Below are 112,692 nucleotides of genomic sequence, written 5' to 3'. Positions count from 1 at the left end.
GTGCGGCTCGGCTTCGAGGTCACCGCGGTGCTGCCGCAGGACGGCGGGGGCGTGGTGGTGTCCTCCGGCCGCGAGGCGCTCGCCGTCGACCGGCTCGTGGTCTGCGCCGGGCTGCAGAGCGACACGGTCTCCCGGCTGCCGGTGACGACGCGGGGCCGGCGATCGTGCCGTTCCGCGGCGAGTACCACCGGCTGGTGCCCGAGCGCGAGCACCTGGTCCGAGGGCTGATCCACCCGGTGCCCGACCCCCGCTACCCGTTCCTCGGTGTGCACGTCACCCGCCGGGTCGGCGGCGGGGTCGACGTCGGGCCCAACGCCGTGCTGGCCCTCGCCCGCGAGGGGTACCGGCGCCGCGACGTCCGGCCCGCCGAGCTGCTGCGGACGCTCAGCCGGCCCGGCATGCGCCCGCTGGCCCGGCAGCACTGGCGGATGGGCGTGGCCGAGTTCCGCGGGTCGCTGGCGCGCCGGGTGTTCCTCGCCGCGGCGCGGGAGTTCGTGCCCGCGCTGACCGACGACGACGTGGTGCGCACTCCCGCCGGCGTCCGCGCCCAGGCCGTCGACCGGGACGGCAGCCTGGTCGACGACTTCCGGGTCCACCGGCTCGGCCCGGTCGTCACCGTCCGCAACGCGCCCTCGCCGGCGGCCACCTCCTCGCTGGCGATCGGCGAGCACGTGGCCGGGCGGGTCCTCGCCGACGACGGGGACTGACCGCTCAGCCCCGATCCCGCGGCCCGCCGGACGGCACGGGCGGGGCGGCCGGCAGCAGGAACCCGGCCGAGGCGATGGCAGGCAGGTCGAGCAGAGCAGGGAGAGCCCGTCGTGCGGGCACGCGGCCCGCCGGTTCGCCGCCTCCAGCCGGCGCACCAGCCAGCGCGCCCACAGCCGCTCCCACCGGGACGCCACGACGCCGGCCCCTCAGCGCCCGGGGGCCACCGGCGACGCGGCGTCGGCGACGACCCGGGCAGCACGGGGAGCGCGACCCCGGCCGGCCGGCGCCACGGGCCTCGGAAGAACGGTGGGCCCGGCGGCCTCCCCGGCGCGCAGGAAGTACGCGTGCAGCGAGTGGACCGCCCGGTCCTCCGGCACGGTCCGCCCGGCGGCGACCAGCGCCTGGGCGACGACCGCCCCGCCGAAGGCCCGCTCGGGGGAGGCGCGCCGCGGACCGGCCGCGAAGCCGTCCGGACCGTCCGGCCGCAGGTCGAGCAGCTCGGCCGGCCCACCGGTCACGTCGCCTCCCGACCCCTTGACGGCGCGAATTGAACCACTGTTCGATTCGTGACGTGGGTCGCACTCCGGGCGCCACCGCGGCGGGCACGCGCGAGCGGCTGCTGCGCGCGGCCGCCGACGTCTTCGCCCGGCGGGGCTACGAGGGCACGCGCGTGTCCGAGGTCGCCGACGCGGCCGGGCTGAGCAACGGCGCCCTCTACGCCTACTTCGGCTCCAAGGCGGCGCTGCTCGTCGACGCGCTGCACGTGCACGGCCGGCGGCTGCTCGCCGACCTCGTCGCCGCCGACCCCGGCCGCTCGGTCGCCGACCTGCTGCTGGCCAGCGGCCGCACGCTGCCCCGCCGCCGGGACCCCGACGGCGACCTGCTGGTCGAGGCGCTGGTCGCCGCCCGCCGCGACGTCGACGCCGCCGGCCCGGTGCGCGACTACGTGCAGGAGCGCGCCGCGTGGCTGGCCGGCCTGGTCCGCCGCGGCCAGGACGACGGCGAGATCGACCCCGCGCTGTCCCCGCGCGCGGTCGCCCACCTGTGCCTGTCGCTGGCCGTCGGCACCGCGCTGGTCGGCCCCGACGTGGACCCGGTCGACGACGGGGAGTGGACGGCGCTGCTCGCCCGACTCGTCGCCGGACTCGCACCGCAGGAACCGCCCGCCCGAGGAACGGAGAGCCACCCGTGAGGATCTCGATCGACCCGTCGCTGTGCCAGGGGCACGGCCGCTGCTACGACCTCGCGCCCGACCTGTTCGGTGCCGACGACGAGGGCTACTCCACCCTCCTCGTCCCCGGCGGGGAGGTGCCGGCCGGGCTGGAGGACGACGCGCAGCTCGCCGCCGACAACTGCCCCGAGGCCGCCGTGCTCGTGCTCGAGCAGGAGCCGGCGCGGTGACCGTCGACGACCGCTCCTTCGCCGACGCCAGCACCCTGCGCTCGGACCCGGCCCTCGGCACGTTCAGCGAGGTGCGCAGCGGCCCGGTCGAGGACTGGGCCACCGACTTCTCGCACACCGAGGAGGAGTGGGCGCAGGGCGCCATCGGCATCTGGGACGACCTGCGGCAGCGCTGCCCGATCGCGCACACCGAGCGGTTCGGCGGGGCGTGGCTGCCCACCCGCTACGAGGACGTCGCCGCCGTCGCCTACGACACCGAGCACTTCTCCTCCCGCGCGATCATCGCGGGCAACTTCCGGCCGCCGCGGGCGCTGGCCCCGGTCGGCGGCACCCCGCCGATCTCCTCGGACCCGCCGTTCCACCACGACGCGCGCAAGCTGCTGCTGCCGGCGTTCACCCAGAGCGCGGTCGGTCGGCAGGAGGAGAGCACGCGGGCGTTCTGCCACTCGCTGGTCGACGCGCTGGAGGGCCGGGACGTCGTCGACGCCGCCGCCGACTACGCCCAGCACATCCCGGTGCGGGTCATCGCCGACATGCTCGGCTTCCCGCCCGAGGACGGCCCGCGGTTCCGGCAGTTCGTCGAGAACGCGCTCGAGGGCATCGACCTGCCGCCCGAGGAGCGCCTCGCCCGCAGCAGCCACCTGTTCGAGTACCTGCTCGCGCAGATCCAGGACCACCTCGAGCACCCGCGCGAGGACCTCACCACCTACCTGCTCGAGGCCGAGCTGTACGGCCGCCGGCTCGAGCCCGCGCACGTCGCCGGGACGATGGCACTGCTGCTCATCGCCGGCATCGACACCACCTGGAGCGCGATCGGCGCCTCGCTGTGGCACCTCGCCGGGCACCCCGACGACCGGCGCCGGCTGGTCGCCGAGCCGGGGCTGCGGCCCACCGCCGTCGAGGAGTTCCTCCGCGCCTACGCCCCGGTCACCATGGCGCGGCTGGTCAAGGAGGACCTGACCTGGCGCGGCGTCGAGATGAGGGCCGAGGACTGGGTGCTGCTGTCCTTCCCGGCCGCCAACCGCGACCCCGCCCGGTTCGAGCGGGCCGACGAGGTGGTCATCGACCGGCAGGTCAACCGGCACGCCGCCTTCGGCCTGGGCATCCACCGCTGCGTCGGGTCGCACCTGGCGCGGATGGAGATGCGGGTGGCGCTCGACGTGTGGCTCGACCGGGTGCCCGAGTTCTCCCTCGCCGACCCGGCCGGGGTGCGGTGGTCGACCGGCCAGATCCGCGGCCCCCGCGCGCTGCCGCTCCGCATCGGCTGAGGCCGGCGTCCGGCCCCCGGCACCGCCGTCGCGGCTCAGACCTCGACGGCGGTGCCGCAGACGCCGCACACCTCGAGCCGCCGGCGTCCCCACCGGGCGACCGGCACGAAGAACACGCTCAGCTGGCGGAACTGCCGCACCCGCGCCCACCGGGTGGTGTTGCCGCACCGCGGGCAGGTGCGCACCGCCCCCGGGCCGAGGTCCTTCTGCCGCGTGCCGAACCCGAAGAGGAGGAACACCCGGCCAGCCTAGGTCGGTCCCGGGGTGCGGGAGCCGCGCCGGCCGGGCCGTGGGACCGTGGAGGGATGGTCCGGGTCGGTCTGGTGCTGGGTGGCGGCGGCGTGGTGGGGCAGGCCTACCACGCGGGCGTGCTGGCGGTGCTGCAGCACGACGTCGGCTTCGACGCGCGCACCGCGGACGTCGTCGTCGGGACCTCCGCGGGGTCGATCACCGGCACCCTGCTGCGGGCCGGCGTCTCGCCGGAGGACCTCGCCGCGTGGACGGTCAAGGCGCCGCTGTCCGGCGACGACGACGTGCTGCGGACCATCGCCGCGACCCCCGTCCCCGAGCTCGCGCCCTTCCGCCCGCTCGACGTGCTCCGCCGGCCGATGCGCGTGCCCGGGCCGCACCTGGTCGCCCGCGCCCTGGCCCGCCCGTGGCGGTTCCGCCCGCTGACCGCCGGCATGACGCTGCTCGCGGCGGGCCGGCACGACATCGTGTCCCAGCTGGGCGCCCTGAGGGAGGTCGAGGGGCCGACCTGGCCCGAGCGCGACCTGTGGATCACCGCCGTGCGCCGGCGGGACGGGCGCCGCGTCGTCTTCGGCCGGCCCGGGGCGCCGCCGGCGCCGGTGCACCTGGCGGTCGGCGCGTCCTGCGCGGTGCCCGGCTACTTCGCCCCCGTGCAGATCGGCCGGCACGCCTACGTCGACGGCGGGGTGCACTCCGCGACCAACGCCGCGGTGCTGCGCCGCGCCGGGGTGGACGTCGTCGTCGTGCTGGCGCCGATGAGCGGGTCGCCGGGCTGGCGCCAGGACTTCACCGCCGCCATGCGCCGGTACTCCCAGCGGCAGCTGGACCGGGAGGTGCGGGCCCTGCGCGCGGCCGGCATCCGGACCGTCGTGTTCACCCCCGGCGCGGCCGAGCAGGAGGTCATGGGCGCGGACTTCATGTCCGGCGAGCGCGTCGACGAGGTGCTGCAGCAGTCGTTCTTCCAGGCCGGCGCGCACGCCGCGACGCCCGAGGTGGCCGCCGTGCTGCGGGAGGCCTCCGACCGCGACCCGGTGTGACCTGCGCCCAGCGACTAGGTTCGGCACCTGACAACGTCGCCGGTGGCCAGGGGGTCGAGCGTGGGCAGGTCGGTGCTGGTGACCGGCGGCAACCGGGGGATCGGGCTGGCGATCGCCCGCTCCTTCGCCGAGCAGGGCGACTCCGTGGCGGTCACCCACCGCGGCAGCGGCGCCCCCGACGGGCTGTTCGGCGTGCAGTGCGACGTCACCGACGCCGCGGCCGTCGACCGGGCGTTCACCGAGGTCGAGGAGCAGCAGGGGCCGGTCGAGGTGCTGGTGAGCAACGCCGGCATCACCCGCGACGGGCTGCTCATGCGGATGAAGGAGGACGACTTCACCGACGTCCTCGACGCCAACCTCACCGCCGCCTACCGGGTGGCCAAGCGCGCCTCGGCGAAGATGGTGCGCGCCCGGTTCGGCCGCATGGTGTTCGTCAGCTCCGTCGTCGGGCTGCTCGGCTCGGCCGGCCAGACCAACTACGCGGCGAGCAAGGCGGGCCTGGTGGGCCTGGCCCGCTCGATCGCCCGCGAGCTCGGCAGCCGCAACGTGACCGCGAACGTCGTCGCGCCCGGGTTCGTGCGCACCGACATGACCGCGGAGCTGCCCGAGAAGCGGCAGCAGGAGATCCTCGGGCAGGTGCCGCTGGGCCGGTACGCCGAGGCCGACGAGATCGCCGCCGTCGTCCGCTTCCTCGCGAGCGACGCGGCCGGATACGTCACCGGGGCGGTCGTCCCGGTCGACGGCGGACTGGGGATGGGGCACTGATGAGCGGCATTCTCGAGGGCAAGAAGGTCCTCGTCACCGGCGTGCTGACCGAGGCGTCGATCGCCTTCGCCACCGCGCGGATCGCGCAGGAGCAGGGCGCCACGGTCGTGCTGTCCAACTTCGGGCGCGCGCTGTCGCTGTGCCAGCGGATCGCCAAGCGGCTGCCGCAGGAGGCGCCGGTCGTCGAGCTCGACGTGACCGACACCGAGCACCTGGCCTCGCTCGCCGACCGGCTGCGGGAGGCCGGCCTCGACACCCTGGACGGCGTCGTCCACTCCATCGGCTTCGCGCCGCAGGAGGCGATGGGGGAGGGCTTCCCCGAGGTCGCCTGGGAGCACGCCGCGACCGCGTTCCAGGTGTCGTCGTGGTCCTACGCCTCGCTCGTCCAGGCCTGCCGGCCGCTGCTGGCGAACCCGTCCTCGGTCGTCGGGCTCACCTTCGACGCCTCCGTCGCCTGGCCGGTCTACGGCTGGATGGGCGCGGCCAAGGCGGCCCTGGAGTCGGTCAGCCGCTACGTCGCCCGCGAGCTCGGCCCCGACGGCGTGCGGTCCAACATCGTCGCCGCCGGCCCGCTGCGCAGCATGGCCATGAAGTCCATCCCCGGCAGCGCCCAGTTCGAGGAGGCGTGGGAGGGCCGCGCCCCGCTGGGCTGGTCGGTCACCGACACCGAGCCCGCCGGCAAGGCCGTCGTCGCCCTGCTGTCGGACTGGTTCCCCGCCACCACCGGCGAGATCGTGCACGTCGACGGCGGGTTCCACGCCGTGGGCGTGTGAACGGTCACAGAGCCACGCCGTCGGCGTCCGACCGCATCCGATCCACCCCGCAGCACCGAAGGACGTCCGTGCCCCGCGCCACCGTCGACATCAACCCCGGCCAGCGTCCCGACGAGGACCCCTCCCTGGCCGTCCGCAACAACGGGGGGACGCCGCCCGCGGCGGCGCCCGCCCCGGCCGGCCGCCGCGAGGCGCTGCTGGTCCTGTCCTTCGGCGGCCCCCGCGGCCACGACGACGTGATGCCGTTCCTGGAGAACGTCACCCGCGGCCGGGGCGTCCCGCGCGAGCGGCTGCTCGACGTCGCCGAGCACTACCACCACTTCGGCGGGGTCAGCCCGATCAACGAGCAGAACGAGGCGCTGGTCGCCGCGATCCGCGAGGACCTCGCGGCCAACGGCGTCGACCTGCCGGTCTACTGGGGCAACCGCAACTGGGACCCCTACGTCGAGGACGTCTGGCAGCAGATGACCGACGACGGGATCGAGCACGTCTACGTGCTGGCCACCTCCGCCTACGCCTCCTACTCCGGCTGCCGGCAGTACCACGAGGACGTGGCACGGGCCCGGATCGCGACCGGCGGCGGCCCGACGGCGGAGAAGCTGCCGCACTACCACGACACCCCCGGCTTCGTGCGGGCCAACGCCGACGCCCTCGCCGCCGCACTCGCGCGGCTGCCCGGGGAGCACCGGGCCACCGCGCGCCTGGTGGCGACGGCGCACTCGATCCCCGACGCGATGGCCGACGCCGCCGGCCCCGACGGGCACGCCTACGAGGCCGAGCTCCTGGCCGCCGCGCGCGCCGTCGTCGACGCCGTCGAGCCGGGGCGGGACTTCGACCTGGTCTGGCAGTCCCGCAGCGGCCCGCCGTCGGTGCCGTGGCTGGAGCCCGACGTCAACGACCACCTGCGCGCGCTGCACGAGAACGGCGAGACGGCGGTCGTGCTGTTCCCGATCGGGTTCGTCAGCGACCACCTCGAGGTGATCTGGGACCTCGACAACGAGGCCGAGGAGACCGCCGGGGAGCTCGGGCTGGCGTTCGTCCGGGCCGCGACGGCGGGCACCCACCCGGCGTTCGTCGCGATGGTCCGCGAGCTGCTCGAGGAGCGGCGCGCGGGCGGCGAGCCGCGGCTGGGCACGAACTGCCCCGCGGCGTGCTGTTTCGTCCAGCGCCCGGCGGCGCGCCCGTCCTGACCCGTTGACCCGGGCGGGCCCCGCGAGTAGACCGGTCGGCCATCGGGGGCCGGACGAGGACGGTGCGCCGTGGTCGAGGTCGCTCCCGCCAACGCCGCGCAGCTGAACGCGTGGGACGGCGCGCAGGGCGCGTACTGGGCCGCGCAGGCCGACCGCTTCGACCGGTCGGTCGCCCGCTACGACGCCGCCTTCCTCGCCGCGGCCGACCTGCGGCCGGGGGACCGGGTCCTCGACGTCGGCTGCGGCACCGGCCGGACGACGCGGGAGGCCGCGCGCCGCACCGGGTCCGCGCTCGGGGTGGACCTGTCCTCGGCGATGCTCGAGGTCGCCCGTCGCCGCGCCGCCGACGAGGGGCTGACCGGCGCCCGGTTCGAGCAGGCCGACGCCCAGGTGGCGGCCTTCCCGCCGGCCGCGTTCGACGTGGCGATCAGCCGGACCGGCGCGATGTTCTTCGCCGACCCGGTGGCCGCGCTGGCCAACGTCGGCCGGGCGCTCGTGCCCGGCGGCCGGCTGGTCCTGCTCGTGTGGCAGGCGGCCGAGGCCAACGAGTGGATCACCGAGATCACGGGGGCGCTGGCCGCCGGCCGGCCGCTGCCGTCCCCGCCGCCGGGCGCGCCGGGCCCGTTCTCCCTCGCCGACCCGGCGCGGATCCGCGCGGTGCTCACCGCGGCGGGTCACCGTCAGGTGGAGGTCGAGGGTCTGGCCGAGCCGGAGTGGTGGGGTGCCGACGCCGACGAGGCGCTGACCTTCGTGCTCGGCCTCGCCGGCTGGCTGCTCGACGGGCTGGACCCGGCCGCCCGGGACCGCGCGGTGGCCGACCTGCGGCGCCGGCTGGAGGCCCACGCCGGGCCCGGCGGCGTCGAGCTCGGCTCCGCGGCCTGGCTGGTCACCGCCCGCCGCGCCTAGCGCCGGACCGGGGCCCGGCGCCAGACGGGCGCGATCCGCCGGGTGTAGCGGCGGCCGAACACCCGGGACAGCACCGCGGTGACCGGCGCCGGGACCGTGCCGCGCAGGGCCGCCCGGTCGCCGTCGCTGATGCCGTCGGTGAGCCAGGCGAAGAACGAGCCCGCGTCGCCGGGGGAGGTGTGCCGCAGCCTCCCGGTGACCGCCCGCCACTCGGCGGTGCCCTCGTGCTCGCGCAGCAGCGGCTCGAGCGCGGCCTCCTCGTGGTCGAGGTGGCCGACCACCACCTCGCGGGTGCGGGCGACGGCGGCGCGGGCGGCGCCGGCGTCGGCGGCGGACCCGGTGCGGGCCAGCGCGGCCAGCGCGTCCCCGGTGTCCGCGAGCGCCGCCGCCATCGCCGCGTGCTCGGTCTCCATCTCCGCGAGCAGGTCCCGGCCGACGCCGGTGCCCTCGAGGAACGGCCAGACGTGGGCGTCCTCGCCCTCGTGGTGGTGGGTGAGCTCGCGGCGGAGGTTGGCGTACGCCCGCTCGAGCTGCCGCGCCCGCTCCCGGTCACCGTCGCGCCAGGGGTCCAGGGCGGCGGCCAGCCGGGCGAGGTCGCGGCGCACGGCGTTGTGGATCAGGCCGTTCATGGTCGGCACCGTCATGGCGGCGGACCGTAGCGGCGGCGGCCGACCCGGAGAGCCGCTACGGGCGCGGGACCGCGTTGTAGGCGGCGACGGTCGCCTCGCGGACGGCGGTGGCCAGCGGGCGCAGCGCCTCGTCGCGGGCAGCGGCCTGGCCGTGGGTGACCGCGCCGCCGGGGGCGTCGGTGAGCGCCAGGTCCAGCACCCGCGCCAGCCGCTGCGCCCGGGCGAGCACCGAGGAGGCCAGCGGGTCGGTGTCCGGCGGCAGCTCCGGGGCGCTGGCGCTGCCCAGGCCGGCCAGCAGCGCCGGGACCTCGGGGTTCCAGCGGGCCAGGTCCAGGGCGGCGAGGGTGCGGGCGGCGTCGCCGACGGCGAGGTCCAGCGCCCCCGAGACCGCGCGCAGCGAGCCCTCGACCGGCGGGGGTGCGGGCGGGACGCCGGTCAGGTCGACCGCCGTCCACGCGGTGACCTCCGGGCCGAGGTCCTCCGGCACCAGCGCGACGGCGTCGCCGACCGTCACCTGCCCCGCCTCCAGCGCCAGCGCGGCCAGGCCCGGCGCGGACGGCACCCCCCGGACGTCGCCGGGCACCGGCAGCACCAGCCGCAGCCGGCGCTCGCCCAGGCCGCGCAGCGCGGTCAGCGCCCAGCCGAGGGGGACGGCGCCGGAGGTGCCGGGCAGGCCGGTGACCCGGTGGGCGCGGTCGTCGGTCAGCGCGTCGAGCGCGTCGTCGTAGGAGGCGCGGCCGGACAGCCACGCGGTCGCCCAGACGGCGAACCGGCCGGCGGGGAGGTCGTGGAGCACCCAGCGAGGCTACGTCGGCCGCGATCCGGGGGCCCGGAGACGGCCGGTGGTCTGGGAGACTGGGGACGTGGCTGCGTGGGTGCTCTGGCTGGTCGCCTCGGGCCTGTTCGTCGCGGGCGAGGTGGCCAGCCTCGACCTGGTCCTGCTGATGTTCGCCGGCGGCGCGCTGGGCGGGGCCGTGGTGGCGCTGGCGGGCGGGTCGCTCGCCTTCCAGATCGTGGCGTTCATCGCCGTCTCGGTGTTCCTGCTGGCGAGCGTGCGGCCCGCGGCGAAGGCGCACCTGGAGAGCCGGACGCCCCGGCACGTCGACGGCGTGCAGGCCCTCGTCGGCCGCACCGCCACGGTGACCCGCGAGGTCGGCCGTTCCGGTGGCCGCATCCGGCTGGGCGCCGACGAGTGGACCGCCCGCACCGACTACGGCGACGGCACCTTCCCCGTCGGCGCCACGGTGCGGATCCTGCAGGTCGACGGGGCGACCGCCGTGGTCGGTGAGGCGCTCGAGCTCTGAGCCCCGCGCGCCGGGGCGGTGACCCCGGGTGCCACCCGGGGGATGATCACAGCGGGACCCGATCCGAGGAGCGCCGCCGTGACCCCTGCCCTGATCGCACTGATCGTCGTCGCCCTGCTGGTGGTGCTCGTCGTCGCGAAGAGCGTGACGATCGTCCCGCAGGCCCAGGCCAAGGTGGTGGAGCGGCTCGGCCGTTACAGCCGCACGCTCTCCCCGGGCCTGTCGCTGCTCGTGCCGTTCGTCGACCGGGTGCGCGCCACGGTCGACCTGCGGGAGCAGGTCGTCTCGTTCCCGCCCCAGCCGGTGATCACCGCCGACAACCTGCAGGTCGGCATCGACACCGTCGTCTACTTCCAGGTCACCGACCCCCGGCTGGCGGTGTACGGCATCGCCAACTACATCACCGGCATGGAGCAGCTGACCACGACGACGCTGCGCAACGTCGTCGGCGGGCTGAACCTCGAGCAGTCCCTGACCGGCCGCGACGGCATCAACAGCCAGCTGCGCGAGGTGCTCGACGGCACCACCGGCCCGTGGGGGCTGCGGGTGGCGCGGGTGGAGATCAAGGCGATCGACCCGCCGCCGTCGATCCGCGACTCCATGGAGAAGCAGCTGCGCGCCGACCGCGACAAGCGGGCGATCATCCTGCAGGCCGAGGGCGCCCGGCAGTCGGCGATCACCACCGCCGAGGGGCAGAAGGCCGCCGCGATCCTGTCGGCCGAGGGGAAGAAGCAGTCCGCGATCCTCGAGGCGGAGGCGGAGCGGCAGAGCCGGATCCTGCGGGCCGAGGGCGAGCGGGCGGCGCTGTACCTGCAGGCGCAGGGGCAGGCCAAGTCGATCGAGACGGTGTTCCGGGCGATCCACGAGGGCCGGCCCGACCAGGGCGTGCTGGCCTACCAGTACCTGCAGACGCTGCCGCGGATCGCGCAGGGCGACGCGAACAAGATGTGGATCGTCCCCAGCGAGTTCAGCCGCGCGCTGGAGGGCCTGGCGAAGCTCGGCGGCGCCGACGGCGACGGCCGGTCGTTCCTCGACGTCCCGCCGCCGGCCGACGGGGCCCCCGCCGGTGGCGGGCTGGACACCAGCGGCTGGTTCGAGTCGCAGCTGCCGCCGGCCGCCGAGCAGCCGGAGGCGAAGATCGAGCTGCGCAGCATCGCCGACGCCGGACCGGCGCTGCCGGCCCCCGAGCTGCCGCCCACGACGTCGCTGGCGCGGGCGGCGGAGGAGGAGGCCACCCACGGCGGGACCCCCGACGCCGGGCGGCCGCGAGGCTGACCCGGGCGACCGGGACGGCCGCCCCGCGGGGCCTCGCTCAGTCCTTGAGCAGGCCCTCGCGGAGCTTGGCCAGGGTCTGGCTCAGCAGCCGGGACACGTGCATCTGGGAGATGCCGATGTCGGCGGCGATCTGCGACTGGGTCATGTTCCCGAAGAACCGCAGGATGAGGATGCGGCGCTCCCGGGCGGGGATGGTGGCCAGCAGCGGCTGCAGCGACTCGCGGTACTCCACGCCCTCCAGCGCCGCGTCCTCCTCGCCGAGGGTGGCCGCGAGCGTGGGAGAGTCGTCCTCGCCGGAGAGCCGCTCGTCGAGCGAGCTGCTGCGGTAGGCGTTGGCCACCGCCAGGCCCTCGAGGACCTCCTCGCGCGGGATGCCCAGGTGCTCGGCCAGCTCCGACGGCGTCGGGGCACGGCCGTTCTTCTGCGCCAGCTCGCCGACGGCGGAGTTCAGCGACAGGTGGAGCTCCTGCAGCCGCCGCGGCACCCGTACCGACCAGCCCTGGTCGCGGAAGTGCCGCTTGATCTCCCCGGTGATGGTGGGGACGGCGAAGGAGAGGAACTCCACCCCGCGGGTCGGGTCGAACCGGTCGATCGCGGCGATCAGGCCGAGCGTGCCGACCTGCAGCAGGTCGTCGAACGGCTCGCCGCGGTTGCTGAACCGGCGGGCGAAGTGGCGGACGAGGGGCAGGTGCTCCTCGACCAGGATCTCGCGCAGCCGCTCGCGCCGCGGGTCGGCCTTCTCCAGCGTGGCCAGCTCGGCGAACAGCGGCGCGGTCCGCTCGGCGCGCCGCCGGTTGTCCGAGACCGGCGCGCTGTCGCCCTCGCGGGCACCGGCGGTCCGGGCGGCGCCGGGCCCGGCGTCGTCCTCGCTGTCGGTGTCCTCGGTGTCCTCGGTGTCCTCGGTGTCCTCGCTGTCGGTGTCCTCGGCCTCGACGTCCTCGGCCCGGTCGGCCGGGTCCGGGGCGTTCACCGGCGGATCGTCGTCCAGGGCGTCCTCCTCGACGTAGGCCCGGGGACCGGCGGTCGCCGGCGTCACGGGGCCACCGAGTCGTCGCTGCCCGCGGAGCCGACCAGCTGCGCCGGCCGCTGCCCGGGCAGGTACTTGTCCATGGAGATGACCGCCACCGCGCCCTCACCGCCGTCGCCGGCCGGCACCTCCCGCTGGGAGGCCGGCCGGCCCTCGACGTTGTCCGCCAGCGTCTGCAGCACCGCCCAGCCGAAGCCGTCGCGGGGGACGTCGGTCCCCTCGGCGGTGGGCACCCACGCGTCGATGTGCAGCCCGGCCCGGGTGGTCTCGAAGACCACCGTCAGGGGCGCGTCGCCGAGCGCGATCGCCGCGAGCGTGGCGCAGGCCTCGTCCACCGCCAACCGCAGGTCCTCGACCGAGTCCAGGTCGTAGTCCATGCGGATGGCCAGGTCACCGGCCATCGCCCGCACCGCGGGCAGCTGGGTCGGCGTGGTCGGCACGCGCAGCTCCAGTCGTTCCGCGCGCCGCCCGTCCTGGGCGAGGGCACCCCTCGAGTCCGCCATGCGTGGTCCGCTCCTCATCAGTACGTCCGGCCGCGGCCGGTCTGCTCCGCAGGTGTCCGGGGCCGCGGCGCCCGGTCCCATCCTGCCCCGCTCGTGGGTCCGCGGTGCGTGCGGGGCGGGAGCGGGAGGCGACCGGGCCGTGTCCCAGCGGGATGGACTACCCGCAACCGGCGCGTCGGCAAACACCGTGTGCCGACGGGGTCGCGCGCGGTTGCCGGGGCACCGGCCCTGTGGTCTGTTGGTCCCCGGATGAACGCCAGCCAGGGCAGTCTGCCGCCGGGGCCCCGTCCCGCCGAGGACGAGGGCCCGGCCGCGCTGGTGGCCGCGCTGGAGGACGCGCCGTCGGCCCTGTGGTTCGTCGCCGGGCCCGGCCCGCGGACGCTGTGGGCCAACGCCCGCGCCCGCACGCTGGGACCCACCCCGCACGACCTGCCCGTCGTCGGCGACCAGGCGGTGGCCGACGTCGTCGCCGACGTCCTGCGCACCGGCCGGCCGGTCACGCTCTCCGGCGTCCTGGCCGGCGACGGCCCGGAGGTCACGGTGGCCGTGCAGCCCCTGGCCGCCGGCGCCGAGCCCGGGGCGGTCCTCGTCCTCGAGAGCGGCGAGGAGGGCCCGGCACCGGGGGACGTCGTGGGGCAGGCGCAGCACTCGCTGCTGCCGCCGTCCCTGCCGCTGCTGCCCGACGTGCGGCTGTCGGGCAGCTACCACCCGGCCAGCTCCGACCGCGCCGCCGGCGGCGACTGGTACGACGCCGTGTCCCTGGGCCACGGCCGGCTGGCGCTGGTCATCGGCGACGCCGTCGGCTCCGGGGTGCCGGCCGCCGCCGCGATGAGCCGGCTGCGCGGGGCGATGCGCTCCAGCGCGCTGCGCGACCCCGCCCCCGCCGCGGTGCTCGCCGCCCTCGACGACTTCGCCGTCCAGATGGACGACGTCCAGGGCGCCTCGGTGTTCTACGCCGTCCTGGACGCGGCCACCGGCGCGCTGACCTACGCCGCCGCGGGGCACCCGCCGCCGCTGCTGGTGGAGGCCGACGGGCGCACGACCCGCCTGCCGGTCGACGCGCGGCCGCCGCTGGGCACAGTGCGTGGCGCGGCCACCCCGGTGGCCTCCGCCCGGCTGGAGCGGGGCGCCACCCTGGTCCTCTACTCCGACGGCGCGGTGGCCGCCGCCGGCCCACCGCCCGCCGCGGGCCTGGACCGGCTCACCGCGGTCGCCCGGGCCGCGCTGGCCGACCCCGAGGCCCTCGACGGCGACGCGGCCGCCGGGCTGGCCGCCACCATCGCCGCCGGGATGCTCACCGGCGGCGGCCGCCCCGACGACGTCGCCGTGCTCGTGGCGCACCGCCGCGCGCGGTCGGTGGAGGCACTGCGGCTGGACCTGCTGGCGGTGCCCGCGTCGCTGCCCGCCGTGCGCCGGCGGCTGAGCGCGTGGCTCACCGCGCTGGGCATGGGCGAGCAGGACCGGGTGGGCGTCATGGTCGCGGTGGGGGAGGCCTGCGCCAACGCGGCCGAGCACGCCTACCGGGACGCCGAGCCCGGCCCGATGCAGGTCGCCGCCGCGGTCGACGTCGACGGCGTGCTCACCGTGACCGTGCACGACGAGGGCACCTGGCGCCCGCCGGACCGCGACCCCGGCGACCGCGGCCGCGGGCTGCTGATCATGCGCCAGCTGGTCGACGGGATGGTCGTGCGCGGCGAGCACGGCACCACGGTCACCCTGCGCACGCGGCTGCGGCAGACGCCCGACGAGCAGCCCGAGCACCCGGTGGGCGGCAGCGGCGCGACCGTCGTCGTCGACCGGGAGGGCGCCGACCCGGTGGTGCGCGCCGCCGGCGACGTCGACCTGGTCAGCGCCGAGCAGCTGCGCATCCGGCTGCTCGAGGCCAGCCACGGCGGCACCGTCCGGGTGGAGCTGGACCTCACCGCGGTCACGCTGTTCAGCAGCGCGGCGGTGCGGGTGGTGCTCGCCGTCGCCGCGATCGCCGAGGCCGAGGGGTGGCGGCTGGTGGTGCACGCGCCCGACGGCGGCGTCACCCGGCACATCCTCGAGGTGAGCGGACTGCAGCGGCTGGTCGAGCTGCGCTGACCCCGGCCGGGGACGGTCCGTTTACGGGACCGGCGTGGTGCGCATCCACAGCGCGTGAGACTCCGGCGCAGCGACGTGCACGGCCGCGGCTGGACCCGCCGCCGGGCCGGTCGCGGCTTCTCCTACCGCGACGAGCACGGCCAGCCGATCCGGGACCCGGAGCGGCTGGACCGGATCCGGTCGATCGCGATCCCGCCGGCCTGGAAGGACGTGTGGATCTGCCCGTGGCCCAACGGGCACATCCAGGCCACCGGGCTCGACGCGGCCGGCCGCCGCCAGTACCGCTACCACGACGCCTGGCGGGCCCGGCGGGACGCGGAGAAGCACGAGCGGGTACTGGCCATCGCCTCCGAGCTGCCCGAGGTCCGCGACCGGGTGGCCGAGGCGCTGCGCACCCGCGGGCCCAACCGGGAGCGGGTGCTCGCCTGCGCGCTGCGGCTGCTGGACCTCGGGACCTTCCGCATCGGCAGCGAGGAGTACGCGGAGGAGAACGGCACCTACGGCCTGGCCACGCTGCGCCGCGAGCACGTGACCGTGCGCGGGGAGCGGACGTTCTTCCGGTACACCGCGAAGGGCGGCATCGAGCGGGAGGTGGAGATCACCGACCGGCCGACGGCGACCGTCGTCCGGAACCTGCTCGAGCGGCCCGACGACGCCGGCGAGGAGCTGCTGGCCTACCGGCTCGACGACGGCACCTGGCACGACGTGACCAGCGACGAGATCAACGCCTACCTCAAGGAGGTCAGCGGCGCGGAGATCACCGCCAAGGACTTCCGCACCTGGAACGCCACGGTGATGATGGCCGCCGCCCTGGCCGAGCAGCCGCCGCCGACGAGCCGGACGGCGCGGAACCGGACGATCCGCGAGGCCTACGTGCGGGTCTCCGAGCGGCTCGGCAACACCCCGGCGGTGTGCAAGGCCAGCTACGTCGACCCGCGGGTGGTCGACCGGTACGAGAACGGGGAGACGGTGGCCGACGCGCTGGGCGACCTGGCCCGCGCCGACGACGACCGCGAGGCGCAGAAGGTGCTCGAGCAGGCGGTGTGCCGGCTGCTGACGGCGTAGCTGCCCCGGAAGCCGACGAGGCCCCGCCGGAGCGGGGCCTCGTCGCGGGTGGTGCGGAGGGTCAGCGGGCGCTGCTGTCCACGATGGTGAACAGGTCGATCAGGCCGGTGACCTCCAGCGGGCGGGTGACCGCCCGGGTGGTGGCGACCAGGCGCAGCTCGACGTCCCGGGACTTCGCCGACTTCTGGGTCTCGACCAGCACGGCCAGACCGGCGGAACCCAGGAACTGGACCCCCGACAGGTCGATGACCAGCTCGCGGGGCTGCTGCTCGAGCTGGGTGTCCAGCGAGGAGCGCAGCACCGGGGCGGTGAAGGTGTCGACCTCGCCGACGACCGTCACCGTGACCGCGCCGTCCTCACCGGTGGAGGTGGAGAGCGTGATCACGTCGTCGAAGGGTGCCTCCGTGCCCTCGGTGGACACGTCGTGCTGCCCCCCGGCGGGCAGGTCGGATGCGGTCACGGACACAGCTCCTCTCAGTGGCCACGCCGAGTGGTGCGGCCACCGGTCAATCTACCGCCGGATGCCGCGGAGGTGTCGTCGCCCCCGGACGGACCGGCGTTTGCAGTGGACACGTCGGAGGCGGTCGGCCGGCCGGCGTGCGCGGCTGCCTGCTCAACCGCATTTACAACGTAGACAACCCGGTCGCCGCACGCCAACCAGCCCGGGCGAGCGCGTGGCGGCGCTCACCCGGGCCGGTGACGGAACGGCTCTGGAGAGTGGTGTCAGGTGTTCTCGACGACGTGCACCGCCGCCTCCTCGGGCCCCTCCCCGCCGACCACCGGATCGAGCGCCGCCTCGACGTCGTCGGCGGTGCGGTTGGTGCCGGAGTCCGTGTCCGGGGTGGTGTCGTAGTCCTGCTCGAGCTGCCCGATGCCACGGCTCGGGTCCTCGGCGGGGCGCACGTCGGGGACGTCGTCGGCGATCTCCTCCTCCAGGCGGCCGGACAGCGACTTCCCCTCCTGCTGCTCGAGGGCCGTCGTCCCGAACCCGACGGTCGCGTGGCTCTCCCGGTCGCCCGGCTCGGGGGCGAACTGCGGGTCCTCGGACCGCTGCATGGTCGGGAAGTCGTCCTGCGAGACGTCGGGGACGCCGTTGTCCTCGGGGAACACGTCACGAGCGGTCTGTCCCTCGGGACCGGTGGCTCCGGTGTCGCCGCGGACGTCGTCGCGCGTCCCGGTCAGACCCCGCTCGTCGTCGGGGAACTCGGCGTCGTTCTGCGCGGAGTGGACCGCCCCGCTGTCGTTCGGCTCCGGCTGGGTCATCGGGCGTTCCTCTCTCTCGGGCCGCCGGACGGTGCCCCCGGCGGCGGACTACCCTCCCGCCTACCCGCCTCCCGGGAAGCCATGCGGCGGCGGGACGTGACGCGACCGGCCGGGCCGGCGGCATGGCGCACCGGCCGCGGGGGTAGCGGGAGCCGCATGGCGATCCCCGACGAGGTGGCGCGCATCGGGCAACCGGTGCGCCGCTGGGCGAACGAGCAGGCGCGCGGCTACGCCGGCGACGAGGGCCGGCCCCTCGGCGGGTTCCTCGGCGCGATGAGCGTGTACAGCGCCGCGGTGACCGCCGGCGTGGCGGTGGTCCGCGCCTCCGGCCGGGAGCTGCCCAGCCGGATCCCGCTCGGCGACGCCGTGCTGCTCACCATCGGCACGTTCCGGCTGGCCCGGCGGATCGCCAAGGACCCGGTCACCAGCCCGCTGCGCGCGCCGTTCGCCCGGTTCCAGGGCGCGTCGGGCGAGGCGGAGCTCGCCGAGGACCTGCGGGTGGAGCACGGCTGGAAGCACGCCGTCGGCGAGCTGGTCACCTGTCCGTTCTGCCTGGCGCAGTGGGTGGGCACCGCGTTCGTCTTCTCCTACGTCGCCGCGCCGCGGGCCACCCGGCTGGCCGCGCTGACCATGACGATGGTGGCCGGCTCCGACGTCCTCCAGTTCGCCTACGACGCGCTGCAGAGCAGTGTCACCGGCGGCGGCCCGGAGGACGATGGCGGTCAGGACGACACGTCCGGCCGGCACGCAGAAGAGGACTGAGCACAACAGGAGCGAGAGGAGCGCCCGCTTCCCCCGGGCGGAGGAGATCACCAGCGACCGCACTGCCGGGGCGCCGGCCCGCACCTATCCTGCGGGCCGCGCCGCCCGACGGTCGCGGAGCCCGGGAAGGGGAGTGACATGCGCTCGATCTGGCGCGGCGCGGTCTCGTTCGGCCTGGTCAGCATCGGGGTGAAGCTCTACACCGCGACCGAGGACAGGGACGTCCGCTTCCACCAGGTGCACGCCGTCGACGGCGGGCGGGTCAAGTACAAGCGGATCTGCTCGATCGACGGCGAGGAGGTCGAGTACGGCGACATCGCCAAGGGCTACGAGCTGCCCGACGGCCAGCTGGTGGTCCTGACCGACGACGACCTCGCCGAGCTGCCGCTGGCGACCCGGCGGGAGATCGAGGTCCTGCAGTTCGTCGACCAGGCGGAGATCGACCCGATCCAGTTCGAGAAGACCTACTACCTGGAGCCCGACGGCCCGGCCACCCGCCCCTACGTGCTGCTGCGCGACGCGCTGGAGAACACCGGCCGGGTCGCGATCACCAAGATCGCGCTGCGGCAGCGGGAGTCGCTGGCGGCGATGCGGGTCCGCGACGGCGTCCTGGTGCTGCACACCATGCGCTGGCCCGACGAGATCCGCCGTCCCGACTTCGGCTTCCTCGACGAGGACGTCTCGGTCCGGCCGCAGGAGCTGCAGATGGCCGAGGCGCTGATCACCTCGATGAGCGGCGACTTCGACCCGGGCGAGTTCACCGACGACTACCGCGAGGCGATGACCGCGCTGCTCGAGGCGAAGCAGACCGGCGGCGACGTGCAACCGGTGCCCGAGACCGCCGACCCCGGCGCGGCCGTCGTCGACCTGATGAGCGCGCTGCGGCGCAGCGTCGAGCGCGCCCGCGGCGGCGCCGCCGACGAGGACGAGGCGCCCGCGGAGACGGCGCCGGCGCGCAGGCCCGCCAAGAAGACCGCGGCGAAGAAGGCGCCCGCGAAGGAGGCGGCCGAGGAGGCGCCGGCCCGCACCACCCGCGCGCGCAAGGTCACGGCGGCCAAGAAGGAGCCGGCCAAGCGCACGTCCCGCCGCAGCGCCTGACCCACCCGGATGGTCCGTCCCGCCCTGCCCGGGCCGCCGGTGCCGACGCCGATGCTCGCCGTCGCCGGCGCGCTGCCGGCCGACGACGCCGCGTGGGGCTACGAGTTCAAGTGGGACGGTGTACGGGCGCTCGCGGCGGTCCGCGACGGCCGGGTGGATCTCTGGGCGCGCAGCGGCACCCTCCTGACCGACCGTTATCCCGAACTCAGCCGCCTGCCGGACGCCCTGGCCGGCGTCGACGCCGTCCTGGACGGCGAGGTCGTGGCCCTCGACCGGCTGGGCCGGCCGGACTTCGGCCTGCTGCAGAACCGCATGCACCGCACCGGCGGCCCGGAGGTCGCCCGCCTCGCGGCCGCGGCGCCGGTCACCTACCTGGTCTTCGACCTGCTGACCGCCCGCGGCCGCAGCCTGCTCGACCTGCCCTACGCGCAGCGCCGGGAGCGCCTGGACGCGCTCGCCCCGCAGGGGCACCGCTGGGCGGCCACCCCCTGGTTCCGCGGCGGCGGCGCCGACGTGCACGCGGCCAGCCGGGACAACGGGCTGGAGGGCGTGGTCGCCAAGCGGCTGGACTCGCCGTACCGGCCGGGCGCGCGCTCGCCGGAGTGGCGCAAGGTCAAGCACGTCCGGATGCAGAGCGTGGTCGTCGGCGGGTGGCGGCCGGGCAAGGGGAGGCGGGCCGGGGGAGTGGGGTCGCTGCTGGTCGGCGTGCACGACGACGACGGCCGCCTGGTCTACGCCGGGCACGTCGGCACCGGCTTCACCGACGCGGTGCTGCGCGAGCTCGGCGGCCTGCTCACCCCGCGCCGCAGCGCGCCCTTCGCCGGCGCCGTCCCGCGCGACGTGGCCCGCGACGCGCGCTGGGCCGAGCCGGAGCTGGTCGGCGAGGTGGCCTTCGCCGCGTGGACCGCGGACGGCCGGATGCGCCACCCTGCGTGGCGGGGACTGCGCGAGGACCTCGACGTGGACGACGTCGTCGTGGAGTGGTCCCCCTGAGGGGAGCCTGATGGACCGCCAGCGGGTGCGGGTGGAGGGCCGGCAGCTGTCGGTGTCCAACCTCGACAAGGTGCTCTTCCCCGAGGTCTCGTTCACCAAGGCCGCGGTCATCGACTACTACGTGCGGATCGCGCCGGTGCTGCTGCCGCACCTGTCCGGCCGGCCGGTCACCTTCACCCGCTGGCCCGACGGCGTCGAGGGGCAGGCGTTCTTCGAGAAGAACAGCGCCCGGCACGCCCCGGACTGGGTGCGGAAGGTGACCGTCCCGAGCCCCGGCAGCTCCAAGGACCGCGAGGTGCTGGAGATGGTGGTCCTCGAGACCGTCGCCGACCTCGCCTGGGCGGCCAACCTCGCCGCGCTGGAGCTGCACGTGCCGCAGTGGCAGGTGGGCAGCAGGCTGCAGCCGGCGCTGCCGGACCTCCTCGTGCTCGACCTCGACCCGGGCCCGCAGGCCGGCATCGCCGAGTGCTGCGACCTGGCCGAGCGGCTCCGCGTCAAGCTCGTCGCCGACGGCCTGGACCCGGTGGTGAAGACGTCGGGGTCCAAGGGCATGCAGGTCTACGCGCCGATCCGGGTGACCGACCGCGAGCACCCCAGCCGCTACGCCAAGGCGCTCGCGCAGGAGCTCACCGCCGAGACGCCCGACCGCGTCGTCTGGCGGATGGAGAAGGTGCTGCGGCCGGGCAAGGTGCTCGTCGACTGGAGCCAGAACAACCCGGCCAAGACGACGGTCGCCCCGTACTCGCTGCGCGCCCGCCCCGACGCCCCGGTGTCCACGCCGATCGGGTGGGACGAGGTGGACGCCGTCCGGGACGGCGCCGACCCCGCCGAGCTGCGCTTCCGCACCGAGGAGGTGCTCGCCCGGGTGGAGGAGTACGGCGACCTGTTCGACGTCGCCGCCCGCACCCGCGCCCGGCTGCCCGCCGTCTGACCCCGGTGAGCGGCGCAAATGGCCATTTCTGCCACCATGCCGGGCGTGTCCGCCGCCCCGATCGCGCACGACCCCGCCACCGCCGACGTCGGGCGGCTGGTGGTCCGCTGTCCCGACCGCCCGGGCATCGTCGCGGTGCTGTCCCGGCTGCTGGCCGACGTCGGCGCGAACATCACCGAGTCCCAGCAGCACTCCTCGGACCCGACCGGCGGGGTGTTCACCCTGCGGCTGGAGTTCGTGCTGCCCGGGCTGGCCGCGCGCCGGAGGCAGCTCGAGGGCGCGCTGGAGCTGCTCGCCGCGCAGTGGCAGCTGACCTGGCGGCTGTCCGAGGCCGCGCGCCGGCCGCGGCTGGCGGTGTTCGTGTCGAAGACCGACCACGTGCTGCAGGAGCTGCTCTACCGGGTCCGCGCCGGTGACCTGCGCGCCGACATCACCGCCGTCGTCTCCAACCACCCCGATCTCGAGCCGGTGGCCGCGGCCGCCGGGGTGCCCTTCCACCACGTGCCGGTGACGCCGGCGACCAAGGCCGAGGCCGAGGCGCGGGCGCTGGAGCTGGTCGGCGAGGTCGACCTGGTGGTGCTCGCCCGCTACATGCAGATCGTCTCGGCGGACTTCTGCAGCCGCTTCCCCGAGCGGCTGATCAACATCCACCACAGCTTCCTGCCGGCCTTCGTCGGGGCGAACCCCTACCAGGCGGCGCACGACCGCGGCGTGAAGCTGATCGGCGCGACGGCGCACTACGTCACCCCCGAGCTCGACGCCGGCCCGATCATCGAGCAGGAGGTGGCGCGCGTGGACCACCGCGCCACCGTCGAGGACATGCGCCGCATCGGCCGGTACGTCGAGCGCCAGGTGCTCGCGCAGGCGGTGACCTGGCACGTGGAGGAGCGCGTCGTCGTCGAGGGCGACCGCACCATCGTCTTCGCCTGAGGCGTGTGTTCCTGGCCACCCGGGTACCGGTGGACCGGCGGGAGCTCCACCCGGCACGTGTGTTGATTTGACTGACTAAAGAAAAGCGGGTTGGGTGGGCCCCGATGGAGACGACGTGGGCGCCGCGGCTGCGCGACGCCGGGCTGCGGGTCACCCGGCCCCGGCTCGCGGTCCTCGACGCCCTCGCCGCCCATCCGCACGCCGACGCGGACACGCTGGTCACGGTGGCCCGCCAGGCACACCCCACGCTCTCGCCGCAGGCGGTGTACGGCGTCCTCAAGGCGCTGGTCGCCGTCGGGCTGGCCCGCCGGGTCGAGCCCGCCGGCGCGCCCGCGCTGTACGAGGTCCGCGTGGGGGACAACCACCACCACCTGGTCTGCCGCTCGTGCGGCGCGGTCGCCGACGTCGACTGCACCGTGGGCGCGGCGCCGTGCCTGGTCCCGTCGGACGCGGCCGGCTTCGTCGTCGACGAGGCCGAGGTCGTGTTCTGGGGCCTGTGCCCCGTCTGCCAGGGCGCCGGCCACCCGGCCGGCGGCCCCGGCCCGTCCGTCCGGGTCCGTTCCGCGGCCGGACAGCACCACACCCGAGGAGAGGCAGGAGCATGACCGACGTCGCATCGCAGGGCCCGGCCCCGAGCGAGGCCGACCGCCCGGTCCTGACCAACCGTCAGGGCCACCCGGTCTACGACAACCAGAACCAGCGGACGGTGGGCGCGCGCGGCCCGGCGACGCTGGAGAACTACCAGTTCCTCGAGAAGATCAGCCACTTCGACCGGGAGCGGATCCCCGAGCGCGTCGTGCACGCGCGCGGCATCACCGCGTTCGGCTACTTCGAGGCCGACGGCACCGTCGGCGACGAGCCGATCAGCCGGTACACCCGCGCCAAGCTGTTCCAGGAGAAGGGCAAGCGCACCGACGTCGCGCTGCGGTTCTCCACCGTGGCCGGTGGCCGCGACTCCTCGGAGTCCGCGCGTGACCCGCGCGGGTTCGCCGTGAAGTTCTACACCGAGGAGGGCAACTGGGACCTCGTCGGCAACAACCTCGGTGTCTTCTTCATCCGGGACGCCATCAAGTTCCCCGACTTCATCCACTCGCAGAAGCCGGACCCGGTCACCTTCGAGGCGAACGTCGCCGAGCGGGCGTTCGACTTCTTCAGCCAGACCCCCGAGGCCATGCACATGATCTCGCTGGTCTTCAGCCCGCGGGGCACGCCGGCCAGCTACCGGCACATGCAGGGCTTCGGCGTGAACACCTACAAGTGGGTCAACGACCAGGGCGAGACGGTCCTGGTCAAGTACCACTGGTACCCGAAGCAGGGCGTCAAGTCCTGGACCGCCGCGGACGCCTCGGCCGCGCAGGCCAAGAGCCTCGGCACCCACACCAAGGACCTGCACGACGCCATCGCCGCCGGCGACTTCCCGTCGTGGGACCTCTACGTCCAGATCATGAGCGACGACGAGCACCCGGAGCTGGACTTCGACCCGCTCGACGACACCAAGGTCTGGCCCGAGGAGCTGTTCCCGGTCCGCAAGGTCGGGACGATGACGCTCGACCGGATGCCGGTGGACAACTTCACCGAGAACGAGCAGATCGCGTTCGGCACCGGTGTGCTGGTCGACGGCCTGGACTTCTCCGACGACAAGATGCTCGTCGGCCGGACGTTCTCCTACTCCGACACCCAGCGCTACCGGGTGGGCCCGAACTACCTGCAGCTGCCGGTGAACGCGTCGAAGGCGCGGGTGGCCACCAACCAGCGCGACGGCCAGATGGCCTACGGCGTGGACCGGGCCGAGGGCACCAACCCGCACGTGAACTACGAGCCGTCGATCCTCGGCGGCCTGCGCGAGGCGCAGTACCCGACGCACGACGAGCAGGGCCCGGTCATCACCGGCCGGCTCACCCGCAAGCGGATCCCGCGCACGAACGACTACGCGCAGGCCGGCGAGCGCTACCAGCTCTCGGAGCAGTGGGAGAAGGACGACCTGGTGCAGAACCTGGTCGACGCCCTCTCGCAGTGCCGCCGCGAGATCCAGGAGCGGATGGTCTGGCACTTCTTCATGTGCGACGACGAGTGGGGCCAGCGGGTCGGCGACGGCCTGGGCATCACCGCCGACGACGTCCGCGGCCTGGAGCCGCTGCAGACGCAGACCCTCTCCGAGGAGGAGCTGCAGCGCGCCGCCAACCTCGGCAAGAACGGCCCGCGCGACGTCACGGGCCACCAGATGACGCACTGCGTGCCCAACGAGCACGTCACCGTCGAGGCCTGACGACCTCAGCGCAGCGGGCCGCGTCCGGGATCCCCGGGCGCGGCCCGCTGTCGTGTCGGGCCGGGGTGCTTCCGCTGGGCGGGAGCCGATTGGGACGCGACGCGGGTCACTCCTACCGTCGGGCGACCGCCGACGCCCTCGCCGTGGAGGACCCCGATGAGCTCGACCCCCGTCCGCCCGACGACGCCCGGCGCCGCGGCCCGCGCCACCGGGTGGGTCGCGCCGCTGTGCTGGATCGCGGTGCTGCTCGACGGCTTCGACCTGGTCGTCGTCGGGACCGTCGTCCCCACGCTGTCGCAGCCGGAGGAGTTCGCCCTCACCGGCACCGGTGCCACCGCGGTGATCACCATCGGCCTGGTCGGCATGATGATCGGCGCGCTGACCATCGGCACGCTCACCGACCTGGTCGGCCGCCGCAAGGCGCTGATCGGCGCCGTGGCGTCCTTCTCGCTGTTCACCCTGCTGTGCGCGTTCGCCCCCAACGAGGTCGTCTTCGGGGTGCTGCGCTTCCTCGCGGGCCTGGGCCTCGGCGGCTGCCTGCCCACGGCGATCGCCATGGTCAACGAGTTCACCCGCGCCGGGCGCAGCGGCCGGGCCACCACGACGATCATGACCGGCTACCACGTCGGGGCCGTGGCCACCGCGGCGCTGGCCATCGTGGTCATCCCGTCGCTGGGCTGGCGGTGGATGTTCGTCATCGGCGCGGCCCCGGCCCTGGTGCTCGTCCCGCTGATGATCGCGCGGCTGCCGGAGTCGGCGTCCTTCCTGCAGGCCGCCGGCCGGCGGGCGGAGGCCGAGGAGGTGGCCCGCCGGTACGGGCTGGAGCTGGAGAGCACCGCGGGCCCGGCGTCGGCCGGCGCGCCCGCCGGTGCCACCTCGACCGTCCGCGCGCTGTTCACCGGCGGGTTCGCCCGCAACACCGTGGCCCTCGGCGTGACCTCGTTCATGGGGCTGCTGCTGGTCTACGGCCTGAACAACTGGCTGCCGACGATCATGCGCGAGGCCGGCTACGACCTCGGCAGCTCGCTGGCGTTCCTGCTGGTGCTCAACGTCGGCGCGATCGTCGGCCTGCTGGTGGCCGGCACGGTCGCCGACCGCATCGGCGCCCGTACCGCCGGGATGATCTGGTTCGCCTCCGGCGCGCTGTTCCTGGCGCTGCTGTCGGTCGAGCTGCCCACCGTGGGTCTCTACCTGATGTGCTTCCTCACCGGCTGCTTCGTCTTCTCGGCGCAGGTGCTCGTGTACGCGTTCACCAGCGCCAACCACCCGCCGGCCGTGCGCGCCACCGCGCTGGGCTGGGCGGCGGGGGCCGGCCGGGTGGGCGCCATCGTCGGGCCGGTGATCACCGGGGCCCTGGTGACGGCGGGCATCGCCTTCCCGTGGGGCTTCTACGTGTTCGCCGTCGTCGGCGCCCTGGGCGCGCTGGCCCTGAGCGTCACCCGGACCCGGCGCCCCGCGCGATGACACCGCAGTCCTCCGGACCGCACCGCGGCCAGGTGCCGTCCCCCTGAGGGCGGAGCCCCGCGGTCGAGTCCTCCTCGGGGACCCTCCGGGCCCCGCTCGTCGGACCGCACCGCGGCCAGGTGCCGTCCCCCTGAGGGCGGAGCCCCGCCGGCGTCCCTGCGCGGACCCCTCCGGGGCCCACTCGGGACGCCGTCAGTCTCCTCGACCGCGGCGGTCCTGCTCCGCCAGGAAGCGCTCGAACTCCGCGCCGATCTCGTCGCCGCTGGGCACCTCGCCGGCCCCGCCGAGCAGGTCCTCGCCCTCGCGGGCGGCGGCGAACTGGTCGTACTGCTGCTCCAGCGCGGCCACGACGGCGGTGTTGTCGGCGGAGCGGGCGATCTGCTCGTCGACCTCGGTGCGGTGCTGCTGGGCCGCCTCGCGCAGCGTCTCGGTGGGCAGCAGCAGGCCGGTGAGCCGGCCCAGGTGCTCGAGCAGGGTGAGCGTCGCGGCCGGGTAGCTGGCCTGCGCCAGGTAGTGCGGCACGTGCGCGGCCACCCCGAGGGCGTCGACGCCGGCCTCGCCCAGGCGCAGCTCCAGCAGCGCCGGGGCACTGCCCGGGACGCGCAGCTCGCCCCAGTAGACGGGGTAGGACTCGATCAGCTGCCGGCGCGTGGCATGCGCGGTGACCGTCACCGGCCGGGTGTGCGGCACCGGCATCGGGATGGCCTGCAGCGCCACGACCGAGGTCACCCCGAGCCGCTCGACCACCCCGGCCACGGCGGCGGCGAAGCCCTCCCAGCGGTAGTCCGGCTCCGGCCCGTGCAGCAGCAGGAACGGCTCGCCGGCGTCGTCCTCCAGCGCGGAGAGCACGATCTCCGGCGCGGTGAAGTCCTCGTAGTGGTCGCCGTTGAACGTCATCCGCGGCCGGCGGGCGCGGTAGTCCACCAGCAGGTCGGCGTCGAACCGCGCGACGGTGCGGTGCGGCAGCGAGGCCAGCAGGTGCGAGGCGGCGAGCTGGGCGGACGAGGCGGCGTCGAAGTCGCCCGCCAGGGCGTGCACGAGCACCAGGCCGCGCCGCTGCGCGGCGCCGGTGACCGCCTCCTCGGCGGCGAGGAACGGATCGGCCTCGGGAGTGAGCTCGACGAGCTCCTCCGGTCGCTGCGCCACGGGGGCACCTCCTGCTGGTCGGACGCCTGCTGATCGGACGTCGTCAGGGGACAGCGACGGCGGCCCGGCCGGCATTCCCGCCCGGTCAGGCCGGCGGCGCGGAGGAGCGGGTCAGGACGGCGCCGGCGTCGTCGCCGGCCACCTGGTGCCGGGTGCCGTCGTCGGCGACCTCCGGATGCCGGCCGTCGAGCGCGTCGCGGGTGTACCGGTAGACGACGGCGATCAGCGCGGCCACCGGCACCCCGAGGAAGGCGCCGATGATCCCGGCCAGGCTGCCGCCAGCGGTGACGGCGAGGATGACCACCGCGGCGTGCAGGTTGAACCCGCGGCCCTGGATGATCGGCTGCAGCACGTTGCCCTCGATCTGCTGCACCAGCAGCACGATCCCGAAGACGATCAGCGCCACCGTGAAGCCCTCGTCGACCAGGGCGATCAGCACCGCGAAGGCGCCGGCGACGAACGCACCGATGATCGGGATGAACGCGCCGAAGAAGGTCAGCACGGCCAGCGGGATCACCAGCGGCACGTCGAGGATCCACAGCCCCAGGCCGATGAAGAAGGCGTCGACGAAGCCGACGAGGGCCTGCTGCTTGATGAACTCCGACAGGGTCGACCAGGTCTTCTGCGACAGCGCGGCCACGTGCGGGGCGGCCTTCGGCCCGGTCTGCGCGGCCAGCCACGGCACCCAGCGCGGCCCGTCCTTGACGAAGAAGAACGCCAGCACCAGCGCGAGCACCAGGTTGATCAGCCCGTTGCCGACGGCGGAGGCGCCGGTGGCCGCGTAGCCCGCGATGTTCGACGCGTTGTTCTGGACCGAGTCGATCGCCTGGTCCACGTACTGGCCCAGCTGCTCCTCGTCGATGTCCAGCGGCGGGCCCTGCAGCCACTCCTGGACCTGCTGCAGGCCGCTGGTGAACTGGTCGGCGAGCTCGGTGACCTGGTCGGCGACCTGCGGCGCGATGACCGCGATCAGCCCGCCGATGAGGCCGAGGAACAGCAGCAGCACGACCGCCGCGGCCAGGGCAGGGGGCCAGCCGTGCCGGCGCAGGAACCGTGTGGGCGGCCACAGCACGGTGGCGAACAGCAGGCCGAGGATGACCGGCAGCAGAATGACCCACAGCTTGCCGAGGACCCAGCCGATCACCACCAGCGCCGCGCTGATGAGCAGCAGCTGGGCGGAGGCGATGGCGAGGGTGCGGGTGGCCGACACGGCGCGCTCGCCGCGCTGCCAGGCCGGGGCGGGGCCGCCGTGGCGTCGTGGTCGGCGGCGCGCGGGTCGCGCGGGCCGCCCTCGCCGGTGAGCGTGGGGGTGGTGCGCTCGTCGCCGACCGGCCCGGCGCCGGACCCGTCGTCGGCCGCGCGGTCACGGGCCGCGGCGCCGCCGGCGGCGGACGCGCCACCACCGGCCGGGGCGTCGTCCCGGCGTCCGGACAGGCGGAACCTCATGGTCACATCGCACCACGGATCACCGCGGACCACCGCCCGACGGCTGGTGGGGCGCGGGCCGCGGCTAGCGTCGGGGACGTGCCCAGGACCGCCAGAGCCGACCGGGTCGAGCGCGCCGAGCTGCTCGACTTCCTCCGCCCGCGGCACCGCGCGGTGCTGCTCACCCGGCGCCGCGAGGGCGGGGTGCAGCTGTCCCCGGTGACCTACGGCGTCGACGCCGAGGGCCGGGTCGTCGTCAGCACCTATCCGCAGCGCGCCAAGGTGCGCAACGCCCGCCGCGACCCCGCCGTCTCCCTCTGCGTCCTGTCCGACGACTGGGACGGCGCGTGGGTGCAGGTGGACGGCCGCGCCGAGGTGCTGGACCTGCCGGAGGCGCTGGAGCCACTGGTCGAGTACTTCCGGTCGATCAGCGGCGAGCACCCCGACTGGGACGAGTACCGCGCCGCGATGGCCCGGCAGGGCAAGTCGCTGCTGCGGATCACGATCGAGCGCTGGGGCCCGGTGGCCACCGGCGGCTTCCCGCCCGAGCTGACGCAGGACTGACCGGCGCGCCGGGCAAGCCCAGGAGCTTGCACCCGGGCCGGCCGGCGGCGACGCTGCGCGCGTGTCCCTGGCCGTCGCCTGCGCCCCGCTGACCGCGGGCCCCGCCGCCGGCGGCCCCCCGGCGGTCCTCGGTGCCGGGGCGCGGGCGGTGGGGGAGGGCTGGGCGGCGGTGCTCGACGACGCCCCGGCCGCGGTGGACGCGGTCGTCGCGCTGGTGCGGGAGGGCGGCCGGCGGATCGGCGTCGGCGCGGCGCCGGCCGGTCCCGGCGACGCCCCGGTGGTGCTCGCCGCGCGCCGCGCCCTGGAGGCCGCCGGGCGCCGCCCGGCCCGGCTGGCCGTGCGCGGGTCCGACGCCGAGGCGGCCGCCGACGCGCAGGCGGTGCTCACCGCGCTCGCCGTCCTGCTCGCCCGCCGCAGCGCCGCGGCCTGGGCCGCCGTCGACCTGGTCGCGGCCGGCGCCACCCGCGCCGCCGCGGCCGCCGAGCTCGGCGTCTCCCGGCAGGCGGTCGCGCAGCGGCTGGCCGCCGGGTCCTGGGAGCTGGAGCAGGAGCTGCGCCCGGCCGCCGCGCGGCTGCTCACCCGCGCCGGCCGGCCGCCCGGATGAGGGACGCCGCCGCGCGCGGTGATCACCGGTCCCGGAGGATGGGGGCGTCCCGCACCGCAGGAGGTCCCGTGTCCGAACCCGTGCAGCCGCTGCGCAACGCCGAGCTCCTCGGCGTCTACGTCAACGACCACCTCGCCTCGGCCACCGGCGGCATCGAGCTGGTCGGCCGCATGCTGGGCGTGCACCGCGGCTCGCGCTGGGAGGCGCCGCTGACCCAGCTGCTCGGCGAGCTGCGCGAGGAGAAGTCCTCGCTGCTGGCCACGGCCCGGGCGCTCGGCATCCCGGTGCGGCAGTACAAGCAGCTCGGCGTCTGGCTGGCGGAGAAGGTCACCCGCGCCAAGCTCAACGGCCGGCTGCTGTCCCGCTCGCCGCTGTCGGACCTCGTCGAGTTCGAGTTCCTCGCCTCCGGGGTGCGCGCCAAGCGCAGCGGCTTCGAGACGCTGCGGATCGTCGCCGAGGCCGACGACCGGCTGGACCGGGCCGAGCTCGACCGGCTCATCGACCAGGCGCACCGGCAGTACGCGTGGCTCACCGACGCCCGCCGCGAGGTCGCCGCCGCCGTCTTCGGCGGCCGGGCGGGGGCCGCCGAGCGCACCGGCGGCGTCTGACCCGGGGCCCTCGCGCGGTGCCCGGCAGGGCCTGGTAGCACAGGGCCATGTGCCACGACCCCGCCAGCCGCCCGCCCGCCCCGCCGCGCACGGGGGAGGTCGGCGACCGCGGCCTCACCGTCCTCACCGCGGCCGACGGCACGGAGGTCTCGGCCGCCTGGGCGCTGCCCGCCGACGTCGCGGCCGCACCCGCCGGCGTGGTGGTCCTCCCGGACATCCGCGGGCTGCACCCGTACTACGTCGCGCTGGCCGAGCGCTTCGCCGAGGCCGGCGTGCCCGCCGTCGCCTTCGACTACTTCGGCCGCACCGCCGGCACCTGCCCGTCCGGCACCCGCGACGCCGGCTTCGACTGGCAGACGCACGTCCCGCAGACCACGCCCGAGGGGGTCGACGCCGACCTCACCGCGGCGATCGCCGAGCTGCGCCGGCGCACGCGGCCCGACCTGCCGGTGGTCACCGTCGGCTTCTGCTTCGGCGGCAGCCACTCCTGGCGGCAGTCCGGCGGCGACCTCGACGTCGCCGCCTGCGTGGGCTTCTACGGCCGCCCGGCCGTGGTCGGCGACGCCGCCGGGCGGGCCTCGCGCCCGACGCTGATGATCGTCGCCGGCGCGGACGCCGCCACCCCCGTCGAGGACCAGCTCGCCCTCGCGGAGACGATGCGCGCCGCCGGCGCCGACGTCGAGACCGCGGTCTACGACGGCGCCCCGCACTCCTTCTTCGACCGCGCCGCGCCCGAGTGGGAGGAGGCCTGCCAGGACGCCTGGCGGCGGATCCTCGCCCTCGTCGACGGCCTCGGGACGGGGGCGCGGTCGTGAGCGAGCCCATCGACCCCGGCGTCATCGAGCTGGCCGCGCGGGTCTTCGACCTCGCCCGGTTCGGCCACACCGCGGAGCTGGCCGCCTACGTCGACGCCGGCGTCCCGGTGGACCTCACCAACGACAAGGGCGACACGCTGCTGATCCTCGCCGCCTACCACGACCACCCGGAGACCGTGGCCGCGCTGCTCGAGCGCGGCGCCGACCCGGGCCGGGCCAACGACCGCGGCCAGACGGCGCTGGCCGCGGCGGTGTTCCGCCGCTCGGAGGCCGGCGTGCGGACGCTGCTGGCCGCCGGCGCCGACCCCGACGCCGGCGGGCCGAGCGCCCGCGAGACCGCGGCGTTCTTCGACCTGCCGGAGATGACCGCGCTGCTCGAGGGCCGGTCCGGCTGAGGCTCCCCGCGGGAGCCGCACCGCCGTGACACCCTGGGGCGTCACGGCGCCGTTACGGGGGAGGACGTCCATGGCCGCGCAGTCGCACCTGCCCGAGCCGGGTGCGGAGCGGGCGCGCACCGGGGCCTCCCGGGTGGTCCCCCCGGAGCCCACCGAGCTGCCGGCGGACCTCGCCGACGGACTGCCGCTGGCCACCGACGTCCCTCTCGCGCCGGTCGACGGCGGCCCGGCGCCGGGACCGGCCGGCACCCTCTCCGGTCCCGGCGGGCTGCCCCGCTGGCTGGTGCTGCTGGTCGGCGCCGCAGCCGCGACGATCGCCGTCGCCGGGGTGCGCGAGATCGCCTGGCTGGTCGCGCCGGTGCTGCTCGCGCTCGTCGTCGTCGTGGCGCTCATGCCGGTGCAGCGCTGGCTGCTGCGCCACCACGTGCCGCGCTGGGCGGCGGCCGGCGTCCTGCTGCTGCTCGTGTGGGGCGTGCTGCTCGGCCTCGGGTCGCTGCTGGTGGTCGCGATCGCCCAGTTCGCCGTCCTGCTGCCCGACTACGCCCCGCAGTTCGCGGTGCTGCTCGACGACACGGTGCAGCGGCTCGACGAGGCCGGGCTGTCCTCCACGCAGATCCAGGACCTGGTCGACCGGTTCGACTACGGCCAGCTCGTGGGCCTGGCCACCGACCTGCTCGCCCGGGTCACCGACACCGCCAGCACGCTGGTGCTGCTGCTGTCGGCGATGGTCTTCCTCGCCATCGAGTCCGGCGGGTTCGGCCGCCGGCTGGCGCTGGTCGCCGAGGACCGGCCGCACCTGCCCATCGCCCTCGGCCTGTTCGCCCGCGGCACCCGCAGCTACCTGCTGGTGAGCACGGTGTTCGGCGCGATCGTGGCGGTGGGCGACACCGTCGCGCTGGCGATCCTCGAGGTCCCGCTGCCGGTGCTCTGGGGCCTGCTGTCGTTCATCACCAACTACGTGCCCAACATCGGGTTCGTGCTCGGCGTCATCCCGCCGGCGCTGCTCGGCCTGCTCGCCGGCGGCTGGACCGAGTTCTGGGTGATCATCGTCGTCTACGCGCTGCTCAACTTCGTCGTGCAGACGCTCATCCAGCCCCGCTTCGTCGGCGACTCGGTGGGCCTGTCGATGACGGTCACCTTCCTCGCGCTGCTGTTCTGGGGCTGGGTGCTCGGCGCGCTGGGCGCGCTGCTGGCCATCCCGCTCACGCTGCTGGTGAAGGCGCTGCTGGTCGACGTCGACCCGCGGGGGCACTGGCTGGACGCGCTGCTGCGGGAGGAGCCGAGGGCCCCGCGGACCAGCCGCGCGCGGCAGCGCGCGCAGGCCCGCCGGGCGGCGCTGGCCTCGGTCCGCGCACTGCACCCGCACTGGCCCTCACGGCGCGGATCCGGGGACTGACCAGCGCTTTCGGGGAATGTCAGGGGTCGGGAGGACGTTGTCCACAAGCCGGGGAACGATCCCGGCGAGACCCCGAGGAGGACCCGTGAAGGGCGATCGTGTCGAGGTCGTCATCGACGCCGGTGGCGACACCCGCACCTACGAGATCGAGGCCACCCGCGCCGGGCGCCGGGTGGACGTGTCCCACGGCCGCGGCGTCGTGGAGGTCACCGAGACCACCCGCGGCGGCACGCCCGTGCGCACCGCACGCTTCATGGCCGGGAGGGTGCTCGCGCTGGTCGAGCACCCGGCGGCCCGCCCGGTGTTCGAGGACGATGACGAGCCGGTGACCCCGCTGCGCCGGAGCGCGTGATGGAGGACCTCCCTGCCCCCCACCGCCACGCTCGCGGCGGGCCCCTGCAGGGAGGCCGTTCGAGCACCTCACCCGAGCTCGTCGTGGTGGTCGGCCTGCAGGGCGCGGGCAAGTCGACGTGGGTGCGGCGCACCCTCGCCGGCACGCACGAGGTGGTGAGCAAGGACCACTGGCCCCGCGCCCGCCGGCGGGAGGCCCGGCAGCAGCGGCTCGTCGCCGCGCTGCTGGCGGCCGGGCGCAGCGTCGTCGTCGACAACACCAGCCCCTCGCCGGAGGAGCGCGCGCCGCTGGTCGCCGCGGCCCGCGCGGCCGGCGTGCCGGTGCGCGCGGTCTGGGTGGACACCCCGCTCGAGGAGTGCCTGGCCCGCAACGCGGCCCGCGAGACGCCGGTACCGCTGGTCGGGGTGTACGCCGCCCGCGCCCGGTTCGCCCCGCCCACCGCGGCCGAGGGCTTCGACCGCGTCGACGTCGTGCGGGGGACGTCGTGCGGGGGGGACGTCGTGCGGGGGGACGTCGTCCGGGGTGACGTCGTGCGCCCGGGGGACTGACCGGCCGGACCGTCGCGTGCGGCCGGGGGAGCCGGTGCGGTAGGAACTGGCAGGCCCGTCCGCTCCCGCCCCCGGAGGTACCCGTCCCGTGCTGGCCAGCATCGGCTACGCCGTCGCCTACACCGCCGTCGGCCTCGTGCTGCTGGCCCTCGGCTTCCTCGTCCTCGACCTGCTGACGCCCGGCCACCTCGGCCGGCGCATCTACGAGGACCGGTCGGTGAGCGCCGCGGTCGTCCTGTCCGCCGGCTTCCTCGCCCAGGGCGCGGTCATCTTCGCCGCCATCTGGACCAACGCGACGTCCGGGTTCGGGGAGGCGCTGCTCTGGACCGTCGTCTTCGGCGTGCTCGGCGTGGTGCTGCAGGCCGTCGCGTTCCTCGTCCTCGACCTGCTCACACCGGGGAAGATGGGCCAGCTCGTCACCGAGACCGGCTTCCACCCCGCCAGCCTGGTGATGGCCGCGACCCAGCTCTCGGTCGCCGCGATCATCGTCGCCTCGATCTGGCCCTGACGGCCGCCGCGCACCGGCACGGGGCCGTCTCCGGACGCCCCGGGCGCCCGCCGTAACCTGACCGGCGCAGCCCGGGGGCCGGCGCGGGGACGACCCGGCCCGAGCCCCCCACCCGGACCGGCCGGCGACGACGCCGCCACCAACGAGAGGAACTGCCATGAGCGAGGCCACCCCCCGCGTCGCCATCGTGACCGGCGCCGCGCGCGGCATCGGCGCCGCGACGGCGAAGCGCCTGGCCGCCGACGGCTTCGCCGTCGCCGTGCTCGACCTCGACGAGGCGAACACCAAGGACACCGTGCAGGCCATCGAGTCCGCCGGCGGGCGCGCGCTCGGCGTCGGCGCCGACGTCAGCGACGCCGAGCAGGTGCAGGCCGCCGTCGACCGGATCGCCGCCGAGCTCGGCCCGCCGGTCGTGCTGGTCAACAACGCCGGCGTCATCCGGGACAACATGCTGTTCAAGATGACCGAGGTCGACTGGGACCTGGTCATGAACGTGCACCTGCGCGGCGCCTTCCTCATGAGCCGCGCCTGCCAGAAGCACATGGTCGAGGCCAAGTGGGGCCGGGTCGTGAACCTGTCGAGCACCTCCGCGCTGGGCAACCGCGGTCAGGCGAACTACTCGACGGCGAAGGCGGGCCTGCAGGGCTTCACCAAGACCCTCGCCATCGAGCTGGGCAAGTTCGGTGTCACCGCCAACGCCATCGCCCCGGGCTTCATCCAGACCGAGATGACGATGGCCACCGCCGAGCGCATGGGCATCGCCTTCGACGACTTCATCAAGGGCGCCGCCTCGCAGATCCCGGTGGCCCGCGTCGGCCAGCCCGAGGACATCGCGCACCTGGTCTCGTTCTTCGTCAGCGAGGGCGCGGGCTTCGTCTCCGGCCAGGTCGTCTACGCCGCGGGCGGCCCGAAGGCGTGACAGCCGCCACGCACGGACCCCCGGAGCAGGGCGGCGCGCCCGTCCTGCACTGACCGCAGCGGCCGTGTCCCACCCCGGGCCCGCGGCGCCGGCGCTCACCCGGCCGGCGCCCCGGGCCCGGGGTGGGCCGTGCCGGGGAGCGCCGTCCAGGGCTCGGCCAGCCGGGTCACCACGGGGCCGGCGACGGCGAGCACCAGCACGTACGCGGTGGTCAGGGGACCGAGCTCGGGCAGGCCGGCCACCACGGCCAGCCCCGCGATGACCACGGAGAACTCCCCGCGGGCGATCAGCGCCGTCCCGGCACGCCAGCGGCCCGGAGCGGCGACCCCGTCCCGGCGGGCGGCGTACCAGCCGGTCCCCACCTTGGTCGCCGCCGTCACGACGGCGAGGAGCAGCGCCGCCGGCAGGACCGGGAGGACGTCGGCGGGGTCGGTGCCCAGCCCGAAGGCCACGAAGAAGGTCGCCGCGAACAGGTCGCGTAACGGGGTGAGGATCCGCCGCACCCGTGCGGCGAAGGGGGCGGGCAGGGCCAGCCCGACGAGGAAGGCGCCGACCGCCGCCGAGACGCCCAGCGCCTGGGCCGCGCCGGCGACCAGCAGGGTCAGCCCGACCAGCCGCAGCAGGACCTGCTCGTCGTCGGGAGAGGTGAGCAGCACCCCCAGGCGGTGACCGTGGCGCCGGGCGGCGGCCAGGACCAGCACCACGGCCCCGGCGGCCAGGGCGAGGCCGCCGGCGGCCGCGGCCGGGCCGCCCCCGGCCAGCGCCACCGCGAGCAGCGGCAGCACCAGCGCCATCGCGAGGTCCTCGAGGACCAGGACCGACAGCACGGCCGGCGTCTCCCGGTTGGCCAGCCGGCCGAGGTCGGCCAGCAGCCGGGCCACGATGCCCGACGACGAGACGTAGGTGATGCCGCCGAGGGCCAGCGCTCCCTGCCAGGGCAGGCCGAGCGCCAGGCCGGCCACGACGCCCGGCGGCGCGTTGAGCAGCAGGTCCACCACGCCCGAACGGCCGTGGTGGCGCAGCGAGGTGAACAGCTCGTCCGGTGAGAACTCCAGGCCGAGGGCGAGCAGCAGCAGCACGACGCCGATCTCGGCCGCGGCCTCGATGAACGGGGTGGCCGTGGTCAGGGGCGCGACCCCGCCCTCGCCCACCGCCAGCGCGGCCACGAGGACGAACGGGATGGGGGAGAGGTCCAGGCGCCGGGCGAGCAGGCCCAGCAGCGCCAGCCCCAGGAAGAGCAGTCCCAGCTCGACCAGCAGCGCCTCGGTGCCGTGCACTCCGGGGGCCTAGGCCGCGCCGTCCAGCCGCGCGCCGAGCTGGGTGAGCCCGGCGTCGGAGCCGATGGCGACCAGCACGTCGCCGGCGTGCAGGACCTCTGCCGGCCCGGGAGAGGGGACGACGTCGTTCTCGCGCACCACGGCCACGATCGAGCACCCGGTCAGCGTCCGGGCGCGGGTGTCGCCGAGCGGGCGCCCGTCGAAGGGGGACCCGGGACGCAGGAGGAAGCGGGCGGACTCGAGGCCCGGCACCTCCCGGGAGAGGTCCACGAACCGCTGGGTCAGCCGCGGCGCGCCGAGGAGCTCGGCCAGGACGCCGGTCTCCTCGGCGTCGAGCCGGAACACGGCGCGGGCGCGGTCCGGGTCGCGCCGGTCGAACACGGCCACCTCCGCGCCGCCCTCGCGCTGGACGACGACGGCCAGGCGGTCGCCGGCACGTGTCGTGAGGCCGTAGCGCACGCCGACGCCGGGCAGCATGGTCTCGTCGAGATCCACCACGCGGGCATCGTGGCAGAGCGTCGCGGGTCGGGGCGCACGGTGGCCGGGGTCACCGGCGGCCGGCCGCGCCGGCGGGCAGAGCGCCCCGCCGACCGGCGTTGCACCGGGCGTGACCGATCGTCTCCACCTCGCCGTCCTCGGTGACTCGATCGCGTACGGCACCGGTGCCGCGCGGGTCGAGGACGGCCTCGGCCCACGGCTGGCGCAGGTGCTGCGCGGCGCGGGCACCGACACCGACCTGTCCGTGCTGGCCGTGCCCGGCGCGGTCTCCCGCGACCTCGCCGCACAGGTCCGCCGGGCCGCGCCGCTCGGCGCCGACCTCGCCGTCGTGGTGATCGGCGCCAACGACCTCGCCCGGTTCCTCCCCGTCGAGCAGGCGGTGGCCGCGCTCGGCGCCGCCGTCGACGGGCTGCGCGCCGCGGGCACCGACGTCGTCGTGGTGCCGGCGCCGGACATGTCCAGCGTGCCGTTCGTGCCGCCGGCGTTCCGGCCGGTCGTGCAGGCCGCCTGCGCGGCGGTGCAGCAGCGGCAGGCGGAGGTGGCGCAGGCGCGCGGCGCCGTCGTCGCGGCCGTCTCCGCCGAGGTGGGCCGGGCGTTCACCACCGACCCGGCGCTGTTCTCCGCCGACCGGTTCCACCCCTCCTCGGCCGGCTACGCGCGGATCGCGGCGGCGCTGGCCCCGACGGTGCTGGCCGCCGCCCGCGCCCGCCGGGACCGCCGCGCCGCCTGAGCTCACGCGGCCCGGGTCGCCTCCGCGGTCGCCCGGCGCAGGCCCTCGAGGTCGAGGTCCGGGCCGTAGCCGGCGGTGCCGGGCTCGATCCGCCAGCTCTCGGCCAGCGGGCCCAGGTCGAGGACGTCGAAGCCGATCTCGTCGATGAACGAGGCGACGACCTCCCGGGCCGAGGCGTCGTCCCCGGCGACGGCCAGCGCCCGCCGGTGCGGGGTGCCGCTCGGCGTCCGCCGGGCGGTGATCTGCGCGGCCGGGATGTGGTTGAACGCCTTGACCACGCGCGAGGTGGGCAGGTGGTCCTGCAGCAGCTGGGAGCTGGTGGTCCTGCCCTCGTCGAGGGCGGCGACGTGCCCGTCGCGCTCCGGGTAGTAGTTGTTGGTGTCGATGACGACCTTCCCGGCCAGCGGCTCGACCGGGATGTCGGGGACCGCCCTGAGCGGCACGGTGACGACGACGAGGTCGCCGGCGGCGCCGGCCTCGGCCGCGGTGGCGGCGCGCACCGAGCCGCGGCGGGAGGGCCGGTCGGTGAGCGCGTCGACGAGGCCGGCGAGGGTCTCCGGGCCGCGGGAGTTGGCGAGGACGACGTCGTGGCCGAGGTCGGTGGCCGCCTGCGCGAGCGCCGTGCCGATGTGGCCGGCGCCGATGATGCCGAGAGTGGTCATGCCTGCCGCCAACGCGCCGGCCCGCGGCCCATTCCCGGCCTTCCGCTCCCTAGCCCCGGTCCAGCGCGTCGGCCAGCAGCTCGGCGAGGTGCTTCCCCGGCCGGTCGGCGAGCTGGTCCAGCTGCGTGCGGCAGGAGAACCCGTCGGCCAGCACGACGGCGTCCGGCCCGGCCGCGCGGACGGCGGGCAGCAGCTGCTGCTCCGCGATGGTCACCGACACCTCGTGGTGCCCCCGCTCGACGCCCCAGTTGCCGGCCAGCCCGCAGCAGCCGCCGAGCCGGGTGACCGTCGCGCCGGCCCGGCGCAGCAGCCGCTCGTCGGTCGCCCACCCCATCACCGCGTGGTGGTGGCAGTGCGGCTGCGCGACCACCTCGACGCCGGCCAGCGACGGCGGCGCCCACCCCTCGGTGGCGGTGAGCAGCTCGGCCAGCGTCCGGGTGGCCGCGGCGACCCGCCCGGCCATGGCACCCCCGCCCACCCCCTCGAGCAGCTCCACGGCGTCGCTGCGCAGCGCCGCCGTGCACGAGGGCTCCACGCCGACGATCGGGATGCCGGCGTCGGCCAGCGGCGCGAGCCGGCGCACGGTGTCGCCGAGGATCCGCTTCGCGGTGTCCAGCTGCCCGGTGGTGATCCAGGTGAGCCCGCAGCAGGTGTCGTCGCCGGGCACCTGCACGGAGTAGCCGGCGGCCTCGAGCACCCGGACGGCGGCGTGCCCGGCCTCCGGCGCGAAGTGGTCGGTGAACGAGTCCACCCACAGCGCCACCGGCGCGCCGCCGCCCGGCCGCGGGGTGAACGACTGCCGGAAGGTGCGCGGCGCGAACGACGGCAGCGACCGCCGCCGGTCCACGCCGGCGCCCCACCTCGCCAGCCGCCCGCCGAGCCGGTTGCGCAGCACCGCGTTGACCAGCCGCGGCGCCCGCGCGGCCAGGTCGGACCACATCGGCAGCCGGCCCAGCGTGTAGTGCGCCAGCGGCCGGAGGCGCCGCCGGTAGGACTGGTGCAGCACCTCGGACTTGTAGCTGGCCATGTCCACGCCGGTCGGGCAGTCCCGCGAGCAGCCCTTGCACGACAGGCACAGGTCGAGCGCGGCGTGCACCTCCGGTGAGCGCCAGTCCCGCACCGGCCCGCCCGGCGCGAGCATCTCCTGCAGCACCCGGGCGCGGCCGCGGGTGGAGTCCTTCTCCTCGCGGGTGGCCGGGAACGACGGGCACATCACCGCGACGCCGGACGGGTCGGCCCGGCACTTGCCGACGCCCGTGCAGCGGTGCACCGCGTTGGACAGGTCGCCGTCGTCGTGCCGGTAGGCCAGCGCCAGGCCCTCGCGCAGGCGCGGCGCGGCGGCCACCCGGACGTCGTCGTCCAGGCGGGCCGGGCGCACCAGCACGCCGGGGTTGAGCACGTCGCCGGGGTCGAACAGCGCCTTGACCTGCGCGAACAGGTCCAGCGCGGCGGGGGAGTACATGGTCGACAGCAGCTCGCTGCGGGCCCGGCCGTCGCCGTGCTCGCCCGACACCGACCCGCCGTAGCGGGCGACCAGCCGGGCGGCGTCCTCGACGAAGGAGCGGTAGGCGGCGCGGCCGCGGTCGGGCTCGCGGCCGAACGGGAAGTCGATGCGCACGTGCACGCAGCCGTCGCCGAAGTGGCCGTACGGCACGCCCTGCAGCCCGTGCTGCTCCAGCAGCGCGTCGAACTCGCGCAGGTAGGCGCCGAGGGACTCCACCGGCACGGCGGCGTCCTCCCAGCCGGCGTGCGCGGGGCGGCCGTCGGAGGTGCGCGCGGCCAGGCCGGCGCCGTCCTCGCGGATCCGCCAGATGGCGGCGGCGTGCGCGACGTCGGTGACCACCAGGGCGTCCAGCGCGCCGGCGTCGGCGACCACACCCGCGCCCTTCGCCTCGACCTCGGCGACGGTGTCGCCGGTGACCTCGACGATCAGCCAGCCCGCGCCGCGCGGCAGCTCGGGGACGACGGCGGCCGGCACGTCGCGCAGCCGCTGCACGATCCGCTCGTCCAGGCCCTCGACGGCGGTCGGCCCGTGCCGGAGCAGGCCGGGCGTGGCGTCGGCGGCGTCGGCCATCGACGGGTAGCCGAGCACGACCAGCCCGCGGTACGGGGCGTCGGCGACCAGCCGCACGGTGGCGCCGAGGACGACGGCGAGCGTGCCCTCGCTGCCCACCAGCGCCCGGGCGACGTCGAAGCCGTGCTCGGGCAGCAGGTGCTCCAGCGAGTAGCCCGACACCTGCCGGCCGAAGCGGCCGAGCTCGGTGCGGATGGTGGCCAGCTCGCGGCCGACCAGGGCGCGCAGGTCGTCGACCACCCCGCTGCCCGTGCCGTCCACGGTCGCCCCGGAGGTCAGCCGCAGCCGCTGCCCGGTCCCGGTGACGACGTCGAGGCCGACGACGTTGTCCGACGTCCGGCCGTAGCCCAGCGCCCGCGACCCGCAGGCGTTGTTGCCGATCATCCCGCCGACGGTGCAGCGGTTGGCGGTGCTCGGGTCCGGCCCGAAGCGCAGCCCGTGCGGGCGGGCGGCCAGCTGCAGCCGGGCCTGGACGACGCCGGGGTCGATGACCGCGGTGCGCGCCTCGGCGTCGACCGCGTGCACCCGGTCCAGGTACCGGCTGGTGTCGACGACGACCCCGGTGCCCACCGCGTTGCCGGCGATCGAGGTGCCCGCGCCGCGCATGGTCAGCGGCACGCCGAGGGTCCGGCAGACCTCGAGGGCCGCGACGACCTCGTCGGCGTCGCGCGGGCGGACGACGGCGCGCGGCAGCACGCGGTACAGCGAGCCGTCGGAGGAGTACAGCGCCCGGGCCAGGCCCGAGTCGTCGACGTCACCGATCCCGGCCCGGCGGAGCGCGGCGGTGACCTCGGCGGTGTCGGCGGTGGTGTCGGCGAGTGCGCTGCTCACCCTCCCAGTGTCCCCGGTGCCGCCGCGGGGGCGGACGGCACCGGGGGGAGGCGTGTCAGTCGCCGGTCGGCGGCTCGTCCTCGCCGGACTCCTCCGCCGCGTCGGCCTCCTCCTTGGTGTGGTGCACCGCGCCGTCGGCGTGCTCCGGCGGGCCGTACACCGTGTACAGGATCAGCGGGTTCTCGCCGGTGTTCACGAAGTTGTGCTTGGTCCCGGCCGGGACGACGACCAGGTCGCCCTGTGCGACCTTCTTCGTGGCGCCGCCGACCTTCGCCTCCCCGACGCCGCTGACGAAGGTGAGGATCTGGTCGATGTCCTCGTGGACCTCCTCGCCGATCTCCCCGCCCGGCGGGATGGTCATGACGACCAGCTGCGTGTTCTTCCCGGTCCACAGGACCCGGCGGAAGTCGGGGCTCTCCTCGGCGACGGTCGCGATGGTGAAGTGGATGACGGACGCCATGGACGGCGCTCCTCCCTGTCTCGCGGCACCCGGACGGTGCTCCTCGGACCAGCCTTGCCCCCCGCTGCTGCGGCCCATGCCTGTTCCTCCGCAGGGGTGGTGCAGCCGCGGCCGGCCCTGCTAGCGTCGCGGCATCCCGGTTGGAATGTCCAACCGACGAGCCTGCTGGGGGCGCGCGTGTCCCGATCGGTCGAGTCCCGTCCCGTGCCCGCGGCCGCCGACGCCGCCGGGGCCGCCGCGCCCCAGCGGCGGACGCTCGCCGTCGTCGCGGTCAGCACCCTCGTCGTCCTCGCCGCCTTCGTCACCCCGCTGGCCACCGCCGTGGCCACCGCCGCCGAGCTGGGCACCGACGCGGGCGGGCAGGCGTGGCTGCTGTCGGCGATGAGCGTCGGGCTGGCCGCGGCGCTGCTGGTCACCGGCGCCGCCGCCGACGACCTCGGCCGCCGCCGGGTGTTCACCGCGGGTCTCGTGCTGCTGGCCGCCGGCGCCGCGCTGTCGGCCGCCGCGGGGTCGACCGGCGTCTTCGTCGCCGGCCGGCTGGTCGAGGGCGTCGGCGGCGCGGCCGTGCTGGCCTGCTCGCTCGGGCTGATCGCGCAGGTGTTCCCGCTCGGCCCGGCGCGGGCGCGCGCGGCGGCGGTGTGGGGCGCCAGCCTGGGCGCGGGCACCGGCGTGGGCGGGCTGGCCGCGGTGGTCCTCGACGGCGACACCGGCTGGCGGGCCACGCACGTCGCCACCGCCGTCGTCACGCTGCTGCTGGCGGTCGCCGCCCGGCTGCTGCTGCCGGAGGCGGCACCCGGCCGCCGGCCGCGGGTGGACGTCGCGGGGCCGGTGCTGCTCGTCGCCGCGGTGTGCTGCCTGCTCGTCGGGCTGGTCGCCACCCGCACCGGCACCGGGACCGCGACCGTCGTCGCGCTGCTCGCCGGCGGCGCGGCGCTGACCGTCGCGTTCGTGCTGGCCGAGTCCCGGGTGCGCGCGCCGATGGTCGACCTCGGCCTGTTCCGCGTCCGCGGCTTCCTCGCCGCGAGCGTCGGCGCGCTGGTCACCGGCGCGGCCACGGTCGGGCTGATGTCCTTCCTCGCCACCGTGCTGCAGCGGGCGCTGGGGGAGAGCCTGCTCGCGACGACGGTGCTCGTGCTGATCTGGTCCGCGGTCGCGACGGCGACGTCGGTGGGCCTGCGCTGGCTGCCCGGCGTCGACGGGCGCGTGCTGCTGGCCGCCGGCCTCGCGGTCTCGGCCGCGGGACTGGCGGCGCTGGCCGTCCTCGACCCCGGCGACCGGGCCGCCGCGCTGCTGCCGGGCCTGCTGGTCCTCGGCGTCGGCTACGGCGCGGCCAACGCGGCGCTCGGCCGCGAGGCGGTGGCGCACGTGCCGCCCGAGCGGGCCGGCATGGGCAGCGGCGCCAACAACACCGCCCGCTACCTGGGCGCCGCCGTCGGCGTCACGCTGGTCGTCCTGCTGGTGACCGCGGGCGCGCCCGCCGGCACCGCGGCCGGCCTGCTCGCCGGGTGGGACGCGGCCGCGCTCGCCGGCGCGGGGGTCAGTGCGGCCGGGGCGCTGGCGGTGCTGGCACTGCGACCGGCACGCCGCTGACCCGGGCGGCTCAGCGGCGGGCGACGAGACCGACGAGCACCTCGGTGGCGACGTCGGTGTCCTCGGCCAGGGAGCCGGCCTCGCCGCGCTCGACCCGGACGAGCATCAGCTCGTTGAGACCGCCGACCGCGGCGACGACGAGCGCCCGGTCCACCGCCCGCACCTCGTCGGGGTACCGCTCGGCCATCTCGGCGGCGACCCCGCCGATCAGCTCCACGTAGCGGTCGATGACCTGCCGCCGCAGGGTGAGCGCGTGCCGGCCGGCGGCCTGCACCTCCACCAGCGCCGCCCAGGCCACCTCCGGGTTGGCGGCGAGCACCTCCAGGTAGGCGCGCACGGCCGACCTCAGCCGGTCCCGCCAGGCCAGCCCCTCGGCGGCCGCCCGGTCCTGCGCGGCGTGCACGGTGGCGAGCATCTTGTCGGTGGCGCGGGTGTAGAGCTCGAGGAGGCAGTGCTCCTTGTCGCGGAAGTGCGCGTAGACGACGGTCTTGGACACCCGGCCCTCGCGGGCGATGTCGGAGATCGTCGTCGCGCGGTAGCCCTTCTCGGCCATGCAGGTGGCCAGCGCGAGGAGGATGCGCACCCGGCGGTGGGCGTCGTCCTCGGTCAGGTCCTCGGGGGAGACCAGTGCTGCGACCACCTCCCGATCCTAGGGCCGGGCACCCCCCGTCCGGGCCGCGCTCGGGCGCGTGCCGTGAGGCGACTCACCGCGGTACCGGGAACAACCGGTCCGCAGGAACTGTCGTCCCCTCAGTGACGCCCCCGACCGCCGCTCGCACCCCGCTGCGCGCCTACGCCGTCTGGCTCACCGCGCTCGCCGCCTACGTCGTCGCCGTGTTCCACCGCGCCTCGCTCGGCGTGGCCGGGGTGGAGGCGCAGGAGCGGTTCTCCGCCGGGGCGTCGGCGGTCTCGCTGTTCCTGGTGCTGCAGCTCGCGGTCTACGCCGGGCTGCAGGTGCCGGTCGGGGTGGCGCTGGACCGCTTCGGCTCGCGCCGGCTGATCGTCGCGGGCGGGGTCACCATGGCCGTGGGCCAGCTGGTGCTGGCGCTGGCCACCGACGTCCCCACCGCGGTCGCGGCCCGCGTGCTGGTCGGCGCCGGCGACGCGATGACGTTCATCAGCGTGCTGCGCGTGATCGGCTTCTGGTTCCCCGGCCGCACCGTCCCGCTGGTCACCCAGCTCACCGGCATCCTCGGCCAGCTCGGGCAGGTCGTGGCCGCCTACCCGCTGGTCGCGCTGCTGCACACCGCGGGCTGGCGCAGCACCTTCCTCGGCGCGGCGGCGGCCGGCGTGCTGGTCGTCGTCCTGGTGCTCGCCACGCTGCGCGACGCCCCGCCCGGCGTCGCGCCCGCCACCCCCGCGGGGCTGGCCGAGGTGCGCCGCAACCTGGCGCTGACCTGGCGGGAGTCCGGCACCCGGATCGGCCTCTACACCCACCTGGTCACCCAGTTCTCCGGCACGGTCTTCGCGCTGCTGTGGGGCTATCCCTTCCTCGTCGTCGGCCAGGGGTCGTCCCCGGCGACGGCGGCCGGGCTGCTCACCCTGCTGGTCGTCGTCGGCATGGGGGTGGGGCCGCTGCTCGGCCGGCTGTGCGGGCGCTGGCCGCTGCGCCGCTCGGTGCTGGTCCTCGGCATCCTCGCCGTCACCGCCGCCACCTGGACCGTCGTCCTGCTGTGGCCCGGCCGAGCGCCGCTGTGGCTGCTCGTGCTGCTGGTCGTCGTGCTCGGCACCAACGGCCCCGGCTCGATGATCGGCTTCGACTACGCCCGCACCTGGAACCCCGCCGAGCGGCAGGGCAGCGCCAGCGGCGTGGTCAACGTCGGCGGCTTCGTCGCCTCGCTGCTGACCATCCTGGCGATCGGCGCGGTGCTCGACGTCCTCACGCCCGGCGCCTCGACCGCCTACGACCTCGGCGCCTTCCGCGCCGCGTTCGCCGTCCAGTACCTGTTCTGGGCGATCGGCCTGGTCGGCGTGCTGCGCCACCGCCGGGCGCTGCGGGCGCGGCTGGCCCGCGACGGCGTCGTCCTCGCCCCGCTGGTGACGGCGGTCGGCGCCCGGCTGCGCGGCGGGTCCGCCTACCGCTGACCGGGCTGCTGTTCGTCGCGGTCTCCATCGACCTCGACCGGATCCTCGCGTTCCCGGCGCTGCCCCGCCGGGCCCGCGGCCACGCTGGTGCTGCTGGCGGCGGGATCGCTCGCCCTCGGCGCCGGCGGCGGGCTCCACTGGCTGGTGGGGGCGCTGGTCGGCGGGATCGCGGCGTCGTGCCTGAACGCCCGGGTGCTGCTGGTGGAGATCCAGTGCTGACCTGCGGCCCTCTGTGGGCGCGGGCAGGATCGCCCGCATGGACGTCGTGGTCGGGCTGGACAGCGGGACGACGGCGACCAAGGCGGTCACGGCCGGCACCGACGGGCGGGTGCGCGACCTGGTGAGCGTCGGCTACCCGCTGTCGGTGCCCGCCCCCGGCCGCGCCGAGCTGGACGCGCACCGGGTCGCCGACGCCGCCGTCGAGGCGCTGGCCGCCGTCAGCCGGGCCGCCCGCGAGCGCGGCGACCGGGTGGTCGGGATCTGCCTGTCCGCGGCCATGCACGGCCTGGTCCCCATGGACGACGACGGCCGGCCGCTGGGCCCGGTCGTCACCTGGGCCGACGACCGCGCCGCGGGCTTCGCCGAGGCCCTGCGCGCCGACGGCCGCGCCGGCGGGCTGCACACCCGCACCGGGACGCCGGTGCACCCGATGTCCCCGCTGCTCAAGCTCGCCTGGATGCGCGCCGAGGAGCCCGGCCGGCTGGACGCGGTGCCGCGCTGGGGCGGGGTCAAGGAGCTCGTCGTGTCCGCGCTGCGCGGCGGGCCCCAGGTCCTCGACCGCGCCTGCGCCTCGGCCACCGGCCTCTACGGCATCCGCACCGGCACCTGGGACGCCGAGGCGCTGCACGTGGCCGGCGTCCGCCCCGGGCAGCTCGGCGAGGTCCTGCCGACGACGACGGTGCTCGACGGCCTGCGCCCGGAGGTCGCCGCGGCCACCGGCCTGCCCGCGGACACCCCGCTGGTCCTCGGCGCCTCCGACGGCGTGCTGGCCAACCTCGGCATCGGCGCGGTCCGCCCCGAGGTCGCCGCCGTGTCGCTGGGCACCAGCGGCGCGATGCGCGTCGTCGTGCCGGCGCCGACCGTGGACCCGGCGCACCGGCTGTTCTGCTACGCGCTCACCGACGACCAGTGGGTGGTCGGCGGCGCGGTCAACAACGGCGGCTCGGTGGTGCGCTGGGCCGCCCAGGCGCTGGCCGACGGGGAGGGGGTCACGGGGGAGGACGCCGACGCCCTCGACGCCCGGCTGCTCGAGGAGGCCGCCGCGGTGCCCGCCGGCAGTGCCGGGCTGCTGTGCCTGCCCTACCTGCTGGGGGAGCGGGCGCCGTGGTGGCGGTCCGGGCTGCGCGGGGCGTACGTCGGGCTGCGCCGCGAGCACCGCCGGGGGCACCTGGTGCGCGCCGCCGTCGAGGGCGTGTGCCAGCAGCTGGCGCTCGTCCGCGACGCGTTCTCGGCCACCGGCCTGCCCGTGACCGAGGTCCGCGCCACCGGCGGGGCGGTGGCCTCGCCGCTGTGGGTGTCCACCCTCGCCGCCGCTCTGGACCTGCCGGTGCGGGTCGCCGACTCCCCGGAGGGTACGGGGCTGGGCGCCTGCCTGCTCGGCCTGCACGCGCTGGGCGCGCTGCCCGACCTCGACGCCGCCACCGCACTGGTCGGCGTCTCCGACCCGGTCGAGCCCGACCCGGCCGCGGCGGACCTCTACCGGCACACCCGACCGCTGGTCGAGCGGTCCACCCGCGCGCTGGAAGACGTCCTGCGCGCCCTCGACGCCCTCGACGACGAGGGCTGAACCCCAGGAGGACCCCATGCCCGAGGTCGAACCGGCTCTGGGAGCCGGGTGGCTGTTGCTCATCGCGGCGGCAGCCGTGGGCGTGCTGCTGTTCCTGATCATGAAGCTCAAGCTGCACGCGTTCCTGGCACTGATCCTGGTCAGCCTGCTGACGGCGCTGGTGGCCCAGGTCCCGCTCGAGGACGTCGTCACCACCCTCACCGAGGGGTTCGGCGCGACCCTGGCCAACGTGGCGCTGCTGGTCGGCCTCGGGGCGATGCTCGGGCGGCTGCTCGAGCACAGCGGCGGGGCGCAGGTGCTCGCCGACAGCCTCATCGGGCGCTTCGGCGAGAAGCGCGCCCCCCTGGCGCTGGGCGTCGCCGCGCTGCTGTTCGGCTTCCCGATCTTCTTCGACGCCGGCCTCGTGGTCTTCCTGCCGATCGTCTTCACGGTCGCCCGCCGGCTGGGCGGCTCGCTGCTCACCTACGGCCTGCCGGTCGCCGGCGCCTTCGCCGTGATGCACGCCTTCGTCCCGCCGCACCCGGGGCCGGTCGCGGCGGCCGAGCTCATCGGGGCCGACATCGGGCTGGTCCTGGTCTTCGGGCTGGTCGTCGGCCTGCCCACCTGGTACCTGGGCGGCTACCTGTTCGGCCTGTGGGCCGGGCGGCGCTTCGACGTCGCGGTGCCGCCGTCCGAGGACGACCCGGACACCGGCGCCGCACCGGAGGCCCCCGAGCCCACCGTGGCCGGGACCGCACCGGGCACCGCGGGCGCCTCCGGCGGACGCCGGACCGGGACGGTCACCCGCCCGGCGCCGCCGGGCTTCGGCACCGTGCTCGGCATCCTGCTGCTCCCGCTCGTGCTGATCTTCCTCAACACCGGGCTGACCACCCTGGCCACCGCGGGGGCGCTCGAGGAGACGTCGTTCCTCGTGCGCGCGGGTCAGCTGCTCGGCGCCACCCCGGTGGCGCTGCTGATCACCGTGCTGGTCGCGATCGTGGTGCTCGGCCGGCGCCGCGGCGAGAGCGGCGCCCAGGTCGAGTCGATCGTCAACAGCGCCCTGGGCCCGGTCTGCGCGATCATCCTCATCACCGGCGCCGGCGGCATGTTCGGGGGCGTCCTGCGGGCCAGCGGCATCGGCACGGCGCTGGCCGACGTCCTCGGCGACATCGGCCTGCCGGTGATCGTGGCCGCGTTCGTGGTCTCCGTGCTGCTGCGGGTGGCGCAGGGCTCGGCCACGGTCGCCCTCACCACGACCGCCGGCCTCATGGCCCCGGTGGTCGAGGCCAGCAGCGGACTGTCCTCCATCGACCTGGCGCTGATCGTCCTCGCGATCGCCGGCGGGGCCACCGTCCTCTCGCACGTCAACGACTCCGGGTTCTGGCTGGTCAGCCGGTTCTTCCAGATGGACGAGAAGACGACGCTCAAGACCTGGACCGTCATGGAGACGCTGCTCGGGACGCTCGGGTTCGTCTTCGCGCTCGTGCTCAGCCTCTTCCTGTAGACCCCGGACCCCGGGCGGCCCACCATGGCTGTCCGGGGTTCGCCCGGGGTCCGCAGCGGCGCGGAAGGGGAGTGCGATGAGGGGTGCGGCGCGGGCCGCGGTGGCCGGACTCGGGGCGCTGGCGGCGGTGGCCGCCCGGGACCTGGTGCAGCGGGAGCACACAGTGCTCCGCAACTTCCCGGTGATCGGGCACGCCCGCTACCTGCTGGAGGCGATCGGCCCGGAGCTGCGGCAGTACCTGGTCGCCGGCAACAACGAGGAGCGGCCGTTCACCCGGGACCAGCGGCGCTGGGTGTACGCCTCGGCCAAGCGGGAGAACAACTACTTCGGGTTCGGCACCGACAACGACCTCGAGTTCACGGCGGGCTACCCGGTGATCAACCACCGCACGTTCGGCCGCGCCGTGCCGCCGTCCCACCCGCACTCGGCCGCCGACGTGGCGCTGCCCTCGGCCAAGGTGCTCGGCGGCCCCCGCGGGCGGGCCCGGGCGTTCCGGCCGGCGTCGGTGGTGAACGTGTCGGCGATGAGCTTCGGCTCGCTGTCCGGGGCCGCCGTCGAGGCGCTCAACCGCGGCGCGGCGCTGGTGGGGTGCCTGCACAACACCGGCGAGGGCGGGCTGTCGGTGCACCACCGGCACGGCGGCGAGCTGGTGTTCCAGATCGGCACCGCCTACTTCGGCTGCCGCGACGAGGCCGGTCGCTTCGACCTGCAGCGGCTCAAGGACCTCGTGGCATCCGCCCCCGTGCGGGCGCTGGAGGTCAAGCTCAGCCAGGGCGCCAAGCCCGGGCTGGGCGGGGTGCTGCCGGCGGCGAAGGTCTCGGCCGAGATCGCCGCCGCCCGCGGGGTGCCCGAGGGCGTCGACTGCGTCAGCCCGTCGCGGCACGCGGAGTTCACCGACACCGACAGCCTGCTCGACTGGGTGGAGCTGCTGGCCGCCGAGACCGGCCTGCCCGTGGGCATCAAGTCCGCCGTCGGTGACATGACCTTCTGGGACGAGCTGACCGGGCTGATGGCCACCACCGGCCGCGGCGTGGACTTCGTGACCGTCGACGGCGGTGAGGGCGGCACCGGGGCCGCGCCGCTGATCTTCACCGACTCGGTGTCGCTGCCGTTCCAGCTCGGCTTCGCCCGCGTCTACTCGACCTTCGCCCGCCGCGGCCTGGCCGAGCAGGTCACGTTCGTCGGCGCCGGCAAGCTCGGCCTGCCCGACAACGCGGTGGTGGCCTTCGCCCTCGGCTGCGACATGGTCAACATCGCCCGCGAGGCGATGCTCGCCATCGGCTGCATCCAGGCGCAGAAGTGCCACACCGACACCTGCCCGACCGGCGTCGCCACCCAGAACGCGTGGCTGGCGCACGGCCTGGACCCGGCGCTGAAGTCGGTGCGGCTGGCCAGCTACGTGGCCACCCTGCGCCGGGACCTGCTCAAGGTGGCCGAGGCGTGCGGCGTCGAGCACCCGGGGCTGATCGACACCGGCTCGGTGGAGGTGCTCACCGGCCGGACGGCGTCCCGGCCGCTCGCCGAGGTCTACGACTACGAGCCCGGCTGGGGGCTGCCCTCGGCCGCCGACCGCGCGGAGATCGTCCGGATCATGACGGCCGAGGCTCCGCAGGGCGGCTCCGCGGCGCCGTCGGAGGACGCCGTCCGCTGAGTGCACCCGCCGTCACCGTCCGGGGGCCGCCGGTGGCGACGCGCTGCGGATGGGGCCGAAGGTCCCGCCGGTCCGTCCGGGCCCGCCACTAGCGTCGCCCGCTCCTGAGTGGTCCCGACTTCCCCGCGGAGGCCTCGATGGCGGCCTACCTGTACCGGTGCCCGGCGTGCGGCCCCTGGGAGGTGCGGCGGCCCATCGGGACCGCGCAGGCCTCGGAGGCGTGTCCCTCGTGCGGCGACACCGGCCGGCGCGTCTACACCGCCCCGCTGCTGGCGCGCACCCCGGCGCCGCTGGCCGCGGCGCGGGCGCGCGAGGAGGCCAGCGCCGACGCGCCCGCCGTGACGACGGCCGTGCCGCCGGCCCCCCGCCGCCCGGTGCCGCGCGACCCCCGGTGGAGCGCCCTCCCGAAGCCCTGACCAGCCCGCGCGGCGGCCACTGGGCCGGGCCGCCGTCGCCTCCCCGGCTCCCCGCGCGGAGCCGCCGCGAACGGCCCGCGGACGCGGGTCGGCCCTCCCGTCAACGGAGATCGGAGTGTGGGGGACATGCCAGACGTCGTCTTCACCGTCGACCAGGCCAAGTCCATGCGCGACCAGGCCGTCCCGGGGCACAACCGCTGGCACCCGGACGTACCCGTCGCCACGATGGTCCGGCCCGGGCAGGACATCCGGGTGGAGTGCCGGGAGTGGACCGACGGCCAGATCGGCAACAACGACTCGGCGAACGACGTCCGCGACGTCGACCTGACCAGGGCCCACATGCTCAGCGGCCCGATCGGCGTCGAGGGGGCCGAGCCCGGTGACCTGCTGGTGGTCGACATCCTCGACCTCGGCCCGGTGCAGGCGCCGCAGGAGTACGGCGACGCCCCCGGCCAGGGCTGGGGCTACACCGGCATCTTCGCCAAGGCCAACGGCGGCGGTTTCCTGACCGACTACTTCCCGGACGCCTACAAGGCGATCTGGGACTTCCACGGCCAGGTGGCGACCTCCCGGCACATACCGGGTGTCCGCTACACCGGCCTGACCCACCCCGGGCTGTTCGGCACCGCCCCGTCGGCCGACCTGCTCGCCCGGTGGAACCGGCGGGAGAAGGCCCTGGCCGACACCGACCCCGACCGCGTGCCCGCGCTGGCGCTGCTCCCGATCGAGGACCAGACGCTGCCCGGGCAGGCCGACGGCGACGTGGCCGCGGCGATCGCCCGGGACGGCGCCCGCACCGTGCCGGCGCGGGAGAACGGCGGGAACCACGACATCAAGAACTTCTCCCGCGGATCCCGCGTCTTCTACCCGGTGCACGTGCAGGACGCGAAGCTCTCCGGCGGCGACCTGCACTTCAGCCAGGGCGACGGCGAGATCACGTTCTGCGGCGCCATCGAGATGGGCGGGTTCATCGACTTCCACATCGACCTGATCAAGGGCGGCATGGAGACCTACGGGGTGACCACCAACCCGGTGTTCATCCCGGGCAACGTCGAGCCCCGCTACTCGGAGTTCCTGACGTTCATCGGCATCTCGGTCGAGCACGAGGAGGACCGCAACCTCTACCTGGACGCCACGCAGGCCTACCGCAACGCCTGCCTCAACGCCGTCCGGTACCTGCAGAAGTTCGGCTACTCCGGCGAGCAGGCCTACCTGCTGCTCGGCTCGGCGCCGATCGAGGGCCGCGTCAGCGGGGTCGTCGACATCCCGAACGCCTGCTGCTCGCTCTACCTGCCGACGGCGATCTTCGACTTCGACGTCAAGCCGTCGGCGTCGGGGCCGGTCCGTGCCGACCGCGGGCAGTGCGCCGTCACGTCCTGACCGCCCGGCGGGTCCCGGCGTGCGCCGGGACCCGTCCGCCCGGGCCGGGCGCCGCCCTCAGGCGGCGTCCGGCTCCGGGAACGGCTCGGGGAAGGGCCGGCGGACGGAGGGCCGGGCGGTCACCACGACCGGCCCGCCGCAGTTCCAGCAGGTCGGGTCGTCGTCACCGTCCTCCGTCACGTCCTGCCCGCCGACCTCGCACGGCGCGCACGTCCACACCACCTCGACCCGGAGTTGCACGGATCGCTCCTCACACGAGCACTGCGCGGCTCCCGGTTGTTCGAGGCCGGGACGTGGAGTACCCGGCGCGCCGTCCGCCCAACCGGGTCCGGGGGTCACCGACCGTGCCGAGAGGGCCGGGGCCGCGGGGGAGTGGGAGGAGGCGAGAGGTGAGCGGGGAGGTGCCGCGGATCGAGCGCCACGAGGCGGCCGACCGCGCCGGCAAGGCCGCGCTGCGGGCGGCGCACGACCTCACCGAGGGGCTGTCGTCCGGGGAGCCCGGCGACGTGCCCGAGCCGGTCGTCGTCCGCCGGGGCGGTCCGCACCGCTCGGTCGGCGGGCTGGCCGACCTGATCGACAGTGCCCTGCAGGAGAACGAGGCCCTGCAGGAGAACGAGGCCCTGCAGGAGAACGAGGCCCTGCAGGAGAACGAGGCCCAGGAGGACGAGGCCCAGCAGGAGGACGAGGCCCTCGAGGAGGACGGGGCCGTCCGGGAGAACGAACGGGAGTCCGGGGAGCCCGGCTCCTGACCGCCGGCGCGACCGTCGCCGGCACCAGCCACGGGGGACGTCCGCACCGTCGCGGGACCCGAGGAGATGACCGCACATGGGAGCCGTGGGACTGCTGTACGTCGGAGCCGTCCTGGTCGTCAACGGCCTGATGCTGCTGGGGCTGGTGGACGCCCGCGCCGCCGCCCCGCTCAACCTGTTCGTCGGGGCGCTGCAGGTGGTGACGCCGACCGTCCTGATCATCACGGCCGACGGGGACCCGGCCACGATCCTGGCCGCGTCGGGCCTCTACCTGTTCGGCTTCACGTACCTGTACGTGGGGATCAACCTGCTCGGCGGCCTCGACGGCACGGGGCTCGGCTGGTTCTCCGCGTTCGTGGCGGCGTGCGCGCTGGTGTACGCCGGGCTCAGCTTTTTCTACGTCGTGCCGCGGGACCCGGGCTTCGGCGTGATCTGGCTGTACTGGGCGGTGCTCTGGGCGCTGTTCTTCGTCGTCCTGGGGCTGAAGCGGGAGGAGTTCACCCGGTACACGGGCGCGATCGCCGTGGTCGCCGGGCTGCTCACCGCCGCCCTCCCGGCGTTCCTGCTGCTCACCGACTCGTGGGCCGACTACACCGGCACGTGGGCGGTCATCCTGGCCATCGTCCTGGCGGCCAGCCTGGTGCTGGCCTACCCGCGGCTGCGGGGACGTCCGGAGCCGGCCGTGCCGCCGTCCGCGCCGGTGCCGGCGGGGCCGCCGGCCGCGCCGGAGGGCGTGCCGGTCGCCCGGCAGGCCCCCGAGCGCGACCGGGCCCGGCACGCGGACCCGCGTGCCGGCGGGTCGTCCCAGGCGCCGGTCCAGGACCGGTCCTAGGCGGTACCCCGCAGCAGGTCCTCGAAGGAGGGGACGTCGGCGAAGGGGTCGGCCGGGCGGCCCGACGCCGGCCGGCCGGTGACGACGTCGGCCAGCTCGCCGGCCGCGCGGGTGATCCGCGCGGCCAGCTCCTGGCCGGCGCCCTCACCGCCGGCCCAGTCCTCGCTCGCCGCGAAGACGGCCGTCGGCACGGTCACCGCGCGCAGGTAGCTGAACAGCGGCCGCATCGCGTGCTCGAGCACCAGCGAGTGCCGGGCGGTGCCGGCGGTCGCCGCGAGCAGCACCGGCGTGCCGGTGAGCGCGTCCTTGTCCAGCACGTCGACGAAGGACTTGAACAGGCCGCTGTAGGAGGCGGTGAACACCGGCGTGACCGCGATGACCGCGTCCGCGCCGGTCACCGTCCCGACCGCTGCGCGCAGCGCCGCGTTCGGGAACCCGGTGACCAGCGCGTCGGCGACGTCGCGGGCGTGCTCGCGCAGCTCGACGACCTCGACGGTGGCGTCCTCGCCGCGCTCGCGCAGCGCGGCGACGGTCGCCGCCGCGAGCCGGTCGGCCAGCAGCCGCGTCGACGACGGGACGCCGAGCCCCGCGCTGACGACGGCCAGGGTGCGGGTGGTCATCGGACGGACACCTCCTCGCGGGCCTGCCCGGTGACGTCGTCACCCGCGGCGTACACGGTCGGCTCCTGCGCGCCCCCGCGGGCGGCCACCCGGGCGGCGTGGGTGGGGGCGTCGGGCACGTGCGCCGGCTTGAGCGCGGCGAACTCGCGGCGCAGCACCGGCACGACCTCCTCGCCGAGCAGGTCCAGCTGCTCGAGGACGGTCTTCAGCGGCAGGCCGGCGTGGTCGATGAGGAACAGCTGCCGCTGGTAGTCGCCGACGTAGTCGCGGAAGCCGAGCGTGCGCTCGACGACCTGCTCCGGGCTGCCCACGGTCAGCGGCGTCTCCCGGGAGAAGTCCTCGAGCGAGGGCCCGTGCCCGTAGACCGGCGCGTTGTCGAAGTAGGGCCGGAACTCGGCGACGGCGTCCTGGCTGTTCCGCCGCATGAACACCTGCCCGCCGAGGCCGACGATCGCCTGGTCGGCGGCGCCGTGGCCGTGGTGCTCGAACCGGGACCGGTAGAACTCCACCATCCGCTGGGTGTGCTCCTTCGGCCAGAAGATGTGGTTGTGGAAGAAGCCGTCGCCGTAGTACGCGGCCTGCTCGGCGATCTGCGGGCTGCGGATCGACCCGTGCCACACGAACGGCGGGACGCCGTCCAGCGGCCGCGGGGTGGAGGTGAAGCCCTGCAGCGGGGTGCGGAACCGGCCCTGCCAGTCCACGACCTCCTCGTCCCACAGCCGGCGCAGCAGCGCGTAGTTCTCCACGGCCAGCGGGATGCCGTTGCGGATGTCCTGGCCGAACCACGGGTAGACCGGCCCGGTGTTGCCGCGGCCCATCATCAGGTCGACGCGGCCGTCGGCGAGGTGCTGGAGCATCGCGTAGTCCTCGGCGACCTTCACCGGGTCGTTGGTGGTGATCAGTGTGGTCGACGTCGACAGCTGCAGCCGGGAGGTCTGCGCTGCGACGTAGGCCAGCGTGGTCGTGGGGGAGGACGAGAAGAACGGCGGGTTGTGGTGCTCGCCGAGGGCGAAGACGTCGAGGCCCACCTCCTCGGCCTTCTTCGCGATGGTGACGACGGCCTTGATCCGCTCCGTCTCGCTCGGCGTCCGCCCCGTCGTCGGGTCGGTCGTGACGTCGCTGACCGTGAAGACCCCGAACTGCATCTCGTGCTCCATGTGGTTGAGAGTGCAACTACTGTACCCGGCCCAACGAGCCGCCCCCGCCGAGCATTCCCCCCGGGGGCCGTGACCGTACTGAGACCTCTCGACCGCGCACGGTGACCGGCCCGGCACGTCCGGGCGCGACCGGTCCGCACGTCCCGCGCCCACCCGTGTCGGCCCGTTCGACCGCACCCGGGGGGTGGAACCCTGTGATCACCCTCGCCGGCGTGCCGGTGGGGGACCGGATCGGAGCGCACCGAGGGGGAACCGGGATGTCGCTGCGGGGACATGGAGCTGCTCCGGACGGGGCCGGGGACGGCCCCGCCGAGCCGCCTCCGGGACGCGGGCTCGACGGTCTGCTGGGCACCGGACCGGTGTTCACCGGAGCGGTGCGCGGCTACGACCGCCTACAGGTCGACGACTACGTCGCCTGGGCGGAGACCGAGCTGCTGGTCCTGCGCCGGGAGAACGAGCACCTGCTCAGCCGCTACGCCGCCGCGTCGGCCGAGCTGCAGAACGCCCGCCGTCGGCTGGCCCAGCTGGTCCGCGAGCGGCAGAGCCTGCCCGGTCCCGAGGACGCCGCCGCGATGATGCGCCGGGCCGAGGAGGCGGCCGCCGCGCTGACCGCCGCCGCCGAGGAGGAGGCCGGGCGGATCCGCGCCGAGGCGCTCACCGAGGCGCAGGCGCGGCTGTCCGGGGTGGCCGAGATGCGCGAGGCGGTGCTCGCCGCCCGCGAGCAGACCCGCAGCGAGGCCGCCGCGATCCTGGAGGCCGCGCGCCGCGAGGCGGCCCGGCTGGAGGAGGGGGCCGCCGCCGAGCGCGCGCGGCGGGACCGCGAGGCCGCCGAGGCGCGGGCACGGGCCGACGCCGAGGCGCTCGAGCGGCGGTCCGCCGTCGAGGCCGAGCTCGCGCCCCTGCGCGACGAGCGCGACCGGGCGCGCGACTGGCTGCGCCTGCTGACCGGGCAGCTGGACGAGGCGCTCGCCGTCGTCACCGGGGTCGTGCCCGACGACGTCCCCGCCCTCGGCGACAAGCGGGGCCTGCCCCGCCTCGGGGAGGACCCGGCGCCCGAGCCCCGCGCGGGGGCGCGTCCGGCGCCGTCCGGCACGGACGTGTCCGACGTGACACCGCTGCACGGGCCCGGCCGGCCCGAGGTCGCCGCGGCCTCCTGACCAGCGGCGACGCGGGGGCGGGTTCCGGACCGGGGGAGTCCGTACCACACGTCCCGGCCGCACCTCCGGCCCCGGCTGTTGTCACGAACCGGTAACGACCGTACGGTGGCTCGCGTCCGGCAGGTCGTCAGGTCCCCGTCCCGGGGAGCCCGGCCGGACGCCGCCGAGTCGTGTCCGCACCCGTGGACGCGAGCCGGGGACCCACCGCAGTACTGGGGTGAATCGCGCCCGCCGAGCTCCGGCCCGGCACGCGTAGGGCTCCTTCCCGCCCGAACCCGTCAGCTAACTCGGTAGGCGGCTCACGGAAGAAACGGAGAGTCTCCGCATGCCCCGCCTCCGGGCCGAAGCGGCCCGCAGGTGCAGCTGCCCGCGCGCACACCGCGCTCCCGCGTCCGCCTGACGCCGGCCGCCCCTGCCCTGCCGCTCCCTGCGACGACGTCGCCGGGGACCCCGTACCGCCACACCGCCCCAGACCCGCGCCGCACCCGCACGCCCGAGGTCCGCCTCCGGGCCGCTGCCGCGCGCACTCTCCCTCGGAGCCCTCACCCCCTCATGTCCCGCCACGTCCCGAACACGCCTGCCGACGCCCCCGTGACCGTCGAGCTCGCCACCCCCGACGCCCCCGCCGACACCGCCACCCGCGAGTTGCCCGCCCTCGCGGACGCCGCCGAGCCGGCCGCCGAGGCCCCCGCCCGCCGGCGCCTGTTCCGCCGCGGCAGCCCGCCGCTGGGCCCGCGCCGCCCGGCCCTCCTGCTCGGCGCCGCCGCCGCCGGCGCGCTGATCGTGGGCGTCGTCTCCACCAGCGGCCCGGCCGCCTCCGCCGGCACCGACACCGCCGGCACCGCGGTCAGCGTCGCCGACGAGCTGGGCATCCCGCAGCAGCAGGCGGCCGCGCAGGCCGCGACCGGCCCCGACCTGACGACGCTGGCCGACGTCGCCGCCTCGCGCGCCGAGCGCAGCGCGCAGGAGGCCGGTGCCGCCCAGGCGCAGCTCGCCGCCGAGCAGGCCGAGCGCGACCGCCAGGCCGCCGAGGCCGAGGCCGCCCGCGTCGCCGCCGAGCAGGAGGCCGCCCGCGTCGCCGCGGAGCAGGAGGCCGCCCGCCAGGCCGCCGAGGCGCAGGCCGCCGCCGAGGCCGCCGCCGCGCAGCAGGCCGCCGAGGAGCAGGCCGCCGAGGAGGCCGCGCCGGCCGCGCCCTCCGGCTCCTTCAAGGACTACGCGCTGAGCAAGGTCGGCAGCGGTGAGCAGTTCTCCTGCCTGGAGAAGCTGTGGGGCAAGGAGAGCGGCTGGAACCCCAACGCCCAGAACCCCACCAGCACCGCCTACGGCATCCCGCAGTTCCTGGACTCCACCTGGGCCAGCACCGGGATCGCCAAGACCTCCGACGGCTACCGCCAGATCGACGCCGGCCTGATCTACATCGAGGAGCGCTACGGCTCGCCGTGCGACGCCTGGGCGCACTCGCAGGCCACCGGCTGGTACTGATCCCCAGGTGATCCAGCGAGGGCCGGCCACCCGGGTGGTGCCCGCGGGGTTCGTCCGCGCGCACACCCAGGTGCGCCGGCCCTCGCTCGTCCCCGAGGTGCGGCTGCACGTCGCCGACGACGTCGTCGCCCTGTGGGAGGCGATGGAGACCGCGGCCGGCGGGGCGGGGGAGGAGCCGCCGTTCTGGGCGGCCGCCTGGCCCGGCGGGCAGGCGCTGGCCCGCCACCTGCTCGACGCGCCCGCCACCGTCGCAGGCCGCACGGTGCTGGACCTCGGGTCGGGCAGCGGCCTCGTCGCCGTCGCCGCCGTCCTCGCCGGCGCCCGCCGGGTGCTGGCCAGCGACGTCGACCCGTTCTCCCGGACGGCGGTCGGCGTCAACGCCGGCCTCAACGGCGTGACCGGCATCAGCGTCACCGGCGACGTGCTGGACCGCGAGCCGCCGGCCCTCGACGTCGTCGTCGCCGGGGACGTCTGCTACGACCGGGAGATGACCGGGCGGGTGCTGCCCTTCCTCGACCGGGCGCGGGCCCGCGGCTGCGAGGTGCTGATCGGCGACCCCGGCCGCCCGTACCTGCCGCACGAGCGGCTGGAGCCCGCCGCGGTGTACGAGGTCCCCGAGACCGAGGGGCCCGGGCTGCGCCGGACGACGGTGTGGCGGCTGCCCTGAGCGCCGCCGGATACGGTCGCCGCGTGCGCCCCTACGCCTTCACCGGTACCGCCGTCGTCACCGGGGCGGCCAGCGGCATCGGCGCCGCGCTCGCCCCGCGGCTGGCCGCCCGCGGCACGGACCTCGTGCTGCTCGACCGCGACGCCGAGCGGCTCGAGGGCGTCGCGGCGGCGGTGCGCGCGGCCTCCCCGGGCCGGTCGGTGGCCACCGTCGTCGCCGACCTCGCCGACGCCGGGCGGCTGCGCGAGGCCGCCGACCGGGTGGTCGCGGCCCACCCGGCGACGACGCTGCTGGTCAACAACGCCGGTGTCGCGCTGGGCGGGCGGTTCGACCAGGTGACCCTCGAGGAGTTCGAGTGGGTCATGGACGTCAACTTCCGTGCCGCCGTCCGGCTCACCCACGCGCTGCTGCCCACGCTGAAGGGGAACCCCGGGTCGCACCTGGTCAACGTCTCCAGCCTCTTCGGGCTCATGGCGCCGGCCGGGCAGGCGGCGTACGCGTCGAGCAAGTTCGCCGTCCGCGGGTTCACCGAGGCGCTGCGGCACGAGCTGGCCGGGGACGGCGTCGGCGTGACCAGCGTGCACCCCGGCGGCATCGCCACCCGGATCGCCGAGACCGCCCGCGTGGCCGGTGGCGCCGACCCCGCGGAGGCCGAGCGGGGCAAGCGCGAGTTCGCCAGGCTGCTGCGCTACCCGGCCGACCGTGCCGCCCAGCGGATCGTCGAGGCGGTGGAGCGGCGCCGGCCGCGGCTGCTCATCGGCGCCAGCGCCGTCGTCCCCGACGTCCTGGTGCGGCTGGCGCCGGGCTCGTACGGGCGGGTGCTCGCCGCCGCCACCCGGCTGGCCGGCCTGCGCCGGGCGGCCTGACCGCGCGGGGTCCCCGGTGGCCGTCCACGTCGGCACGTCGGGCTGGAGCTACGACCACTGGGACGGCGTCCTCTACCCGCCGGGGACGCCGTCCCGGGACCGGCTGGCCCACTACGTCCGCCGGTTCGGCACCGTCGAGCTCAACGCGAGCTTCTACCGCTGGCCGCGCACCGCGACCTTCGCCGGGTGGCGGCAGCGACTGCCCGAGGGCTTCCAGCTGTCGGTCAAGGCCCCGCGCGGGCTGACCCACGCCAAGCGGCTGTACGCCCCCGAGGCGTGGGTCGAGCGGATGACCGCGGCCTGGCACGAGCTGGGGCCCCGGCGGGCGGTGCTGCTGGTCCAGCTGCACCCGGCCGCCGCCCGCGACGACGCCCGGCTCGACCACTTCCTCGGCCTGCTGCCGGACTGGATGCGGGTGGCCGTGGAGTTCCGCCACCCCAGCTGGCACGACGAGGGCGTGTTCGCGCTGCTCGAGCGGCACGGCGCCGCCTACTGCGTGATGAGCGGCGCCGGCCTGCCGTGCGTGCTGCGCGCGACGGCGCCGTTCGTCTACGTCCGGCTGCACGGGCCCGACGCCGCCCACCTGTACGCCGGCTCCTATCCCGACGCCGACCTGCGCTGGTGGGCCGACCGGATCGGCGAGTGGGCCGGGCAGGGTCGTGACGTCTACGCGTACTTCAACAACGACGGGTACGGCCACGCCGTCCGCAACGCCGGGACGCTGCGCGCGCTGACCGGCGGCTGAGGTCCGCAGCCGGGAGACTGGGGCCGGTTCCCGCCGACCGGGGCGGGCGGGCCGGGAGGTGGTGCGTGAGCGAGTCCGAGGACAGGCCCCGCGACGGCGGGCTGGTGGCGCGGTCGGTCGAGGAGTTCGTGGCGCAGCTGCGCGGCTTCACCGACCGGGCCACCCGGCTGGCCGCCGGCGCCGTCCCGTCGGGGTTCTCCCTGCCGCGGCTGCCCTCGCCGCCCGGGGCGATGTCGGCGGCGCAGGTGCGGTCGATCGCGTCGTCGGTGCGGGCGCAGCGCCAGCTCGTCGAGGGCCTGATGGGGCAGCTGCAGGCCTTCGACGAGCAGCTCGCGGTCTTCGAGCGGATCCTCGAGCCGCTCGTCGAGTGGAGCGGCACCTGGGCGCGGCTGGAGGAGTCCTTCGCCGACGTCCTCCGCCGCGCCCCGGCCGACCGGCCTCCCGGCCAGGAGCCGCCGCCCGCTCAGTCCTCGTAGCAGGCGGTCAGCGCGGCGGTCGTCAACGGGACGTCCAGGGCCGAGGCGAGCTCGCGGCAGGAGTGCATGGCCAGCATCGGCGCGCCGACGTCGACGGTCGCCACGCCCAGCCGGGTGGCGGTCAGCGGGCCGATCGTCGAGCCGCAGGGCAGGTCGGCGCGGGACACGAAGTACTGCACGGGCACACCCGCCTCGGCGCACCGCTCGGCGAACCAGCCGCCGCCGGCCGCGTCGGTGGCGTAGGCCTGGTTGGCGTTGACCTTGAGCACCGGGCCGCCGCCGAGCTGCGGGGTGTGCGCGGGCTCGTGCCGGTCGTACCGGGTCGGGTGGACGGCGTGCGCCATGTCCGCCGAGACCAGCCGGGACCGCGCGAGCGCCCGGGGCAGGGCCTGCGGGTCCCCGGGGTCGGTGACGGCGACCAGCCGGCGGACGACGTCCTCGAGGAAGCTGCCGCGCGCCCCGGACATCGAGCCGCTGCCCACCTCCTCGTGGTCGTTGGCGACCAGCACCTGGGTGCGCACGCCGGGCGCCGCGCCGGCCAGCGCCGTCACGCCGGCGTGGCAGCTGGCCAGGTTGTCCAGCCGCGGCGCCGCGACCCACGTGCCGTCGGCGCCGGCGGGGGCCGCGGGCTGGGTGTCGGCCAGCACCAGGTCGTGCCCGACGACGTCGCCCGGCGCCACCCCGGCGGCCGCGGCGAGCGCCTCGGTGAGCCCGGGCTCGGTGTCCAGGTCCCGCGACCAGACCGGGACCAGGTGCCGCTGCGGGTCGAGGGTGAGGCCCTCGCGGACGCCGCGGTCGAGGTGTATGGCCAGCGACGGCAGCCGGAGCGGAGCGCCGTCGAGCCAGACCAGCGCGGTCCGGCCGCCGCGCAGCGCCACCCGCCCGGCGACGGTCAGCTCCCGGTCCAGCCAGGTGTGCCAGAGCCCGCCGCCGTAGGGCTCGACGCCGACCAGCCGGTAACCGGCCTGCCGGACGTCGGACCGCGGCCGGACCCGGAAGGTGGGGGAGTCGGTGTGCGCGCCCACCAGCCGCATCCCGGCGTCGGCGAGCGGGGCGCTGCCCAGCCGGAACGCGACGAGGCTGCCCTGCCGCACCACGACGTGCGCCCCGCCGGGGGCGAGCTGCCACGCGTCGGCCTCGGCCAGTTCGGTGAACCCGGCGGCGGTCAGCCGGCGGGTGAGCTCGGCCACGGCGTGGAACGGGGAGGGGGAGGCGTCGACGAGAGCGCGCAGGTCGTCGCCGAGGGAGAGGTCCGGCACTCCTGCGATCCTGCCCCACGGGCCCCGGCGCCCCGACCCCGCCCGTGAATGGTCATGCGTGGTCGTGCATAATCTCTCTCGTGTCCAAGGTGCTCACGTCCCTGCCCGTCGGCGAACGCGTCGGGATCGCCTTCTCCGGTGGTCTCGACACCTCCGTGGCGGTCGCCTGGATGCGCGACCGGGGCGCGGTCCCGTGCACCTACACCGCCGACATCGGGCAGTACGACGAGCCCGACATCGCCTCGGTGCCCGGCCGGGCCACCGCCTACGGCGCGGAGATCGCCCGGCTGGTCGACTGCCGGGAGGCGCTGGTGGAGGAGGGCCTGGCGGCCCTGACCTGCGGCGCGTTCCACATCCGCTCCGGCGGGCGCAGCTACTTCAACACCACCCCGCTGGGCCGCGCGGTCACCGGCACGCTGCTGGTGCGCGCCATGCTCGAGGACGACGTCCAGATCTGGGGCGACGGCTCGACGTTCAAGGGCAACGACATCGAGCGGTTCTACCGGTACGGCCTGCTGGCCAACCCGTCGCTGCGGATCTACAAGCCGTGGCTGGACGCCCGGTTCGTCGAGGAGCTCGGCGGCCGCAAGGAGATGTCGGAGTGGCTGACCGCGCACGGCCTGCCCTACCGGGACAGCGCGGAGAAGGCCTACTCCACCGACGCCAACATCTGGGGTGCCACCCACGAGGCCAAGCGGCTGGAGCACCTCGACGCGAGCATCGAGATCGTCGAGCCGATCATGGGCGTCCGGTTCTGGGACCCCGCCGTCGCGATCGAGCCCGAGGACGTGACGATCGGCTTCGCCAACGGGCGGCCGGTCTCGGTCAACGGCAAGGAGTACGCCTCCGCCGTCGACCTGGTGCTCGAGGTCAACGCGATCGGCGGCCGGCACGGGCTGGGCATGTCCGACCAGATCGAGAACCGGGTCATCGAGGCCAAGAGCCGCGGCATCTACGAGGCGCCGGGCATGGCGCTGCTGCACGCCGCCTACGAGCGGCTGGTCAACGCCATCCACAACGAGGACACCCTCGCCACCTACCACACCGAGGGCCGGCGGCTGGGCCGGCTCATGTACGAGGGCCGGTGGCTGGACCCCCAGGCGCTCATGCTGCGGGAGTCGCTGCAGCGGTGGGTCGGCATGGCCGTCACCGGCGAGGTCACGCTGCGGCTGCGCCGCGGGGAGGACTGGTCGGTCGTCGACACCACCGGCCCGGCGTTCAGCTACCACCCGGACAAGTTGTCGATGGAGCGCACCGAGGACCCCGCCTTCGGGCCCACGGACCGGATCGGCCAGCTGACCATGCGCAACCTCGACATCGCCGACTCCCGCGCCAAGCTCGAGCAGTACGCGCGCCTCGGCATGGTCGGCGGCGGGGCCGAGCCGGCCGTCATCGGCGCCGCGCAGGCGGCCGCCACCGGGCTGATCGACCGGATGACCGAGGGCGGCGCCCGGGCGATCGCCGGCCGCACCGCCCCGGCCGACGACGAGCTGCTCGACCGCGCCGCGATGGAGTCCGGCACCGACTAACCGGGCGGGCGGACGTCCACCCGGAGCGGATGGTCGGCGGGGACCTCGACGAGCACGACCGCCACGCCGTCGGGGTCCTCGACCGTCGCCTCCAGAAGGCCCCACGGCATGCGCCCGGGCTCCGCGACGACGGGGACGCCGGCCGCGGCCAGCCGCGCCACCTCGGCGGCCAGGTCGCGCACCTGCACCCACAGCGCCAGCCCGCGCGGGCGCTCGTCGGCGCCGCCGGAGACCTCGAGCAGGCCGTTGCCGAGGAAGAACACCACCCCGCGGTGCTCCGGCGGCCCGAACTCGCGGTACACGGCCAGCCCGAGGACGTCGCGGTAGAACGCCTGCGAGCGCTCGGGGTCGGTGGGCCGCAGGAGCACGCGGCTGCTCAGCACGTCCACGCCCGTCATCCTGGCCGCACCCCCGGTCGAGATGCCGCGATCTCGCCCCTCGAGCGGCCCCGTCGTGTGCGAAATCGCGGGATCTCGACGGGGAGGGGGCACCTACCCTGGACCGGTGACCCCTCCCGCCCCGCCGGCGGCTGCCCCCGCCGACCGGCGGCGGGACCTGGCCGCCGACTGCTCGTCCTGCGCCGGGCTGTGCTGCGTGCTGCCCGCCTTCGCCGCCTCGGCCGACTTCGCCATCGACAAGCCGGCCGGCCGGGCCTGCGTCCACCTCACCGCCGACGCCCGCTGCGGCATCCACGCCGACCTGCGGCAGCGCGGCTTCCCCGGCTGCACGGTCTTCGACTGCTTCGGCGCCGGCCAGCGGCTGGTGCGGGCCGCCGCCGTCGAACACCCGGCCGCCGACCCCGGCGTCGCGGCGGCGTTCCCCGTCCTGCGGCAGCTGCACGAGCTGCTCTGGTACCTCACCGAGGCGGCCGCGCTGCCGCTGCCGGCCGGCCTGCACGCCGAGGTCAGGACCGCCCTCGACCGCACGGAGCGGCTGGCCGCGGGCTTCCCGGCCGAGCTGGCAGCGGTCGACGCCGGGGCGGTCCGCGCGGAGGCGGGGGAGCTGCTGGGCCGGGTCAGCGCCGCCGTCCGCGCCGGCGGGCGGGACCGGCGCGACGCGGACCTGGTCGGCGCCGACCTGCGCCGGACCGACCTGCGCCGGGTGAGCCTGCGCGGCGCCTACCTGATCGGCGCGGACCTGCGCGGCGCCGACCTCAGCGGCACCGACCTGCTCGGCGCGGACCTGCGCGCGGCCGACCTGCGCGGCGCCGACCTCACCGGTGCGCTGTTCCTCACCCGCCCGCAGGTGGCCGCCGCCCGCGGCGACGCCGGCACCCGGCTGCCCGCCGTCCTCGGGCGGCCGCCGCACTGGACGGCGGCCGCGGCGACCGTCAGCCGGCCGCGTCCGCGTCGTCGGGGCGGTCGTCGGGGCGGCCGCGGCGGCGCAGCAGGCCGGTGACCCCGGCGACCCGCGACTGCGCCTGACGCAGCGTCGCGATCATCGGCATCAGGTCCTCGTCGATGGTGCGGATGATGTCCGGCACCGCCTCCACCGCGGGGTCGTCGAGCACCCGCCCGACCCGCTCCAGCCCCGGCTTGAGCGCCCGCACCGGCTCCTCCAGCTCGCCGACCAGCCCCTCAAGCCGCTCGGCGGTGCGCTGCGCCGACGAGATGGCCGACGTCGCCGTCGAGGTCGCGGCGATGAGCTCCCGGACGGCGGCGTTGAGGTCGGTCAGCGTGCGCGGCAGCTGGGCCAGCGCCTCGGTCTGCGTCTGCAGGAGCGTGAGCAGCTCCGTGAGGCCGGGGATCTTCGGCATGCCGAGGCGGAAGGGGTCCACGTCGTCCACCGTCGCGCCCGGGCCGACCACGCCGCAACTCAGCCCGGCAGCACCTCGCGCCAGCGCCGCCCGGCCGCACGGCCGTCGCGGACGTCGGCCAGCCCGCGCAGCGCGTCGAGATCGGCCAGCACGTGCGGCGGCAGCGTCCCGGTGAGCACCCCGACGGTGCCCACCGACGACGCCAGCATCGACGGCTGCGGTGGCGGCATCCCGTTCGGTCGCACGAACGTGACCTTCCACCGCTGCCCGGCCGCCGACAGCTTCAGCCCGCCGCCGAACCACCACCACGGCCACGAGACGTCGGTGACCGCGCCCAGCGGCACGTCGAACACCGGGGTGTCGCTGACGAACGCCAGCCCCCGCCCGTCGGTGGCCAGGAAGCCCGGCACGTTGCGCAGCCCACCGATCAGCCACGCCGGGCTGACGAGCACGCTCACAGCGCCCGCAGGATGTCCTCGACGCGCTCGCGCGCGTCGCCGAACAGCATCCGGGTGTTCTCGCGGAAGAACAGCGGGTTCTGGACGCCGGCGTAGCCGGTGCTCATCGACCGCTTGAAGACGACGACGTGCTCGGCCTCCCACACGTGCAGCACCGGCATGCCGGCGATGGGGGAGCCCGGGTCCTCGGCCGCGGCCGGGTTCACCGTGTCGTTGGCGCCGATGACCAGCACGACCGACGTCTTCGGGAAGTCGTCGTTGATCTCGTCCATCTCCAGGACGACGTCGTAGGGCACCTTCGCCTCGGCCAGCAGCACGTTCATGTGCCCGGGCAGCCGCCCGGCGACCGGGTGGATGCCGAAGCGCACCGGCACGCCCTTGTCCGACAGGGTGCGGGTGAGGTCGGCGACGGCGTTCTGCGCGTGCGCGACGGCCATGCCGTAGCCGGGGGTGATGACGACGCTGTCGGCGTCGCGCAGCAGCTGCGCGACCTCCTCGGCGGTGGTCTCGGTGTGCTCGCCCTCGACCGCGCCGGTCCCGGTGGTGCTGCCCTCGTTGCCGAAGCCGCCGGCGATGACGGAGATGAAGGAGCGGTTCATCGCCTGGCACATGATGTAGGAGAGGTAGGCACCCGAGGAGCCGACCAGCGCGCCGGTGATGATGAGCAGGTCGTTGTCGAGCAGGAAGCCCGACGCCGCGGCCGCCCAGCCGGAGTAGCTGTTGAGCATCGAGACGACGACCGGCATGTCGCCGCCGCCGATCGAGGCGACCAGGTGCCAGCCCAGCGCCAGCGCCAGCACGGTGACCGCGGCGAGCACGCCCAGGCTGGGCGAGACGACGAAGGCGACGGTCAGGACGGCGAACGCCGCGAGCGCGCCCAGGTTCAGCGCGTTCTTGCCCGGCAGCACCAGCGGGTTGCTCTTGATCCGCGCCGACAGCTTGAGGAACGCGACGATCGAGCCGGTGAAGGTGACCGCGCCGATGAAGACGCCGATCGCGACCTCGGCGGAGTGGATGCCGACCGGCAGGCCGAGCTCCTCGGCCTCCCCGGCCGGGGCGCCCTCGACCGACAGGTAGCCGTTCCAGCCGACGAGCACCGCGGCGAGGCCGACGAAGCTGTGCAGCAGCGCGATGAGCTCGGGCATGCCGGTCATCTCGACGATGCGCGCCCGCCAGAGGCCGATGGCCGCGCCGAGGGCCATGGCGACGGCGATCAGCCCGACGGCGAGCGCGTCGCCGTCGTGCCAGGCCAGCCCGATCGTGGCGACCAGGGCGATGGCCATGCCGGCGATGCCGTAGGCGTTGCCCGCCTTGGCGGTCTCGTGCTTCGACAGGCCGGCGAGGCTCAGGACGAACAGCAGGCCGGCGACGATGTAGGCCGCGGACGCGGCGCTGGTGGCGGTCATGGCGGTCAGGCCCTCCGGAACATGCCGAGCATGCGGCGGGTCACCGCGAAGCCGCCGAACACGTTGATGCTGGCCAGCAGGACGGCGAGGAACGCGAGCACGGTGACCACGGTGCTGACGTGGCCCAGCTGCAGCAGGGCGCCGACCACGATGATCCCGGAGATCGCGTTGGTGACGCTCATCAGCGGGGTGTGCAGCGCGTGGTGCACGTGCCCGATGACGTAGAAGCCGACGACGACGGCGAGGGCGAACACCGTCAGGTTGCCGATGAGCTGGTCGGGGGAGAAGGCGGCCAGCAGGAACAGCAGCGCGGCGGCCAGGCCCACCAGCGCGGCCCGCCGCTGGGGCGTCGCCGCCTTCCTCTCCGGTGGCGGCAGCGGCGCCGGTGGCGGCGCGGCGGCGGCCGGGGCGGCGGAGACCTGCACCGGCGGCGGGGGCCACAGCAGCTCGCCGTCGCGGGTCACGGTCATCGCCCGCTGCACGACGTCGTCCATGTCGAGGACCAGCCGCCCGTCCTTGCCGGGGGTGAGCAGCGTGAGCAGGTTGACCAGGTTGGTGGCGAACAGCTGCGAGGACTGCGCGGGCAGCCGGGCCGGCAGGTCGGTGTAGCCGATGATCGTGACGCCGTTCGGGGTCACCACCACCTCGTCGGGCACCGAGCCGGCGACGTTGCCGCCCTGCGCGGCGGCCATGTCCACGACCACCGAGCCCGGCTTCATGCTCGCCACCATGTCCTCGGTGAGCAGCCGGGGCGCCGGGCGGCCGGGGATGAGCGCTGTGGTGATGACGACGTCGACGTCGCGGGCCTGCTCGGCGTACATGACCGCGGCCCGCGCGTCGAAGTCCTCGGACGTGACCGTGGCGTAGCCGGTGCCGCTGGACCGGTTCTCGCTCTCGTCGGCCGGGACGCCGACGTACTCGCCGCCCAGCGAGCGCACCTGCTCGGCGACCTCGGGCCGGACGTCGGTGGCCCGCACGATCGCGCCCAGGCTACTCGCCGCGCCGATGGCGGCCAGCCCCGCGACGCCGGCGCCGGCGACGAAGACCTTGGCCGGCGGCACCTTGCCCGCGGCGGTGACCTGCCCGGTGAAGAACCGGCCGAAGGCGTGCGCGGCCTCGACGACGGCCCGGTAGCCGGCGATGTTGGCCATGGAGGACAGCACGTCCAGCGACTGCGCGCGGGAGATGCGGGGGACGGCGTCCATCGCCAGGGCGGTGACGCCGCGGGCGGTCAGCGCGTCGAGCAGCTCGGGCGCCAGGGCCGGGGCCAGCAGGCTGACCAGCACCGCGTCCGGCCGGAGCCGGGCGACCTCGTCGGGGGTCGGGGCGTTGACGTGCAGCACGACGTCGGCGCCCCACGCCTCGGCCGCCGACCCGATCCGCGCGCCGGCGGCGACGTAGGCCTCGTCGGGGCAGCTGGCCGCCTCCCCGGCGCCGGACTGGACGAGGACCTCGTGGCCGAGGGCGCACAGCCGGCCGACGCTCGCGGGGGTCGCGGCGACCCGCGTCTCGTTCCGCCGGGTCTCTGCGGGCACACCGATGAGCACGCGCACTCCAACGACAGCTCGGGCCGGCGTCGTTGCCGGCGGGCCTGGGTGGTGCTGCGGGGGAGGCGGGCTCTGCCACCCCGGGGCTGCATGGTGACAGGCCCACCCGGCATCCCTCGCCCCCAGGGACCCGATCGTGACGCGGATCGCAGGCGGCCCGGACCCACCCCTCGGGGTGAGGGGGCGGCGTCCCCGGCTGGAGTCCGGCCCCACGGGTGCCGACGCAGCGGGGGTGTCCCCGTGCGGGGACGCCGCCCACGCAGGCCGCAGCCCAGGAGGACGCCCGTGCCCGCCAGCCCGCCCGTCACGGGTCCGGCCGGTGCCGTGACCCCGGAGGTGGTGGCCGCGGTCTTCTCCGCCGCGGCGGGGGGCGTGGGGACCGCCCTGCTCGTGGCGGAGACCATCGGGGACACGCCGCGGGTCACCTGGGCCAACGAGGGCGCCGTCCGGCTGCTCGGTCCCGCCCCGGAGGACCTCGCCGGGCGGCCGGTCGCCGACCTGGTCCCCACGCTCGCCGCCGGCGAGCTCCCGCTGCTGCTGCGCCGCGAGCACAGCTCCCGGCTGGCCCTGCAGGTCCGCACCGCGGACGGCGGCCTGACCGACGCCGTCGTGCGGGCGACCCCCGCACCGGGCGGGGACGCGTGGACGCTGGTCGTCACGCCCGGGACCGCGGAGACCGACCGGGTGTTGCGCGCCACCGCCGACGCCGCCGAGCGCCGCTTCGCCACCCTGAGCGAGCGCTCGCCGGTCCCGACGCTGCTGTCCGAGCAGGGGATGCGGCTGGCGCACGCCAACGACGCGTTCTGCCGGCTGGCCGGGCGGCCCGCCGAGGTCCTGCTGGGCACCGGGTGGACCGCCTGCGTGCACGAGGACGACCTCGGCGCCGTCGTCGAGGTCGTGGCTGCGGTCCTCGAGGGCGGGGACGGCGAGGTGCGGGCGCGCCTGGTGCGCCCCGACGGCACCGAGCGGACCACCGTGCTGCGCTTCGGTCACGTCTTCACGCCGGGCGCGGGCGCGGGCTTCCTCGGCACCGTCGAGGACATCACCGACCGGATGGCGTTCGAGGCGCGGCTGGCCCACCAGGCCCAGCACGACCCGCTGACCGGCCTGCCCAACCGCACGCTGCTCGACCAGCACCTCACCGGCCGGTTCGCCGCCGGCGGCCGCGGCCTGGCCTGCCTGTTCCTGGACCTCGACGACTTCAAGGTGGTCAACGACTCGCTCGGCCACGAGGCCGGCGACGAGCTGCTGGTCGAGGTCGCCGACCGGCTGCGCGCCACGGTCCGCCCCGGCGACCTGGTCGCCCGCTTCGGCGGGGACGAGTTCGTCGTCGTCTGCGAGGACGTCGACGAGGCCGACGCCGCCGCGCTGGCCGAGCGCATCGTCGCCGCGCTCGCGGTGCCGGTGCACCTGGCCGGCGTGCGGTTCCGGCCGCACTGCAGCGTCGGCGTCACCGTGCAGGCCCCCGAGCACGCCGACGCCGCGGACCTGGTCCGCGACTGCGACATCGCCATGTACCAGGCCAAGGCCGGCGGCAAGGGCCGGGTGCGGGTGCTGGACCGCGCCGGCCGCGCCGAGGCCCGCGACAAGCTGCGGCTGGTCGCCGACCTGCGCGACGCGATCGAGCGGCGGCAGATCGGCCTGCACTACCAGCCCATCGTCTCCGCCGCCGACGGGTCGCTGGACGCCGTCGAGGCGCTGGCCCGCTGGGTGCACCCCGAGCGCGGCCCGATCAGCCCCGCGACGTTCGTGCCGCTGGCCGAGGAGAGCGGGCTGGTGGGCGCACTCGGCCTGCTGGTGCTCGACGAGGCGTGCCGGCAGGTGGCCGAGTGGGACCGCGCGCTCGGCGCGGCCGCGCCGCCCCAGGTCAACGTCAACGTCTCGGCGCTGCAGCTCGACGCCGCCCTGCCCGGCGAGGTGGTCGCCGCCCTGGACCGGCACGGCGTCGCCCCGGCCCGGCTGTCGATCGAGATCACCGAGTCCGCGCTCATGACCGACCCCGTCGCCGCCCGCGCGCTGCTGCAGCAGCTGCGCGACCTCGGGGTGGCGCTGGCGATCGACGACTTCGGCACCGGCTACTCGTCGCTGGCCTACCTGCGCCACCTGCCGGTCGACTGCCTCAAGGTGGACCGGTCCTTCGTGGCCGAGCTCGCCGACGGGCACGTCGAGATCGCCAGCGCCGTCATCGCGCTGGCCCGCAGCCTGGGGCTGTCCACCGTCGCCGAGGGCGTGGCCACCCCCGCGCAGGCGGTGGCGCTGCGCCAGCTCGGGGCCACCTACCTGCAGGGCTTCTCCCTGGCCGAGCCGATGGACGGCGCGGCGGTCGCCACCTGGGTGGGTGCCCGGTGACCGCGGTGCCCCTGTCCCGCCCGGCGGTGGACCTGGACCGGCTGCTCGCCGGCATCGACACCATGGCCGCGCAGCGCCCGGTCGCCGCGCAGGTGGTGGCCGTCGCCAACACCGAGGACGCCAGCGCCCGCACCCTCGCCGACGTGCTCGCCGCCGACGTCGCCCTGGCCGGCCGGGTGATGAAGCTGGCCAACTCGGCCTACTTCGGCATGAGCGGGCGGGCGACGACGCTGCAGTTCGCCGTCACCGTCGTCGGCTTCACCGCGGTGCGCACCATGGCGACGGTCGCGCTGACCTGCCTGGACGACGAGTCGCAGCTGCCCGAGCGGTTCTGGGAGAGCAGCACCGGCATCGCGCTGGCCGCCTCCGCGCTGGCCCCGCGCTTCGGGAGCCGGCCGCAGGACGCGCTGTGCCTCGGGCTGCTCGCCCAGGTCGGCGTGGCGCTGCTGCACGCCGACGACCCCGAGGGCTACCGCGCGCTGGCCGCCGCGCAGCGCCCGTTCGCCGCCCGGCGGACCGCGGAGGTGTGCCGGTACGGCATCTCCGCGCTGCGGCTGTCCGCGGTGGCGCTGGAGCAGTGGGGCTTCCCGACGGCGATGGTCGCCCCGCTGGCCGCCGTCGACGACCCCGCCTCCGCCGAGGGCACCCTGCTGCGGATCGCGTTCGAGCTCGGCGCCCGCTACGCCGACCCGGAGCACGTGCCGGTGCCGGTCGAGCGGCTCAGCGGCGGCCTGCTGCGGGAGGACGGCATCACCGCGGTGCTCGAGCAGGTGCGCGCCGACGCCGAGGACCTGCGCCGCGCCGTCGTGGGCGACTAGCTGAAGGACCCCCTGCCCCCCACCTCCCGCAGGCTCGCGGCGGGCCCCTGCAGGGGGCCGCCCGCTCAACTCACCTGGTCGGCGACGTCGCGGAGCACCGCGGGCCAGTCCTCGACGCCCTCCTCGCGGCCGAGCCGGACCACGACGACGTCGGTGGCCGGGTCGACGTAGACGTACTGGCCCTTGTTGCCGCGGGCGTAGAACCGCCCCTCGCGCTCGGTGTCGACCCACCACCAGTACTGGTAGTGCTCGGCCGGGTCGGCGGAGGTGTCCCGGGCGGTGGCCTCGGCGACCCACGCGGCGGGCACCACCTGCCGCTCGCCGGCGCGGCCCTCGCGGGCGAACAGCAGCCCGAACCGGGCCCAGTCCAGTGCCCGCGCGTTGAACCCGCTCTCCATCTTCGGGAACCCGCTGGCCGCGCTGTCGGCGCTCCAGCTCGCGTCGGCCTCGGCGCCCATCGGGCCCCACAGCGCCTCGGCGGCGAACTCCTCGACCGGCCGGCCGACGGCCCGCTCCAGCACCAGGCCCACCAGCAGCGGGTTGTAGTTGCAGTACAGCCACTCCCGCCCCGGCTCCCGCGCGACCTCGGCCGACAGCGCGAGCCGCCGCAGGTCGACGTCGTAGTAGGTGAGCGCGTCGTCGCTCCAGGGCAGGCCCTGCTCCTCGTAGGCCAGGCCCGAGGACATGGTCACGAGGTGCCGCAGCGTGATGGCGCCGAAGCGCGGGTCGCGGTCGAGCAGCTCGGGGACGTAGGCGGTGACCGGGTCGTCCAGGCCGCCGATCGCGCCGCGGTCGATCGCCAGGCCGACCAGCGTGGACAGCACCGACTTGGCCACCGAGAACGACGTCATCGGCGTCTCCCGGGAGCCGCCGGCGCCGTACCGCTCGAGCAGCACCTCGTCGCCGCGCAGCACGACGAAGCCCGTGGTCTGCGTGCGGTCCAGCAGCGCGGCGAGGTCCTCGGTGCCGCCGCCGGGGACGGCCACCTGCTCGAGGACGCCGCCGGGCGGGGAGCCGGCGGTCAGCGGCAGCGCGGTGCCGCCGGCCGGGACCGGCAGCTCGGGGAACCGGAGCCGGTCGTCGACGTCGGCGTCCATCCACACGACCGCGCGGGCGATGCCGGAGGAGTCCAGCGACGCCCGCGCCCACACCTGCAGCCCGCCCGCGGCGACGGCCAGCCAGGCGAGGACGGCGACCAGGACGGCGGCGACCCGGCCGGCGCGGCGGCCCCGGGCGCGCCGGCGGACCAGCCGCGCGGCGGCCCAGGCGAGGACCGTCGCGAGCACGGCGGGGAGCAGGAGCCAGGCGAGCACCCGCCGGACCCTAGGTGGTCGGCCGGCGGGAACGGCAGCGGCCGGCGCCCCCGGGGAGGGGACGCCGGCCGCTGCCTGGTGCTGCGGGGGATCAGCCCGTGTAGGGCGCGCCCAGCGGGTCGACCGTCGGGTACGAGTCGACCGCGGCGGCCAGCCGGTCGGCGGCCCAGTCGCCGTCGCCGAGCAGGTGGTCGATCGCGGTCAGCCGGCTGGTGTAGTGGCCGACCGAGTACTCCGCGGTGACGCCGATGCCACCGTGCAGCTGGATGGCCTCCTTGCCGACGTGCCGGCCCGCGCGGCTGGTCTGCAGCCGGGCACGGTCGGCGGCGGTGACGACGTCGCCGCCGGTGTCGGCCACCATGCTCGCCCACAGCGCGGTGCTGCGGGCCAGCTCCAGGGACACGTACATGTCCGCCGCGCGGAAGGTCAGCGCCTGGAAACGGTTGAGCGTGACGCCGAACTGCTTGCGGGTCTTCAGGTACTCCGCGGTCGTCTTCAGCGCGGTGTCCATCGCCCCGACGGCCTCGGCGCTGTAGGCGATCCGGGCCAGGGCCTGCGCCCGCTCGACGTCGGTGGTGCGGTCCGCGGTGCCCTCGCCGAGCAGCTCCGCGGGGGTGCCGTCGAGGGTGACGTTGGCCGCGCGGGTGCCGTCGTGGGTGCGGTAGCCGGTGCGGGTCAGGCCCTCGGCGTCGCCCCGGACGAGGAACAGGGCGGTGCCGCCGTCGGTAACCGCGCTGACCACGAGGACGTCGGCGCGGGCGCCGTTCGGCACCGGCTCCTTGACGCCGGTCAGCCGCCAGGTGCCGCCGTCCTGCGTGGCGGTGACGGCCGCGGCCGCGGGGCTCCACCGGGTGCCGGGCTCGGCGTGCGCGAACGCGAGCACGCTGGCGCCCTCGGACAGCGGCCCGAGGACCGCCGCCCGCTGCTCGGCGGTGCCCACGGCGGCGACCAGGCCACCGGCGAGGACCACGGCCTCGACGAACGGCTCGGGCGCGAGCACCCGGCCGATCTCCTCGGCGACGAGGGCCACCTCGATCGGGCCGGCGCCCATGCCGCCGTCCTCCTCGGCGAAGGGCAGCCCGAGGACGCCCATCTCGGCCAGCTGCGCCCAGGTCTTCTCGTCGAAGCCGGGGTCGGTGGCGACCACCTGGCGGCGCCGCTCGCTGTCGCCGTAGGCGCGGCCCAGCAGGCCCGCGACGGCCTCGCGGAGGTCGTTCTGCTCGCTGTCGTACTGGAAGTCCACTGCTAGCTCACAGCCCCAGGATCGTGCCGGCGATGATGGTCCGCTGGACCTCGTTGGAGCCCCCGTAGATGGAGACCTTGCGGTAGTTCAGGTACTCCGGCGTGGCCACCCGGGCCCACTGGGGCACCTGCGAGCCGCCGTCGGCGAAGGACGCGACCGACAGCGGGCCGGCGATGTCGACCAGCAGCTCGGTGGCGGCCTGCTGCAGCTCCGAGCCGCGCAGCTTGAGCACCGAGGAGGCCGGGTGCGGCTTGCCGTCGGCGGAGTTGGCGACCACGCGCAGCGCGGTCAGCTCCAGCGCCAGCAGCTCGTTCTCGAGCTCGGCGATGCGCGCGGTCAGCCGCGGGTCCTGCGACAGCGGCCGGCCGGCGACGACGACCTCACGCGCGTGCGCCTTGGCCTGCGCGATCAGCTTCTTGGTGGCGCCGACGCGGGCGATGCCCACGCGCTCGTTGCCGAGGAGGAACTTGGCGTAGTCCCAGCCGCGGTTCTCCTCGCCGATCAGGTTCTCGGCGGGGACGCGGACGTCCTCGAAGAAGACCTCGTTGACCTCGTGGCCGCCGTCGATGAGCTGGATCGGGCGGAGGGTCACGCCCGGGGTGTCCATCGGGAAGACCAGCATCGAGATGCCGCGCTGCTTCTTCTCCGCGGTCGGGTCGGTGCGGACCAGGCAGAAGATCCAGTCGGCGTACTGGCCGAGCGTGGTCCAGGTCTTCTGGCCGTTGACCACCCAGTCGTCGCCGTCGCGGACGGCGGTGGTGCGCAGCGAGGCGAGGTCGGAGCCGGCGTCGGGCTCCGAGAAGCCCTGGCACCACCAGATGTCGAGGTTCGCGGTCTTGGCCAGGAAGCGCTCCTTCTGCTCCTGGTTGCCGAAGCTCGCGATGACCGGGCCGATCATGCTGGCGTTGAACGCGAGCGGCTCGGGGACGTTGGCGAGCTGCATCTCCTCGCGCCAGATGTGGCGCTGCAGCGGCGTCCAGTCCCGGCCGCCCCACTCGACCGGCCAGTGCGGCACGGCCAGGCCGGCGGCGTTGAGGACGCGCTGGGCCTCGACGTACTGGTCGCGGGTCAGGTGGCGGTGGGCCGCGACGGTGTCGCGGATCTCCTGCGGCACCTGGGTGGTGAAGAAGGTGCGCATCTCATCCCGGAAGGCCTCCATCTCCGGGGAAAGCTGCAACCGCATGGGACCTCTCTCCTGACGGCGGTGTGACGCCGTCTCGACGTGTTCCCCGACGATCCCACATCTGTTACCGATCAGTAGATCCGGCTCTCGGGGTGTGGGACGGGTGGGGCGGGACGTGCCCCGGGCCCCGGGTGGCGGTCACCGGACGTGCCGCTCCCGGGGCCCGGGGTGGTGCTCGGCCGCTCGGGTACCGAGCCGTTCAGGGGCTCAGCGGGCGGCCCAGAAGGCGCAGTTCGCGTCCGCGGCGACGTCGACCGGGCCGACGCCGCCCTGCGCGGCGACGTCCAGGCCCTGGACGTCGGCCGGGGTGCGGTAGGCGTTCCACGCCGGGACGCCGCGGCCGTTCGGGTCCCCGGTGGCCGCGAAGTTGGTCCAGTAGCGGACCATCGTCGTCGACAGCGCCTGCTGCTCGGCGGTCAGCGGGCCGCCGAACAGGCCCGGGAACAGGTACGGCAGCTCGCCCGCGTGCTGGGCGCCCTCGTCGTACCGCGCCGGGTCGTACGGGAAGTCCAGCAGCGCCGGGGCGTCCTGGTCGCGGAACGAGTAGGCGAAGACGGCCGGCTGCTGCCCGCGGAGCAGGTCGTAGGCGCCCACGTGCGTGCAGGTCGACAGCGCGCTGCCGACGTCGCTGGCCACCGCCGCCAGCACCCGCAGCGTCGAGCCGTGCTCCGCCAGCGGGTAGCGCTCGGCGACCGCCGCGGCCCGGGTGCCGAACCGCTGCTGCAGCGTGGCGGTGTACACGGCCGGGTCGGCCGACAGCAGCGCCTGGCGCTGGGCCTCGGGCAGCGACAGCGGGGTGAACAGCGTGTTCTCGTCCTGCAGGTTGCCGTGCACCACCGGCACGCGGTTCCACCGGCCGGCCGCGATCGCCGCCCCCGGCTGCTCGGGCAGCGACGACCCGCCGACGACGAACGAGCCGCCGGGCCAGGCGCGCAGCAGCGCCTCGGCGGGCACGGCGCGCAGGCAGGCGGCGACGTCGGCCGCGCCGGCGCAGCCGACGGCGGTCGCGACGCCCTGGCCGGTCGCCTCCTCGGTGTCCAGGGTGTCGTAGGGGGTGGTGCAGCTGTAGCTCTGCGCGATCGCCTTGTCGAACAGGCCGGCGGCGGTGGGGGAGGCCAGCTGGGCGCAGACGGAGGAGGCGCCGGCGGACTCGCCGAAGACCGTCACGTTGTCCGGGTCGCCGCCGAAGGCGTCGATGTTGCGCTGCACCCAGCGCAGCGCCTCCTGCTGGTCGAGCAGGCCGGCGCTGCCGGAGCCGACCGGGCCGTTGGCGGCGGACAGGTCGCGCTGGGCCATGAAGCCCATCGGGCCGAGGCGGTAGTTGATCGTCACGACGACGGCGTCGCCCTCGACGGCCAGCTTCGCGGCGTCGTAGTTGGCGCCGTTGCCGTAGACCCAGGAGCCGCCGTGGATCCAGACCATGACCGGCAGGTCCGAGCGGGCGGCGTCCAGGCCCGCCGGGGTGGTGACGTTGAGGAACAGGCAGTCCTCGTTGGAGGTCTGGAACGCGTTGGTGGTGCCGTTGGCCAGCTGGGCGCACGGCTCGTGCGGGGCGGTGGCGTCGGCGATCCCGCGGAAGGGCGCGACCGGCACGGGCGGGCGGAACCGGAGGTCGCCGACCGGCGCCTCGGCGTACCGGATGCCCTCGAAGGTGCGGTAGCCGTCGAGCCGGGTGCCGCGGAGCTTGCCCTCGTCGGTCTGGACCAGCGTCGGGGCGGCGTTGCCGACGCCGCCGCCGTTGCCGTTGCCGGGCACCGCGGCGGCCGGGCCGGCGGTGACGACGGCGCCGGTGACGAGCGCGGCGCCGGTGGCGAGGGCGAGGACGGACCTGCCGAGGGATCGTGGGACGGGGATGCGCACGGGGCCTCCTGGGTCGCCCGCGAGCTCACCGGTGTGTGAGCTGGACCACGGGCAGCTGGGACACTAGCGACCCGTGTTTCACGACCCGCACCGGGTCCGGAACCGGCGGGTCCGCGGGCGGCGGCGCAGGATGGGGCCGTGCCGGCCGCGTCGCCCGGCGGCCGGCTGCTGCTGGCCGCCGTCCTGCTGACGGCGCTCAACCTGCGGGGCGCGATCGCCGCCGTCGGCCCCGTCCTCGACGACGTCCGCGCCGACCTCGGCCTGTCCGCGGCCGCTGCCGGCCTGCTGACCACGCTGCCGGTGCTGTGCTTCGCGCTGCTGGCGCCGGCCGCGGCCGCCGTCGGGCGCCGGGCCGGCGCGGGCGCGGCCGTCCTCGGCTCGCTGGTGCTGCTGGCGGCCGCGCAGGGGGTGCGGGTCCTCGACGGCGCCCCGGTGCTGCTGGCCGGCACCTTCCTCGCCGGCGCGGCCATGACGGTGGGCAACGTGCTGCTCCCGGCCGTGGTCAAGGCCGGGTTCGGCCGGCGCGCGGGCACGGTGACCGGCCTCTACACCGCGGCCCTGGTCGCCGGCGCCGCCGCGGGGGCGGCGTTCACCGCGCCGCTGGCGGCGGTGCTCGGCTGGCGCGGCGCGCTCGCCGCGGAGGGGGTGCTCGCCGTCGTCGCGGCGGTCGTCTGGGCGGCGGCCGCGCGGCACGCCGACGCCGCCGGTCCCGCCCGGGCCGCCCGCTCCGCCGGCGGGCGGCCGCTGTGGCGGTCGCCGGTCGCGTGGGCGGTGGCCGCGGTGCAGGCACTGCACTCCACGCTGTACTTCTCGCTCACCGCGTGGCTGCCCACGCTGCTGGCCGACCGCGCCGGCACCGACGCGGCCACCGGCTCGGTGGCCGCCTCCGTCTACCAGGTGCTCGGCATCGCGGGCAGCCTGCTGGTGCCGGCCGTGCTCGCCCGCGCCTCCGGGCAGGCGGGGCTCGCGCTCGGGGTCGCCGCGCTGTGGGTGGTGCCGGTCGCCGGGCTGCTCGCCGCGCCCGGGGCGTGGCCCGCGTGGGCGGCGGCCGGCGGGCTGGCGCAGGGCGCCGGCATCGCGCTGGCGGTCACCCTCGTGGTGCTGCGCGCGGCCGACGCCGGCGCCGCGGCCCGGCTGTCGGGGATGAGCCAGCTGGTCGGCTACGGCGTCGGCGCGCTCGGCCCGGTCGTCGTCGGCGCGCTGTCGGAGGCGACCGGCGGGTGGACCGCGCCGCTGCTGCTCCTGCTGGCCGTGGGCCTCGGCCTGGCCGCGGCCGGGGTCGTCGCCGCCCGGCCGGTCCGCGTCGGCTGACTCAGGGCAGCCGGACGACGTCGGCCAGCACGCCGCCGTCGGCGGTGAGCCGCGCCGGGGCCGGGCTGTCGTAGACGACCAGCAGCCGGCCGTCCCCGGCCGGGCCGAGCAGGCCGATGCCCTCGGCGTGGTCGTCGCCGTCGCCGAAGGGCAGCGCGAGCTCGCGGGTGAGCAGGTCGCCGCGGACGACGGTCGGCTCCTCCGCCGCGCGGGCGCCGTGCCAGCGGTACACGTACACCGGGCCGTCGAGGTCCATGGTCGGGCCGGCCAGCACCAGCAGGTCCTCGCCCTGCGGGCACAGGTCGCGCACCCCGAGGCCGCCCAGCCGCAGCACGTGCTTGCGGTAGCGGCGGCCGTCGGGGAACCTCCGCAGGCGCAGCCGGGTGGGGTCGCGCCCGTCGACCACCGGCCGCAGCTCGAGCACCACCGCCCAGCCGCGCAGCACCGGGCCGCGCAGGCCGAGGTAGACGCGCTCGCCGGAGACCGCGATGCCCTCGACGTCGAGGCCGTTGTCCTTGCCCGGGATGGGGAGGAACGGCGCGAGGTGCTCGTCGTCGGCGAGCAGGTCGCGCAGGTCCTTCCCGCGGGTGCCGAAGACGGCGGCGCTGCGGGCGCCGTCGTCCTTGACCAGGGTGGGCAGCCCGTCGACGTCGACCACCGGGATGCGCACCAGCACCTGCCGGCGCGGCTGGCCGGTGACCCGCGCCAGGCGGCGCAGCGCCTGCTCGCCGTCGTGCTCGTCGCGGATGCGGCGGCGGCGCAGGCTGTGCGAGCCGACCGCCCACAGCGCGTCGCCGGTGCGGGCCAGGCCCTCGACGTCGGCCTCCTCCGCGACCCCGGGGCCGGTGCCGCCGGGCAGCGGCACGAGGTCGGCGAGGGAGAAGGTGGTCTGGTCGCCGAAGGAGGTGGGGTCGGCGGGGTCGTCGGCCACCAGCCGCTCGATCGTGGCGGTCTCGTCGCCGGCCACCCACAGGACCGGCCCGTCGCTGCGGACGGCGGAGAGGTTGGTGTGGGTGGCGCTCCGCCGGGAGGCCGTGCCGAAGCGGAGGGTCACCGTGCGCTCTGTCCTCACGGGCGCGCACCCTGGCACGCGGTCCCGGTCTCCGGGGGTCCCGCGTGCGTCGTACCGTGCGGCATGGAACTCGTCTGTCCCAAGTGCCACGGCACGATGCGCACCTACGAGCGCAACGGCGTCCACGTCGACCAGTGCACCGAGTGCCGGGGCATCTTCCTCGACCGCGGGGAGCTCGAGCGGCTCGTCGACGCCGAGAACTCCTGGCACGCCGCGCCGGCCGCCGCGCACTCCGGCGGCCACGGCGCCCAGCAGCCGCCACAGCAGCACGGCGCTCCGCAGCAGCACGGGGGCCAGTATCCGGCCGCCGGCGGCGCGGGGCTCGGCGCCGTGGTGAACGAGGTGCTCGGCGCGGTGCGCGGCTCCTCGCACTCGTCGTCGCACGGCTCCTACGGCTCGCACGGCAAGAAGCGCAAGGAGTCATTCCTGTCCGACCTCTTCGGATGATCGGAGGAGCCCGCCGCCCCCCACCCCTCGCCCCGCTCGGGACGGGCCCCTGCAGCGGGGCCGTTCCAGCAGGTCACGGGTAGCGTCGCGGGGGTGGCGGCGCGGGAGCTGGTCGTGCTCGGCACCGCGAGCCAGGCGCCCACCCGCACCCGCAACCACAACGGCTACCTGCTGCGCTGGGACGGCCGGGGGTTCCTGTTCGACCCCGGCGAGGGCACCCAGCGGCAGATGCTGCTGGCCGGGGTGCCGAGCAGCGCGGTGCACCGGGTCCTGCTCAGCCACTTCCACGGCGACCACTGCCTGGGCCTGCCCGGCGTCGTGCAGCGGATGTCGCTGGACGCCGTCGCGCACCCGGTGGTCGCGCACTACCCGGCGTCCGGGCAGGTCTTCTTCGACCGGCTGCGGCACGCCACCCCCTTCGCCGACCTCGCCGAGGTCCGCGAGGAGCCGGTGTCCGGGGACGGGCGGCTGGCCGAGGACCCCGCCGGCGTCCTGGAGGCGTGCCGGCTCAGCCACCCGGTCGAGTCCTTCGGCTACCGGCTGACCGAGCCCGACGGCGCCCGGATGCTGCCGGACCGGCTGGCCGCGGCGGGCGTGGCCGGTCCCGACGTCGGCCGGCTGCAGCGCGAGGGCGCGCTCCGGGTGGGGGCGCGGACGGTGCGGCTGGCCGACGTCAGCGCCCCGCGGCCCGGCCAGCGGTTCGCCTTCGTCATGGACACCCGCATGTGCGACGCCGTCCCCGCCCTCGCCGACCGCGCGGACCTGCTGGTCGTCGAGGCGACGTTCCTCGCGGCCGACGCCGCCCTGGCCGACCGGTACGGCCACCTCACCGCCCGCCAGGCCGCCCGGGTCGCCGCGCAGGCGGGGGTGCGCACGCTGGTGCTCACCCACTTCTCCCAGCGCTACGCCGATCCGCGCGCCTTCGCCGACGAGGCGCGGGAGGAGTTCGACGGCGACCTCGTCGTCGCCGCCGACCTGCAGCGCGTGCCGGTGCCCGCCCGGGCGGGGTAGGAGCAGGTCCCGACCCGAACCCGAGGAGCGCCGATGACCCGGCTGAGCGCCGCGACGCTGGGCGAGCTGCCCGCGTCGGTGCGGACGCCGCGCTACGACCGCGCCGCGGTGCGGGCGGGGGTGGTCCACCTCGGCGTCGGGGGCTTCCACCGCGCGCACCAGGCGCTGTACCTCGACCGGCTGCTCGAGGCCGGCGCGGGGGAGGACTGGGGGGTCTGCGGGGTCGGCGTGCTGCCCGCCGACCGCCGGATGGCCGAGGTCATGGCCGCGCAGGACCGCCTGTACACGCTGGTCGAGAAGCACCCCGACGGGCACCTCACCGCCCGGGTGGTCGGCTCGCTGGTGGGCTACCGGCTCGCGCCCGACGACCCCGGGGCGGTGGTCGAGGCGATGGCGGCGCCGGGCACCCGGATCGTCACGCTGACCGTGACCGAGGGCGGCTACAACGCGTCCGCGGCCACCGGCGAGTTCGACGCGACGGCGCCCGCCGTGCTCGCCGACCTGCGGCCGGGCGCCGCGCCGGCGACGGTGTTCGGCCTGGTCACCGAGGCGCTGGTGCGCCGCCGCGCCCGGGGGCTGGCGCCGTTCGCCGTCGCCTCCTGCGACAACGTCCCCGGCAACGGCGACCTGGCCCGGCGCAGCTTCGCCGCGTTCGCCGGGCTGCGCGACGACGCCCTCGGCGCGTGGGTGGCCCGGGAGGTGCCGTTCCCGTCGTCGATGGTCGACCGGATCACCCCCGTCACCACCGACGACGACCGCGCCCGGCTGGCCGCGACCTTCGGCGTCGAGGACCTCTGGCCGGTGGTGTGCGAGCCGTGGACGCAGTGGGTGCTCGAGGACGCGTTCCCGGCCGGGCGGCCGCCGCTGGAGGACGTCGGCGTGCAGGTGGTCGGCGACGTCGCGCCGTACGAGCTGATGAAGCTGCGGCTGCTCAACGCCGGCCACCAGGTGCTCGGCCACCTCGGCCCGCTGCTCGGCCACGAGCACGTGCACGAGGCCACGCGCGACCCGCTGCTGCGCGAGCTGCTGGTCGGCTACCTGGAGGAGGAGGGGACGCCGACGCTGCCGCCGGTCCCGGGCACCGACCTGCGCCGCTACCGCGCCGAGCTGGTCACCCGGTTCGGCAACCCGCACGTGCGCGACACCCTCGCCCGGATCGTCGAGCACGCCTCCGACCGGCTGCCGCAGTTCCTGTTCCCGGTGCTGCGCGCCAACCTCGACCGGGGCGGCGAGGTGCGGCGCTCGGCGGCGGTGGTCGCGGCGTGGGTGCACGCGCTCGAGCGCCGCGGGGACGCCGCCGGGCTGGTCGACGCCCGCCGCGACCGCCTGGTCGCCGCGGCGCGGCGGTCCCGGGAGGACCCGCTCGCCCCGCTGGCCGACCGTGAGCTGTTCGGCGACCTCGGCGACCGGCCCCGCTTCACGGCCGCCTACGCGGCGGCGCTGCACTCGCTGCGCACCCGCGGGGCGGCGGCCACCGTGGCGGCACTCCTCCACGGACCGCTGGGAGAGGGGTAGCAAGGAGGGGTGTTCGACAGCGTCGCCTCCTTCGACGGCTTCTCCTTCGACGGCTCCTTCGACGGCTCCTTCGACGTCGACTGGTTCGGCCTGCTCGGCCGCGAGGCGCTCCGGGAGCGCCGCGCGGCGCTGATCGCCGAGTCCTGCGCCTGGGCGGTGGGCCTGTCCGACCGGCCGCACCACCTGCGGCTGCGCGGTCGGCTGGTGGCCACCGGCTCGACCATCGGCGACCGCGCCGCCACCGGGCAGCCGCTGTCGGGCGAGGAGGACGGCCGGATCGAGCTGGGCGACGCCCGCCCGGGCAGCTTCCAGGACGCGCTCAACGCCGTCGACGCCGACGGCACCGTGTTCGCCGACCGGTTCGACCGCGAGGTGGTCGAGCCGTTCGTGCGCGAGACCTGCGTGCTCGCCGCCGACCGTGCCCGCCGCACCCGGCCGGCGCAGTGGGCCGAGCTGCTCGACGAGCTCGGCGAGGACGGCACCGACCTGGGCGAGGTCGTGCGCGCGATGGAGTGGGAGGAGCCGCTGCGCACCGAGGCCGAGCACCTCGTGCTCGCCGCCCTGGGCCGCACCCCGCTGCTGGAGGTCGAGTCCGAGGGGCTGCCGCTGTCGCTGGTCCGCGCCGCCGAGGCCGCCACCCGCGCCGCGGCCGCGCCGGGCCGGGCGGGTGGCGGTCGGGAGCCCGAGCCGGACGAGGGGCTCTCGGGCGCGCTGTTCCTCGCGCTGGCCGCCGTCCGGGACGCCGGCCTGCCCGCCCCGGTGCCCCCGGACGACGCCGCCCGACTGGTGGCCGTGCTGGCCGAGCAGGGGCTGGAGCCCGAGGAGGTGACCGGCGTGCTGCCGCACCTGCCGCTGGCGCCCGGCACCGCCAGCCGGGTCCGCGACCTCCTCTAGTAGGGCAGGCCGGTGTAGTTCTCGGCCAGCTCGCGGGCGGCGGCCTCCGACGAGCACACCCGGCGCAGCTGCGACAGCTGCAGCTCGGCGTCGAAGGGGTCGCCGGTGGTGTGCAGCATCGAGGTCATCCACCAGGAGAAGTGGGTGGCCCGCCAGACCCGCCGCAGCGCGGTGTCGGAGTAGGCGTCGGCGAGGTCGGTCTCCTTCTCCTGCAGCAGCCGGACCAGCGCGCGGGAGAGCAGGACGACGTCGGCGACGGCGAGGTTGAGGCCCTTGGCGCCGGTGGGCGGCACGATGTGCGCGGCGTCGCCGGCGAGGAACAGCCGGCCGCGGCGCATCGGCGCGCTGACGAACGAGCGCATCGGCAGGATCGACTTCTCCAGCACCGGGCCGGTGCTGATCTCCCAGCCCTCGTGCGCGAACCGGGTGGCCAGGCCCGCCCAGATCCGGTCGTCGGACCAGTCCTCGATCTTCTCGGACGGGTCCACCTGCAGGTACAGCCGCGACACCGACGGCGAGCGCATCGAGTACAGCGCGAACCCCTCGGGGTGCCAGGCGTAGATCAGCTCGTCGGTGGCCGGGGCGGCGTCGGCGAGGATCCCCAGCCACGCGTACGGGTAGGTGCGCTCCCACAGCCGCTGCTGGGTGCCCTCGGCGACCACGGCGCGCGACGGGCCGTGGAAGCCGTCGGTGCCGGCGACCACGTCGCACTCGAGCACCCGCGCCGTGCCGTCGGCGTCGGTGAACCGGATGCGCGGGGTGTCGGTGTCGACGTCCTCGATCGCGACGTCGGAGACCTCGAAGTGCAGCGGCGGGCCGCCGTCGAGCTGCGCGGCGACCAGGTCCTTGACCACCTCGGTCTGGCCGTAGACCCACACCCGCCGCCCGCACAGCTCGGGGAAGTCCAGCGTGTGCCGCGTGCCCGGGTACTGCAGGTGGATGCCGCGGTGCTCGAGGCCCTCGCGGTGCAGCCGGTCGCCCATGCCGGCCTCGGTGAGGACGTCGACGGTGTTCTGCTCGAGGATGCCGGCCCGGATGCGCGCCTCGACGTACTCGCGCGAGCGGTTCTCCAGCACCACGGAGTCGATGCCCTGCAGCGCGAGCAGCCGCGACAGCAGCAGGCCGGCCGGGCCGGCGCCGATGATCCCCACCTGGGTGCGCATGCCGGCGAGTGTGACCCGGGCTACCCGCGGGTGGACACCTCGCCCTGCCGCTCAGCGGAAGTGCCGCTCACCTCAGGTGCGCCGCCCGGGCCAGCGCCCGGCCGATGCCCCGGGCGGCCACCTCGAGCACCGGCACCAGCCGGGGGAGGTCGCGCCGGTGGCTGGGGACGACGATGCCGAGCGCCGCGGCCACGGCGGTGCTGCCGCCGCGCTCCACCCGCACCGGCACGGCCACCGACAGCGTGCCCAGCGACATCTCCTCGGCGGTGCGCGCCCAGCCGCGGCGGCGCACCTCGGCGAGCTCCCGGCGCAGCCGGGCCGGCTCGACGACGGTGTGCCGGGTGGCGCGGGCCGGCGCGGCGAGGGCCTCGGCGACGACGTCGTCGGGGGCGGCGGCGAGCAGCACCTTGCCGACGCCGGTGGCGTGCAGCGGCAGTCGGCTGCCCACCTGGCTGACCACCGGCACCGACTCGCGGCCGGAGATGCGCTCGACGTAGAGCGCCGAGAGCCCGTCGCGGACGGCGAGGTGGACGGTGTCCCGCGTGGCGGTGTGCACGTCGAGCAGGTACGGCGCGGCCACCTGGCGCAGCTCGAGCGACACGGGCGCGAGCAGGCCGAGGTCCCAGAGCTTGCGGCCGATCTCGTAGCGGCCGTCGGCGCGGCGGGCCAGCGCCCCCCAGCCGGTGAGCTCGGCGAGCAGCCGGTGCGCGGTGGTCAGCGGCGTGCCCGACCGCTCGGCGATCTCGGTGAGCGTCAGCCGCGGCGCGCTCGCGTCGAAGGCGTCGAGGACGGCGAGCGCCCGGGAGGTCACCGACCGCCCCCGCTCGCCCGCGCCGCCCGCCACCCCGTCAGTCTCCCACCCAGCGGAAGCCGCGGGACCTCGGACCCTGCCGGTCCGGGCCGCGCGCCGGTGTGCTGGGCGCCGTGACCGACCCCGTCCGGCTGCCGCTGGCCTACCACGACGCGGCGGTGGCCTGCTCCTACCACCTGGCGTCGGCGGCCGCGGTCGCCGCGCTGCTGCCCCGGGACGGCGGCCGGCCGCTGCTCCGGCCGATCCCGGTGCCGGGGGGCCGCACGCCGGTGGCGGTGCACGCCTTCCGCTACCGCACCGTCACCTGGACCGACGCCGACGGCGGCACCCACGCGCTGGCGCCCTACGGCGAGGTCGGCGTCACGGCCGGCGTCGTCGGGCCGGGGGCGCGCGGCGCGGCCCGCCCGGCGGTCGGCGGCTTCGTGCTGCAGCTGCCGGTGACCTCCCGCGAGGCCCGGGACCTCGGCCGGGCCGAGTGGGGGCTGCCCAAGTGGCTCGGTGACATGGACTTCCTCGACGAGCCCGGCCGGCAGCGGGTCCGGCTGTCCGAGGCCGGCGCCGACGTGCTGGTGCACACCGTGCGGGCCCGCGGCCCGGCGCTGCGCGGCAGCCCGGCGCGGACGCTGTGGTCGGTGCGTGGTGGGCGGCTGCTGGAGACGCGGATCCCGGTGCTCGCGCGGTGGCAGGCGCGGCCCGGGCCCGGCGGCGCCGAGCTCGTGCTGGGGGAGCACCCGGTCGCCGACGCGCTGCGCGCGATCGGGCTGTCCCTCGCACCGCTGGCCGCCTTCCGCGCCGTCGAGTACCGCAGCACGCTGCCGGCGGGCCGGCCGCTGGGCGCCGCGGACGCCGCCCCCGCCCCCGCGCACCCCGGCCGGGACGACGAGTACGGCCGGTTCACCGTGGCCCACCCGGGCACCGGACCGCTGCCGCAGTACCCGCCGGTCGCCGTCGGCTGACCGGGGCGGCGCCGCTCAGGAGGGGCGCGCGAGCTCCTCGTCCAGCGCCGCCCAGGGGCCCAGCGCCGCGCCGGCGGCCCGCCCGCGCGCCTCCTCGTCGTCCCCGAGCGCGGCGCGCAGCGCCTCCCGCAGCCGGTCGGCCAGCGCCTGGTGCGGCGACCAGCGGGCCACCCCGAGACCGGCGCGGGCGGCGTCGGCGGCGCCCGAGAGCCGGGCCGCCGCCGCGTGCCGGCCCTCGGCGAGGGCCAGCGCGGCCAGCACCTCCAGGCAGGTCGCGGCGCCCTCCAGGTCGCGGGTGCGCCGGTGCAGCGCCACCGCCTCGTCCAGCCGGGCCCGCGCGCGGGGCAGGTCGCCGGCCAGCAGCGCGGCCAGCGCCAGGGCGTCGCCGAGCAGCGCGGCGAGCTGGTCGTCGGCGGCCGCCGCGGCCAGGTCCCGCGCCTCGGCCGCGACCCGCTCGGCGGCGGCCACGTCCCCGCCGGCCAGCGCGACCGCCACGCGCAGCATCCCGCTGAACGCGACCGACCAGCCGTCGCCGCTGCGCCGCAGCTGGGCCAGCGCCTCGTCGAGCTGCGGGACGACGCGCGGGTCGGCCGGGGGCAGGCACATCGCCCGCGCACCGAGGGCGTGGCCGAGCAGCCACGCGTCGTCGCGGCTGCGGGCGTCGTCGACCACGCCGTCGAGCAGGCCGGCCGCGCCCGCCCGGTCGCCGAGGGCGATCCGCAGCGAGGCCCGCGCCCAGGTCAGCCGGCCGGCCAGGTCCGGCGGCAGCGCGGCGGCCGACGGCAGCGCCGCCGTCTGCTCGGCCAGCCCGGCCATCGCGGGCAGCAACCCGCGCGCCCACCACCAGCGGACCAGCGGCGCGGTCAGCCGGACGGCGAGGTCCGCGCGGTCGGTGGCCACCGCCCAGCGCAGCGCGGCGCGCAGGTCGGCGGTCTCGGCGTCCAGCCGGTCCCGCCACAGCCGCGCGGCCGGGCCGGCCAGCCCGGCGCCCGCCTCGGCGCCCAACCGGGCCAGGTGCTGCGCCCAGCGGACCCGGGTCGCCTCCTCCTCGCCGCGCTCGCGCAGCCGCTCGGCGGCGAACGCGCGGACCAGCTCGAGCATGCGGAACCGCGGCTCGCCGTCGCCGGTGTCGGTGGGGGTGACCAGGCTGTGCCCGACCAGGTCCGACAGCGTCTCCAGCACGTCGAGGTCGCCGGCGCCGTCCTCGTCTCGGCCGGCACCCACCACCTCGGCGGTATCGAGGGTGCAGCCGTCCGCGCACACCGACAGCCGGGCCAGCAGCGCCCGGCCGCGCTCGTCGAGCAGGTCGTGGCTCCAGGCGATGGTCGACCGCAGGGTGCGCTGGCGGTCGGGCACGTCGACGTCGGGGTCGCCGAGGTCGAGCGCGCGGTCCAGCCGGGCCAGCAGCAGCCGCGGGGGCAGCGTGCGCACCCGGGCCGCGGCCAGCTCGACCGCCAGCGGCAGCCCGTCGAGCCGGCGCACCAGCTCGGCGACCGGGCCGGCGGTGGCGGCGGTGAGCGCGAAGGAGGGGTCGGCCTGGCGGGCGCGGGCCACGAACAGCTGCACCGCGGGCGCCGTGCCGGGGTCGTCGTCGGCGGCCGGCGTCCGCAGCGGCTCGATCGGCACGTCGTGCTCCCCGCGCAGCCGCAGCACGGTGCGGCTGGTGACCAGCAGCTGGGTGAGCGGGCAGCGGGCCAGCAGCGTCGCGAGGTCGGGGGCGGCGCCGGCGACCTGCTCGAGGTTGTCGACGACGAGCAGCGCCCGGCGGCCGGCCAGCCGGTCGGCCACCTGGTCGAGCAGGGGGCGACTGCCCTCGGCGGACACCCCGACCGCCTCGGCCACGGCCGCGGGCACGTCGGCGCGGTCGCGGACGCCGGAGAGGTCGACGAACCACACGCCGTCGCGGCCGGGCTCCACCGCCGCGGCCGCGGCCAGCGCCAGCCGGGTCTTGCCGATGCCGCCGGGCCCGGTGAGCACCACCAGCCGCACCGCCGGGTCGCCGAGCAGCCCGGTGACGGTGGCGAGCTCCGCGGCGCGGTCGACCATCGGCGTCGGCGGCGTCGGCAGCCACCCGGCGGCCAGCCCGGGCGGCGCCGGGGCCGGCCGGGTGAAGCGCTCGCTGAGCAGCACGGCCAGGTCGTCGGCGACCAGCTCGGCGAGCTCGGCCGGGTCGCGGTAGGGCGTGGTCGAGACGCCGCCCTCGGCCTGCACCCGCTCCAGCAGCCGGGCCAGCCGGGGGTCGCGGCCGGGCGCCGGCGTGCGGACGTAGAGCAGCCGCGGCATCCCCTCGGACAGCACGAGCTCGTCCTCCAGGCCCGACACCGCCATGTCCGGGCCCACCCAGCCGTAGCGGTCGCCGTAGACGCCGACGAAGACGTCGCTCTGCGCGAGGTAGGCGCGGTAGAGGTCGCGCGGCGGGTGCGGGCGCGCGCCCAGCTCGAACATCACCGGGGTCAGCCGCAGCCGGGCGACGGCGTCGCGGACCGCGCGCCGCTCGGCCGCGAGCTCCTCGAGGGTGGAGGAGACGAAGACGCGCAGCCGCTGGTCGGGCGTCGCGATGGTCCGCGGCATCCCGGGCGTCCCCGCCGGAGCGGCCACGAGCACCTCCCGCCCGCCGGCGGGCGCGCCGCCCGCCGACGCCGCGGAGTCTAGGGACGGCGGAGGCGCCCCGGAACCCGGTGACAGCGGGCCCGGGGGAGTGGTTGCATGGCCGCGCCCACGGTCCGCACGGGGGATGCGCGCACCCGGAGAGCCCAGTGCACGGTGCCCCCGCCCCCGCCCCCGCCCGCCCGTCCGGAGCGGCGTCGTGACCGGCACCGCCCTGGCCGTCGTCGCCCGGGACGCCGGCCTGCGCACCTCGACCACCCGGGAGCTCGAGCGCCGCTACGGCAGCGACTACCGCGTCGTCTCCGGGACCGACCCGGGCGAGCTGGACGCCGCGCTGTCCGCGGCGGGCGACCCGGCGGTGGCCGTGCTCCTCGGCGGCCTCGGGGAGGACGACCCCGACGGCCTGGAGGTGCTGCGCGCCTGCCACGCGCGGCACCCCGGCGCGATCGCCGTGGCCCTGGTCCGGTGGGGCGCGTTCGAGACCGCCCGGCCGATCTTCGAGGCGATCACCGTCGGCCAGCTCGACCGCTGGGTGTACGCCCCGCAGGGCTGCCCCGACGAGGAGTTCCACCGCTCGGTGACCGAGATCCTCGACGAGTGGTCCTCGCGGCGTGGCGGCGGCTTCGAGGCGGTGCGGATCATCGGGCACCGGTGGGACCCGCACGCCCAGCACCTGCGCGACCAGATGACCCGCAACCGCATCCCGCTGGGTGTCTACGAGGCCGGCTCGCCCGAGGGCCGCGCGATGCTCGCCGACCTGGAGCTGGAGCAGCCGCGGCTGCCGGTCGTCGTCGTCCGGTTCCGGCCCGAGCAGACCGTGCTCGAGGCGCCGACCGACCTCGAGGTGGCCGAGGCGTTCGGCCTGTTCGACCCCCTGGACCCCGACGCCGTCCACGACGTCGCGATCGTCGGCGCCGGGCCCGCGGGCCTGGGCGCGAGCGTGTACGCCGCCTCCGAGGGCCTGGACACCCTGCACCTGGAGTGCGAGGCGGTCGGCGGGCAGGCGGGCACCAGCTCGCTGATCCGCAACTACCTCGGCTTCCCCACCGGGGTGAGCGGCAGCCGGCTGGCGTTCTCCGCCTACCTGCAGGCCTGGGCGTTCGGCACGACGTTCTCCTTCATGCGCACCGCCGCGTCCCTGCGCACCGAGGACGGGCTGCACCGGGTCACGCTGCACGACGGGACGGCGGTGCGGGCGCGCAGCGTGGTCATCGCGACCGGCGCGGCCTGGCGGCGGGTCGGCGTCCCGGAGCTCGAGGCGTTCACCGGCCGCGGCGTCTTCTACGGGGCCGCGGTCAGCGAGGCGCCGGCGATGGCCGGGCGGCACGTGTTCGTCGTCGGCGGCGGCAACTCGGCCGGGCAGGCCGCGGTGTACCTCTCCCGCTACGCCGAGCGGGTGACCGTGCTGGTCCGCCGGCACTCGCTCGCCGAGACGATGTCGGACTACCTCATCCGCGAGCTGGAGGCGCTGCCGCGGGTCGACGTCCGGTACCGGGTGCAGGTGGCCGGCGGCCGCGGCAGCGACGTCCTGGAGACCGTGGTCCTGCGCGACCTGGACACCGGCGCGGAGACCGAGGAGCCGGGGATGCTGTTCGTGATGATCGGCAGCGAGCCGCGCACCGACTGGCTGGCCGGGACGCTGGCCCGCGACCGCTGGGGCTTCCTGCTCACCGGGGCGGCGCTGCTGACCGGTGAGGACGTCACGCCGGCCTGGCCGCTGGACCGGCCGCCGGCGCTGCTGGAGACGAGCACGCCGGGCGTCTTCGCCGCCGGCGACGTGCGGCAGGGCTCGGTCAAGCGGGTGGCCTCGGCGGTCGGGGAGGGCGCGCTCGCGGTGACGCTGGTACACGCCCACCTGGCCTCGCTCGCGGCGTCGTCCGCGGCCCGCTGACCGGCCGGCCGCCTTCCGCTGGGCGGGACCCGGCACTCGCCCGCCGTCGCCGCCCGGACGTACGTTCCCGGTATGACCGGGACCACGTCGGAGGGCAGGCTCGTCCTGCCGCGGTACCTGCGCGAACCCGACGGGACGCGGACGCCCGTCGGCTTCCCGGACTACCGGAGCACCGCGCTGCGCGCGCCGCTGCGCACCCCCGTGGACCTGCCGCACCGGCTCACCGAGGTCACCGGCCCGGTGCTCGGCGAGGACCGGGTGCTGCCGTCGGACGCCGACCTGACGCTGCGCAACGGTGGCGAGGCCATCGGCCAGCGGATCCTGGTGTACGGGCGGGTGCTGGACAGCGACGGCCGCCCGGTGCCCGACGCGCTGGTCGAGGTGTGGCAGGCCAACGCGGCCGGCCGCTACCGGCACGTCGCCGACAACTGGCCCGCGCCGCTCGACCCGCACTTCGACGGGCTGGGCCGGGTGGTCACCGACGGTCTCGGCCGCTACGAGTTCATGACGATCAAGCCCGGGGCCTACCCGTGGGGCAACCACCACAACGCCTGGCGGCCGGCGCACATCCACTTCAGCCTGTTCGGCCGGGCGTTCACCCAGCGCCTGGTCACCCAGATGTACTTCCCGGACGACCCGCTGTTCGGCCAGGACCCGATCTTCAACGCGATCCCGCCGGCGGCCCGGCACCGGGCGGTCAGCCGGTACTCCCTCGACCGCACCCAGGACAACTGGGCGCTGGCCTTCGAGTGGGACATCGTGCTGCGCGGCACCGAGCAGACGCCGTTCGAGACCGACGACGACGGAGACGTGGCGTGAGCGCGAACCCGCTGGACGTCCCGCCGGACCCGGCCGTCCCCTTCCAGCCCCGCTCCGGGCAGCGCGGCACCGGCTTCCTCACCGGGCCCCTCCGGCTGGGCACCACCCCCAGCGCCACCGTCGGGCCCTACCTCGCGATCGGCCTGACCTGGCCGGACGGCGAGTGGGCCGCCGCCGAGGGCACCCCGGGCGGCTTCTGGATCCGCGGCCGGGTGTTCGACGGCGCCGGCGACGTCGTCCCCGACGCGATGGTCGAGACCTGGCAGGCCGACCCCGACGGCCGCTTCGCCTCGCCCGAGGACCCGCGCGGGCCCTCGACGTACCCCGGCTTCCGCGGGTACGCCCGCGCGCAGACCCGGTCCGGCGAGTTCGCGGTGTTCACCCTCAAGCCGGGCCGGGTGCCCGACGGCGAGGGCGGCCTGCAGGCGCCGCACGTCGACGTCTCGGTGTTCGCCCGCGGCCTGCTCGACCGCGTCGTCACCCGGATCTACTTCGCCGACGAGGCCGAGGCCAACGCGGCGGACCCGGTGCTGGCCGCGCTGCCGGAGGACCGCCGGGCCACGCTGCTCGCGCAGCCCGCCGAGGACGGCTACCGCTTCGACGTGCACCTGCAGGGGGACCGCGAGACGGTCTTCTTCGCCGTCTGAGCGGGCTCGGTCTGCTGGCCGCCGGTAGGAAGGACGTCGTGACAGGTCTGTTCGCCGGCACCTTCGCCCGGGGCGGGACGGCGGCGGCCGTGTCCGACGACGCCTGGTTCCGCGCGCTGCTGGAGGTCGAGGCCGCCCTCGCCCGCGCCGCCGCCGCGGCGGGCCTGGTGCCCGCGACGGCGGCCGACGCGGTGACCGCCGCCTGCGCCGACCCCTCGCGGCTGGACCTCGCGGCCGTCGTCGCGCACGCCGCGGACGCCGGCAACCCGGTGCCGCCGCTGGTGCGGGCGCTGCAGGCCGCGGTGGGGGAGCGCGACGCCGTCGCCGTGCACGTGGGCGCCACCAGCCAGGACGTGCTGGACACCGCGCTGCTGCTGCTCGCCCGGCGGGCGGTGGCGGCGCTGGACGCCGACCTGGCCGCGGCGGCCGACTCGTGCGCGGCGCTGGCGCGGGCGCACCGCGACGACGTGGTCGTCGGCCGCACGCTGATGCAGCAGGCGCTGCCGACGACGTTCGGGCTCAAGGCCGCCATCTGGCTCGCCGGGCTGGACGGCGCGCGGCTGCGGCTGGCCGAGGTGGTCGCCTCGCTGCCGGTGCAGTACGGCGGCGCGGTCGGGACGCTCGCGGCGTCGCGCGGTGCCGGGGTGACGGTGCGGGCGGCGCTGGCGGAGGAGTTGGGGTTGGTCGCGCCCGCCGTCCCGTGGTTCACCACGCGGCTGCCGGTGGCCGACCTCGGCGGGGCGCTCGGTGCGGCCGCGGGCGTGGTGGCGACGGTCGCCGTGGACGTGTTGCTGCTGGCCCAGTCGGAGGTGGCCGAGGTCGCCGAGGCCGGCGAGGGGCGCGGCGGGTCCTCGGCGATGCCGCACAAGCGCAACCCGGTGGCGGCGATCTCGGCGCGGGCGTGCGCGCGGCGGGCCCCGGGCCTGGTGGCGACGCTGCTGGGCGCGATGGAGCAGGAGCACGAGCGGGCCGCCGGCGCGTGGCACAGCGAGTGGCCGACGCTGACCGACCTGCTGGTCACCGTGGGGTCGGCCGCATCCTGGCTGGCGGAGAGCCTGCGCGGGCTGCGGCCCGACGTCGGCCGGATGGCCGAGGCCGTGTCCGAGGCCGGCGAGGGGTCGCTGGCCGGCGCGCTGGCCGAGGCGCTGACGCCGTCGCTGGGGCGGGGCGCGGCGCACGACGCGGCCGCGGAGGCCGCGCGGCACGCCCGCGAGACGGGCCGGACGCTGGCCGAGGTGGTGGCCACCCGGACCGACGTCGACGTCGCCGCGGTGCTGGCCGCGGCCACGCCGGACGTGGGGGAGGCCGGCGCGCAGGTGGACGCCGCGCTGGCCGAGCACGAGCAGCTGGTGGAAGGGGCACCGTGACCGCGGTCGAGGTCAGCTACACCGAGGACGGGCCGGCCGACGCGCCGGTCGTCGTCCTGTCCAACTCGCTGGGCGCCACCCGGGGGATGTGGGACCCGCAGGTGCCGGCGCTGGCCGAGCGGTACCGCGTGGTCACCTACGACACCCGCGGGCACGGCGAGTCGCCCGCGCCGGCCGGGCCGTACACGGTCGACGACCTGGCCGACGACGTCGTCGCGCTGCTGGACCGGCTGGGGGTGCGGCGCGCGCACGTGGTGGGGCTGTCGCTGGGCGGGATGACGGCGATGCGGCTGGCCGCGCGCGAGCCCGAGCGGGTGGGCCGGCTGGCGCTGCTGTGCACCTCGGCGAAGCCGGAGCCGCAGGGCTTCCTCGACAGGGCGGTGCAGGCCCGCTCGGGCGGGACGGCGCCGCTCGCGCCGGCGATCGTGGGCCGCTGGCTGACCCCGGGTTACGCCGCGCAGCACCCGGACCTCGTGGCGCGGCTGGAGGCGATGATCGCCGGCGCCGACGACGAGGGGTACGCCAGCTGCTGCGAGGCGGTCGGGCACTTCGACGCCCGCGAGGACCTCGCGCGGATCACCGCGCCCACGCTGGTCGTGTCCGGCGCGGAGGACCCGGCGCTGCCGCCGCCGCACCAGCGGCTGATCGCCGACGGGATCGCCGGCGCCTCGCTGCTGTCGGTGAGCCCGGGCGCGCACCTGCCCAATCTGGAGCAGCCGCTGGAGGTCACCGGCGCGCTCCTCGGCCACCTCGACGCCGCCGGGGGGCACGCGTGAGCGGGGCGCCGCTCGACTCGGACGACGCCCGCCGGGACGCCGGGATGCGCACCCGGCGCGAGGTGCTCGGCGACGCGTGGGTGGACCGGGCGGTGGCGAACACGACGCCGTTCACCGCCGGGTTCCAGGACTTCATCACCCGGGTGGCGTGGGGCGACGTCTGGCAGCGCCCGGGCCTCGAGCGGCGCGAGCGCAGCATCGCCACGCTGTCGATCTGCATCGCGCTGCGGCACTGGGACGAGTTCGCGCTGCACGTGCGCGCGGCGGTGCACAACGGCCTGACCGAGGACCAGGTCGCCGAGGTCATCCAGCACGCCGCCGTCTACGCCGGCGTCCCGGCCGCCAACCACGCCTTCAAGGTCGCCGGCCCGATCCTCCAGGAGATGCGCGCCGGCTGACCCGGGCCTCAGTCCCGCCCGGCGGGCTCCGCGGGACTGGGCGTGAGCGCGATCGCGGCGACGGTGACGAGCCCGACGAGGACCGTCGCGGTCACCTCGTCGTCCAGCCAGTAGTGGAACAGCGCGGCACCCAGGCCGACGAGGACCGCGAGCAGCAGCCGGCTCCGGATCCCGTCCAGGTACGCCCCTCCCGCCTGCACTCCCACGGCCCTCATGAGCAGAACGGTAGGTAGGGATCGGGGCGGTCCCGGGCCGTTCGGGGACGTGCCGCGGACGCGTTCGACGGGCGCGGTGAGCCGTCACGGGGAGGAGCGCCCCGGTCGCCGCCCGCCTTCGGTGGCGCCCTGTCCCGTCACTGCCCGGGTGCAGTCTGCCGCGCATGGCCGACTTCTCGTCACAGCACCGGCACCACGCCATCGACTACGTCGAGCTCGCCGTGACCGACCTCGACCGCGCCCGGCGGTTCTACGCCGACGCCTTCGGCTGGCGGTTCACCGACTACGGCCCCGGCTACGCCGGGATCCAGGACCCGGGCGACCCGGCGGCGGAGGTGGGCGGCCTGCGCCTGGACGACGAGGTCCGTCCCGGCGGCCCGCTCGTGCTGCTCTACTCCGCCGACCTGGACGCCTCCGTGGACGCCGTGACGAGCGCCGGCGGCCGCGTCGTCGACGGCCCGTACGCATTCCCGGGCGGGCGCCGGTTCTCCTTCACCGACCCGAGCGGAAACCAGCTCGGCGTCTGGTCGGAGGCCTGACCCAGCGCACGTCGGGGGCGCGCCGGCCCACGGCGATGGGGTGGGGTGCGGTTCAGGCGGCTGGGGTGAGGAGTGGCGCCGGGGTGGTGATCTCGGTGCCGTCGGGCCGGTAGGTGCGCCAGGTGCCGGTCGGTTGTCGTTCGCCCCGGAAGCCGTGGTGGACCTTGGCGTGGTGCCGCTCGCACAGCAGCGCCGAGTTCTCGAGTGAGGTCTCGCCGCCGTCGATCCAGTGGACCAGGTGGTGCACGTCGGCCCACCGAATAGGGGCGTCGCAGCCGGTGAACACGCACCCGCCGTCGCGCAGCTCCACGGCCCGGCGTAGGTGGCGGTCGGCCAGCCGCTTGGCCCGGCCGAGGTCGAGCGGGGTGCCGTCGGGGCCGAACACGACCCGGGCGATGCTGGCGTCGCACGCCAGCCAGCGGGCCTTGGCCGCGGAGATCACCGCCCCGGATCCGAGCTGCCCGCTGCCGTGGCCGGTGGCCGGGTCCTCCAGGGCGATCGTGGCGATCACCTGGGGCCGGGTGCCGCGCAGCACCGGCGCCGCGCCCGCGGCGAGGGCATCGAGGTGGAACCGGCCGGACAGCGAGCCGTCGGCGTGCCGGGACAGCGTCAACGACCGCCCCTCGGTCGGGTCGGGCTCGGGCCCGTCGGGGTCGAGGTCGGTGCAGTAGTGCTGCACCACCTGCACCAGGTCGGCGGGCGCGCGCTCGACCGCGACCCCGGTGAGGACCGCGTCGATCACGGCCGGGTCCACGCCCTGGTCGGCGGCCGAGGCCAGCCGCTCGGGGGTCACCGCCTTCGCCGCGACCGCGACCTGCTCGGCGGACACCAGACCGGCGTCGTGGGCTTCGGCCAGCGCCGGGAGGTGCTCCAGTGCCCGGCCGTTGCGCACCAGCCGGGCGGCCTCCGCCGGCGAGGGCCGGCAGTGCCCGCGCAGCCACGAGGACATCGATCTCAGCCCGTCCCGCTCGGGAGCCTGGGACAGCTCCGCGGACCGCACCGCGCGGGCCAGCCGGGCGTCGCTCCGGTTGCGCTCGGCGACCAGCGCGGCGACGTCGTCGAGGACGTCCCCGCCGGCCAGCCACTCGAACACATGATCGAAGTCTAGTGGATCCACGAGCCTCGTGCAGGGTGAATCCCCAGGTCAGCGACTCGTCCACAGACCTCGCCGACCCCTTGCGCGGCGGCCACGGGACGCCTCCGCGAGGATCGCAGACGCACGGGGAACAGCGGGACCAACAGCAGGACCAACAGCAGGACGAGGAGAGGGACGACGTGGCACTCCTGGACGACGGCGCGTGGCAGGGCAAGGTGTGGACCGGCGCCTGGACCGACGGGTCCGGCGGCACCTACGACGCGGTGGAGCCGGCCACCGGCGACGTCATCGCGCCGGTCGGGAAGGCGACCCCCGAGGACGTCCACGCGGCGGCCGAGCGGGCGGCGGAAGCCCAGCGGGCGTGGGCGGCCGCCCCGTTCGAGGAGCGCGCGCGGGTGCTGCGCCGGGCCGGCCAGGTGCTCGAGGACAACGCCGACGAGATCAAGGGCTGGCTGGCCCGCGAGTCCGGCGCGATCCAGCCGTTCGGCGACTTCCAGGTACACACCAGCGCCCAGGAGTGCTACGAGGCCTCCGCGCTGCCCAGCCACCCCTACGGGGAGCTGCTGCGCACCGGCGCGCCGCGGCTGAGCTTCGCCCGCCGCGTCCCGGCCGGCGTCGTCGGCGTCATCGCGCCGTTCAACGTGCCGACCATCCTCGCGATCCGCGCGATCGCCCCGGCGCTGGCGCTCGGCAACGCCGTCGTCCTCAAGCCCGACCCGCGCACCGCCGTCTCCGGCGGCGCCGTGTTCGCCCGCGTCTTCGAGGAGGCCGGGCTGCCGGCCGGCGTCTTCCAGGTGCTCCCCGGCGGGGCCGACGTCGGCGAGGCGCTGGTCACCGCGCCGCAGGTGCGGGTCATCGCCTTCACCGGCTCCACGAGGGCCGGCCGGATCGTGGGCGCGCTCGCGGGGCAGCACCTCAAGCGTGCGCACCTCGAGCTGGGCGGCAACTCCGCGCTGATCGTGCTGCCCGACGTCGACGTCACCGCCGCCGCCAGCGTCGGCGCGTGGGGCACGTTCAGCCACCAGGGCCAGATCTGCATGGCCACCAGCCGGCACCTGGTGCACGAGTCGATCGCCGAGGAGTACACCGCCGTCCTCACCGAGAAGGTCGAGAAGCTGCCGGTCGGCGACCCGTTCCGCGAGCAGGTCGCGCTCGGCCCGCTCATCGACGCCGGTCAGCGCGACCGCGTGCACGGGTTGGTCACCGCGAGCGTCGACCAGGGCGCCACGGTGCGCACCGGCGGCACCTACGAGGGGCTGTTCTACCGGCCGACCGTCCTCGGCGGCGTCGCCATCGACCACCCGGCTTACCAGGAGGAGATCTTCGGTCCGGTGGCGCCGGTGACGCCGTTCTCCAGCCTCGACGAGGTCGCCTCCCTCGCCGCGGGCACCGAGTACGGCCTGAGCCTGGGCATCCTCACCCGCGACGTCTACGCCGGCCTGGAGCTGGCCGAGCGCATCCCGTCCGGCCTGGTGCACATCAACGACCAGACGGTCAACGACGAGGCGGTCGCCCCGTTCGGCGGCGTCGGGGCGTCCGGCACCGGCTCCCGGCACGGCGGCCCGCAGGCCAACATCGAGGCGTTCACCGAGACCCAGTGGGTCACCGTGCGCGGCGACCTGCCCGCCTACCCGTTCTGAGCGCCCGGGGCCGTGCACTTCCGCGGAGGTGCACGGCCCCGGGAGAGTGGCCCGCATGCACGAGCTGTTCAGCGAGGAGCGCTCGGCCGACGTCGTCGCCGCCAGCTTCGCGGGCACCCTGGACCCCCGGCTGCGGCAGGTGGTGACGTCGCTGGTCCGTCACCTGCACGCCTTCGTCAAGGACGTCGAGCTCACCGAGGCGGAGTGGGCCGCGGCGATCGACTTCCTCACCCGCACCGGGCACACCAGCGACGCCGTGCGGCAGGAGTTCGTGCTGCTCTCCGACGTCCTCGGCGTCTCGATGCTGGTGGAGACGATCAACCACCGCAGCGGCGGCACCGGCACCGAGTCCACCGTGCTCGGCCCCTTCCACCAGGTCGCGTCGCCGGAGCGGCGGCTCGGCGACGACATCGCCCTCGACGGCAAGGGCACCCCGTGCCTGGTGTCCGGGCGGGTCACCGGCCCGGACGGCGAGCCGCTGGCCGGCGCCACCGTCGACGTCTGGCAGGCCAACGCGGACGGCTTCTACGACGTCCAGCAGCCGGACGTGCAGCCGCCGGGCAACCTGCGCGGGCTGTTCACCGCCGACGACGACGGCCGCTTCTGGTTCCGCTCGGTCGTCCCGCGCTGGTACCCCATCCCCGACGACGGCCCGGTCGGGCAGCTGCTCGCCGCCACCGGCCGGCACCCCAACCGCCCCGCGCACCTGCACGTCATCGCCGCGGCCCCCGGGTACCGGCCGGTGACCACGCACGTGTTCGTCGCCGACTCGCCCTACCTCGACTCCGACGCGGTGTTCGGGGTCAAGGAGAGCCTCGTCCGGGACGTGCCCGAGGTCGACGACCCGGAGCGCGCCGCCGCGCTCGGCCTGCCCAACCCGTTCCGCACCCTCGCCGTCGACGTCACGCTGCTGCGCGACTAGGGGCGGAGCCGCAGCACCTGCCCGGGGCGCAGCTGCGCGCAGCGGTCGACGTCGTCGTCGGCGACGTAGCCGGCCACCGGGTAGCCGCCGGTCACCGGCGCGTCGGCGAGGAACAGCACCGGCTGCCCCGACGGCGGCACCTGCACCGCGCCGCGGACCAGCCCCTCGCTGGCGAGCTCGCCCTCGACCGCGCGGTCCAGCCGTGGGCCGGCCAGCCGCAGCCCCACCCGGTTGCTCTCCGCCGTGACCGTCCAGGCGGCCGACGCCAGCGCGTCCCGGGCCGAGGAGCTCAGCCAGTCGGCGCGCGGGCCGGGCAGCAGCCGCACGGTCACCTCCCCGGCGGGCGGGTCGGCGACCGGCGCCACGTCGACGCCGGGCAGCGGGCCGGCGGCGTCGCCGACCGGCAGGACGTCCCCGGCCCGCAGCGGCGCCGGGCCCAGGCCGGAGAGCACGTCGGTCGACCGCGAGCCCAGCACCGGCGGGACGGCGATCCCGCCGCGGACGGCGACGTAGGTGCGCAGCCCCGCGGCCGGCGCCCCGAGCGCCAGCGTCGCCCCGGCTCGGAGCAGGCCGGGTGCGGCGTGCACCGGCGACCCCGGGCACCGCGCGCCCGTGGTGACCACGAGCAGGTCGGCCCCGGCGCGCACCGCCAGCCCGCCGAGGGTCGCCTCCAGCACCGCGGCCGCGGGGTCGTTGCCCACCAGCCGGTTCGCCAGCGCGGCCGCCGCGCGGTCCGCCGCCCCCGACCGGCCCACGCCGATCCCACCGAGCCCCGGGCGCCCGCGGTCCTGCACCGTGGTCAGCGGGCCGGGGGACAGCACGGTCAGCACGGCACGAACCGCACCCGCACGCCCGGGCGCAGCAGCGCGGCCGGGTCGCGGGCCAGGTCGAACACCGGGACGTCGGTGCGCCCGACCAGCCGCCACCCGCCCGGCGACGCGCTCGGGTAGACCCCGGTGAACCCGCCGGCCAGGCCCACCGACCCGGCCGGCACCCGGGTGCGCGGGGTGGCTAGCCGGGGCACGTCCCAGGGGTCGGCGTCGGGGACGCAGTAGCCGAAGCCGGGGGAGAACCCGCAGAACGCCACGGTCCACTCCCGCCCGCTGTGCGCCGCGACGACGCCGTCGGGGTCGGTGCCCAGCAGCTCCGCGACGTCGGCGAGGTCGGCGCCGTCGTAGCGGACCGGCAGCTCGACCCGCTCGCCGGTGTCCGCCCGGCCCGGCCGCCACGGCAGCCGCTCCAGCGCGGCCCGCACGTCGGCGAGGTCCCCGTCGGCCACGACCAGCACCGTCCGCGCGGCCGGGACGACGTCGACGACGCCCGGCAGCGCCCGGTCGCGCAGCGCGGCGGAGAACCCGAGGACGGCGTCGAGGTCGTCGAGCTCGACCAGCAGCGCGGCCGACCCGCTCGGCAGGACGCGCATCAGGCGAACGGCGCCAGCGCGACGCCGGCGGCCGTGAGCGCGGCGCGGACCTCCCGGGCGATCGCCACCGCGCCGGGGGTGTCGCCGTGCACGCAGATCGAGTCCGGCGCCAGCACCAGCGTGCCGCCTTCGGCGTCGGTCACCGGCTCCCCGGCGGCCATCGCCACGCACCGACGGGCGATCTCGCCGGCGTCGGTGAGCACCGCGCCCGGCTGCCGGCGGGGGACCAGCGTGCCCGCCGGGGTGTAGGCGCGGTCGGCGAACGCCTCGGCCACCGTGGGCAGCCCCGCCTCGCCGGCCAGCCGCAGGAACGCCGAGCCGGGCAGCCCCAGCACGGGCAGGGACCGGTCGTACGCCGCGACGGCGGACACCACGGCCGCGGCCTGCTCCTCGTGCGCCACGATCGCGTTGTACAGCGCCCCGTGCGGCTTGACGTAGCGCACCCGCGTCCCCGCCGCCCGCGCCAGGCCGTCGAGCGCGCCGAGCTGGTAGAGCACGTCGGCGGCGAGCTCGTCGGGCGCGGCGTCGAGGAACCGGCGGCCGAAGCCGGCGAGGTCCCGGTAGGACACCTGCGCGCCGATCGCGACGTCGGCGTCGGCGGCCTGCGCGCACACCCGCCGCAGGGTCAGCGGGTCCCCGGCGTGGAACCCGCAGGCGACGTTCGCACTGGTCACCACCTGCAGCATCGCGGCGTCGTCGCCGAGGGTCCACGCACCGAAGGACTCCCCGAGGTCGGCGTTGAGGTCCATGGCGACATCCTCGCGGTCGACCCGCGCACGCCACGCGGTCAGCCGACCAGGAGGCAACTACCGTTCCGGTGACGCCCCTGTGAGCCGGGAGCGCGCCCAGCACGGGAGGAGGCGGTGCCGGATGCACCGGGACCTGGTGGTGATCGGCGCCTCGGCCGGCGGTGTCGAGGCGCTGCGCGACCTGCTCGCCGGCCTCCCCAGGGACCTGCCCGCCGCGGTCCTGGTGGTGCTGCACATGCCCTCCAGCGGCCGCAGCGCCCTGCCGGCCATCCTCGGGCGGGTGTCGGCGCTGCCGGTGTCCGCGGCCCAGGACGGGATGCGGCTGGAGCCCGGCACGGTCGTCGTCGCGGTGCCCGACCGGCACCTGATGGTGGCCGACGGCCGCCTGCAGCTGTCGCGGGGACCGCGCGAGAACGGCCTCCGGCCGGCGGTCGACGTCCTGTTCCGCTCGGCCGCCCGCGCCCACGGCCCCCGGGTGGTCTCGGTCGTCCTGTCCGGCGCGCTCGACGACGGCACCGCGGGCACGATCGCCGTCCGCGCCCGGGGCGGGGCGGCCATCGCGCAGGACCCGGAGGAGGCGCTCTACCCGAGCATGCCGCTGCACGCGGTGGAGGTCGGCGGGGCCGACCACGTCGCCGGGCTCGCCGAGCTGCCGAAGCTGCTGGACCGGCTGGTGCGCGAGGAGGTCGACGCCGTCGCCCCGGCACCCACCCACCTCATGACGACGGAGACGGACATGGCCCGACTCGACGGCGAGGCGATGGAGGAGGACACGCGGCCGGGGACGCCGTCGGGCTTCGGCTGCCCCAGCTGCCACGGCGCCCTGTTCTCGATCAGCGAGGGCGGCTTGGAGCGGTACCGGTGCCGCGTCGGCCACGCCTGGTCGCCCGAGGCGCTGGCCGCCGAGCAGGCGGAGGCGCTGGAGGGCGCGCTGTGGATGGCGCTGCGCGGCCTGGAGGAGCGGGCGGCGCTCAGCCTGCGCATGGGCCTGCGCGCGGAGGACAGCGGGCACCGGCACAGCGCGCTCGCCTTCCGGCGCCGGCACGACGAGGCGCTCGGGGCCGCCTCGCTGCTGCGGGACCTCCTCGAACGCGGTGCGCTCAACGGCGAGGGTCTCCCGGACCAGGTCGACGACAGGCTCGGCGACCCCGCCGAGGGCGCGGCGGAGGCCTGATCCGTGGCCGACGAGAGACGGCGGGACCAGGACCCGGTGAGCGACGACGGAACGACCCCCGACCCGGGCAAAGGCGACGTGACGACCGACGACCTGCCCGCCGGGGACCCGGCGGAGGACGACGACCTGCTGGCCGACGACGCCGAGCCCGACGACGGCGGGGCCGACGCCTTCAGCGACGCCGCCGCGGGCCTGGACCCCGACTTCGAGTCGCTGCTGGTGTACCTGCGCGAGCGGCGCGGCTTCGACTTCACCGGCTACAAGCGGCCCAGCCTGGTCCGCCGGGTGCGCCGGCGCATGGCCGAGGTCGGCACGACCTCGGTCGCCGAGTACCGGGACTTCCTCGAGGTCCACCCCGACGAGTTCGCGCCGCTGTTCAACACGATCCTCATCAACGTCACCAGCTTCTTCCGCGACCGCCCGGCCTGGGACCACCTGCGCGACCGGCTGCTGCCGGACCTGCTGGCCGCCGCCGGACCGCGGATCCGGGTGTGGAGCGCGGGCTCCGCGTCCGGGCAGGAGGCGTACAGCCTGGCGATCCTGCTGGCCGAGACGCTCGGCGTCGACGAGTTCCGCGAGCGGGTGAAGATCTACGCCACCGACGTCGACGAGGAGGCGCTGGCCCAGGCCCGCCAGGCGCTGTTCACCGAGCGCGAGATGGCGGGCCTGACCCCCGAGCAGGTGGAGCGGTACTTCACCCAGGAGGGCACCCGGTTCGCCTTCCGCAAGGACCTGCGGCGCTCGGTCATCTTCGGCCGCAACGACCTCGTGCAGGACGCGCCCATCTCGCACGTGGACCTGCTGCTGTGCCGCAACACGCTCATGTACTTCAACGCGGAGACGCAGAACCGCATCCTCGGCCGGCTGCACTTCGCGCTCGCCCCGCACGGGCTGCTCTTCCTCGGCAAGGCCGAGATGCTGCTCTCGCACGCGCAGCTGTTCGTCCCGGTCGACCTCACCCGCCGGTTCTTCCGGAAGCGCGACGGCGGGGGGCAGCCCGAGCGGCGGGCGGTCCCGGCCGTCCCGCGCAGCGAGTTCGACGGCGGCCTGGGCGACCTGTCCCGGCTCCGGCGCCAGGCGATGCTCTCCTCCCCGGGGGCGCAGCTGGTCCTCGACGCCGACGGCCGGCTGGCCCTGGTCAACCACCACGCCCAGCGGCTGTTCCACGTCGACGAGCGTGACGTCGGCCGGCCGTTCCAGGACCTCGAGGTGTCCTACCGCCCGGTCGAGCTGCGCGGCGCGATCGCCGAGGCGGTGAGCGGCCGGCGCGCCGTGTGGCTGCGCGGCGTGGAGCGGCACCAGGCGGGCACGGAGGCCCTCGTCTTCGACGTCCAGGTGCTGCCCCTGTCCCGCGAGGACGGCACCCCGCTCGGCGTCACGGTCGTGTTCGAGGACGTCACCCCCTACCGGCGGCTGCAGCGGGAGCTGGAGTACGCCAACCGGCAGCTGGAGACGGCCTACGAGGAGCTGCAGTCGACCAACGAGGAGCTGGAGACCACCAATGAGGAGCTCCAGTCGACGGTCGAGGAGCTGGAGACCACCAACGAGGAGCTCCAGTCCACCAACGAGGAGCTCGAGACGATGAACGAGGAGCTCCAGTCGATGAACGACGAGCTCCACACGACCAACGAGGAGCTGCGCGTCAGCACCGACGAGGTCGCCACGCTCAACGAGTTCATGACCGGCGTGCTCTCCAGCTTCCGCGCCGGCGTCGTCGTCGTGGACCGGGACCTGCGGGTGCTGGCGTGGAACTCCGCGGCCGAGGACCTGTGGGGCCTGCGCCAGGACGAGGTCAGCGGCCAGTACCTGCTCAACCTGGACATCGGGCTGCCGGTGTCGGACCTCCACCCGCTGCTGCGCCGACAGGTGGCCGGTGAGGAGCCCTCGCACGAGACCGTCGAGCTGCGCGCGGTCAACCGGCGGGGGCGGCCGGTGCAGGTCCGGGTGACGGTGAGCGCCTTCGCGCCCCGCGCCGGGCAGGGCGGCGGCGCCGTCGTCCTCATGGACCCCGTCGACTGATCACCGGGCGGCGGCGATCACCTCGTCGGCGTGCCCCTCGACCACGAGCTGGGCGAGGTCGCGGACCTTGACGTTGAGCCGGTTGCTCAGGGTGACCAGCCGGGCGAACGCGTCGTCGGCGTCGACGCCGAGCCGGCCCATGAGCACGCCCTTGGCCTGGTCGATCACCGCCCGCGTGGACAGCGCCTGCTCGAGGTTGGCGGTGAGCCGGTGCAGCGACTCCCGCTCGCCGACCTCCTGCAGCACGGCCGCGAGCGCCACCGCGACCAGCTCGGCGATCCGCCGGTCCGCGGGCCCGAAGGCGTCGGCCCGGGACGAGTAGACGTTGAGCACGCCGGTCGGCTCGCCCGTCAGTGCCATCGGCACCGCGAGGACGCTGCGCACCGGGCCGACCGCGGCCAGCCGGGCCAGCGCCGGCCACCGGGGGTCGGTGCGCAGGTCGCCGGTGACGACGACCTCGCCGGTGGCGGCGGCGTCCAGGCACGGGCCCTGCTCGGCGCGCATCTGCCGGCCGTCGGCCTCCTGGGCGACCGTGGAGTCGCTGCCGAGGAACCGCGGCGCCGTGGGGGAGCCGATGGTGATGCTCACCCAGTTGGCCGCCGGGACGGCGCTCTGGGTGAGCGCCGCCATCCGGCCGAGCAGCTGCCGGCGGTCGCCGTCGGTGCCGGCCAGCCGGGTCAGCTGGGTGAGCGCCTCGGCCACGGTGACCGGCGTGCCCTCCCCGTCGCGGGCGGCGGGCGCGCCGCCGGGGACCTCGGGCGGGCCGAGCGGGATGCCGCTGTCGTCGGTGACCAGGACCCAGCGGATCCGCGCCCGCAGCGGGTCCGGGTCGACCACGTCCGGCGCGCCGAACAGCTGCCCCGCGGCGCTCGCGCCACTGCGACCGCGGACGGTGACCGGGGCGCGGTACGCGTCGACCTGCCCCGACCTGAGCGCGCGCAGCGCCGCCCGCAGGCCGGGCACGTCCCGGGGCTCGAGGTAGACGGTCAGCGGCTTGCCGGCGAGCCGGGGCACGGAGACCCCGGCCAGCCTGGCCAGCTCCGGGTTGACCTCCACCAGCTTGCCCGCGCCGTCGGTGACGAACAGGCCGACGGGCAGGACGGCGGCGACGTGCTCGTGCCACCGGCGCTCGTCGTCGAAGCGCGCGACCAGCCGGGCGATCTCCTCCTGCTGCGCGCGCAGTTCCTCCTCGGCGACCCGCAGCTCCTCGTGCGCGACGGCGAGCTCGGCGAGGTCGTCGACGACGCGCCGGTCCGGCAGCGGGCCGGTGTTCACGGCGAGCCCTCCCGGGCCGCGGCGCCGTCGGCGGCCGCCTGCCGCCGGTCCTCCTCGGCCTCGTCGCGGTGCTGGGCCGCCCGGCGGCGGTGCTCCGCGGCGTCGCCGATCCCGCGGGCGGCGGCGTCGTCGTGCAGCCGGGCCGTGCGCTCGTGCAGCTGGGAGGAGTGCTCGTGCCGCGCGGCGGAGCGGCGGTGGGCCGCCTCCGCGCGCTCGGCGGAGTCCTCGGCCGCCTCCTTCGCCGCCCGGACGTCGTGCTCGGACGGGACCTGGCCCGAGTTCAGGCGGAACAGCCGGTCGGCCAGCTCGCGGGTGCGCCGGCCGGCCGCCTCCGCGCGCTCGGCGGCCTGCTGCGCCTGGTCCTCAGGGGTCATGCCCCCATCGTGCTCGCCCCGGCCGCCCGCCGCACGCGTGTCCGGCACGGCGGCGAACGGCCCTCACACCCGCCCGGCGGCCCGCTCCCGCGCGGCCGCGCGCACCCGGGAGTGCCGGTAGCCGTAGGCGACGTACACCAGCATCCCGAGCGCGAGCCAGGCCAGGAACCGCAGCCACGTCTCGATGCTCAGGTTGAGCATCAGGTAGAGGCAGGCCAGCGCGGCGACGACCGGCAGCACGGGGGAGAACGGCACCCGGAACGGCCGCTCGAGCTGCGGGCGGGTGCGGCGCAGCACCGGCACCGCGACCGCCACCAGCAGGAAGGCGAACAGCGTCCCGATGCTCACCAGGTCGGCCAGCGTCCCGAGCGGCACGAACGTCGCCAGCACCAGCACCAGGACGGCGAACAGCAGCGTGACCCGCGCCGGGACGCCGGTGCGCGGGCTGACCCGGGCAACCGCCGGCGGGAGCAGCCCGTCGCGGCCCATGGCGAACCCGATCCGGCCGATGGTGATCAGGTCGACCAGGATCACCGAGGTCAGCCCGGCCACCGCGGCGATCGACACCAGCGACGACGCCCAGCCCAGCCCCACCTGGTCGAACGCGTCGGCGATCGGCGCGCCCTCGTCGATGTCGGTGTACTCGACCATCCCGACGACGACGAACGCGACGCCGACGTAGAGCGCGGTGGCCAGCCCGAGGGTGCCGAGCAGGCCGAGCGGCACGTCCCGCGCCGGGCGCCGGGTCTCCTCCGACAGGTTGGCCACCGCCTCGAAGCCGGTGTAGGCGAAGAAGACGACGGCCGCCGCGGTGAGCACCCCGCCGACGCCGAACGCGACCGGCTCCAGGCCGGCGAGCACCTCGATGAGCGGCCGGGCCAGCCCGCTGCCGCTCTCGGCCGGCTGCGACGGCGGCACGAACGGGGTGAGGTTGGCGCCGCGGACGAACCAGACCCCGGCCAGGATGACGAACAGGCAGACGGCGACCTTGACGACGACGAGCACGCCGGTGACCCGCGCCGACTCGCGGATGCCCAGCACCGCCACGAGCGTCAGGACGACGACGATGAACGCCGCGCCGACGTTCACCGTGGCGGTCTCGCCGAACATCGACGGCGGCAGGTCCAGCAGGTTGCCGACGTAGCCCGACCAGCCGCGGGCGACCACGGCCGCGCCCAGGGCGAACTCGAGGAACAGGTCCCAGCCGATGATCCACGCGACGACCTCGCCGACCGTGGCGTAGGTGTAGGTGTACGCGCTGCCCGCCGTCGGCACGGCCGAGGCCAGCTCGGCGTAGCAGACCGCCGCGAGCAGGGCGACCACGCCGGCGATGGCGAAGGAGACCACCACCGCCGGGCCGGCGCTGTTCTTCGCCGTCACGCCGGTGAGCGTGAAGATCCCGGTGCCGATGACGATGCCGATGCCGAACCCGACCAGGTGCCGGGCGGACAGCCGCTTGCGCAGGTGCCCGCCGCGGTCGGGCGCCCCCTCGTCGTTCCCGGCGTCCGCGCGGACGGCCTCCACCGACTTCGTCCGGAACAGGTCCACGGGGGGACGCTAGGTCGGCGCGCGCCCGCCCGCTGGGTGAGGAGGAGGGTGGTCCTTCCTCAGACCTCGTCGACGGGGAAGGTGCGCGACGGGGAGACGAACTCGTCCTGGGCGGCGACCAGCAGGATCTCCCGCGAGCCGGCCTCCTCGGTGCGCCGCAGCAGCCCCCAGACGCTGGCCGCGGCCCGGCCGAGCGCCTCGCCGGCCGAGCGGGTGTCCAGCCAGTGCGCGAGGAACAGCGCCGCGATCGCGTCGCCGGCGCCGTTGACCGACACCGACAGCCGCGGCGTGCGCACGCGGAAGTGCCGGCCGCCCTCGGAGGCGAGCAGGTCGACGGCGTCGTCGGGGGTGTCGTCGGTGACCAGCGACGTCGTCAGCACCACCCGGGGGCCCAGCGCCTGCACCGCGGCGACGGCGTCCTGCACCTCGGCGAGGGTGCGGGTCGCCGTCCGGGCGAGCAGGTCGAGCTCGTAGTGGTTGGGCGTGACGACGTCGGCCGCGGGGACGGCGACCTCGCGCATGAACTCCTCGATGCCCGGCCGCACGAACACGCCGCGGCCGACGTCGCCGATGACCGGGTCGCAGGCGTAGACGGCGTCGGGGTTGGCCGCGCGCACCCGCCCGACCGTGCCGACCACGGCGTGGCCGATGTCGGCCGAGCCGAGGTAGCCGGACAGGACCGCGTCGGCGGTGCCGAGCACGCCGCGGTCGGCGATGCCGTCGACGACCTCCTCGATGGCCTGGCCGTCGAACACCCGGCCGGTCCACGCGCCGTAGCCGGTGTGGTTGGAGAACTGGACGGTGTGCACCGGCCAGACCTCGACGCCGAGGCGCTGCAGCGGGAAGACGGCCGAGGAGTTGCCGACGTGGCCGTAGGCGACGTGCGACTGGATCGAGAGGACGCTCACCACGGGCGCACACGCTGCCATGCGCCCGCGGTCCGGTCAGCCGAGGGTGGCGACCAGGTCGCGGCAGGCCTGCTCGCAGCGCCGGCAGGACTCGGCACAGACGCGGCAGTGCTCGTGCATCTCCGCGTGGGACGCACACTCGTCGCCGCAGGCCCGGCAGGCGGCGGCGCACGCCTCGAGGACGGTGCGGGTGAGGTTCGCGTCGTAGCCGGTGTGCCGGGACAGCACCCGCCCGGTCGCCGCGCAGACGTCGGCGCAGTCCAGGTTCGTGCGGACGCACTTCCGCAGCTCGGCGACCATCTCCTCGGACAGGCAGGCGTCGGCGCACGCGGTGCACGCCTGCGCGCACTCGACGCACGCCTCGATGCAGGCGGTGAGCCGCTCGCGGTCGATGCCGCCGAGATCGGCCGGGTAGGTGTCGAGCATCTGCGCGGCGACGGTCACGTCGGTCTCCGTTCCCTGCGTCGGGCCGGGGCGGCGGGCGCCGTCCCGGGCGGCGGGTCCCGGCGCGCCGTCCGGTCGAGCCGGGCGACGACGAGCGCGTGCGGGAGCGTGAGCGCCGCCAGGACGGGCAGGGCGGTGGCCAGGGACCCGTGCCAGCCTCCCGCGGCCGGCCACAGCAGCGCCAGGACCGCGAGCACCGCGAGGGTGGGCAGCGCCGCGGCGGCGGCGAACCGGCGCAGCGGCGCGCCGAGCCGCCCGCGGGCCAGGTCGTCCGCGTTCGCCGGGTCCGTGGCGACGAGGCGGGCCACGTGCCGGACGGCGTGCCAGCAGCCGAACCACACGCCGAAGGCGGCGAACGGCGGGGCGACCAGGACGAGCACCAGCAGGACGGCGACCTCGGCGGCCTCCAGCCACCGGCCGGCCAGCAGCCGCTCGGCTGCCAGCGCGGCGGCCGCCGGGAGCACGGTGACCAGCACCGTCGCGACGACGGCGGCCGGCAGGACGCCGCTGCTGCCGGGCACGACCGCGGCCACGACCGGCGCGGCCCCGTCCGCCCCTCGGGCCAGGGGGACGAGCAGGACCAGCGCACCCAGCACCACGGACGCCGTCGCCTGCCGGTGCACCGGGCGGCCGGCCCGGAGGTCGGCGAAGGCGGTCTCCCCGGTGCCGAAGTGCCAGGTCGCCACGAGCACGAAGACGACCAGCGCCGGCCCCGGCGCCGCCCGGAACAGCAGCCACCCGGCGGCGGCCACGGCGGCGTAGCCGAGGGCGACCAGCGCCCGGCGCGGCAGCCGCCCGCCGGTTCCCAGGTGGTCGACCGCCCCGTGCGGGAGGCCCAGCAGGAGGCCCGCCGCCAGCGGCAGCCAGGCCAGGTGGCCCCAGCCGACGGTGACCTCGACGGCGACCACCGCCGCCACCGCGGTCAGCGAGACGGCGGTGGCGGCCCGCGCGGGGGCGGCGACGGGACCGGCGGGCGACGGCACGTTCAGGCCCGGTCGGCCGTCCAGGCCGTCCCGTACCGGCCGGCGGAGACCCGGCTGCCGGGGTCCCGCCCGGGCAGGTGCTCGACCTCGTGGTGCTCGTGCGGATAGGCCGGGTGCGTGGCGAACACCGGGGCGTCGAAGACGGTGTTGTCCTCGAAGCGGGTGCTGCGGTGCTCGGTCTGCGTGCCCGGCAGCACCGCCTCGCTCTGGTGCACGTTGCTCACCCACACCGACCGGGGGTGCGTGTCGACGCCGGCGGCGACGTCCTCGGCGGTGCGCAGCTTGGCCACCTTGTGCACCAGCACGCCGAAGCCGACCTTGGCCAGCACGTCGGCGGCGGAGTAGGCCACCTGCATGCCGGTCAGCCACGCGGGCGTGACGTCGACGAACACCGGGACCGCGTAGACCAGCGGGTAGACGCCGAAGGCGGCCAGCAGCACGGCGGCCGCGTTGCGGAGGCTGGTCCCGGCCTCGACGCTCATCGACGCCGTCGAGGAGCGGACGGCGCCGATGAGCGCGACGTACAGGTAGGCGTAGAAGACGGTGCTGATGCAGCCCCACAGCACCAGCGCGCCGACGTCGCGGCCCTGGGCCAGCACCTGGCTGCCCAGGAAGCCGGTGAGGATCATGAGGAAGGCCGCGGCCATCGTGGTGAACCGCAGGGTGCGCGCCCGGGCCCCGGTGAGCGAGCAGACGGCCAGCAGTTCCGCGGTCAGCAGCGGGACGGTCACCGACCAGTCGGCGTACCGCGGGTACAGCGTCGCGCGCGCCTCGGCGTTCGGCACGTAGACGCCGTCCTGCAGGTCGAAGCCGGTGTCCCACTTCAGGTACAGCACCAGGTACGACAGCGCCGCGACGCCCGCGATGCACAGGCCGGCGAGCACGGCGGGGCGGTAGCGGGCGCCGACCTCGTCCCGGCTGGTCCACGAGTAGAGGAGGTACGCGACCAGGGCGAGGCCCGCGCCGGCGAGCGAGTAGGTGACCAGGTCGTACAGGCCGGGCGGCATGGTCTGCAGCTCGGGGGTGGGCGTGTCGGACACGTCTGCGGGACCTCCGGGGAGCCGGGGCTGCCAGGCCGCGGCTCGACCCGCGGCGGGGTTACCCCTCGTCACCCGGCCGAACCGGGCGTGCTCCGTCGGGCGGGTGGCCGTGGTCGTCCGCGTAGGCGGCGACCCGGGCCCGCACGTCCCCGCCGCGGTGGAGGAACTGCCGGTCGAGCACGCCGGTGAGGTCCTCGAGCGCGAGGCCCAGCAGCGCCGCGGCCGCGCGGACCTGCGGGTCGGCCGAGCGGCCGGCGGCCTCGGCCAGCGCCAGCGCGACCGGCAGCTGCAGCGGCAGCGCCGTCTCGGGGTCGACGTCGCGGAAGTAGTGCGTCTCGGCGTGCTGGGTCACGTCGACCCGTACCTGGGCCAGGTCGACGGCGACCTCGCGCACCAGGCCCGCGTCGACGTCCGCCGGGGGCAGCGCCGCCCGCCCGAGCAGGGACAGCCGCAGCGCCAGGGCCCGCCGTCGGCTCAGCGCCGGGTACACCTGCAGCACCCAGGTCACCGCCGCGGTCAGCAGGACGAAGCCGACGAGGGCCTGCAGGGGGACGGCGATCCGCAGCCACGGGCTCTCGGGGACGATGTCGCCGAAGCCCAGCGTCGCCAGGGTGACCAGGGAGAGGTAGACGGCGTCGAGCACGCCGCTGCGGCCGGACTCCAGCCCGCTGCCGTAGACGAAGCCGTGGGGCAGGTGCGGCCAGTAGACGAGGGTCCAGCCGGTCACCAGCAGCGCGATCCAGACCAGGACGACGACGACCATCGCCATCGGCCCGCCGAGGAAGCCGGCCGCGGACCGGTGCCGCGCTCCCCGGCCGGCCCGCCAGACCGCCTGCATCAGCCGCCGGCTCAGCCCGCGGCGGCCGCTGGGGTGCCACAGCGTGTGCACGATGTCCCGCAGCACGAGCAGGACGAGCAGGGCACCGGCCGTCGTCGCTGCCCATCCCGCCGCGGAGGCCACGCGGCGAGGGTGCCAGCAGGGAGTCCCGCGCGGAGGGGGGGGGGGGGGGGGGGGGGGGGGGGGGGGGGGGGGGGGGGGGGGGGGGGGGGGGGGGGGGGGGGGGGGGGGGGGGGGGGGGGGGGGGGGGGGG

At 76.3% G+C, this 112,692-nt stretch carries 116 protein-coding genes and 1 riboswitch (1 of these 117 only partly in view); of the genes, 70 read left to right on the top strand and 46 right to left on the bottom strand.

From position 1 onward, the window contains the following. On the top strand, positions 1–228 hold the 3' portion of the coding sequence (locus tag ACI8AR_RS12545) for a hypothetical protein (protein WP_457051362.1). 33 nt of this gene lie to the left of the window's left edge; only the last 228 of its 261 coding nucleotides appear in the window; its start codon lies beyond the left edge, outside the window; the stop codon is at positions 226–228. Continuing rightward, positions 195–707, top strand: coding sequence for a hypothetical protein (locus ACI8AR_RS12540; protein WP_457051361.1), 513 nt, complete (start codon positions 195–197; stop codon positions 705–707). The genes ACI8AR_RS12545 and ACI8AR_RS12540 overlap by 34 nt, the downstream gene beginning before the upstream one ends. A gap of 207 nt (positions 708–914) precedes the next feature. Here ACI8AR_RS12540 and ACI8AR_RS12535 read toward each other — a convergent pair whose 3' ends face one another. Then, positions 915–1,226, bottom strand: a complete 312-nt coding sequence (locus ACI8AR_RS12535; RefSeq protein WP_457051322.1) for an acyl-CoA thioesterase domain-containing protein — start codon at positions 1,224–1,226, stop codon at positions 915–917. A gap of 53 nt (positions 1,227–1,279) precedes the next feature. Here ACI8AR_RS12535 and ACI8AR_RS12530 point away from each other — a divergent pair, with 53 nt between their 5' ends. Genes ACI8AR_RS12530 through ACI8AR_RS12520 form a run of 3 tightly spaced genes read left to right on the top strand, consistent with a single transcriptional unit; the run spans position 1,280 to position 3,377 of the window. Next, positions 1,280–1,900: a TetR/AcrR family transcriptional regulator gene (locus ACI8AR_RS12530; RefSeq protein ID WP_457051321.1), complete on the top strand. Its 621-nt coding sequence runs from the start codon at positions 1,280–1,282 to the stop codon at positions 1,898–1,900. After that, a complete protein-coding gene (locus tag ACI8AR_RS12525) occupies positions 1,897–2,109 on the top strand; it encodes a ferredoxin (protein WP_456928012.1) in 213 nt (70 codons plus the stop codon). Before ACI8AR_RS12530 ends, ACI8AR_RS12525 begins: the two co-directional genes overlap by 4 nt. After that, positions 2,106–3,377, top strand: a complete 1,272-nt coding sequence (locus ACI8AR_RS12520) for a cytochrome P450 (RefSeq protein WP_457051320.1) — start codon at positions 2,106–2,108, stop codon at positions 3,375–3,377. Before ACI8AR_RS12525 ends, ACI8AR_RS12520 begins: the two co-directional genes overlap by 4 nt. Positions 3,378–3,412: 35 nt before the next feature. On the opposite strand, the gene ACI8AR_RS12515 is transcribed toward ACI8AR_RS12520, so the two are convergent. Next, positions 3,413–3,616: a zinc-ribbon domain-containing protein gene (locus ACI8AR_RS12515; RefSeq protein WP_456928010.1), complete on the bottom strand. Its 204-nt coding sequence runs from the start codon at positions 3,614–3,616 to the stop codon at positions 3,413–3,415. A gap of 66 nt (positions 3,617–3,682) precedes the next feature. On the opposite strand from ACI8AR_RS12515, the gene ACI8AR_RS12510 reads away from it, so the two are divergent. From ACI8AR_RS12510 to ACI8AR_RS12490, 5 genes are all read left to right on the top strand, one after another. Next, entirely contained in the window at positions 3,683–4,663 is a 981-nt protein-coding gene (locus tag ACI8AR_RS12510; RefSeq protein WP_457051319.1) for a patatin-like phospholipase family protein, read from the top strand. A gap of 60 nt (positions 4,664–4,723) precedes the next feature. Next, positions 4,724–5,428: a 3-oxoacyl-ACP reductase FabG gene (gene fabG, locus ACI8AR_RS12505; RefSeq protein ID WP_456928008.1), complete on the top strand. Its 705-nt coding sequence runs from the start codon at positions 4,724–4,726 to the stop codon at positions 5,426–5,428. After that, the gene (fabI, locus tag ACI8AR_RS12500) at positions 5,428–6,201 is read left to right on the top strand and encodes an enoyl-ACP reductase FabI (RefSeq protein ID WP_457051318.1); all 774 of its coding nucleotides are present in this window, start codon (positions 5,428–5,430) and stop codon (positions 6,199–6,201) included. Before fabG (ACI8AR_RS12505) ends, fabI begins: the two co-directional genes overlap by 1 nt. A gap of 68 nt (positions 6,202–6,269) precedes the next feature. Next, on the top strand, positions 6,270–7,391 hold the full coding sequence (locus ACI8AR_RS12495; protein WP_457051317.1) for a ferrochelatase: 1,122 nt from the start codon (positions 6,270–6,272) through the stop codon (positions 7,389–7,391). 69 nt (positions 7,392–7,460) lie between these two features. Continuing rightward, complete coding sequence (locus ACI8AR_RS12490) at positions 7,461–8,297, top strand: class I SAM-dependent methyltransferase (protein WP_457051316.1); 837 nt, start codon at positions 7,461–7,463, stop codon at positions 8,295–8,297. On the opposite strand, the gene ACI8AR_RS12485 is transcribed toward ACI8AR_RS12490, so the two are convergent. Together ACI8AR_RS12485 and ACI8AR_RS12480 are read right to left on the bottom strand one after the other, a co-directional pair. Further along, the gene (locus ACI8AR_RS12485; protein ID WP_457051315.1) at positions 8,294–8,941 is read right to left on the bottom strand and encodes a hemerythrin domain-containing protein; all 648 of its coding nucleotides are present in this window, start codon (positions 8,939–8,941) and stop codon (positions 8,294–8,296) included. The two genes, ACI8AR_RS12490 and ACI8AR_RS12485, sit on opposite strands and share 4 nt — an antisense overlap. Positions 8,942–8,981: 40 nt before the next feature. Further along, positions 8,982–9,722, bottom strand: a complete 741-nt coding sequence (locus ACI8AR_RS12480) for a hypothetical protein (RefSeq protein ID WP_457051314.1) — start codon at positions 9,720–9,722, stop codon at positions 8,982–8,984. 67 nt (positions 9,723–9,789) lie between these two features. Here ACI8AR_RS12480 and ACI8AR_RS12475 point away from each other — a divergent pair, with 67 nt between their 5' ends. Next, a complete protein-coding gene (locus ACI8AR_RS12475; protein WP_457051313.1) occupies positions 9,790–10,230 on the top strand; it encodes an NfeD family protein in 441 nt (146 codons plus the stop codon). 78 nt (positions 10,231–10,308) lie between these two features. Continuing rightward, on the top strand, positions 10,309–11,505 hold the full coding sequence (locus ACI8AR_RS12470) for an SPFH domain-containing protein (protein WP_457051312.1): 1,197 nt from the start codon (positions 10,309–10,311) through the stop codon (positions 11,503–11,505). Positions 11,506–11,542: 37 nt separating this feature from the next. Here ACI8AR_RS12470 and ACI8AR_RS12465 read toward each other — a convergent pair whose 3' ends face one another. Both ACI8AR_RS12465 and ACI8AR_RS12460 read right to left on the bottom strand, forming a co-directional pair. Then, on the bottom strand, positions 11,543–12,541 hold the full coding sequence (locus tag ACI8AR_RS12465) for an RNA polymerase sigma factor SigF (protein ID WP_457051311.1): 999 nt from the start codon (positions 12,539–12,541) through the stop codon (positions 11,543–11,545). Further along, complete coding sequence (locus tag ACI8AR_RS12460; protein ID WP_456927997.1) at positions 12,538–13,035, bottom strand: ATP-binding protein; 498 nt, start codon at positions 13,033–13,035, stop codon at positions 12,538–12,540. The genes ACI8AR_RS12465 and ACI8AR_RS12460 overlap by 4 nt, the downstream gene beginning before the upstream one ends. A 249-nt stretch (positions 13,036–13,284) precedes the next feature. Between ACI8AR_RS12460 and ACI8AR_RS12455 the strand changes: the two genes are divergently transcribed. Together ACI8AR_RS12455 and ACI8AR_RS12450 are read left to right on the top strand one after the other, a co-directional pair. Further along, positions 13,285–15,120, top strand: coding sequence for a SpoIIE family protein phosphatase (locus ACI8AR_RS12455; protein WP_457051310.1), 1,836 nt, complete (start codon positions 13,285–13,287; stop codon positions 15,118–15,120). A 54-nt stretch (positions 15,121–15,174) separates the two neighbouring features. Continuing rightward, positions 15,175–16,185, top strand: a complete 1,011-nt coding sequence (locus tag ACI8AR_RS12450; protein WP_456934949.1) for a DNA topoisomerase IB — start codon at positions 15,175–15,177, stop codon at positions 16,183–16,185. A 61-nt stretch (positions 16,186–16,246) separates the two neighbouring features. Here ACI8AR_RS12450 and ACI8AR_RS12445 read toward each other — a convergent pair whose 3' ends face one another. Both ACI8AR_RS12445 and ACI8AR_RS12440 read right to left on the bottom strand, forming a co-directional pair. Next, positions 16,247–16,645 carry an STAS domain-containing protein gene (locus tag ACI8AR_RS12445; RefSeq protein ID WP_110907395.1) on the bottom strand — a complete coding sequence of 133 codons (399 nt, stop codon included), beginning with the start codon at positions 16,643–16,645 and terminating at the stop codon, positions 16,247–16,249. Between the two features lie 263 nt (positions 16,646–16,908). Beyond that, positions 16,909–17,448 carry a hypothetical protein gene (locus ACI8AR_RS12440; protein WP_456934948.1) on the bottom strand — a complete coding sequence of 180 codons (540 nt, stop codon included), beginning with the start codon at positions 17,446–17,448 and terminating at the stop codon, positions 16,909–16,911. 156 nt (positions 17,449–17,604) lie between these two features. Here ACI8AR_RS12440 and ACI8AR_RS12435 point away from each other — a divergent pair, with 156 nt between their 5' ends. From ACI8AR_RS12435 to ACI8AR_RS12400, 8 genes are all read left to right on the top strand, one after another. Further along, positions 17,605–18,210: a DUF1360 domain-containing protein gene (locus ACI8AR_RS12435; protein WP_456934947.1), complete on the top strand. Its 606-nt coding sequence runs from the start codon at positions 17,605–17,607 to the stop codon at positions 18,208–18,210. 138 nt (positions 18,211–18,348) lie between these two features. Then, positions 18,349–19,308 (top strand): non-homologous end joining protein Ku, encoded by a 960-nt coding sequence (ku, locus tag ACI8AR_RS12430; RefSeq protein WP_456934946.1) that lies wholly within the window; start codon positions 18,349–18,351, stop codon positions 19,306–19,308. 9 nt (positions 19,309–19,317) lie between these two features. Beyond that, complete coding sequence (gene ligD, locus ACI8AR_RS12425; protein ID WP_457051309.1) at positions 19,318–20,301, top strand: non-homologous end-joining DNA ligase; 984 nt, start codon at positions 19,318–19,320, stop codon at positions 20,299–20,301. A gap of 10 nt (positions 20,302–20,311) precedes the next feature. Next, the gene (gene ligD / locus ACI8AR_RS12420) at positions 20,312–21,232 is read left to right on the top strand and encodes a non-homologous end-joining DNA ligase (RefSeq protein WP_456927989.1); all 921 of its coding nucleotides are present in this window, start codon (positions 20,312–20,314) and stop codon (positions 21,230–21,232) included. Between the two features lie 45 nt (positions 21,233–21,277). After that, positions 21,278–22,162, top strand: a complete 885-nt coding sequence (gene purU, locus ACI8AR_RS12415) for a formyltetrahydrofolate deformylase (RefSeq protein ID WP_456934944.1) — start codon at positions 21,278–21,280, stop codon at positions 22,160–22,162. A gap of 104 nt (positions 22,163–22,266) precedes the next feature. Beyond that, positions 22,267–22,767 (top strand): Fur family transcriptional regulator, encoded by a 501-nt coding sequence (locus ACI8AR_RS12410; RefSeq protein WP_457051308.1) that lies wholly within the window; start codon positions 22,267–22,269, stop codon positions 22,765–22,767. Beyond that, complete coding sequence (locus ACI8AR_RS12405) at positions 22,764–24,428, top strand: catalase (RefSeq protein ID WP_457051307.1); 1,665 nt, start codon at positions 22,764–22,766, stop codon at positions 24,426–24,428. The genes ACI8AR_RS12410 and ACI8AR_RS12405 overlap by 4 nt, the downstream gene beginning before the upstream one ends. 156 nt (positions 24,429–24,584) lie before the next feature. Beyond that, positions 24,585–25,892, top strand: coding sequence for an MFS transporter (locus ACI8AR_RS12400; protein ID WP_457051306.1), 1,308 nt, complete (start codon positions 24,585–24,587; stop codon positions 25,890–25,892). Positions 25,893–26,084: 192 nt separating this feature from the next. Here ACI8AR_RS12400 and ACI8AR_RS12395 read toward each other — a convergent pair whose 3' ends face one another. Together ACI8AR_RS12395 and ACI8AR_RS12390 are read right to left on the bottom strand one after the other, a co-directional pair. Continuing rightward, positions 26,085–27,038 (bottom strand): proteasome assembly chaperone family protein, encoded by a 954-nt coding sequence (locus ACI8AR_RS12395; RefSeq protein ID WP_456927984.1) that lies wholly within the window; start codon positions 27,036–27,038, stop codon positions 26,085–26,087. 85 nt (positions 27,039–27,123) lie between these two features. Next, complete coding sequence (locus tag ACI8AR_RS12390) at positions 27,124–28,248, bottom strand: AI-2E family transporter (protein ID WP_457051305.1); 1,125 nt, start codon at positions 28,246–28,248, stop codon at positions 27,124–27,126. 314 nt (positions 28,249–28,562) lie between these two features. Here ACI8AR_RS12390 and ACI8AR_RS12385 point away from each other — a divergent pair, with 314 nt between their 5' ends. The 10 genes from ACI8AR_RS12385 (at position 28,563) to fabG (ACI8AR_RS12340) (ending at position 35,172) form a co-directional block, all read left to right on the top strand. Continuing rightward, positions 28,563–29,027: a PPOX class F420-dependent oxidoreductase gene (locus ACI8AR_RS12385; protein WP_456934940.1), complete on the top strand. Its 465-nt coding sequence runs from the start codon at positions 28,563–28,565 to the stop codon at positions 29,025–29,027. 61 nt (positions 29,028–29,088) lie between these two features. Next, positions 29,089–29,631 carry a hypothetical protein gene (locus ACI8AR_RS12380; protein ID WP_457051304.1) on the top strand — a complete coding sequence of 181 codons (543 nt, stop codon included), beginning with the start codon at positions 29,089–29,091 and terminating at the stop codon, positions 29,629–29,631. Positions 29,632–29,699: 68 nt separating this feature from the next. Continuing rightward, the gene (locus ACI8AR_RS12375; protein ID WP_456934938.1) at positions 29,700–30,239 is read left to right on the top strand and encodes a hypothetical protein; all 540 of its coding nucleotides are present in this window, start codon (positions 29,700–29,702) and stop codon (positions 30,237–30,239) included. A gap of 47 nt (positions 30,240–30,286) precedes the next feature. Continuing rightward, positions 30,287–31,054 (top strand): dienelactone hydrolase family protein, encoded by a 768-nt coding sequence (locus tag ACI8AR_RS12370; RefSeq protein ID WP_457051303.1) that lies wholly within the window; start codon positions 30,287–30,289, stop codon positions 31,052–31,054. Further along, a complete protein-coding gene (locus ACI8AR_RS12365; protein WP_457051302.1) occupies positions 31,051–31,449 on the top strand; it encodes an ankyrin repeat domain-containing protein in 399 nt (132 codons plus the stop codon). Before ACI8AR_RS12370 ends, ACI8AR_RS12365 begins: the two co-directional genes overlap by 4 nt. A gap of 70 nt (positions 31,450–31,519) precedes the next feature. Continuing rightward, complete coding sequence (locus ACI8AR_RS12360; protein ID WP_456934935.1) at positions 31,520–32,845, top strand: AI-2E family transporter; 1,326 nt, start codon at positions 31,520–31,522, stop codon at positions 32,843–32,845. 85 nt (positions 32,846–32,930) lie between these two features. Then, positions 32,931–33,197 carry a hypothetical protein gene (locus ACI8AR_RS12355; RefSeq protein ID WP_456934934.1) on the top strand — a complete coding sequence of 89 codons (267 nt, stop codon included), beginning with the start codon at positions 32,931–32,933 and terminating at the stop codon, positions 33,195–33,197. A gap of 86 nt (positions 33,198–33,283) precedes the next feature. Continuing rightward, positions 33,284–33,745 (top strand): AAA family ATPase, encoded by a 462-nt coding sequence (locus tag ACI8AR_RS12350; RefSeq protein WP_457051301.1) that lies wholly within the window; start codon positions 33,284–33,286, stop codon positions 33,743–33,745. Between the two features lie 88 nt (positions 33,746–33,833). Then, positions 33,834–34,253 carry a DUF350 domain-containing protein gene (locus ACI8AR_RS12345; protein WP_456934932.1) on the top strand — a complete coding sequence of 140 codons (420 nt, stop codon included), beginning with the start codon at positions 33,834–33,836 and terminating at the stop codon, positions 34,251–34,253. Between the two features lie 157 nt (positions 34,254–34,410). Then, a complete protein-coding gene (gene fabG / locus ACI8AR_RS12340) occupies positions 34,411–35,172 on the top strand; it encodes a 3-oxoacyl-ACP reductase FabG (RefSeq protein ID WP_457051300.1) in 762 nt (253 codons plus the stop codon). Between the two features lie 95 nt (positions 35,173–35,267). On the opposite strand, the gene ACI8AR_RS12335 is transcribed toward fabG (ACI8AR_RS12340), so the two are convergent. Both ACI8AR_RS12335 and ACI8AR_RS12330 read right to left on the bottom strand, forming a co-directional pair. Next, a complete protein-coding gene (locus ACI8AR_RS12335; protein WP_457051299.1) occupies positions 35,268–36,449 on the bottom strand; it encodes a cation:proton antiporter in 1,182 nt (393 codons plus the stop codon). 9 nt (positions 36,450–36,458) lie between these two features. Next, positions 36,459–36,947: a cation:proton antiporter regulatory subunit gene (locus ACI8AR_RS12330; RefSeq protein WP_457051298.1), complete on the bottom strand. Its 489-nt coding sequence runs from the start codon at positions 36,945–36,947 to the stop codon at positions 36,459–36,461. A 109-nt stretch (positions 36,948–37,056) separates the two neighbouring features. Between ACI8AR_RS12330 and ACI8AR_RS12325 the strand changes: the two genes are divergently transcribed. Continuing rightward, positions 37,057–37,677, top strand: a complete 621-nt coding sequence (locus ACI8AR_RS12325) for an SGNH/GDSL hydrolase family protein (RefSeq protein ID WP_457051297.1) — start codon at positions 37,057–37,059, stop codon at positions 37,675–37,677. Between the two features lie 2 nt (positions 37,678–37,679). Here the strand turns inward: ACI8AR_RS12325 and ACI8AR_RS12320 are convergent, their stop codons facing one another. The 3 genes from ACI8AR_RS12320 to ACI8AR_RS12310 are packed head-to-tail and all read right to left on the bottom strand — an operon-like array spanning position 37,680 to position 41,704. After that, positions 37,680–38,339 carry an NADPH-dependent F420 reductase gene (locus ACI8AR_RS12320; RefSeq protein WP_457051296.1) on the bottom strand — a complete coding sequence of 220 codons (660 nt, stop codon included), beginning with the start codon at positions 38,337–38,339 and terminating at the stop codon, positions 37,680–37,682. A gap of 49 nt (positions 38,340–38,388) precedes the next feature. Then, the gene (locus ACI8AR_RS12315; protein WP_457051295.1) at positions 38,389–41,244 is read right to left on the bottom strand and encodes an FAD-binding and (Fe-S)-binding domain-containing protein; all 2,856 of its coding nucleotides are present in this window, start codon (positions 41,242–41,244) and stop codon (positions 38,389–38,391) included. A gap of 55 nt (positions 41,245–41,299) precedes the next feature. Beyond that, on the bottom strand, positions 41,300–41,704 hold the full coding sequence (locus tag ACI8AR_RS12310) for a cupin domain-containing protein (RefSeq protein WP_457051294.1): 405 nt from the start codon (positions 41,702–41,704) through the stop codon (positions 41,300–41,302). A 177-nt stretch (positions 41,705–41,881) separates the two neighbouring features. On the opposite strand from ACI8AR_RS12310, the gene ACI8AR_RS12305 reads away from it, so the two are divergent. After that, complete coding sequence (locus ACI8AR_RS12305) at positions 41,882–43,294, top strand: MFS transporter (protein WP_457051293.1); 1,413 nt, start codon at positions 41,882–41,884, stop codon at positions 43,292–43,294. 10 nt (positions 43,295–43,304) lie between these two features. Here ACI8AR_RS12305 and ACI8AR_RS12300 read toward each other — a convergent pair whose 3' ends face one another. Then, positions 43,305–43,934, bottom strand: coding sequence for a TetR/AcrR family transcriptional regulator (locus ACI8AR_RS12300; RefSeq protein ID WP_457051292.1), 630 nt, complete (start codon positions 43,932–43,934; stop codon positions 43,305–43,307). Between the two features lie 113 nt (positions 43,935–44,047). On the opposite strand from ACI8AR_RS12300, the gene ACI8AR_RS12295 reads away from it, so the two are divergent. From ACI8AR_RS12295 to fmdA, 7 genes are all read left to right on the top strand, one after another. Then, positions 44,048–45,379, top strand: a complete 1,332-nt coding sequence (locus tag ACI8AR_RS12295) for an MFS transporter (protein ID WP_457051291.1) — start codon at positions 44,048–44,050, stop codon at positions 45,377–45,379. A gap of 87 nt (positions 45,380–45,466) precedes the next feature. Next, positions 45,467–45,598, top strand: coding sequence for a hypothetical protein (locus ACI8AR_RS12290; protein ID WP_457051290.1), 132 nt, complete (start codon positions 45,467–45,469; stop codon positions 45,596–45,598). A 37-nt stretch (positions 45,599–45,635) separates the two neighbouring features. Continuing rightward, complete coding sequence (locus ACI8AR_RS12285) at positions 45,636–47,165, top strand: gluconokinase (protein WP_457051289.1); 1,530 nt, start codon at positions 45,636–45,638, stop codon at positions 47,163–47,165. A gap of 16 nt (positions 47,166–47,181) precedes the next feature. Next, positions 47,182–48,648: a GntP family permease gene (locus ACI8AR_RS12280; RefSeq protein ID WP_457051288.1), complete on the top strand. Its 1,467-nt coding sequence runs from the start codon at positions 47,182–47,184 to the stop codon at positions 48,646–48,648. A gap of 76 nt (positions 48,649–48,724) precedes the next feature. After that, entirely contained in the window at positions 48,725–50,299 is a 1,575-nt protein-coding gene (locus tag ACI8AR_RS12275; protein ID WP_456934911.1) for a glutamate synthase-related protein, read from the top strand. A 137-nt stretch (positions 50,300–50,436) separates the two neighbouring features. Next, positions 50,437–50,715: an FmdB family zinc ribbon protein gene (locus ACI8AR_RS12270; RefSeq protein ID WP_457051287.1), complete on the top strand. Its 279-nt coding sequence runs from the start codon at positions 50,437–50,439 to the stop codon at positions 50,713–50,715. Between the two features lie 126 nt (positions 50,716–50,841). Beyond that, positions 50,842–52,095 (top strand): formamidase, encoded by a 1,254-nt coding sequence (gene fmdA, locus ACI8AR_RS12265; RefSeq protein ID WP_457051286.1) that lies wholly within the window; start codon positions 50,842–50,844, stop codon positions 52,093–52,095. Positions 52,096–52,152: 57 nt separating this feature from the next. On the opposite strand, the gene ACI8AR_RS12260 is transcribed toward fmdA, so the two are convergent. Next, positions 52,153–52,335, bottom strand: a complete 183-nt coding sequence (locus ACI8AR_RS12260; protein ID WP_456927949.1) for a hypothetical protein — start codon at positions 52,333–52,335, stop codon at positions 52,153–52,155. Positions 52,336–52,484: 149 nt separating this feature from the next. On the opposite strand from ACI8AR_RS12260, the gene ACI8AR_RS12255 reads away from it, so the two are divergent. Together ACI8AR_RS12255 and ACI8AR_RS12250 are read left to right on the top strand one after the other, a co-directional pair. Next, a complete protein-coding gene (locus ACI8AR_RS12255) occupies positions 52,485–52,844 on the top strand; it encodes a hypothetical protein (protein WP_457051285.1) in 360 nt (119 codons plus the stop codon). A gap of 76 nt (positions 52,845–52,920) precedes the next feature. Further along, a complete protein-coding gene (locus ACI8AR_RS12250) occupies positions 52,921–53,676 on the top strand; it encodes an AmiS/UreI family transporter (protein WP_457051284.1) in 756 nt (251 codons plus the stop codon). On the opposite strand, the gene ACI8AR_RS12245 is transcribed toward ACI8AR_RS12250, so the two are convergent. Both ACI8AR_RS12245 and ACI8AR_RS12240 read right to left on the bottom strand, forming a co-directional pair. Beyond that, positions 53,673–54,296: an FMN reductase gene (locus tag ACI8AR_RS12245; protein ID WP_457051283.1), complete on the bottom strand. Its 624-nt coding sequence runs from the start codon at positions 54,294–54,296 to the stop codon at positions 53,673–53,675. The two genes, ACI8AR_RS12250 and ACI8AR_RS12245, sit on opposite strands and share 4 nt — an antisense overlap. Beyond that, positions 54,293–55,453 (bottom strand): LLM class flavin-dependent oxidoreductase, encoded by a 1,161-nt coding sequence (locus ACI8AR_RS12240; protein ID WP_457051282.1) that lies wholly within the window; start codon positions 55,451–55,453, stop codon positions 54,293–54,295. Before ACI8AR_RS12240 ends, ACI8AR_RS12245 begins: the two co-directional genes overlap by 4 nt. 359 nt (positions 55,454–55,812) lie before the next feature. Between ACI8AR_RS12240 and ACI8AR_RS12235 the strand changes: the two genes are divergently transcribed. The 6 genes from ACI8AR_RS12235 to ACI8AR_RS12210 all read left to right on the top strand — a co-directional run bounded on the left by ACI8AR_RS12235 (position 55,813) and on the right by ACI8AR_RS12210 (position 60,846). After that, positions 55,813–56,610 carry a hypothetical protein gene (locus tag ACI8AR_RS12235; protein WP_457051281.1) on the top strand — a complete coding sequence of 266 codons (798 nt, stop codon included), beginning with the start codon at positions 55,813–55,815 and terminating at the stop codon, positions 56,608–56,610. A 151-nt stretch (positions 56,611–56,761) separates the two neighbouring features. Beyond that, positions 56,762–56,922: riboswitch (cyclic di-AMP (ydaO/yuaA leader) on the top strand. Between the two features lie 279 nt (positions 56,923–57,201). Next, on the top strand, positions 57,202–58,092 hold the full coding sequence (locus tag ACI8AR_RS12230; RefSeq protein WP_457051280.1) for an aggregation-promoting factor C-terminal-like domain-containing protein: 891 nt from the start codon (positions 57,202–57,204) through the stop codon (positions 58,090–58,092). A 7-nt stretch (positions 58,093–58,099) separates the two neighbouring features. After that, the gene (locus tag ACI8AR_RS12225; RefSeq protein WP_457051279.1) at positions 58,100–58,759 is read left to right on the top strand and encodes a class I SAM-dependent methyltransferase; all 660 of its coding nucleotides are present in this window, start codon (positions 58,100–58,102) and stop codon (positions 58,757–58,759) included. Between the two features lie 23 nt (positions 58,760–58,782). Further along, positions 58,783–59,625, top strand: a complete 843-nt coding sequence (locus ACI8AR_RS12220; RefSeq protein ID WP_457051278.1) for an SDR family NAD(P)-dependent oxidoreductase — start codon at positions 58,783–58,785, stop codon at positions 59,623–59,625. 16 nt (positions 59,626–59,641) lie between these two features. Next, entirely contained in the window at positions 59,642–60,370 is a 729-nt protein-coding gene (locus tag ACI8AR_RS12215) for a DUF72 domain-containing protein (RefSeq protein WP_457051277.1), read from the top strand. 65 nt (positions 60,371–60,435) lie between these two features. After that, complete coding sequence (locus ACI8AR_RS12210; protein WP_457051276.1) at positions 60,436–60,846, top strand: hypothetical protein; 411 nt, start codon at positions 60,436–60,438, stop codon at positions 60,844–60,846. Here ACI8AR_RS12210 and ACI8AR_RS12205 read toward each other — a convergent pair. Next, the gene (locus ACI8AR_RS12205) at positions 60,834–62,105 is read right to left on the bottom strand and encodes a M18 family aminopeptidase (protein ID WP_457051275.1); all 1,272 of its coding nucleotides are present in this window, start codon (positions 62,103–62,105) and stop codon (positions 60,834–60,836) included. The genes ACI8AR_RS12210 and ACI8AR_RS12205 overlap by 13 nt on opposite strands. A gap of 80 nt (positions 62,106–62,185) precedes the next feature. On the opposite strand from ACI8AR_RS12205, the gene argG reads away from it, so the two are divergent. Next, positions 62,186–63,634, top strand: a complete 1,449-nt coding sequence (argG, locus tag ACI8AR_RS12200; protein WP_457051274.1) for an argininosuccinate synthase — start codon at positions 62,186–62,188, stop codon at positions 63,632–63,634. Here argG and ACI8AR_RS12195 read toward each other — a convergent pair. Then, positions 63,631–64,023, bottom strand: coding sequence for a VOC family protein (locus tag ACI8AR_RS12195; protein ID WP_457051273.1), 393 nt, complete (start codon positions 64,021–64,023; stop codon positions 63,631–63,633). The genes argG and ACI8AR_RS12195 overlap by 4 nt on opposite strands. 115 nt (positions 64,024–64,138) lie before the next feature. Here ACI8AR_RS12195 and ACI8AR_RS12190 point away from each other — a divergent pair, with 115 nt between their 5' ends. After that, positions 64,139–65,032: a pentapeptide repeat-containing protein gene (locus ACI8AR_RS12190; RefSeq protein WP_457051272.1), complete on the top strand. Its 894-nt coding sequence runs from the start codon at positions 64,139–64,141 to the stop codon at positions 65,030–65,032. Here the strand turns inward: ACI8AR_RS12190 and ACI8AR_RS12185 are convergent. The 4 genes from ACI8AR_RS12185 to ACI8AR_RS12170 are packed head-to-tail and all read right to left on the bottom strand — an operon-like array spanning position 64,965 to position 68,789. Next, positions 64,965–65,411, bottom strand: coding sequence for a hypothetical protein (locus ACI8AR_RS12185; RefSeq protein WP_457051271.1), 447 nt, complete (start codon positions 65,409–65,411; stop codon positions 64,965–64,967). The genes ACI8AR_RS12190 and ACI8AR_RS12185 overlap by 68 nt on opposite strands. A gap of 38 nt (positions 65,412–65,449) precedes the next feature. Continuing rightward, entirely contained in the window at positions 65,450–65,848 is a 399-nt protein-coding gene (locus ACI8AR_RS12180; RefSeq protein WP_457051270.1) for a hypothetical protein, read from the bottom strand. Continuing rightward, entirely contained in the window at positions 65,845–67,254 is a 1,410-nt protein-coding gene (gene pntB / locus ACI8AR_RS12175; RefSeq protein WP_457051269.1) for a Re/Si-specific NAD(P)(+) transhydrogenase subunit beta, read from the bottom strand. The genes ACI8AR_RS12180 and pntB overlap by 4 nt, the downstream gene beginning before the upstream one ends. Before the next feature lie 5 nt (positions 67,255–67,259). Beyond that, entirely contained in the window at positions 67,260–68,789 is a 1,530-nt protein-coding gene (locus ACI8AR_RS12170) for a Re/Si-specific NAD(P)(+) transhydrogenase subunit alpha (RefSeq protein WP_457051268.1), read from the bottom strand. A gap of 297 nt (positions 68,790–69,086) precedes the next feature. On the opposite strand from ACI8AR_RS12170, the gene ACI8AR_RS12165 reads away from it, so the two are divergent. Both ACI8AR_RS12165 and ACI8AR_RS12160 read left to right on the top strand, forming a co-directional pair. Further along, the gene (locus tag ACI8AR_RS12165) at positions 69,087–71,150 is read left to right on the top strand and encodes a putative bifunctional diguanylate cyclase/phosphodiesterase (protein ID WP_457051267.1); all 2,064 of its coding nucleotides are present in this window, start codon (positions 69,087–69,089) and stop codon (positions 71,148–71,150) included. Continuing rightward, the gene (locus tag ACI8AR_RS12160) at positions 71,147–71,968 is read left to right on the top strand and encodes an HDOD domain-containing protein (RefSeq protein WP_457051266.1); all 822 of its coding nucleotides are present in this window, start codon (positions 71,147–71,149) and stop codon (positions 71,966–71,968) included. The genes ACI8AR_RS12165 and ACI8AR_RS12160 overlap by 4 nt, the downstream gene beginning before the upstream one ends. Positions 71,969–72,033: 65 nt before the next feature. Here ACI8AR_RS12160 and ACI8AR_RS12155 read toward each other — a convergent pair whose 3' ends face one another. The 4 genes from ACI8AR_RS12155 to ACI8AR_RS12140 all read right to left on the bottom strand — a co-directional run bounded on the left by ACI8AR_RS12155 (position 72,034) and on the right by ACI8AR_RS12140 (position 77,567). Beyond that, a complete protein-coding gene (locus tag ACI8AR_RS12155; protein WP_457051265.1) occupies positions 72,034–73,281 on the bottom strand; it encodes a serine hydrolase domain-containing protein in 1,248 nt (415 codons plus the stop codon). 91 nt (positions 73,282–73,372) lie between these two features. Next, positions 73,373–74,524, bottom strand: coding sequence for an acyl-CoA dehydrogenase family protein (locus ACI8AR_RS12150; RefSeq protein ID WP_457051264.1), 1,152 nt, complete (start codon positions 74,522–74,524; stop codon positions 73,373–73,375). 7 nt (positions 74,525–74,531) lie between these two features. Further along, positions 74,532–75,707, bottom strand: coding sequence for an acyl-CoA dehydrogenase family protein (locus tag ACI8AR_RS12145; RefSeq protein ID WP_456934886.1), 1,176 nt, complete (start codon positions 75,705–75,707; stop codon positions 74,532–74,534). A gap of 207 nt (positions 75,708–75,914) precedes the next feature. After that, complete coding sequence (locus ACI8AR_RS12140) at positions 75,915–77,567, bottom strand: carboxylesterase/lipase family protein (RefSeq protein WP_457051263.1); 1,653 nt, start codon at positions 77,565–77,567, stop codon at positions 75,915–75,917. 138 nt (positions 77,568–77,705) lie between these two features. Here ACI8AR_RS12140 and ACI8AR_RS12135 point away from each other — a divergent pair, with 138 nt between their 5' ends. Further along, complete coding sequence (locus tag ACI8AR_RS12135; RefSeq protein ID WP_457051262.1) at positions 77,706–78,878, top strand: MFS transporter; 1,173 nt, start codon at positions 77,706–77,708, stop codon at positions 78,876–78,878. A 1-nt stretch (position 78,879) separates the two neighbouring features. Here the strand turns inward: ACI8AR_RS12135 and ACI8AR_RS12130 are convergent, their stop codons facing one another. Continuing rightward, positions 78,880–79,950, bottom strand: a complete 1,071-nt coding sequence (locus tag ACI8AR_RS12130) for a DUF3616 domain-containing protein (protein WP_457051261.1) — start codon at positions 79,948–79,950, stop codon at positions 78,880–78,882. A 63-nt stretch (positions 79,951–80,013) separates the two neighbouring features. Between ACI8AR_RS12130 and ACI8AR_RS12125 the strand changes: the two genes are divergently transcribed. The 4 genes from ACI8AR_RS12125 to ACI8AR_RS12110 all read left to right on the top strand — a co-directional run bounded on the left by ACI8AR_RS12125 (position 80,014) and on the right by ACI8AR_RS12110 (position 83,817). Beyond that, entirely contained in the window at positions 80,014–80,397 is a 384-nt protein-coding gene (locus tag ACI8AR_RS12125; RefSeq protein ID WP_457051260.1) for a TFIIB-type zinc ribbon-containing protein, read from the top strand. 93 nt (positions 80,398–80,490) lie between these two features. After that, positions 80,491–81,408 (top strand): ribonuclease Z, encoded by a 918-nt coding sequence (locus ACI8AR_RS12120; RefSeq protein WP_457051259.1) that lies wholly within the window; start codon positions 80,491–80,493, stop codon positions 81,406–81,408. A 33-nt stretch (positions 81,409–81,441) separates the two neighbouring features. Beyond that, positions 81,442–82,923, top strand: coding sequence for a mannitol dehydrogenase family protein (locus tag ACI8AR_RS12115; RefSeq protein ID WP_457051258.1), 1,482 nt, complete (start codon positions 81,442–81,444; stop codon positions 82,921–82,923). A gap of 9 nt (positions 82,924–82,932) precedes the next feature. Then, the gene (locus ACI8AR_RS12110; RefSeq protein ID WP_457051257.1) at positions 82,933–83,817 is read left to right on the top strand and encodes a hypothetical protein; all 885 of its coding nucleotides are present in this window, start codon (positions 82,933–82,935) and stop codon (positions 83,815–83,817) included. Here ACI8AR_RS12110 and ACI8AR_RS12105 read toward each other — a convergent pair. Both ACI8AR_RS12105 and ACI8AR_RS12100 read right to left on the bottom strand, forming a co-directional pair. After that, entirely contained in the window at positions 83,814–84,980 is a 1,167-nt protein-coding gene (locus ACI8AR_RS12105) for a 4-hydroxybenzoate 3-monooxygenase (protein ID WP_457051256.1), read from the bottom strand. The genes ACI8AR_RS12110 and ACI8AR_RS12105 overlap by 4 nt on opposite strands. 67 nt (positions 84,981–85,047) lie before the next feature. Then, positions 85,048–85,824, bottom strand: a complete 777-nt coding sequence (locus ACI8AR_RS12100; RefSeq protein ID WP_457051255.1) for an IclR family transcriptional regulator — start codon at positions 85,822–85,824, stop codon at positions 85,048–85,050. A gap of 80 nt (positions 85,825–85,904) precedes the next feature. On the opposite strand from ACI8AR_RS12100, the gene ACI8AR_RS12095 reads away from it, so the two are divergent. Next, complete coding sequence (locus ACI8AR_RS12095; RefSeq protein ID WP_457051254.1) at positions 85,905–86,747, top strand: acetoacetate decarboxylase family protein; 843 nt, start codon at positions 85,905–85,907, stop codon at positions 86,745–86,747. Between the two features lie 15 nt (positions 86,748–86,762). Here the strand turns inward: ACI8AR_RS12095 and ACI8AR_RS12090 are convergent, their stop codons facing one another. Next, entirely contained in the window at positions 86,763–89,318 is a 2,556-nt protein-coding gene (locus ACI8AR_RS12090; RefSeq protein ID WP_457051253.1) for an ATP-binding protein, read from the bottom strand. A 235-nt stretch (positions 89,319–89,553) separates the two neighbouring features. Here ACI8AR_RS12090 and ACI8AR_RS12085 point away from each other — a divergent pair, with 235 nt between their 5' ends. The 6 genes from ACI8AR_RS12085 to pcaC all read left to right on the top strand — a co-directional run bounded on the left by ACI8AR_RS12085 (position 89,554) and on the right by pcaC (position 95,252). Further along, positions 89,554–91,245, top strand: a complete 1,692-nt coding sequence (locus ACI8AR_RS12085) for an FAD-dependent oxidoreductase (protein WP_457051252.1) — start codon at positions 89,554–89,556, stop codon at positions 91,243–91,245. Between the two features lie 72 nt (positions 91,246–91,317). Beyond that, positions 91,318–92,064 carry a protocatechuate 3,4-dioxygenase subunit beta gene (pcaH, locus tag ACI8AR_RS12080; protein ID WP_457051251.1) on the top strand — a complete coding sequence of 249 codons (747 nt, stop codon included), beginning with the start codon at positions 91,318–91,320 and terminating at the stop codon, positions 92,062–92,064. Further along, the gene (gene pcaG, locus ACI8AR_RS12075; protein WP_457051250.1) at positions 92,061–92,711 is read left to right on the top strand and encodes a protocatechuate 3,4-dioxygenase subunit alpha; all 651 of its coding nucleotides are present in this window, start codon (positions 92,061–92,063) and stop codon (positions 92,709–92,711) included. The genes pcaH and pcaG overlap by 4 nt, the downstream gene beginning before the upstream one ends. Positions 92,712–92,749: 38 nt before the next feature. Further along, a complete protein-coding gene (pcaB, locus tag ACI8AR_RS12070; RefSeq protein WP_457051249.1) occupies positions 92,750–94,078 on the top strand; it encodes a 3-carboxy-cis,cis-muconate cycloisomerase in 1,329 nt (442 codons plus the stop codon). After that, positions 94,075–94,854: a 3-oxoadipate enol-lactonase gene (gene pcaD / locus ACI8AR_RS12065; protein WP_457051248.1), complete on the top strand. Its 780-nt coding sequence runs from the start codon at positions 94,075–94,077 to the stop codon at positions 94,852–94,854. Before pcaB ends, pcaD begins: the two co-directional genes overlap by 4 nt. Continuing rightward, positions 94,851–95,252, top strand: coding sequence for a 4-carboxymuconolactone decarboxylase (gene pcaC / locus ACI8AR_RS12060; protein ID WP_457051247.1), 402 nt, complete (start codon positions 94,851–94,853; stop codon positions 95,250–95,252). Before pcaD ends, pcaC begins: the two co-directional genes overlap by 4 nt. A gap of 8 nt (positions 95,253–95,260) precedes the next feature. Here pcaC and ACI8AR_RS12055 read toward each other — a convergent pair whose 3' ends face one another. Then, a complete protein-coding gene (locus tag ACI8AR_RS12055; protein ID WP_456934869.1) occupies positions 95,261–95,467 on the bottom strand; it encodes a hypothetical protein in 207 nt (68 codons plus the stop codon). A gap of 164 nt (positions 95,468–95,631) precedes the next feature. Here ACI8AR_RS12055 and ACI8AR_RS12050 point away from each other — a divergent pair, with 164 nt between their 5' ends. Then, positions 95,632–96,006: a VOC family protein gene (locus ACI8AR_RS12050; RefSeq protein WP_457051246.1), complete on the top strand. Its 375-nt coding sequence runs from the start codon at positions 95,632–95,634 to the stop codon at positions 96,004–96,006. 52 nt (positions 96,007–96,058) lie between these two features. Here the strand turns inward: ACI8AR_RS12050 and ACI8AR_RS12045 are convergent, their stop codons facing one another. Further along, entirely contained in the window at positions 96,059–97,099 is a 1,041-nt protein-coding gene (locus tag ACI8AR_RS12045) for a DUF222 domain-containing protein (RefSeq protein ID WP_457051245.1), read from the bottom strand. Positions 97,100–97,281: 182 nt separating this feature from the next. Here ACI8AR_RS12045 and ACI8AR_RS12040 point away from each other — a divergent pair, with 182 nt between their 5' ends. Together ACI8AR_RS12040 and ACI8AR_RS12035 are read left to right on the top strand one after the other, a co-directional pair. After that, positions 97,282–98,742, top strand: a complete 1,461-nt coding sequence (locus tag ACI8AR_RS12040; RefSeq protein WP_457051244.1) for a benzaldehyde dehydrogenase — start codon at positions 97,282–97,284, stop codon at positions 98,740–98,742. 55 nt (positions 98,743–98,797) lie between these two features. After that, on the top strand, positions 98,798–99,664 hold the full coding sequence (locus ACI8AR_RS12035) for an intradiol ring-cleavage dioxygenase (RefSeq protein ID WP_457051243.1): 867 nt from the start codon (positions 98,798–98,800) through the stop codon (positions 99,662–99,664). Here ACI8AR_RS12035 and ACI8AR_RS12030 read toward each other — a convergent pair. From ACI8AR_RS12030 to ACI8AR_RS12020, 3 genes are read right to left on the bottom strand one after another with little or no spacing between them, the layout of a single operon-like run. Further along, a complete protein-coding gene (locus tag ACI8AR_RS12030) occupies positions 99,661–100,494 on the bottom strand; it encodes a 5-oxoprolinase subunit C family protein (RefSeq protein WP_457051242.1) in 834 nt (277 codons plus the stop codon). The two genes, ACI8AR_RS12035 and ACI8AR_RS12030, sit on opposite strands and share 4 nt — an antisense overlap. Continuing rightward, positions 100,488–101,087 carry a 5-oxoprolinase subunit B family protein gene (locus tag ACI8AR_RS12025; protein ID WP_457051241.1) on the bottom strand — a complete coding sequence of 200 codons (600 nt, stop codon included), beginning with the start codon at positions 101,085–101,087 and terminating at the stop codon, positions 100,488–100,490. The genes ACI8AR_RS12030 and ACI8AR_RS12025 overlap by 7 nt, the downstream gene beginning before the upstream one ends. Beyond that, positions 101,087–101,836 (bottom strand): LamB/YcsF family protein, encoded by a 750-nt coding sequence (locus ACI8AR_RS12020; protein WP_457051240.1) that lies wholly within the window; start codon positions 101,834–101,836, stop codon positions 101,087–101,089. Before ACI8AR_RS12020 ends, ACI8AR_RS12025 begins: the two co-directional genes overlap by 1 nt. 121 nt (positions 101,837–101,957) lie before the next feature. Between ACI8AR_RS12020 and ACI8AR_RS12015 the strand changes: the two genes are divergently transcribed. Continuing rightward, positions 101,958–103,010 (top strand): chemotaxis protein CheB, encoded by a 1,053-nt coding sequence (locus ACI8AR_RS12015; protein WP_457051239.1) that lies wholly within the window; start codon positions 101,958–101,960, stop codon positions 103,008–103,010. A gap of 3 nt (positions 103,011–103,013) precedes the next feature. Further along, a complete protein-coding gene (locus tag ACI8AR_RS12010) occupies positions 103,014–105,029 on the top strand; it encodes a CheR family methyltransferase (RefSeq protein WP_457051238.1) in 2,016 nt (671 codons plus the stop codon). Here the strand turns inward: ACI8AR_RS12010 and ACI8AR_RS12005 are convergent, their stop codons facing one another. The 8 genes from ACI8AR_RS12005 to ACI8AR_RS11970 form a co-directional block, all read right to left on the bottom strand. Further along, entirely contained in the window at positions 105,030–106,304 is a 1,275-nt protein-coding gene (locus ACI8AR_RS12005) for an ANTAR domain-containing protein (RefSeq protein WP_457051237.1), read from the bottom strand. Continuing rightward, complete coding sequence (locus tag ACI8AR_RS12000; protein ID WP_456934858.1) at positions 106,301–106,678, bottom strand: hypothetical protein; 378 nt, start codon at positions 106,676–106,678, stop codon at positions 106,301–106,303. Before ACI8AR_RS12000 ends, ACI8AR_RS12005 begins: the two co-directional genes overlap by 4 nt. A 63-nt stretch (positions 106,679–106,741) precedes the next feature. Further along, positions 106,742–108,226: an amino acid permease gene (locus tag ACI8AR_RS11995; RefSeq protein ID WP_457051236.1), complete on the bottom strand. Its 1,485-nt coding sequence runs from the start codon at positions 108,224–108,226 to the stop codon at positions 106,742–106,744. 59 nt (positions 108,227–108,285) lie between these two features. After that, the gene (pdxY, locus tag ACI8AR_RS11990) at positions 108,286–109,137 is read right to left on the bottom strand and encodes a pyridoxal kinase PdxY (RefSeq protein ID WP_457051235.1); all 852 of its coding nucleotides are present in this window, start codon (positions 109,135–109,137) and stop codon (positions 108,286–108,288) included. A gap of 33 nt (positions 109,138–109,170) precedes the next feature. After that, positions 109,171–109,578, bottom strand: coding sequence for a four-helix bundle copper-binding protein (locus tag ACI8AR_RS11985; protein ID WP_457051234.1), 408 nt, complete (start codon positions 109,576–109,578; stop codon positions 109,171–109,173). Further along, positions 109,575–110,561: a beta-carotene 15,15'-dioxygenase, Brp/Blh family gene (locus ACI8AR_RS11980; protein WP_457051233.1), complete on the bottom strand. Its 987-nt coding sequence runs from the start codon at positions 110,559–110,561 to the stop codon at positions 109,575–109,577. The genes ACI8AR_RS11985 and ACI8AR_RS11980 overlap by 4 nt, the downstream gene beginning before the upstream one ends. Positions 110,562–110,563: 2 nt before the next feature. Next, positions 110,564–111,601: a bacteriorhodopsin gene (locus ACI8AR_RS11975; protein WP_457051232.1), complete on the bottom strand. Its 1,038-nt coding sequence runs from the start codon at positions 111,599–111,601 to the stop codon at positions 110,564–110,566. Positions 111,602–111,659: 58 nt separating this feature from the next. Next, on the bottom strand, positions 111,660–112,562 hold the full coding sequence (locus tag ACI8AR_RS11970; protein ID WP_457051231.1) for a potassium channel family protein: 903 nt from the start codon (positions 112,560–112,562) through the stop codon (positions 111,660–111,662). Between the last annotated feature and the right edge of the window lie 130 nt (positions 112,563–112,692).

This window comes from Geodermatophilus sp. SYSU D01036 (assembly GCF_054050435.1).
This window is presented reverse-complemented; position numbering and strand designations above follow the sequence as displayed.

Bases quoted from the DNA above. Each gene is read 5' to 3' on its own strand.
- ACI8AR_RS12015 (WP_457051239.1), top strand. From the start codon at position 101,958: ATGCACCGGGACCTGGTGGTGATCGGCGCCTCGGCCGGCGGTGTCGAG.
- ACI8AR_RS12410 (WP_457051308.1), top strand. From the start codon at position 22,267: ATGGAGACGACGTGGGCGCCGCGGCTGCGCGACGCCGGGCTGCGGGTC.
- ligD (WP_456927989.1), top strand. From the start codon at position 20,312: ATGGACCGCCAGCGGGTGCGGGTGGAGGGCCGGCAGCTGTCGGTGTCC.
- fabG (WP_457051300.1), top strand. From the start codon at position 34,411: ATGAGCGAGGCCACCCCCCGCGTCGCCATCGTGACCGGCGCCGCGCGC.
- ACI8AR_RS12145 (WP_456934886.1), bottom strand. From the start codon at position 75,707: ATGCGGTTGCAGCTTTCCCCGGAGATGGAGGCCTTCCGGGATGAGATG.
- ACI8AR_RS12250 (WP_457051284.1), top strand. From the start codon at position 52,921: ATGGGAGCCGTGGGACTGCTGTACGTCGGAGCCGTCCTGGTCGTCAAC.
- fmdA (WP_457051286.1), top strand. From the start codon at position 50,842: ATGCCAGACGTCGTCTTCACCGTCGACCAGGCCAAGTCCATGCGCGAC.
- ACI8AR_RS12270 (WP_457051287.1), top strand. From the start codon at position 50,437: ATGGCGGCCTACCTGTACCGGTGCCCGGCGTGCGGCCCCTGGGAGGTG.
- ACI8AR_RS12240 (WP_457051282.1), bottom strand. From the start codon at position 55,453: ATGGAGCACGAGATGCAGTTCGGGGTCTTCACGGTCAGCGACGTCACG.
- ACI8AR_RS12510 (WP_457051319.1), top strand. From the start codon at position 3,683: ATGGTCCGGGTCGGTCTGGTGCTGGGTGGCGGCGGCGTGGTGGGGCAG.
- ACI8AR_RS12320 (WP_457051296.1), bottom strand. From the start codon at position 38,339: ATGACCACTCTCGGCATCATCGGCGCCGGCCACATCGGCACGGCGCTC.
- ACI8AR_RS12360 (WP_456934935.1), top strand. From the start codon at position 31,520: ATGGCCGCGCAGTCGCACCTGCCCGAGCCGGGTGCGGAGCGGGCGCGC.
- ACI8AR_RS12090 (WP_457051253.1), bottom strand. From the start codon at position 89,318: ATGCCGCGGACCATCGCGACGCCCGACCAGCGGCTGCGCGTCTTCGTC.
- ACI8AR_RS12115 (WP_457051258.1), top strand. From the start codon at position 81,442: ATGACCCGGCTGAGCGCCGCGACGCTGGGCGAGCTGCCCGCGTCGGTG.
- ACI8AR_RS12055 (WP_456934869.1), bottom strand. From the start codon at position 95,467: ATGAGGGCCGTGGGAGTGCAGGCGGGAGGGGCGTACCTGGACGGGATC.
- fabI (WP_457051318.1), top strand. From the start codon at position 5,428: ATGAGCGGCATTCTCGAGGGCAAGAAGGTCCTCGTCACCGGCGTGCTG.
- ACI8AR_RS12025 (WP_457051241.1), bottom strand. From the start codon at position 101,087: ATGCGCGTCCTGCCGAGCGGGTCGGCCGCGCTGCTGGTCGAGCTCGAC.
- ACI8AR_RS12435 (WP_456934947.1), top strand. From the start codon at position 17,605: ATGGCGATCCCCGACGAGGTGGCGCGCATCGGGCAACCGGTGCGCCGC.
- ACI8AR_RS12245 (WP_457051283.1), bottom strand. From the start codon at position 54,296: ATGACCACCCGCACCCTGGCCGTCGTCAGCGCGGGGCTCGGCGTCCCG.
- ACI8AR_RS12050 (WP_457051246.1), top strand. From the start codon at position 95,632: ATGGCCGACTTCTCGTCACAGCACCGGCACCACGCCATCGACTACGTC.
- pntB (WP_457051269.1), bottom strand. From the start codon at position 67,254: ATGACCGCCACCAGCGCCGCGTCCGCGGCCTACATCGTCGCCGGCCTG.
- ku (WP_456934946.1), top strand. From the start codon at position 18,349: ATGCGCTCGATCTGGCGCGGCGCGGTCTCGTTCGGCCTGGTCAGCATC.
- ligD (WP_457051309.1), top strand. From the start codon at position 19,318: ATGGTCCGTCCCGCCCTGCCCGGGCCGCCGGTGCCGACGCCGATGCTC.
- ACI8AR_RS12400 (WP_457051306.1), top strand. From the start codon at position 24,585: ATGAGCTCGACCCCCGTCCGCCCGACGACGCCCGGCGCCGCGGCCCGC.
- ACI8AR_RS12035 (WP_457051243.1), top strand. From the start codon at position 98,798: ATGCACGAGCTGTTCAGCGAGGAGCGCTCGGCCGACGTCGTCGCCGCC.
- ACI8AR_RS12000 (WP_456934858.1), bottom strand. From the start codon at position 106,678: ATGACCCCTGAGGACCAGGCGCAGCAGGCCGCCGAGCGCGCGGAGGCG.
- ACI8AR_RS12440 (WP_456934948.1), bottom strand. From the start codon at position 17,448: ATGACCCAGCCGGAGCCGAACGACAGCGGGGCGGTCCACTCCGCGCAG.
- pcaH (WP_457051251.1), top strand. From the start codon at position 91,318: ATGACCGGGACCACGTCGGAGGGCAGGCTCGTCCTGCCGCGGTACCTG.
- ACI8AR_RS12285 (WP_457051289.1), top strand. From the start codon at position 45,636: ATGGACGTCGTGGTCGGGCTGGACAGCGGGACGACGGCGACCAAGGCG.
- ACI8AR_RS12485 (WP_457051315.1), bottom strand. From the start codon at position 8,941: ATGACGGTGCCGACCATGAACGGCCTGATCCACAACGCCGTGCGCCGC.
- ACI8AR_RS12405 (WP_457051307.1), top strand. From the start codon at position 22,764: ATGACCGACGTCGCATCGCAGGGCCCGGCCCCGAGCGAGGCCGACCGC.
- ACI8AR_RS12125 (WP_457051260.1), top strand. From the start codon at position 80,014: ATGGAACTCGTCTGTCCCAAGTGCCACGGCACGATGCGCACCTACGAG.
- ACI8AR_RS12020 (WP_457051240.1), bottom strand. From the start codon at position 101,836: ATGGACCTCAACGCCGACCTCGGGGAGTCCTTCGGTGCGTGGACCCTC.
- ACI8AR_RS12275 (WP_456934911.1), top strand. From the start codon at position 48,725: ATGAGGGGTGCGGCGCGGGCCGCGGTGGCCGGACTCGGGGCGCTGGCG.
- ACI8AR_RS12460 (WP_456927997.1), bottom strand. From the start codon at position 13,035: ATGGCGGACTCGAGGGGTGCCCTCGCCCAGGACGGGCGGCGCGCGGAA.
- ACI8AR_RS12370 (WP_457051303.1), top strand. From the start codon at position 30,287: ATGTGCCACGACCCCGCCAGCCGCCCGCCCGCCCCGCCGCGCACGGGG.
- ACI8AR_RS12455 (WP_457051310.1), top strand. From the start codon at position 13,285: ATGAACGCCAGCCAGGGCAGTCTGCCGCCGGGGCCCCGTCCCGCCGAG.
- ACI8AR_RS12280 (WP_457051288.1), top strand. From the start codon at position 47,182: ATGCCCGAGGTCGAACCGGCTCTGGGAGCCGGGTGGCTGTTGCTCATC.
- ACI8AR_RS12310 (WP_457051294.1), bottom strand. From the start codon at position 41,704: ATGGCGTCCGTCATCCACTTCACCATCGCGACCGTCGCCGAGGAGAGC.
- ACI8AR_RS12105 (WP_457051256.1), bottom strand. From the start codon at position 84,980: ATGCGCACCCAGGTGGGGATCATCGGCGCCGGCCCGGCCGGCCTGCTG.